A 110,845-nucleotide genomic window follows, 5' to 3' on the forward strand; every position below is an offset into this window, starting at 1 on the left:
GCAGCAGATGTAGTAGTGCAGGACGGCGGGGATGATGCCGGCCGCGCCGTTGGTGGGGGCGGTCACCACCCGGCCGCCGGCCGCGTTCTCCTCGTTCACGGCCATGGCGTAGAGGGTGGTCCACTCCATGGCGCGGGCGGCCGCATCGCCTTCGGACCGCAGCTGGCGGGCCGAGTGGGCGGCGCGGCGGCGGACCTTCAGGCCGCCGGGCAGGATGCCCTCGCGGGTCGTACCGCGGGTCACACAGGACTGCATGACCTGCCAGATCTCCAGCAGACCGGCGCGGATCTCGTCCTCGGTGCGCCAGGCCTTCTCGTTCTCCAGCATCAGGGCGGAGATGGACAGTCCGGTGTCCCGGGCCAGCCGCAGCAACTCGTCGCCGGTGCGGAAGGGGTGGGTCAGGACGGTGTCGTCGGGCACGATCGGGTTCTCGCCGGCGACCGCGTCCTCGTCGACGACGAAGCCGCCGCCCACCGAGTAGTACGTCTTCTCCAGCAGCGGGGCGCCCGCCGCGTCGTAGGCGAAGAGCGTCATGCCGTTCGCGTGGTAGGGCAGCGCTCGGCGGCGGTGCAGGATCAGCTCGTCCGCCTCGTCGAAGTCGATCTCGTGGGCGGCGCCTATTTCCGCGCCCAGCAGCCGCAGCCGCTTGGTGGTGCGGATGCGCTCCACCTCGTCGTCGGCGGATTCGACATCGACGGTGCGGGGCGAGTGGCCCTCCAGACCGAGGAGGACGGCCTTGGGGGTGCCGTGGCCGTGGCCGGTGGCGCCCAGCGAGCCGAAGAGTTCGGCGCGGACGCGGACCGTCTGGGAGAGCAGGCCGTCCTTCTTGAGGCGTCCGACGAACATCCGGGCGGCACGCATCGGGCCGACGGTGTGGGAGCTGGAGGGGCCGATGCCGATGGAGAAGAGGTCGAAGACGGAGATGGCCACGGGGGCGGACTCCCTTGTCTGCTCGTGGTGGACGGTGGAGCTGGGGGGAGGGGGGATTTCGCGCCGTTTTCGAGCGTAACCCGGACCCGGCGCGGGGCCCTCAGACGGACGCCATCGGGCGCCTGTCGTCGGAGGTAACAGGGGGTGCCGGGGCGGTTTCGGCGGGGGACAGGTCGCTGGTCAGGCCGCGTTCGTGGGCCTTGACCCCGGAGCGCACCGCCCAGAAGTAGAAGGCCGGGGCGGTGACCGCCATCACGGCGGTGCCCAGCACACCGGGGATGACGCCCCGGCCACCGAACTCCTCGCCGCCCAGCGCGGACACCGCGGCCGTCCACACCAGGAACGCGACCATCCACCACGCCGGGGCGAACTGCCGCAGCAGGCCCACCCGCGGGCCGGCCGCTCCCTCGCCCTGCGCGGTCTTGCCGCGGCGCCGCAGCACCAGCGCCGCGGCCGGGACGGCCAGCAGCGTCAGCACGGTGATCTTTCCGGTCTCCGGCCACTTCGACCAGTACAGCGCGCAGGCGGCGAAGGCGAAGGTCACCGGGCACAGCACCCCGGCGGCCGGCAGCCGGAAGGGACGGGGCAGATCGGGACGGGTCCGCCGCAGCACGCCCACCGCGATCGGGCCGATCAGATACGAGATGACCATGGCCGCCGACACCACACCGGCCAGCGCCTGCCAGCTGTGGCCGACGGTGAGCAGCAGCAGGACGGAGAAGGCGAGGTTGAGCCACATCGCCGGGCGGGCGGTGCCGTAGCGGGGGTGCACGGCGGCGAGCTTCCGGGGGAAGAAGCCGGTCTCGGCGAGGTTGGTGACCATGTACGCGGCCGAGGCGACATTGGCGATGTTGGAACCGGCCGGCGAGATGAACGCGCCGAACTGCAGCATGGTGACCACCCAGTGCAGCATCAGCAGCCCCGCCAGGTCGGCGAACGGCGAGCTGAGGTTCACGCCCTGCCAGCCGCCGGACCGCTCCAGCAGCTCCGGCGGCACGGCGCCGAGGTAGGCGACCTGGAGCGCCAGGTAGATCACCAGGCCCAGGGCCAGCGCGCCGACCAGGGCCACCGGGATGGCCCGGCCCGGGTTCTTCGCGGCCCCGCCGAGGTTGACCACGGCCTGGAAGCCGTTGAAGGCGAAGACCACACCGCAGGTGGTCACGGCGGTGAGCACGGCCGGCCAGCCGTACGGGGCGAAGCCGCCGTGGTCGGTGAAGTTCGAGGCGTGGAAACCGGAGCCGGCCAGAGCGAGCACCGCCAGCACCGGGATGGCGAACTTGACCAGGGTGAGCACCGTGTTGGCGCGGGCCAGCAGCTGGACCGACCAGAAGCAGGTCAGCCAGAGCGCGACGGTCAGGGCCAGCGACACCGCCGTGCCGGAGAGCGTCAGCTGATGGGTGGCCGGGTCGATCAGACCCTTGGCCCAGTCGAAGCTCCAGGACGTCATGTACTGGGTGGCCGCGATCGACTCGATCGGGATCAGCGAGGCGGTCGCGATCCACACCGCCCAGCCGGTGAGGAAGCCGAGGACCGGGCCGTGCGACAGATGCCCGTAGCGGGCCATGCCGCCGGGGATCGGGTAGGCCGAGCCGACCTCCGCGTACGACATCGCGATCAGGCCGATGAAGATGACTCCGATCACCCAGGCGACCAGCGCCGCGGGTCCCGCCACTTGAGCGGCGGAGCCGGCCCCGAAGAGCCAGCCGGAGCCGAAGATCGAGCCGATGCCGATCATGATGAGGGCGAACAGGCTGAGGCCCTTGCGCTCGCCGGCGCTCATGTCCATGGGAAGTGTCGTCCGTCCTGGTCTTGCCGTCTGCCCCCACGCTGCCGAAGGGCCTTTGACGTGTGTCGCCGACACCTTATTTCCGCCAAATGACGGGAATGCCGACGCGCTGCCGGATCACCGGCGCGCACCGGCCCCTGCGGACCGCCCGCCCGGGGCCAACAGCCCCGGGCGCACGGCCAGTTCGCCCCCGGGCCGCCGCACGCGGACGGCGGCCCGGGAGATCACCGCATGAGAAGCGTCACAGCGCCGGGTACAGCGGGAACTTTTCCGCGAGCGCGGCGACCCGGGCCTTGAGGGCCTCGGCGTCGAAGGCGGGCTTGAGGGCCTCGGCGATGATGTCGGCGACCTCGCGGAAGTCCTCGGCCTGGAAGCCGCGGGTGGCCAGGGCCGGGGTGCCGATGCGCAGGCCGGAGGTGACCATCGGCGGGCGCGGGTCGTTGGGGATCGCGTTGCGGTTGACGGTGATGCCGAGCTCGTGGAGGCGGTCCTCGGCCTGCTGGCCGTCCAGCTCGGAGTCGCGCAGGTCGACCAGGACGAGGTGGACGTCGGTGCCCCCGGACAGCACGGACACCCCGTGCTCCCGGACGTCGTCCTGGACCAGGCGCTCGGCCAGGATGCGGGCGCCGTCCAGGGTGCGCTGCTGGCGCTCCTTGAACTCGTCGGAGGCGGCGACCTTGAAGGAGACGGCCTTGGCGGCGATCACATGCTCCAGCGGACCACCCTGCTGACCGGGGAAGACCGCGGAGTTGATCTTCTTCGCCAGCTCCTGGGTGGAGAGGATCACACCGCCGCGGGGACCGCCGAGGGTCTTGTGGGTGGTGGTGGTGACCACGTGGGCGTGCGGCACGGGGGAGGGGTGCAGGCCCGCCGCGACCAGACCGGCGAAGTGCGCCATGTCGACCATGAGGTAGGCACCCACCTCGTCGGCGATGCGGCGGAAGGCGGCGAAGTCGAGCTGGCGGGGGTAGGCCGACCAGCCGGCGACGATCAGCTTGGGGCGGTGCTCCTTGGCGAGGCGCTCGACCTCCTCCATGTCGACGAGGTTGGTCTTCTCGTCGACGTGGTAGGCCACCACGTTGTACAGCTTGCCGCTGAAGTTGATCTTCATGCCGTGGGTCAGGTGCCCGCCGTGCGCGAGGTTCAGACCCAGGATGGTGTCGCCCGGCTTGATCAGGGCGAACATGGCGGCGGCGTTGGCCTGGGCGCCGGAGTGCGGCTGCACGTTGGCGGCCTCGGCACCGAAGAGCGCCTTGATGCGGTCGATGGCGATCTGCTCGACCACGTCGACGTGCTCACAGCCGCCGTAGTAGCGGCGGCCGGGGTAGCCCTCGGCGTACTTGTTGGTCAGGACGGAGCCCTGGGCCTCCATGACGGCGACGGGGGCGAAGTTCTCCGACGCGATCATTTCGAGGGTGGACTGCTGGCGGTGGAGCTCGGCGTCGACGGCGGCGGCGACGTCGGGGTCGAGCTCGTGGAGGGAGCTGTTGAGGAGCGACATGAGAGTTCCTGGGGAGTCAGAGGGCGCGGACGGGGTCGCCCGGGACGGAGTCCGGGGAGTTTCCACGCGGGCGGTGGCGGGTCGGAGCTCCCCCGTCCGGACGACGCCGGGAACGGGGGAGAGCCGGGGCTCAGCTCTGGATGAAGGCGGCGTATTCGTCGGCCGAGAGCAGTTCGCCCGGCTCACCGCTGATCTTCACCTTGAACAGCCAACCGCCCTCGAACGGGGCGGAGTTCACCAGTGAGGGGTCGTTGACGACATCCTCGTTGATCTCGCTGATCTCACCGTCGACGGGCGAGTAGAGATCGCTGACCGACTTGGTCGACTCCAGCTCGCCGCAGGTCTCACCCGCCGCGACCGTGGTACCGACCTCAGGGAGCTGGACGAAGACGACGTCGCCGAGCGCGTTGGCCGCGTGCTCGGTGATGCCGACCGTCGAGACGCCGTCCTCGGCGCCCGACAGCCACTCGTGCTCCTTGCTGTAGCGCAGCTGCTGGGGGTTGCTCATGGCTCGATTCTCCTGTACGCGAGGGTGTGATCGTGCATCGGGGGCACTCCCGGACGGTGCCCGGGGGAGGTCCGGTGCCGTGAGACGCGCGGGTGCGCGCCGCCGGCTCCGCAGCGGGTGGCCGTTACTTCTGCCGCTTGTAGAACGGCAGAGCGGTGACCTCGTACGGCTCATGGCTTCCACGGATGTCCACACAGACACCCTCGGTGCCCGGCGTGGCGTACGCCGCGTCGACATAGGCGATGGCGATCGGCTTGCCGAGCGTGGGGGACGGGGCCCCGGAGGTGACCTCGCCGATGACCGTGCCGTCCGCCGTGACGACCGGGTATCCGGCGCGCGGGACCCGACGGCCCCCGGCGATCAGACCGACCAGCTTGCGCGGCGGCTGTGCCTCGGCGCGCTCGGCGGCCGCGGTCAGCGCCGCGCGGCCCACGAAGTCCCCGCCGTTGGAGGTCTTCTCGAACTTCACGACCCGGCCCAGGCCCGCGTCGAACGGCGTGGTCGCGGTGGTCAGCTCGTGCCCGTACAGCGGCATGCCCGCCTCCAGGCGCAGGGTGTCCCGGCAGGACAGGCCGCAGGGCACCAGCCCGGCGCCCTTGCCCGCCTCGGTCAGCGCCTCCCAGAGGGCGACCGCGTCGGCCGGCCGGACGAACAGCTCGAAGCCGTCCTCACCGGTGTAGCCGGTCCGGGCGATCAGCGCCTCGACGCCGGCGACGGTGCCGGGCAGGCCCGCGTAGTACTTCAGGCCGTCCAGGTCGGCGTCGGTGAGCTGCGCGAGGATGCCGGGGGACTCCGGGCCCTGCACCGCGAGCAGCGCGTAGGCGTCCCGGTCGTCGCGGATCGCGGCGTCGAAGCCGCCGGCCCGTGCGGTCAGCGCGTCCAGCACCACCTGGGCGTTGGAGGCGTTGGCGACGACCATGTACTCCTGGTCGGCGAGGCGGTAGACGATCAGGTCGTCGAGGATGCCGCCCTCGGCCTCGCAGATCATGGTGTAGCGGGCGCGGCCCGTCTTGACCCCGCCGATGTTGCCGACCAGCGCGTAGTCGAGGAGGTCGGCGGCCTGCGGGCCGGTGACGGTGATCTCACCCATGTGGGAGAGGTCGAAGAGGCCGGCGCGGGTACGGACGGCGACATGCTCGTCGCGCTCGCTGGCGTAGCGCAGCGGCATGTCCCAGCCGGCGAAGTCGGTCATGGTCGCGCCGAGCGCGCGATGGGTGGCATCGAGAGGGGTACTGCGGCGCGTAGCGCCTCCGGCAAGGGCGGTGGCGGGCGACGGGGGGGAGGTACGGCGGGGGGCATCAGTCATGGTTCCGGGCTCCCAGGCAGGGGTGACAAGACGTTCTCCCCATCTGTCATCGGAACCTGAGAGGTTCACCGGGATCCCGCGAACGGACCCGGTTTGCACCTTGGGTGGAGCCGTCCCTCGACGGGCTGCGGCTCGCTTTTCAGATCTGCCTCGCCCGCGCGGTATAGGGGCCTGAGAGATTCAAGGGAGGACTTGCTCCTTCGGCGCCCCGCCATGACGGCCGGGGACTCTCCCGCACGGGTTCAAGCGGCCGGTATGCAGTTGGCGGTGCACGGGTGAGCTGTGATGTGCACGTGGCGGCCACATCATTACACGGGATCGCCGGTTAGAGGAGCCCCCTCCGCCGCCCCGCCCGCGACAGGGGCGGATCGGACAATCGCCTTGAACGTCATTACCTTTTCTTGACACTCTGCGGGTAAGGGACGGACTCGAACCGGAGCAGAACGGGCGGGGAGGGCGATCACGGTGCACAGCGAAGCGGCATTCGGGGCGACGTCAGGGGTCGTGCCGCCGGACGCCGTGCCGACGGCGCCCCCCGTCGCCACGTCCCGTAAGGGCCCTGCGCCGCGGGCCGTCGTCCGGCCGGGGCGCGGCGCCACGGTCGTGGACCTGCGGGGCGGGGAGCGGCCGGCGGGCGCCGCCGAGCTGCGGTTCCCGGCCGGCGACCTGGTGGTGGTCTCCGGGTTGCCGGGCAGCGGCAAGAGCACCCTCATGCACCGTGTGGTCCCGCCGCTGGACGGCCGCGGCGCCGTGGTGCACCGCATCGATTCGCAGGACGTCCGCGAGCGCTGGGAGCGCGGCCGACTCCGCCGGCTGCCGTACGGCCTCTACCGCCCGCTGGTCCGGGCCGCCCACTACCTGGCCCTGGGCCGGGCGCTGCGCTCCGGCGACAGCGTGGTGGTGCACGACTGCGGGACGCTGGCGTGGGTGCGCCGCTGGATCGCGCGCACGGCGCTGCGCGGCGGCCGCGGGGCGCATCTGGTGCTGCTCGACGTGCCGCCCGGGGTGGCGCTCTCCGGCCAGGAGTCCCGCGGGCGCGGGGTGTCGGGGTACGCCTTCGCCCGGCACCGCCGTGCGGTGGGCCGGCTGGTCGGTGCCGCGGAGGAGGCCCGGCTGCCGAAGGGCTTCCGCTCGGCGGTGCTCCTCGACCGGCGGACGACGAGTGCACTGGAGACCCTCGCCTTCCATTGATGCCGGGCACGCCCCCGCACACCACACCGCGCGCCATCTCGTTTAGGGTCTTTGGCCAGATGGCGCGGTTTGGAACGGGTGGGACACATGACATTTCCGGAGCAGGGGATACCGCAGCTGGCGTGGCCGGCGAACGAGCTCGAAGAGGTGCTGTCCGCGTCGGTCGGACACCCCGGCGCGGGCGCCCGGATCGTCGAGGTCCTCGGCCGTAGCCGGCTGTGGGTGCCGCTGCCCGAGGGCGGCGGCCCGGAGAGTGCGGGCCCCGGAGCCCGCGGCCTGGATCTGCCCACCGTCGAGCTCGACGGCGCGCCGTACGTCCCGGTCTACAGCTCCGAGCAGGAGTTCCTGCGGGTCGTCGGCTCGCACATGTCCTTCACCGTCGCCCCCGCGCGGGAGTTCGCCCGCGGGCTGCCGCCGACGGTCGGCATCGCGGTCAACCCCGACGGCACGGTCGGCGTCCCGCTCCCGCCGCCCGCGGTGGCCGAAATCTGCCGTGAGCGGCGTCCGGGACACCAGGAATTCGACGGGCTGCCGAGCGGCGGCCGGGTGCGGCTCTTCGAACCGGACTGGCAGGACGAGCCGGTGGACTTCCTGGCCGCGGCCGGGCTGGAGTTCTCCGGCGCCGGAATTGTCCTGAGTGCCCGGCGTGCCCTGGCAAGTGTCGAGGGTGACACGCCCGCGCTGTTCGTCGGTGTTCAGGTTGCGGCGGATGCCGTCGCTCTCCAGGACGGCGCCGCCCGCGAGACGGTACTCTCGGCCCTGGGACGGGCGCTCGGCGTGGTGCCCCTGCCCTGGCCCGTACAGCTCGTCATGCTCGACCTCGCCCAGGGTGACCCGGTCGCCAACTGGATGCTGGAGCGTGTGCGGCCCTTCTACTCCCGGGACCACTCGTAAGCTGGTTGGATGACAGGCGGGTGCACCCCACGTGCCCTGCCGAGAGAAGGGACGGACCACGTGAGCGCGGGTGCGCATCAGGGGCCGGCGGCGGCCGGACAGCTGGAGCAGCTGCTGCAGCAGGTCTCGCCCGGCCGTTACGACGCCTATGAAGCACTGCTGCACGCGCTCGCCGCGGGCCAGGTGTGGATGTTGCTCTGGCAGGGCCGGGCCGGTATGCCCGATGCGCAGTACGGAAACATGGAGGTCGACGGCCTCGGCTATGCGCCGTGCGTGACCTCGGCGCCCGAACTCGCCGCCTCCGGCTGGAACCGCGACCACGAGGTGGTCACCGGCGCGGAGATCGCCGCCTCGCTCTTTCCCGACCGCTGGGGCCTGTGGCTCAACCCGCATGCGCCCGGCGGCGGTGTCGGCATCCCCTGGCTGGATCTGCGCCGTATCGCGGGCGGCCTCGACCGGCTGCCCGCCGGACCGCTGCGGATCTCCGAACCGGTCATCGACATTCCGCAGTTCTACGCGCTGCTCGCGCAGAACGCCCACCGGACGCCCGCCGTGCGGTCGCTGCGCCGTGCCTGGGTGCAGCCCGCGCTCGGCGCCCCGTATCTGGCGATCGGTCTGGATCTGTACGACACCGGCCAACCCGCGGTGGACTCGGTGCGGTTGATGATCCAGCAGTCGATCGGCGCGGTGCCGGACGGTCTGCCGGTCTCCACGGTCGCCATGAACGACGAGTACGACCCGGTCGGCATGTGGATGCGGGCCTCCACGCGGCCCTTCTTCGACCGGGACGGCTATGTCCAGCCGGCGGCTCCCGCGCCCTCGTACGGCTACGGCTACCCCCGCCCCTACTGACGCCGGACGGCGCCGCTCCGGCGCCGGCCGCCGGGCGAATTCGCCCCATCTGCCCCGTCGTTGCGCCCCTTTCCCACGGGTTTGTACTCCGCTCAGGCCGAACTGGTGTCCGTATAACGGAAAGCCGTGGAACACATCACAGTTGCGCATCCTTTCCTGACCAGGACTGGTGACTGATCGCGAGTCGGATGAAGACTCCGGCAACAGAGGGCCTCGGCCCCATGTACGAGCGTCATCCCGATCGGCGTCGCGCGCACCTTCCGAATCTCCATAACGGCGAACTTCCGCGATGCCCGCAGGACTTGCACCAGCGATGTGAATCAGGCCGCGACCGCGGCGCACAGGGGGCCGGCCTCGTCGGCCGAGAGGGGTCAAGGGCACCGTGACCGCACCGATCGAGACCACCGGAGCAGCTGCTGAGGCGCAGCCGGAAGCGGTGCTCAAGGGCGTGGAGGGAAAGCGGATCGAGGGGCGCTCCCTCGGTCAGATCGCCTGGCTGCGCTTCCGGCGGGACAAGGTCGCGGTGGCCGGTGCCATCGTTGTCATCCTGCTCATCGCCATCGCCGCGCTCTCCCGCCCGATCCAGTCCCTGCTGGGGCTGGACCCCAACAGCCCCAACCAGTCGCTGATCGACCCCAACACCACGCTTCCCAAGGGCGACTTCGGCGGAATGAGCGGGGACCACCCGCTGGGCGTGGACCCGAAGTTCGGCCGCGATCTGCTCGCCCGGATCCTGGAGGGCTCCTGGGTGTCGCTGATCGTGGCGTTCGGCGCGACCCTGCTGTCGGTTGCCATCGGCACCGTTCTCGGGGTGGTCGCCGGCTTCTACCGCGGGCGGGTGGACGCCTTCATCAGCCGGATGATGGATGTCTTCCTGGCCTTCCCGCTGCTGCTGTTCGCCATCGCGATCTCCGCCTCGCTGCAGGGCGGCGCCTTCGGCCTGGAGGGCCTGCCGCTGCACATCTCGGTGCTGATCTTCGTCATCGGCTTCTTCAACTGGCCGTACATGGGGCGGATCGTGCGCGCGCAGACGCTGTCGCTGCGCGAGCGGGAATTCGTGGACGCCGCCCGCGGCATGGGGGCGCGCGGACCGTTCATCCTCTTCCGGGAGCTGCTGCCCAACCTGGTGGGCCCGATCATCGTCTACTCGACGCTGCTGATCCCCTCCAACATCCTCTTCGAGGCGGCGCTGAGCTTCCTGGGCGTCGGTATCCAGCCTCCCCAGGCGTCCTGGGGCGGCATGCTCAACCAGGCGGTCAAGTACTACGAGGTCGACCCCCAGTACATGATCGTCCCCGGCCTCGCGATCTTCGTCACCGTGCTGGCGTTCAACCTGCTCGGTGACGGTCTGAGGGACGCGCTGGACCCGCGCAGCCGCTGAGGCCGTGCCTGGCACCCGCTCAGAAAGTCTCACCCGCGTTTTTCCGCAGTGACGCAGTGACGCAGTTCCGCTAGTTCCGCAGTTCCGACATATCGACGTATCGACGTTTCTCGACGAACGAAGGGGACACCGACCATTATGCGAAGGTCAGTTCCGGTCGCGGCTGTCGCGGCCATCACCAGTGCGGGCCTTTTGCTGGCCGGCTGCAGTGGGGGCAAGGGCTCCTCGGACGAATCCGGCGAGGCGAACGCCGCCACCAAGGGCATCGTCAATGCCTCGGACGCGAAGGGCGGCACGGTCACCTACGCGATCAGCGACGCCCCCGAGTCGTTCGACCCGGGCAACACGTACTACGCCTTCATCTACAACTTCAGCCGGCTCTACGCGCGCCCGCTCACCACGTTCAAGCCGGGCCCCGGCCCGAAGGGCAACGAGCTGGTCCCGGACCTCGCCGAGTCGATGGGCAAGCCCAGCGACGGCGGCAAGACCTGGACGTACAAGATCCGCAAGGGCGTCAAGTACGACGACGGCTCCGAGGTCACCGCGCAGGACGTCAAGTACGCCGTCGAGCGCAGCAACTTCGCGCGCGACACCCTCTCGCTGGGCCCGAATTACTTCCAGCAGTTCCTCAAGGACAACGACGGCGGCTACAAGGGTCCCTACAAGGACAAGAGCAAGGCCGGTCTGAAGTCCATCGAGACCCCGGACGAGCAGACCATCGTCTTCCATCTGAAGAAGCCGTTCGCCGAGTTCGACTACCTGGTGAGCGCCCCGCAGACCGCTCCGGTACCGCAGGCCAAGGACAAGGGCGCCGACTACACCAAGTCCGTGCTGTCCACCGGCTCGTACAAGTTCGAGAGCTACGAGGAGGGCAAGAAGCTCACCCTGGTCCGCAACCCGCAGTGGTCCGCGAAGACCGACCCGCTGCGCAAGCAGCTGCCGGACAAGATCGTCCTGAATCTGAAGGTCGCCCAGTCGACCATCGACAAGGACCTCAAGTCCGGCAACACCCTGGTGGACCTGGCCGGCCGTGGTGTCGACGGGCAGACGCAGGCCCAGCTCCTGACCGATCCCAAGGAGAAGGCCAACACCGACAACACGCTCGGCCAGCGGCTCGTCTACACGGCGCTCAACACCAAGGTGAAGCCGTTCGACAACATCGAGTGCCGCAAGGCCGTCCAGTACGCCATCGACAAGAAGGCCGTACAGACCTCGCTCGGCGGCCCGATACGCGGTGAGCTGGCCTCCACGGTCCTGCCGACCGACATCGACGGCTACCAGAAGTACGACCTGTACCCGCAGAAGTACGACGGCGACAAGCTGGATCTGACCGAGGCCAAGAAGCACTGGGACAAGTGCGGCGCCGGCAAGACCACGACCACGATCCTGGCCCGCAACGACCGCCAGGACGAGGTCGACGCGGCCACCACGGTCATCGACTCGCTCAAGAAGATCGGCGTCACCGCCAAGATCCAGTCCTACCCGACCAGCAAGTACTTCTCGGACTACGCCGGTGTGCCGAAGTTCAACAAGAAGAACAACGTCGGCCTGATCATGATGCAGTGGGGCTCGGACTTCCCCACCGGCTACGGCTACCTCCAGCAGATCCTCAACGGCAAGGCGATCAGCCAGTCCGGTAACACCAACCTGTCGGAGCTGGACGACCCGGAGATCAACAAGCTGCTCGACAGCGCCATCGCCAACACCGACAAGGCGGCCCGCGAGAAGGCGTACGCCGAGATCGACAAGAAGACGATGGAGCAGGCGGCGATCGTTCCGCTCACCTACTTCAAGGTCCTGATGTACCGCTCGCCCAAGGCCACCAACCTGGTGTCCACTTCGGCCTTCAGCGGTCAGTACGACTACCTCAACATCGGCGTCAAGAAGTAGCAGCCCTGGAAGGCAGGTGAAGGCATTGGTGTCCGCGGGCCGGTTCCGGCCGGCCCGCGGCGCCGAGGCCGCATCCCCGTGTTCTCGTACATCATCCGCAGGTTGATCAGCGCAGTGATTCTGCTGCTGATCGTCAGCGCGGTCACCTTCGGCATCTTCTTCCTGCTGCCGAAGCTGGCCGGGCAGAGCACCGACCAGCTTGCCCAGCAGTACATCGGCAAGGCCCCTACCCCGGCGGACATCGCCGCGGTGAAGAAGAATCTCGGCCTGGACAAGCCCGTGTACGAGCAGTACTGGGACTTCCTCAAGGGCATCTTCGTCGGCGTCGACTACAAATTCGGTCCGGAAGCGGCCAAGTGCCATGTGCCGTGCTTCGGTTACTCCTTCAAGACTCATATCGAGGTGTGGCCGGAGATCCAGTCCCGGCTCCCGGTGACCCTCTCGCTGGCCGCCGGCGCGGCCGTGCTGTGGGTCGTCTCCGGTGTCGCCACCGGTGTGCTCTCCGCGCTGCGCCCCGGCTCGCTCTTCGACCGGATGGCGATGGGCGTGGCGCTGGCCGGTGTCTCCCTCCCGATGTTCTTCACGGGAGCCCTGGCCCTGGCCCTGTTCACCTACCAGTGGCCGATCTTCGAACGCAGCGACTACATCTATCTGACCGAGGACCCGCTGGGCTGGGCCCGGACCCTGGTCCTGCCCTGGGTCACCCTGGCCTTCCTCTACTCCGCGCTCTACGCCCGGCTCACCCGGGCGGGCATGCTGGAGACGCTGAGCGAGGACTACATCCGTACGGCCCGCGCCAAGGGGCTGCGGGAGCGCAAGGTGGTCGTACGGCACGGTCTGCGGGCCGCGCTCACCCCGATCATCACGGTCTTCGGCATGGACCTGGGCCTGCTGCTCGGCGGTGCGCTGATCACCGAACAGGTCTTCTCGCTCAAGGGAGTCGGCGCCTTCGCCGTCGAGGCGATCAACGCCAACGACCTGCCGAACATCCTCGGCGTCACCTTGCTCGCCGCGTTCTTCATCGTCATGTGCAACCTGGTGGTGGACGTTCTGTACGCCGCCGTCGACCCGCGGGTGAGGCTCTCGTGACCGACTCCTCCGAGGACAAGACCGAGACCGCGGCGGCCGGGTCCGCCGCGGTCACCACCACCGAGAAGGCACCGCCGCCCTTCCTCCAGGTGCGGGACCTGAAGGTGCACTTCCGCACCGATGACGGGCTGGTGAAGTCCGTCGACGGGCTGAACTTCAGCCTGGAGAAGGGCAGGACGCTCGGCATCGTCGGCGAGTCCGGCTCCGGCAAGTCCGTCACCTCGCTCGCCGTGATGGGCCTGCACCGCGCCTCCCGCCAGCAGCGCAGCAAGGTCGACATGTCCGGTGAGATCTGGCTGGACGGCAAGGAGCTGGTCTCCGCCGATCCGGACGAGGTGCGCCGGCTGCGCGGCCGCGAGATGGCGATGATCTTCCAGGACCCGCTGTCCGCGCTGCACCCCTTCTACTCGGTCGGCAACCAGATCATGGAGGCCTACCGCGTCCACCACGACGTCGACAAGAAGACCGCGCGCAAGCGGGCCGTCGAGATGCTCGACCGGGTCGGCATCCCGCAGCCCGACAAGCGGATCGACGACCATCCGCACCAGTTCTCCGGCGGTATGCGCCAGCGCGCCATGATCGCGATGGCACTGGTCAACAACCCCGAGCTGCTGATCGCGGACGAGCCGACCACGGCGCTGGACGTCACCGTCCAGGCGCAGATCCTGGACCTGATCCGCGATCTGCAGAAGGAGTTCGGCTCGGCGGTCATCATCATCACCCACGACCTCGGGGTGGTCGCCGAGCTGGCCGACGATCTGCTGGTGATGTACGGCGGCCGGTGCGTCGAGCGCGGCCCGGCCGAGAAGGTCTTCTACGAGCCCCAGCACCCCTACACCTGGGGTCTGCTCGGGTCCATGCCGCGCATCGACCGTGCGCAGACGGACCGGCTGATCCCGGTCAAGGGCTCCCCGCCCAGCCTGATCAACGTCCCGTCCGGCTGTGCATTCAACCCCCGCTGCCCGTATGCGGACGTGCCGAAGGACAACCTCACCCGTACGGTCCGCCCCGAGCTGCGCGAGGCCGGCAGTGGGGGCACCCCCGCCAATGGGGGCGTAGCCGACGGGGGAGGGCACTTCTCCGCCTGCCACATGTCGCAGGAGGAGCGGGAGCGTATCTGGACCGAAGAGATTGCGCCGAAGCTGTGACCGAGACGACTGACGACCAGAAGACGACTGACGACCGGAAGACGACCGACGACCGGGACAAGAAGATCCCGCTCCAGAAGGGGGCCTCCGAGGAGGCCCGGGCCGACGCCGCTCCACTGCTGAAGGTCCGCGGGCTGGTGCGGCACTTCCCGATCACCAAGGGCCTGCTCAAGCGGCAGGTCGGCGCGGTGCAGGCGGTGGACGGCATCGACTTCGACGTGCGGCCCGGCGAAACGCTCGGTGTCGTCGGCGAGTCCGGCTGCGGCAAGTCGACGATGGGCCGGCTGATCACCCGGCTCGACGAACCGACCGGCGGCCGCATCGAGTTCCAGGGCCAGGACATCACCCATCTGTCCCCGGGACGGCTGCGGCCGATGCGCCGGGACGTACAGATGATCTTCCAGGACCCGTACGGTTCGCTGAACCCCCGGCACACCATCGGCGGGATCGTCTCCACTCCCTTCCGCCTCCAGGGCATCGAACCCGAGGGCGGGGTGAAGAAGGAGGTGCAGCGGCTGCTGGAGCTGGTGGGCCTGAGCCCGGAGCACTACAACCGCTATCCGCACGAGTTCTCCGGCGGCCAGCGCCAGCGCATCGGCATCGCCCGCGCGCTGGCGCTCAAGCCCAAGCTGGTGGTCGCCGACGAGCCGGTCTCCGCGCTGGACGTGTCGATCCAGGCCCAGGTCGTCAACCTCATGGACGACCTCCAGGAGGAGCTGGGCCTGACGTACGTCATCATCGCCCACGACCTCTCGGTGATCCGGCACGTCTCGGACCGGATCGCGGTGATGTACCTCGGCAAGATCGTGGAGTTGGCCGACCGCACGGCGCTGTACGAGACACCGATGCACCCGTATACCAAGGCGCTGCTGTCGGCCGTTCCGGTGCCCGACCCCAAGCGGCGCACCCAGCGCGACCGCATCCTGCTCAAGGGCGATGTGCCCTCGCCGATCAACCCGCCGTCCGGCTGCCGGTTCCGTACCCGCTGCTGGAAGGCGACCGAGGAGTGCGCGACCACCGAACCGCCGCTGGTCACGCTGCGGACCGGTCATCAGGTGGCCTGCCACCACCCGGAGAACGCGCCCGGTCCGGCCCCGTCCGCCGGGGCGTCCGGCGGGTCCGGCCAGGCACCAACCAGCAAGTAATACTGAGGAATTGGCAAAATCCCGGACGTAACAGTACGGGAGGGTGCAGAGTCGGCGCGATTGTTCTTCATTCGCCCGTGTGTCCGAAAGGACGGCTCATGGCACTCTCCCGTTCTGCGCGTCGCACCTCCCGCTGGCTCGCTCTGGCCACCGCCGTGGCCTCGGCGGCCTCCATCGCCGCCGCTCCCGGCGCCTCCCCCGGCGCCCCCGGCGTCGGTGACCCGTACTTCCCCCGCCTCGGCAACGGCGGCTTCGACGCCCTGCATTACGACCTCGGCGTCAGCTACCACCCCGGCAGCGGCCGCCTCGACGGCCGCACGAAGCTCACCGCCAGGGCCACTCAGAACCTCTCCCGTTTCGACCTCGACCTCCAGAAGCTGACGGTCGACACGGTCCGGGTGAACGGCCGGAAGGCCCACTTCGGCAGATCCGGCGACGAGATAACCGTCCGCCCCGACTTCCCGCTGCGCCGCGGCTCGAAGTTCACCGTCACCGTCGCCTACCACGGTGTCCCCAAGCCGCTCAGCGGCCCGATCGTCTTCGGCTCCGACTACGGCTGGATGAAGACCGAGGACGGGGTCTTCGTCGCCTGCGAGCCGAACGCCGCCTCGACGTGGTTCCCCTCCAGCGACCACCCGAACGACAAGGCGACCTACGACATCCGCATCGACGCCCCCAAGGGCCTGACCGGCGTCTCCAACGGGCGGCTGGTCGGCTCCGGGGAGCGGCACGGCCGGTCCTGGGCCCACTGGCGCGAGAAGCGTCCCATGGCGACGTACCTCGCCACCGCCACCATCGGGAAGTTCGACATCCGTACGGGCACCACGCCCGGCGGCACCCCCATCTACGTCGCCACCGACCCCACGCTGCCCACCGGCAAGGTCGACGTCTACGGCATCACCGCCGAGGCCACCGACTACTGGTCGAAGGTCTTCGGGCCGTACCCCTTCGAGGAGACCGGCGCGATCGTCGACGACATGCCGCAGGCCGGCTTCTCCCTGGAGGTCCAGTCCAAGCCGGTCTACTCGGCGGTGCGCAGCGAGTCGACCATCGTCCACGAGCTGGCGCACCAGTGGTTCGGCGACTCGGTCTCCGTGAAGCGGTGGCAGAACATCTGGCTCAACGAGGGCTTCGCCACCTACGCGCAGTGGCTGTGGAACGAGCACCGCGGCACCCGCAGCGCCCATGACACCCTCCGCGCCCAGTACGCCGGCATCCCGGCCGACAACGACTTCTGGAAGGTGAAGGTCGGCGATCCGCAGCGGGACACCATGTTCGCGAGCGCGGTCTACGTCCGGGGTGCGATGACGCTCCAGGTGCTGCGGGAGCGGATCGGTGACAAGGCGTTCTTCGAGCTGCTGCCGGCCTGGACCGCCCGTCACCGCTACGGCAACGCGGAGACCGCCCAGTTCGTCGCGCTCGCCGAGAAGATCTCCGGGCAGCAGCTGGACGACCTCTTCGACACCTGGCTGAACACGGACGGCAAGCCGGCGCTGCCGCAGTAGGCATCGGCCCTTGAGCCGGCAGGCCTCGGCCCTCGGGTCAGTCGGCGTCCGCCCGGCTGCCCCGGGGGCGCAGCTGCTCCGGCCGCGGCAGGTGCAGCCCGAGGTAGACGGCCCCCATCCGCAGGGCGAACACCACCCCCGCCGAGACCACCGCGGCGGGGGTGGCGCCGGTGCCGAGGTGGTGCAGCAGCAGATAGCAGCCGCCGCCGGCCAGCGCGGCGATCGCATAGACGTCCTCGCGCAGCAGCAGCGGCGGGAACTCCCCGCACAGCACATCGCGGATGACCTCACCGGCGACACCGGTCAGCACCGCCAGGATGATCACGGCGAGCGGGGTGGCGCCCGCGTCGATCGCGGCGCGGGCGCCGATCACCGTGACGACGGACAGCCCGACCGCGTCGACCACCAGCAGCGACTTGTGCGGCAGCTGCCAGAACCGCAGGTAGATCATGGTGCCGACACCGACACAGATGATCACGGTCAGCAGCACCCAGTCGTGCGTCCAGTACAGCGGCCGCCGGTCGAGGATGAGATCGCGCAGCGTGCCGCCGGAGATCGACGCGGCGAAGGCGAGCACCAGGCCGCCGAACGGGTCCATGTTGGCGCGGTAGGCGGCCAGCACCCCGCTCGCCGCGAAGGCCGCGACGCCGACAAGGTAGAGGACGTGAAGCATGGCGCTCATCATGGCAGGCGCGGAACGAACGCTTCCGCCCGAGGCCGTTAAAACTGACACTACCGGTCGGTAACCATCCGGTGTAGCGTGCAGCCCATGGCTCTGGTGACCCACGGCAACAGCGAGTTCGACCGCGACACGGCGGTCAGTCGCCGCGCCCCCGGCGTCTATGACGCCCATCTCTCGGCCGGCTGGACGATCATCCAGGCGGTCAACGGCGGCTACCTCCTCGCCCTCATGGGCCGCGCCCTCGGCGACGCCCTCCCGCACCCCGACCCGATGTCGGTCACCGCGCACTACCTGACCGCCTCGGCCCCGGGCCCCGCCGTGATCCGCACCGAAGTGGTCCGCACCGGCCGCACGATGTCGACCGGCACCGCCACCCTCGTCCAGTTCGCCGAGGACGGCAGCGAGGTCGAGCGGCTCCGGGTGCTCGCCGCGTACGGCGACCTCGATGCCCTGCCCGACGAGGTCCACACCACCGCCAAACCCCCGGCCATCCCGCCGTACGAACACTGCCTCGGCACGGACAGCGCCCCCGACGGCCGCCCCGCGATCCCCGGCAGCACCGCCATCGCCGAGCGGCTCGCCCTCCGCCTGGACCCGGCGACCGCGGGCTGGGCCGTCGGCGCCCCCTCCGGCAAGGGCGAGATGCGCGCCTGGTTCGGCCTCGCCGACGGCCGTGAACCCGACCCGCTCTCCCTCCTCCTGACCGTCGACGCACTGCCCCCCACCGCCTTCGAGATGGGCCTCTCCGGCTGGGTCCCCACCGTCGAACTCACCGCCCACATCCGCCACCGCCCGGCCCCCGGCCCCCTCCGCGTCGCCATCACCACCCGCAACCTCGCCGGCGGCTTCCTGGAGGAGGACGCCGAGGTCTGGGACTCGGAGGACCGACTGGTCGCGCAGTCGCGGCAGTTGGCGCGGGCGGTGTTGTTGGAGGGGTAGGGGAGTCCGCGGTGCGCTCGCACGTCAGGGCGGGGTCCTCACTCAGGGCCGCCGGACGCGGGCTGACCGGCTGACGGCCCCCCTCCCCGCACCCATCACGCCACGAACTCCCCAGCGCCGCCGTGAGTGGCTGGTGACTCCTTACGTGGCGTCCACAGTGGCGCCCGAGGCGGCCCCGGCCTTCTGGTGTGTGGCGCTCCCGCGCGCGGTACATGCGCCCCCGGAGTCCGTCGCGCGGGCTCGTAGAATCGTGCGCACCATGGTTTACCTCGACCACGCCGCCACCACCCCGATGCTCCCGGAGGCGGTGCAGGCGATGACCGCCCAGCTGACCGTCACCGGCAATGCGTCCTCGCTGCACGCCGCCGGCCGGCGGGCCCGGCGTACCGTCGAGGAGGCGCGTGAATCGCTCGCCGCCTCGCTCGGCGCCCGGCCGAGCGAGATCGTCTTCACCGCGGGCGGCACCGAGGCCGACAACCTCGCGGTCAAGGGCCTGTACTGGGCGCGCCGGGCCGCCGACCCGGCCCGTACCCGCGTCCTCGCCAGCCCCGTCGAGCACCATGCGGTCCTCGACGCGGTGGAGTGGCTCGCCGAGCACGAGGGCGCCGAGGTCGAGTGGCTGCCGGTCGACAGCTACGGCCGGGTGCCCGCCGAGGCGCTGCGCACGGCGCTGGCCCGTAACCCCGCCGATGTCGCGCTCGCCACGGTCATGTGGGCCAACAACGAGATCGGCACGGTCCAGCCGGTGGCCGAACTCGCCGAGGTGGCCCGGGAGTTCGAGGTCCCGCTGCACGCCGACGCGGTGCAGGCCGTCGGTCAGCTGGAGGTCGACTTCGCCGCCTCCGGGCTCGCCGCGATGACGGTCTCCGGGCACAAGATCGGCGGCCCGTACGGGATCGGCGCGCTGCTGCTGGGCCGTGAGTACGCTCCGGTGCCGGTGCTGCACGGCGGCGGCCAGGAACGGCACGTCCGCTCCGGCACCCTCGACACCCCGGCCGTCGCCGCCTTCGCCGCCGCCGCCCGGCACGCCGTCGCACACCGCGCGGACTTCGCCCGCGACATCGGCGCGCTCCGCGACGACCTGGTCAAGGCCGTCCGCGCCGCCGCCCCGGACGCCGTCCTCGGCGGCGACCCGGACCCCGCAGGACGGCTCCCCGCCAACGCCCACTTCTCGTTCCCCGGCTGCGAGGGCGACTCCCTGCTGCTCCTGCTGGACGCCCAGGGCATCGCCTGCTCCACGGGCTCCGCCTGCACCGCCGGCGTCGCCCAGCCCAGCCATGTCCTGCTGGCCACCGGGATGTCCCCGGACCTCGCCCGGGGCACCCTGCGCTTCTCCCTGGGGCACACCTCCACCGCGGAGGACGTGGCCGCCCTGGCCGAGGCCATCGGCCCGGTAGTGGAACGGGCACGGAGCGCGGGCCTCAGCTAGGGCGACACGCCCTGGCGTCTCGTTCTCGCTTCCCCGGATCGCCCCGGGCCGGGCCCGGAACCTCCGACGGCCCTGAGGCGCGCCTCCCGACGCCACCGACGGCCCGCGCCTCAGGGCTTCCGTATGTGCGGGCTCGCCCCGGCCCCGGCCCGTACGGGCTTGTGCAGCTCGGCGCGTACCAGTCGCAGGTAGCGGTCCCAGTCCCAGTGCGGACCGGGATCGGTGTGATCGGTCCCCGGCACCTCCACATGGCCGACGACGTGCTCCCGGTCGGCCGGGAAGCCGTACCGGCGGCAGATCCCGGCGGTCAGCCGCGCCGACGACGCGTACATGGCCGCCGTGAACGACTCCGGCCGGTCCACGAAGCCCTCGTGCTCGATCCCCACGCTCCGCTCGTTGTAGCCGCGGTTGCCCGCGTGGAAGGCCACGTCCAGCTCGCGGATCAGCTGGGCGACATGGCCGTCCTTGCGGACGACATAGTGCGCGCCGGCCTCGTGCTCCGGGTCGCGGAAGACGTCCAGCGCGGTCGCGTAGCTGCCCTGGACGACATGGATGACCACCCGGTCGATGCCGTAGTCCGCCGGGCGGTCCGCCCGCCGGTAGTTCGCCGGGGACGCCGCGACCCACTGCGCGCCCCGGTGGTCCACCGCACCGGGCTTACGCGGCTTGTCGTTCCCGGGCAGCCGCCACCACCAGTGCGCCAGCACATCGCGCCCCGCGTACGCCGCGGCCCCGGCGGCCACCGCCCCACCGCCCCCGATCCACAGCGCCCGGCGCCGCGTGATCCCGGGCCGCGTCTCCTGGCCGCCGTCCTGCTCCCCGTCCCTCTTCCCCATGCGCTGCATAACGCTTTCGGCCCCGTCCGCGGTTCCGTCTACCCTGGACTCGCTATGACTGATGACGCCCCCCGCCGCCTCCGCGTGCTCGCCGCCATGTCCGGCGGCGTCGACTCCGCCGTTGCCGCCGCCCGCGCCGCCGAGGCCGGCCATGACGTGACCGGCGTGCATCTGGCGCTGTCCGAGAACCCCAAATCGTTCCGCACCGGCGCCCGCGGCTGCTGCACGATCGAGGACTCGCACGACGCCCGCCGTGCCGCCGACGTCATCGGCATCCCCTTCTACGTCTGGGACCTCGCCGAGCGCTTCCGTGCGGACGTCGTCGACGACTTCGTCGCGGAGTACGAGGCCGGGCGCACCCCGAACCCCTGCCTGCGCTGCAACGAGAAGATCAAGTTCGCCGCGCTCCTCGACAAGGCGCTGGCCCTGGGGTTCGACGCCGTCTGCACCGGCCACTACGCCACCGTCGTCCTGCGCGAGGACGGCACCCGCGAGCTGCACCGCGCCTCCGACATGGCCAAGGACCAGTCGTACGTCCTCGGTGTCCTCGACGACCGCCAGCTCGCGCACGCGATGTTCCCGCTCGGCGACACCCTCACCACCAAACCGGAGATCCGCGAAGAGGCCGCCCGCCGCGGGCTGTTCGTCGCCAAGAAGCCGGACAGCCACGACATCTGCTTCATCGCCGACGGCGATACCCAGGGCTTCCTGGCCAAGCGGCTCGGCACGGCGCCGGGCGACATCGTCGACGAGGACGGCAACCGCCTCGGTACGCACGAGGGCGCGTACGGCTTCACCATCGGCCAGCGCAAGGGCCTGCGCATCGGCCACCCCGCCCCCGACGGCAAGCCGCGCTACGTCCTCGACATCTCCCCGGTGGACAACACCGTCACCGTCGGCCCCGCCGCCTCCCTCGACGTCCGGGCGCTGACCGCGATCCGCCCCCGTTGGTGCGGCCGCCCCCCGACGGCCGGCCCCGCGACGTACACGGCCCAGCTCCGCGCGCACGGCGGCGAGACCGAGGTCACCGCCGAGCTGACCGGCGACGACGAGCTCCAGGTGACCTTCACCGAGCCGGTCCGCGGGGTGGCTCCCGGCCAGGCGATCGTCCTTTACGACGGCACCCGGGTGGTCGGCTCGGCCACCATCGCCACTACGGAGCGAGCGGCGCGAGCGGAGGCGTAGGGGGCTTCGCCCGGCCCGGGCCCGCCGATCTGACAAATGTCATGGTGAGGCCGGGATCTTTCCCACTGTTGCGGTCCACGGCTGTGCGCGAGGCTGAATGCATCGCAGGAAGCGAGCAGTTCACCGCAACATGGGGGAGTACGCCGTGCGCCGCAACCAGTCCGTGGCCGAGCCGGTAGCCGAGGGGGAGCCGGTAGCCGAGGGGGAGCGCGGCAATCCGCTGAAGAGCTTCGTGCCACTGATCGTGGACGCGGGCATTCCGATCGCCTCGTACTACCTCCTCCGCGACGGTTTCGCCTTCAGCACGGTGGCCGCGCTGGCCTGGAGCAGCGTGGTGCCCGCGCTGCGGACGGTATGGGGCCTGGTCAGCAGCCGCGGTGTCAACGGGCTCGCCCTGCTGATCCTGATCGTCAACGTGGTGGGCCTGGCGCTGAGCGCGGTGGCCGGCGATCCCCGGCTGATGATGGCCAAGGACAGCGGCGTGAGCAGCGTGATCGGCATCGCGATCCTGCTCTCCGTACCGACCGGGCGGCCGCTGATGACCGCGGGGCTCAAGCCGTGGGTCACCAAGGGGAGCGCGGCCGGCGAGGCCGCCTGGGACCGGCTGATGGCCGGCTCCGAGCGGTTCCGGCGGGCCGAGCGGCGGTTCTCGGCGGTATGGGGGGCGGCACTGCTGACCGAGTGCGTGCTCAAGGTCATCGGCGCCTACACCGTGCCGGTGGACACCATGGTCTGGCTCGGCACGGTACTGACGGTGGTGGCCATCCTGGCGGCCATGGTCATCGCCGGGGGCAGCAGCGCCGACCCGATGGCGAAGATGGTGGAGGCCGAGACAGGGACCCAGGCCGAGACAGGGACCCAGGCCGAGACGGGGACCAAGGCAGGGGCCGGGAGCGAGGCCGGGGTGGACTCGGGGGCGGGCGCGCCCGCTGTTGTGGTGGCGGGGGCGGAAGGCTGAGGAATGGCCGGCCGCCGCGGCGTCGGACGCGGTGGCGCAGCACCCGGGTGCCCTGGTGGGGCCCGGGTGCCGCGGCGTGTGCGCCATGAGGTATGTGGGACGCGCAAAGACGCTGGTCAACTGTGAGGTCCCGCACAGCCCGCGGGGCGGAAAACCGGTGCGCGGCGGCCGTCAACGATGCGCTGACCTGCGGGCTTGGGGTGGGCGGGACCGCACGGGAGGAGTCGGACGATTGCGTGCGGGGGCGACGTGTCGTATATCCCACAGTCGATCGGCGGGGTGTCGCCAAATAGGGTCGGGAAAGCGACGGGACGTCAGCGCCGCCCTGATGAGAAATGGTGACGACAATGACCGACAAGGAGTTGTAGGCCTTGTGAGGGCTCATCAGGTTCCGGACTGCGGGCGGCCTTTCCGCGGCCACGAAAGGGAACGGAAGTCAATGTCGACTGTTCAATCTCAGCTCAAGCCCGGCGTTCATTCGACCGGGCCGGCATCGCTGTACGCGGAGCTGGTCCGACGGAATCCCGGGGAGCCCGAGTTCCATCAGGCGGCACTCGAGGTGCTGGAGACGCTGGCCCCGGTGCTGGCGGCCCGCCCGGAGTTCGCCGAGGCCAAGATCCTGGAGCGGATCTGTGAGCCGGAACGGCAGATCATGTTCCGGGTCCCCTGGCAGGACGATTCCGGGGCGATTCACGTCAACCGCGGTTTCCGGGTGGAATTCAACAGCGCGCTCGGTCCGTACAAGGGCGGTCTGCGTTTCCGCTCGTCCGTGAATCTGGGGATCGTCAAGTTCCTCGGCTTCGAACAAATCTTCAAGAATTCCCTTACCGGGCTGAACATCGGCGGCGGCAAGGGCGGCAGCGATTTCGATCCGCACGGTAAGTCGGATGCCGAAGTCATGCGATTCTGCCAGTCGTTCATGACGGAGCTGCACCGTCATCTCGGCGAGCACACGGACGTACCGGCCGGCGATATCGGCGTCGGCGGCCGGGAGATCGGCTTTCTCTTCGGCCAGTACCGGCGGATCACCAACCGCTGGGAGGCCGGTGTGCTCACCGGCAAGGGACTGTCCTGGGGCGGCTCCAAGGCCCGTACGGAGGCCACCGGTTACGGCAATGTGCTCTTCACCGAGGAGATGCTCAAGCAGCGCGGCGAGGAGCTGGACGGGCAGCAGGTGGTGGTCTCCGGGTCCGGCAATGTCGCGATCTACACCATCGAGAAGGCCCAGGCGCTCGGCGCCAACGTGCTGACCTGCTCGGACTCCGGCGGCTATGTCGTCGACGAGAAGGGCATCGACCTGGATCTTCTGCGGCAGATCAAGGAGGTCGAGCGCGGCCGGATCAGCGCGTACGCGGAGCGGCGCGGGGTGTCGGCCACCTATGTGCCCGGCGGGCGGGTGTGGGACGTCGCCTGCGATGTGGCGCTGCCGTCGGCGACCCAGAACGAGCTGGACGCGGACGCCGCCCGGATCCTGGTGCGCAACGGCGTCAAGGCGGTCTCCGAGGGCGCCAACATGCCGACCACGCCGGAGGCGGTGACGCTCCTCAAGTCGGCCGGTGTGGCCTTCGGCCCCGGTAAGGCCGCCAACGCGGGCGGTGTGGCGACCAGTGCGCTGGAGATGCGGCAGAACTCCTCGCGCGAGTCCTGGGCCTTCGAGCGTACGGAGGGTGAGCTCGCGACGATCATGCGCGCCATCCACCACCGCTGCTACGAGACCGCGGAGCGCTTCGGGCTGCCCGGCGACTACGTCGCGGGCGCCAACATCGCCGGCTTCGAGCGGGTCGCGGACGCGATGCTGGACCAGGGCCTGATCTGACCCGGAGGGCAGGGGCGGGCGAGCGCGCCACGGGGGCGCCGCCCGGAGCCGCGGCCTCGGCCGGTCGCCCGCCCCGCCCGACGGCCTCGACGGTCGCCGCCGCCCGTTCCCGCCCGACGGCTCGACCGCCCGCCCCGCCCCGTACCGGCCCCCCACCAGCAGCGCGGCGTCCGTCCGGCCACTCGTAAGGTGACCGCATGAATATCTGCGTCTTCTGCTCCGCCGCCGATCTCGACGACCGCTATGTCACCCCGGCCCGCGAGTTCGCCGAGCTGATCGGCCGGGGCGGGCATGCGCTGGTGTGGGGCGGTTCGGACACCGGCCTGATGAAGGTCATGGCCGACGGGGTGCAGGAGGCCGGCGGAAAGCTGATCGGCGTCTCCGTCGAGTTCCTGGAACACAAGGCGCGCGCCGGCGCCGACGAGATGATCGTCACCAAGGACCTCGCCGAGCGGAAGGCGCAGATGCTGGTGCGCGCCGACGCCGTCGTCATCATGGTCGGCGGGACCGGCACCCTCGACGAGGCCACCGAGATCCTGGAGCTGCGCAAGCACGGGATGCACAGCAAGCCCGTGGTGCTGCTCAACACCGCAGGCTTCTACGACGGGTTGCAGCAGCAGTTCCAGCGGATGGAGGCGGAGGGCTTTCTGCCGCTTCCCCTCACCGACCTGGTCTTCTTCGCGCAGGACGGCGTCGGCGCGCTGGCCTACCTGGAGGAGAAGGCGGGCATCCAGGCCTGAGCCGCCGAGCCCCGCGTGCGCCGCCCCGCTCGTTAGGATCGGGCCCATGGGTACGCACTTGATCACGGGCGCAGGGTCGGGCATCGGAGCGGCGGTCGCACGGCGGCTCGCGGACCGCGGGGAGGACCTGTGGCTGCTGGCGCGCAACGCGGTCCGGGCCAAGGAGCTGGCCGCGCAGTTCCCCGGCGCCCGCACACTCGTCGGTGATCTCGCCAACCCCGAGAAGCTGTCCTGGGCCTTCGGCCAGCAGCCGCTGCCGGACCGGATCGACTCCCTGGTGCACAGCGCGGGCGTGATCGAGCTGGGCGCGGTCGGCGATCTGCCGGCCAAGTCCTGGCAGCGGCAGCTCGCCGCCAACCTGGTCGCCCCCGCCGAACTCACCCGGCTGTTGCTGCCGCTGGTACGGGTCGCCGAGGGGCATGTCGTCTTCGTGAACTCCGGTGCCGGGCTGAGCGCGCGGGCCCAGTGGGGTGCGTACGCGGCGACCAAGCACGGTCTGAAGGCGCTGGCCGACGCGCTGCGGGCGGAGGAGCACGACAACGGGGTGCGGGTCACGTCGGTCTACCCGGGGCGTACCGCCACGCCCATGCAGGAGAGCACCCACCAGCAGGAGGGCAAGGAGTACGACCCGTCCCGCTGGATCGACCCGGAGTCGGTCGCGACGGCCATCCTCACGGCCATCGATCTGCCGCGGGACGCCGAGATCAACGATGTGTCGGTACGGCCCGGACGCTGACCGCCGGGGCCGCGCCCCGCTCGTGGCTGACCCCGGCCGTCGTACGCGCACCGCTGCTTTCCGCCGCGGCGACGTACGCTTCATGAGTGACCATTGAAGCGAAGTCGACCGCGGCGGCGGGGTGCGGGTTCCGGGAGATCCGGGGGCTCGTGACGGAGCTGAGCCGGCGGCTCGACGCCCATCAGCGCGGCCGGATCGCCGAGCTCGATCTGACGCCGACGCAGGCCAAGGCGCTGGAGGAGCTCGGCGAGCCGAAGACGGCGCGGGAGCTGGCCGCGGTGCTGTGCTGCGAGCCACCGAATGTCACCTACGTCATCTCCAAGCTGGAGAAGCAGGGCATGGTCGTGCGCCGGCCGCACCCCCTGGACGGCCGGGCCAAGCAGCTCGTACTCACCGAGGCGGGACGGGAGTTGCGGCTCGGTCTGCTGCGGCGGATGGGCACCGCCTCCCCGCTCGACCATCTCTCGCACGAGGAGCGGGCCGCGCTCCGCGATGACCTGCTGAAGGCACTGGGGCGGGGCGACTGACCCTCGCTGAGCACGGCTGACCGCCGGCGGGCGCCCACGACGCCGCCAAAGACACCGCCGGGGCCCCGGGACGCACATCGCGTTCCGGGGCCCCGGCGGTTTCGTATGCGTTCAGTAAAGTTATAGCTGTAACCATTGTTGCGGAGATGGATACAGCTTTAACTAAATCCATGATCACTGAGAAGTATGTGCCGCAGGTGTCGGTGCGTGAGGCCCCCTCGCCGGGCCGCCCCCGCCCCGGCCTCCAACTCCTCGTGCTGGCCCTCGGGTTCGTGATGGCGAGCCTGGACACCGGCATCATGAACGTCGCCGGGAACGATCTGCGGGCCCGGCTCGGGCTGACCATGTCCGGTCTCACCTGGGTCGTCGACGGCTATGTCCTGGCCTTCGCCGCGCTGCTGCTGCTCGCCGGCTCGCTGGCGAAGCGGTTCGGGGCCCGCCGGATCTATCTCGTCGGGCTCGCCGTCTTCACCGCCGCGTCCCTGCTGGGCGCCGTCGCGCCGGACGGTGCCGTCCTGGTGGCGGCCCGCTTCGTCCAGGGGGCCGGCGCGGCGCTGTTCATGCCCAGCTCGCTGTCGCTGCTGATGCACGCCTTCCCCGAACCGGCGCGCCGGACGAAGGTCCTCGGTATCTGGTCGGCGATCGTCTCCACCTCCGTGGGACTGGCGCCGGCCATCGGCGGTGTCCTGGTCGGCACGCTCGGCTGGCGCTCCATCTTTCTCGTCAACCTCCCCATCGGGCTGGCCGGGTTGCTGCTGGCCCGGCGGGTGATCGCGGCGGTCCCGGCCCGTGGTCCGGCGCTCGGCGGCGTCGGGCACGTCCTGGGTCTGCTGGCCCTCGGGGCGCTGAGTTACGGGCTCATCGAAGGGCCCGGAACAGGATGGTCTGCGCCGTTCGTCCTGGGAGCGTTCGCGGTCGCGGCGGTCGCGCTGGCCGGATTCCTGGTCCGTGAACGGACCGCCCGTACGCCGGTCCTGCCGGCCCCGCTCTTCGCGGACCCCGGTTTCGCCGCGGCCAATGTGGTCGGCTTCCTCTTCAACTTCGCCTTCTACGGGGCGCTGTTCGTCCTCGGCCTCTTCCTGCAGACCGCGCGCGGCGCGAGTCCCGTGACGGCGGGGCTGCAGATGCTGCCGGCCGTCTTGGTCATCCCTCTCGGCAACGTCCTCTACGCCCGGTTCGGACTGCGGACCGGCAACCGGGCCGCGCTCACCGCCTCCCTGGCGCTCTCCGCCGCGGGCTACGCCCTGCTGTTCCTGACCCTCGCGCCCGGTCTGCCGTACTGGGTGCTCGCCGTGGTGCTCGCGGTCACCAACACCGGCAGCGGGGTCAGCTCCCCGGCGATGACCGGTGTCCTGATGGCGGCCGCGGGCCGCGAGCACGCCGACATCGGCAGCGCGACCCTCAACGCCAACCGCCAGATCGGCTCCCTGGTGGGCATCGCCGGCATGGGCGCGGTACTGACGGGCACCGGCGGCGGCCACCGGGGCGCGGCGTGCGCCTTCGCCCTGGCGGCGGGCGCGCTGGCCGTCGCCGCGGTGGCCGGCCGGGTGGGCCTGCGCACCAGGAAGTGAGCGGCGTCCACCGCCCGTCGTACGGGACGTACCCGGCGAGGTGAGGCCCACGCCCGCGCGCCACCCGCGCACGCCCTGCCGGCGTACCCCGAGCATCCCGCCCCGCCCACCTGCCCCACCCCGCCCCGCGCACCGGCGCATACCCTTCCAGGGTGAGCGAGAACAGCACGCAGAAGTGGACCGCGGGCGCGGCGACCGGGATCGGATCGATGCCGGGCGGTGACGCGCGGGAGGCGGCCAAGACCGTCACCGGATCGCTGGAGACCTTCCCGTATCTGCCGGAGCTGCCCGCCCGGGGGCCCGGCGCCGACATGATCGGCCGGACCCTCGGGATGCTGGTCGAGGTCTTCGGCCATGTGGAGCCCAGCGGCTGGCGGATCAGCGACCGGCCGGGCCGGGACACCCGGCGGGCGCACTCCTGGCTGGGGGAGGACCTCGACGCCCTGGAGGAGTTCACCCAGGGGTACGAGGGCGCGCTGAAGGTCTCCGCGGTCGGCCCGTGGACCCTGGCCGCCGCCCTGGAGCTGCGCAACGGCGAGGCGGCGCTCTCCGACGCCGGCGCCTGCCGGGACCTCGCCGCATCCCTGGCGGAGGGGCTGCGCGGCCACCTCGCGGACGTACGGCGGCGGGTCCCGGGGGCCAGGGTCGTGCTCCAGCTCGACGAACCGTCGTTGACGGCGGTGCTCCAGGGCCGGGTAAAGACGGCGAGCGGATACCGCACCCACCGGGCGGTGGACCGGGCGGTCGTCGAGAGCGCGCTGCGTGATCTCGTCGGGGTGGCGGAGGGCGGCCCCGTGGTCGTCCACTCGTGCGCGCCCGAGGTGCCCTTCGGACTGCTGCGGCGGGCCGGCGTCACGGGCGTCTCGTTCGATTTCTCGCTGCTCACCGAGCGTGAGGAGGAGACGATCGGGGAGGCCGTCGAGGGCGGTACCACGCTGTTCGCGGGCGTGGTGCCGGGCGTGGACGGCCGATTGTCAGACCCTGCCGGTAGCGTCATGGGGGTCAGGACGCTGTGGCGCAGGCTGGGGCTGGCGCCGGGGACTCTCAGCGAGTCCGTGGTCATCACCCCGTCGTGCGGTCTGGCGGGCGCTTCGCCCGCTTATGCCCGCTCCGCTCTCGCCCACTGCGTCCGGGCGGCGAGATCACTCGCAGACAACCCTGAGTGACCGCACTCAAGGACATCGGGAGGACAAGACGGTGGCTGGCGAACAGCACGCAGCGGCATCCGAGGTGCCCGCGGCGGCGCGGGAGGAGCACGCGCAGCTCGCTGAGCAGATCGAGGAGCATCGCTTCCGGTATTACGTGAAGGACGCCCCGGTCGTCAGCGACGCGGAGTTCGACCGGCTGCTGCGCTCCCTGGAGGCCCTGGAGAACGAGCACCCCGAGCTGCGCACCCCCGACTCCCCGACCCAGAAGGTCGCCGGGGCCTACGCCACGGAGTTCACCGAGGTCGAGCACCGCGAACGGATGCTCTCGCTCGACAACGCCTTCGACAACGAGGAGTTGGCGGGCTGGGCCGAGCGGATCGCCGGTGAGCTGGGCGGCGATCCCAAGAGCGCCAAGTACCACTTCCTGTGCGAGCTGAAGGTCGACGGTCTCGCCGTCAACCTCACCTACGAGCAGGGCCGGCTGACCCGCGCCGCCACCCGCGGCGACGGCCGTACGGGCGAGGACATCACCCCCAACGTCCGTACGATCGCCGAGATCCCGCACCGCCTCAAGGGCGACCGCATCCCGGACCTGGTCGAGGTGCGCGGCGAGGTCTACTTCCCGATGGAGAAGTTCCTCGAACTCAACGAGCGGCTGGTCGCCGACGGCAAACCGCCGTTCGCCAACCCCCGTAACGCCGCGGCCGGTTCGCTGCGCCAGAAGGACCCCAAGGTCACCGCCACCCGCCCGCTGCACATGGTCGTCCACGGCCTCGGCGCCCGCGAAGGCCTGGAGATCGACCGCCAGTCGGAGGCCTACGACCTGCTCAAGGAGTGGGGCCTGCCGACCGCCGCACACAACCGGGTCGTCGACTCCCTGGAAGCCGTACGGGAGTTCATCGACCACTACGGCGACGCCGAGCGGCGCCGTACGGCCGTCGAGCACGAGATCGACGGCGTCGTGGTCAAGCTGGACGAGATCCGGCTCCAGGGACGGCTGGGCTCGACCTCGCGGGCGCCGCGCTGGGCGATCGCCTGGAAGTACCCGCCGGAGGAGGTCAACACCAAGCTCGTCGACATCCGCGTCGGCGTCGGCCGTACGGGCCGGGTCACGCCGTATGCCGTGGTCGAGCCGGTGACCGTGGCCGGGTCCGAGGTGGAGTTCGCCACCCTGCACAACCAGGACGTGGTCAAGGCCAAGGGCGTGCTGATCGGGGACACCGTCGTGATCCGCAAGGCGGGCGATGTCATCCCGGAGATCCTGGGGCCGGTCGTGGATCTGCGGGACGGCGGCGAGCGGGAGTTCGTGATGCCGGCCGAGTGCCCCGAGTGCGGGACGGCGCTGCAGCCCGCCAAGGAGGGCGATATCGACCTGCGGTGCCCCAACGCCCGCTCCTGCCCCGCCCAGATCCGTGAGCGGCTGTTCTACCTCGCCGGCCGCAAATGCCTCGATATCGAGAACTTCGGTTATGTCGCGGCGACGGCACTCAGCCAGCCGCTGGAGCCCGCAGAGCCTCCGCTGAAGGACGAAGGAGATCTTTTCGGCCTTTCCATCGAACAGCTGCTGCCCATCAAGTCCTATGTCCTCGACCCGGATTCCGGTCTTCCCAAGCGTGACCCGAAGACGGGCGAGGAGAAGGTCGTCACCTTCTTCGCCAACCAGAAGGGCGAGCCGAAGAAGAACGCCCTGGCCATGCTGGAGAACATCCAGGCGGCCAAGGCACGCCCGCTGGCCCGGGTCATCACCGGGCTGTCGATCCGGCACGTGGGCCCGGTCGCGGCCGAGGCGCTGGCCCGGGAGTTCCGCTCGATCGACCGCATCCGGGAGGCGGACGAGACGGAGCTGGCCGCCGTCGACGGCGTCGGGGCCACCATCGCCGCCTCGTTGAAGCAGTGGTTCGCCGTGGACTGGCACCAGCAGATCATCGAGAGCTGGCGGGCCGCGGGTGTCCGGATGGAGGAGGAGCAAACGGGCGAGGAGGGCCCGCGGCCGCTGGAAGGCGTCACCGTCGTCGTAACGGGCACACTTCAGTCACACACCAGAGATGGCGCGAAAGAGGCCCTCCAGAACCTCGGAGCGAAGGTGACCGGTTCTGTTTCGAAGAAGACCGGATTCGTAGTGGTGGGCGACAACCCTGGTTCGAAGTACGACAAGGCCATGCAGTTGAAGGTCCCCGTGTTGGACGATGATGGCTTCGCGGTGCTGCTGGAGCAGGGTCCTGACGCAGCGCGAGCGGTAGCGGTCACTCCACCTGAGGAGGAGTGAGGTGTCACCTCATCGGCGCATACCAGATTGATCCGCGACGCCGGGTCGCATTCGGGCAACCGTCGTCGATCGCTGCCCGTCGCGGCCTTCCGCGGCCTACTGTTGAGGAGTGCGCCTGCCGTGGCGCGGGCACAGCCGGCTGTGAGAGGGATCGGAATGAAACCGACCGACAGTGCCGCTCCGGCGTCGCGGCTGCGGCGGCTCGTCGTGCCCGCGCTGCCCGCAACCATCGTCACCGTGGCGGGCCTCGCGCTCGCCGCGGGCGTCATCGTGACCCTCGGCCAGGGTGACGCACTGTTCCCGGGCGGCTCCGTGGGCTGGTCGCTGGCGATCCTCACCGGCATCATCGTCGGCCATCTGGTCGCCCTCGGCCGGGACCGCTGGTGGGGCGGCACGGGCTCCGGCGCCGCCCTCGCCCTCGCCGTCCTGCTGCTGTACGGCTGGGTGCCCGCCGTCCTCGTCAGCCTCTCCGTGGTCGTTCTGGTCGGGGCCGCCCGGCGGCACCGCTGGCGACAGGCCGTGGTGCACGGTGCCGTGGACATCCTCGGCCTCGGCACCGCGGCGCTCGGCCTCGCCGCGTTCGGCGTGGCCTCCAGCGTCCGCCACCCCTGGGCCCCGCCGGCCTGGAACCTCGCCGTCCTTCCCGAAGTCGTCGTCACCGCCGCCGGCTACCTCTTCGTCAGCCGCGGCCTGCTCTGGGTCAGCCTCACCCCGCGCACCGGCCAGCTGCCCGCCATCCCCCGAACGGCCGTGTTCCGGCAGGCGCTTGTCGGTATCGCCCTGCTCGGCATCTCCCCGCTGATCGCCGTCTGCGCCGTCCACGCCCCCCTGTTGCTGCCGCTGTTCGCGGTCCCGCTCATCGCGCTGGACTCCACGCTCTGGATAGCCCGCGCCCGTGCCGAGGAGCAGCTGCGCGACCCGCTCACCGGCCTGCCCAACCGCCAGTGGCTGCTGGAGCGCACCTGGACCGCGCTGGACGACGCCGAGCGCGTCAGCACCCGCTCGGCGCTGGTCCTCATCGACCTGGACCGCTTCCGCTCCGTCAACGACACCCTCGGCCACCTCGCCGGCGACCGCCTGCTGCTCCAGATCGCCGAGCGCCTGCGGCACGCCCTCCCGCGGGGTGCCGAGGCGGCCCGGCTAGGCGGCGACGAGTTCGCCGTCCTGCTGCCCACCACCGACTCCCTCACCAGCTCCCAGCGGGCGGCCCGCAATCTCGTCGCCGCCCTCGGCTCCCCGCTGGACCTCGACGGACTCACCCTCGTCCTCGAAGCCAGCGCGGGGGTCGCCGTCTTCCCCGACCACGCCCTCGACGCCGAGGGGCTGCTGCGCCGCGCCGATGTGGCGATGTACCAGGCCAAGCGCGACCGGAGCGGCGTCGAGCTCTACGAGGCCAAGCGGGACGGCAACACCCCCGACCGGCTGGGCCTGTTGGGCGATCTGCGCCGCGCCCTGGACGCCGGCGACGTCGAGCTGCACTACCAGCCCAAGGTCGGCTTCGACGGACATGTCGCCGGACTGGAGGCGCTGGTCCGCTGGGTGCACCCGGACCGCGGCCGGGTGCCACCGGACGAGTTCATCGCCATCGCCGAGTCCTCCGGGCTGATGCCCCGGCTGACCGAGTACGTCCTGGAGACCGCGCTCGCCCAGGTGGCGCGCTGGCGGGGGATGGGCCTGGAGGTCCCGGTCGCCGTCAATGTCTCGCCGCGCGATGTGCACTCCCCGGGCTTCGCCGGTGCCGTCGCCGCGCGGCTCGCCCGGCACCGCGTCCCACCGGGCGCCCTCCAACTGGAGATAACCGAGCATGTCCTCCTGGAGGACCCGCAGCGGGCCGCCGACACCCTCGCCGGGCTCACCGCGCACGGCGTCAAGATGTCCCTCGACGACTTCGGCACCGGCTACTCCTCTCTCGTCCACCTGAGACGGCTCCCGGTCAGCGAGCTCAAGATCGACCGCTCGTTCGTGGCCCGGCTGGCCGTCGACACCGAGGACGCGGAGATCGTCCGCTGCACCCTCGACCTCGCCCACTCCCTCGGCCTCCTGGTCGTCGCGGAGGGCGTCGAGGACGACGAGACCTGGGAGCGGCTGCGCGACCTCGGCTGCGACGCCGTACAGGGCTGGCTGGTGGCCGCGGCGATGCCACCGGACGAAACCACTGCCTGGCTGAGAGCCCGCGGAGAGCGCGGCTGGCAGCGCGAATCGGAGACGGCCGCGCCGGCGGCGGAGAAGGGCGCCGAGCGCCCTTCCGGACAGGTCCTGAACTGACCCGGCCACCGGCCGTCCCATGTCCCCGCTCCGAAGAACCCGCCCAGCAGGCCCCGGCCCAGGCCGGTCGTGACGACGAGATCGACGACGGGAACGGCGACGGGAACGGCGCCGCGACCGAAGACGAGGACGAGCCGGCCCGGCCCGGCGCGTCCGACGCGTCCGAGGCGCACGACCCGTCCGAACCGCCCGGCGAGCCCGCCCCGCCCGGCGAGCCCCCCGCAGCCCCAGCGCCCCCGGAAGCAACCGACGACCCCGCCGAACCGGAGACGCCCTAGCCGGCCGCCGCGCGCCTCCGGCCCCGCCGCGGCGCTCCCAGGCGCGCGCCTCCCGGCCCGCCGCCGCGCCCGCCGCCGCGCGTCCCGCCGGCCCGTCGGAACGGTCCGTGCCCGGCGCTCGCGGCGGCCCCCGGCTAAACGGTTTCGCGGCAGCTCTTGCGTACGCCATAGGATTGGGCCGGAAAAGTTCACAGGAGCATTCGCCGAGAAGACTCCGCCTGGACATTCCGCCCGGAACACTCCGCCAAGAACACCAGAGGATCGCTGCATGCCTGGCATCACGCGCGAGGAGGTCGCTCACCTCGCCCGGCTGGCACGTCTGGAGCTGCAGGCCGAAGAGCTCGACCACTTCGCCGGACAGCTCGACGACATCATCGGCGCGGTCGCCCGCGTCTCCGAGGTCGCCGATCAAGACGTCCCGCCGACCTCCCACCCGCTGCCCCTGACCAACGTCATGCGGCCGGACGAGGTCCGTCCGTCGCTGACCCCCGAGCAGGCGCTGTCCGGCGCCCCGGCCCAGGAGCAGCAGCGTTTCAAGGTGCCGCAGATCCTGGGGGAGGAGTGACCGACATGGCAGACCTGATCAAGCTCACCGCCGCCGAGATCGCGGCGAAGATCGCCGCCGGCGAGCTCACCGCCGTCGAGGTGACCGAGGCCCACCTGGCCCGCATCGAGGCCGTCGACGAGAAGGTGCACGCCTTCCTGCACGTCGACCGCGAGGGCGCGCTGGCCCAGGCCCGTGCCGTCGACGAGAAGAAGGCCCGCGGCGAGAAGCTCGGCCCGCTGGCCGGTGTCCCGCTCGCGCTCAAGGACATCTTCACGACGGAGGGCATTCCCACCACCGTCGGCTCGAAGATCCTCGAAGGCTGGCTGCCGCCGTACGACGCGACGCTGACCAAGAAGCTCAAGGCCGCCGACGTCGTCATCCTCGGCAAGACCAACATGGACGAGTTCGCCATGGGGTCGTCGACGGAGAACAGCGCCTACGGGCCGACCGGCAACCCCTGGGACCTCACCAAGATCCCCGGCGGCTCCGGCGGTGGCTCCAGCGCCGCCCTCGCCTCCTACGAGGCCCCGCTCGCCATCGGCACGGACACCGGCGGTTCCATCCGCCAGCCCGCGTCCGTCACCGGCACGGTCGGCGTCAAGCCCACCTACGGCGGCGTCTCCCGCTACGGCATGGTCGCCTTCTCCAGCTCCCTCGACCAGGGCGGTCCCTGCGCCCGTACGGTGCTGGACGCCGCGCTGCTCCACGAGGTCATCGCCGGGCACGACCCGCTGGACTCCACCTCCATCGACGCGCCGGTCCCGCCGGTCGTCGAGGCGGCCCGCAACGGCAGCGTCGCGGGCATGCGCGTCGGCGTCGTCAAGCAGTTCCGCGGCGAGGGCTACCAGGCCGGTGTCATCCAGCGCTTCGATGAGTCGGTCGCGCTGATGAAGGAGCTGGGCGCCGAGATCGTCGAGCTGGACTGCCCGTCCTTCGACCTCGCGCTGTCCGCGTACTACCTCATCGCGCCCTCGGAGTGCTCCTCCAACCTGGCCCGCTTCGACGCCATGCGCTACGGCCTGCGGGTCGGCGACGACGGCACCAAGTCCGCCGAGGACGTCACCGCCCTGACCCGTGAGGCCGGCTTCGGCCCCGAGGTCAAGCGGCGGATCATGCTCGGCACGTACGCGCTCAGCTCCGGCTACTACGACGCGTACTACGGCTCCGCCCAGAAGGTGCGGACGCTGATCACCCGCGACTTCGAGAAGGCCTTCGAACAGGTCGACGTGATCGTTTCGCCGACCACGCCGACCACCGCCTTCCCGATCGGCGAGCGCGCCGACGACCCGATGGCGATGTACCTCGCCGACCTGTGCACGATCCCCACCAACCTGGCAGGCAACGCGGCCATGTCGCTGCCCTGTGGCCTGGCCCCCGAGGACGGGCTGCCGGTGGGCCTGCAGATCATCGCCCCTGCCATGGCCGACGACCGGCTCTACAAGGTCGGTGCCGCGGTCGAGGCCGCGTTCACCGCCAAGTGGGGCCATCCGCTGCTAGAGGAGGCACCTGCACTGTGACCGCCATGACCAAGAAGGCCAAGAACTTCAAGAAGTCCAAGTCCGGTCTGTACCTGTCGATCGGCAGCACCGCGTTCGGCGCCATCAGCGTCGCCAAGCAGGCCAAGCTGGCCCGCAAGGAGAACGACACGCTCCGCCTGATCGATGCCGCCGTTTCGGCCGCGGCGATCGTCACCGGCCTGGCGATCCTCTACCGCGAACTGAAGCGCCTGGGCGACGACGACGTCCTGCTGGGCTGAGAGGGAAAGTTTCACCGTGACTGTCACTGACCTGGTGTCGTACGAGGACGCCCTCGCGACGTACGACCCCGTCATGGGCCTGGAGGTCCATGTCGAGCTCGGCACCAACACCAAGATGTTCTGCGGGTGTTCCACCGCCCTGGGCGCGGACGCCAACTCGCAGACCTGCCCGACCTGCCTGGGCATGCCCGGCTCGCTGCCCGTCGTCAACGCGACCGGCGTCGAGTCCGCGATCAAGATCGGCCTGGCGCTGAACTGCTCCATCGCCGAATGGTGCCGCTTCGCCCGGAAGAACTACTTCTATCCGGACATGCCGAAGAACTTCCAGACCTCCCAGTACGACGAGCCGATCGCCTTCGACGGCTACCTCGACGTACAGCTGGAGGACGGGGAGATCTTCCGGGTGCACATCGAGCGCGCCCACATGGAGGAGGACACCGGCAAGTCCACCCACATCGGCGGTGCCACCGGCCGTATCCACGGCGCCCGGCACTCGCTCCTGGACTACAACCGCGCCGGCATCCCGCTCATCGAGATCGTCACCAAGCCCATCGAGGGCGCGGGCGAGCGGGCCCCCGAGGTCGCCAAGGCGTACGTCGCCGAGCTGCGCGAGCTCATCAAGGCGCTCGGCGTCTCCGAGGCCCGGATGGAACAGGGCCAGATGCGCTGCGACGTGAACCTCTCGCTGCGCCCCAACGGCACCGAGAAGTTCGGTACGCGTTCGGAGACCAAGAACGTCAACTCCCTGCGCTCCGTCGAGCGTGCGGCCCGCTTCGAGATCCAGCGCCACGCCGCGGTGCTGTCCTCCGGCGGCACGATCGTCCAGGAGACCCGTCACTTCCACGAGGAGGACGGCTCCACGACCCCCGGCCGCATCAAGGAAGAGGCCGAGGACTACCGCTACTTCCCCGAGCCGGACCTGGTGCCGGTGGCCCCCTCCCGTGAGTGGGTCGAGGAACTGCGGGCGTCGCTCCCCGAGCTGCCGCGGGTCCGCCGCAACCGCCTCCGCGAGGAGTGGGGGATCAGCGAGCACGACATGCAGTCGATCCTCAACGCGGGCGCGGTCGACCTGATCACCGCCACCGTCGACGCCGGTGCGGACTCCGCCTCGGCCCGTAAGTGGTGGATGGGCGAGCTGGCCCGCCGCGCCAACGAGGACGGCGTGGACCTGGCTGCCCTGCCGATCACCCCCGCGCAGGTCGCCCGGGTGACCGCGCTGGTCGCCGACGGCTCCCTCAACGACAAGCTGGCCCGCCAGACCATCGAGGGCGTGCTGGCCGGCGAGGGCGACCCGGACACCGTCGTCGAGAAGCGCGGCCTCAAGGTCGTCTCCGACGAGGGCGCCCTGGGCACCGCCGTCGATGAGGCGATCGCCGGCAACGCCGCCATCGCCGACAAGATCCGCGGCGGCAAGGTGGCCGCGGCGGGTGCCCTGGTCGGCGCGGTCATGAAGGCCACCCGCGGCCAGGCCGACGCGGCCCGCGTCCGCGAACTCATCCTGGAGAAGCTGGGCGTCGAGGGCTGACGCACTGCTGATCCGGTAGCGCGCGAAGCGGCCGTCCCTCCTTGGGGGACGGCCGCTTTGTCGTCACATCCCGCTCAGTGCCCCAGCCGTTCCAGTGCCGCGAGCGGGTAGCGTTCGCCCGCCACGGCGCCCTCGGGGACCGCTGCGCGGAGTTGCTCGGTCTGCGACGGAGTGAGGGTGATCCCGGCGGCCGACGCGTTCTCGTCCAGGTAGGTGCGGCGCTTGGTGCCGGGGATCGGGACGATGTCCTCGCCCTGGGCCAGGAGCCAGGCGAGGACGGCCTGGGCCGGGGTGCAGCCGAGGGACTCGGCGGTGGTGCGCACGGCCTGGACGAGGCGCAGATTGCGGTCGATGTTCTCCTCGGCGAACCGCGGCCAGCGGCGCCGGCTGTCCTCGGTGGTCAGCTCGTCCCGTGCGGCGAGCGCACCGGTCAGCATGCCGCGCCCGAGCGGCGAGTACGCCACGATGCCGATGCCCAGCTCCCGGCAGGTCGCCAGCATCTCGCCCTCCACGACGTCACGGGTGAAGAGGGAGTACTCCAGCTGTACGGCGCTGATGGGGTGCACGGCATGCGCCCGGCGCAGGGTCTGCGGGTTGACCTCGCTGAGGCCCAGGTGGCGTACGGCACCGGCGGCGACGAGTTCGGCCATCGCGCCGACCGTCTCCTCGATGGGGACGGCCGGGTCGCGGCGGTGCATGTAGTAGAGGTCGATGTGGTCCGTGCCGAGGCGGCGCAGCGAGGCGTGGCAGGCCTCGCGCACCCACGCGGCGGAGGTGTCGACCTCGTTCACCCGCCCGGTGGCGGCGTCGTGCCGCAGCCCGAACTTGGTCGCGAGGACCAGCTCGTCCCGTTGCGATGCGGTACGGCTGTGCAGCCAGCGGCCGAGGAACTCCTCGTTGGCGCCCCGCCCGTAGGCGTCCGCGGTGTCGAGCAGGGTGATGCCGAGCTCGGCCGCGCGGTCGAGGGTACGGAGCGACTCGGCGTCGTCCGGGACGCCGTACGAGGCCGACATTCCCATGCAGCCGAGGCCGAGGGGGGAGACGGTGGGGCCGTTCGTGCCCAGCTGCCGGGGCTTCATCGTCACGTCCGGTCCCGTCAGTTGGTGACGTCGGAGAGGAACGCGGACCAGGCAGCGGTGCTCAGGGTGAGTATGGGGCCGCCGGGGTTTTTGGAGTCGCGGATGTGGATGGCGGAGGGGCAGGTGGCGACTTCGAGGCAGTTGCCGCCTTCGCTGCCGCTGTACGTGGACTTGCGCCAGTCGTAGGCGACTTCGAGGCAGTTGCCGCCTGCACTGCCGCTGTAGCTGGACTTGAACCAGTTCAGTCCGTGAGAGAAGTGCTGGGCTGCTGTGCTGGTCATGACTCTCCTAGCAAGTCGTCCAGCAGGCTCTTCGTCTCCTCGGGGGTGAGGGCCTGCGACCGCAGCATCCCATACACCTGTTGATACACGCTGACCTTATCCGGGTCGTCGACCAGGAAGCTGATCCGTTGAGTTTCGATGTAGGCGAGGTGCTCGTGATCGGGTGTCTCCAGCAGGACCAGTGGGCCGTCCAGCGAGGCATGGGCGTGCCGGGCCGTCGGCATGATCTGAAGCCCTAGGAAAGGGAGTTCGGCGCACGAGCGGAGGTGGCGGAGCTGGGCGCGGAGGATCTCGGGGCCGCCGATCGGCCGGTGGAGCACCACCTCCTCCAGGATGAAGTTGAGCATGGGCAGCGGCTTTTTACGTTCCAGCAGTTTCTGTCGGCTCATGCGCCCCGAGAGCCACACCGCAGTCTCTTCCTCGTCCATCGGTGGGTAAAGGGAGTCGAAGGTGGCTTGCGCGTACGGCTCGGTCTGCAACAGACCTGGCACCACCTGGTTTTCGTACGACAGCAGCGTCAGCGCCGCCTCCTCGTGCTCCACCAAGTCCTGTACGAACGCGGGCAACTTCTCCCGCTCCGGGACCTTCGCCACCGCGACCGCCAACGCGCCCTTGGTGTCAAGGAGTTCGTCCAGGGTCTCGGCCAGGTCGAGCTTGAGCGGGCGGCGGCCCTGCTCGATGGAGCCGATGGTGTCCTCGTGGAGTCCCACCCGCTCGGCCAGTGCGGGCTGGGTGATGCGGGCGGCCCGGCGGAAATGACTCAGCTGGGCGCCGATGACGTGCCAGGAAGTGATTTTCTTCGGTTTATTCGCCTTGTTCGCCTGGTGCATGCGCTCTGCCTTCCCCTCCCAGTGACGGCATGACACAGTCAGAAGTCGTACAGCGGATCTGTACGACCTGACACTGTGGTCCAGCATAGTTACGCACTGTGACAGTGGCGCCATGCAAAAGGAGATCCAGACGCTGTGTGCCCGTACGGTGCGCTACCGGCGGGAGCGCCGATCCGTGCCGCTGGCCAGGGAGTTCGCCCGTAACGCGCTCGTCGAATGGGACCTGGAACGCCGGGTGGACGAGGTGCTGCTGTGCGTCAGTGAACTGGCCACCAATGCCCTGCTGCACGGTGTTCCGCCCGGTCGTGAGTACCGGCTGCGGTTGTTGCTGGGTGAGGACGGGCTGCTGCGGGTCGAGGTGCACGACAGCGGGGACGGGGAGCCGCGGGTTCCGGTGCGGGACGGAGCGGCGGAAGAGGAGTGCGGACGGGGGCTGTTGCTGGTGTCCGCACTCGCGGACAAGTGGGGGGTGGGGGAGCGCGCTCTGGGCAAGACGGTGTGGTGTGAGTGGTGGCCGGAGTACCGGGCCGGCCCGCGCTGACGGGGCGCGGACGGCCGTGTTGTGTGGGTGCGGTGCGGTGCGGGCGTGGGTGGCTGGCCGCGCCGGTAAGCGGCAATCCATGGTGACGGCGCGGTTCAGCGGCAGCTCATGGTCGCGGCGACCTTGGTCAGGACGGCGCGCTTGATCGCCGCGTACTGGGGGTCCGAACCCGAGGCGAAGACGTGGACATAGCTGCGGCCGGGGCCCTGGGCGCAGGCCAGTTCCGTGGCGGCGTCGCGGTCGTAGCGGAGGTCCTCGGCCGTGAGGTGCAAGGGTGTGCGGGGCTGGACGGGTATCCGGGCCCGGACACCGGTCGGTGAGAGGGCGTCCAGGATCGCCCGGTCGCGTAGCACGAGCGCCGAGAAGAGCCCGAGGTCGATTTCGCTGTCGCGCTCGCCGAGGGCCGCGCACCGGCTGACCGGGTCGTCGGTGAAACCACCCAGCTGGGAGACCTTCCCGTAGGTCCACTTCCGTACCGTCCGGGCGTCCGCCACCCCGCACGGCGTCGCTCCCCTGGCGAGGTGTACGGGCCGGACCGTGGCCGCGTCGAAGCGTTCGGGCACGGGAAAGGGCTTTCCGCCGCACCGGGCGATCCGGGAATTGCCGACGGCGAGCAGGGCCTTGACGGCGAGGGTCTGGGCGGCGTGCCGGTCGGTCAGCGCGCCGGGGACGGCGACCTTCACCAACTGGTTGCGGCACCGGGGCAGATGGAGCCAGCCGTCCGTGCGGTCGCGGTTCGTTTTGATCATGCCGGGGAGGCCGTGGCGGAGCGGCACCGTGCCGAGTCCCCACCACAGGTAGTCCTTGAGGGGCGTCTTTATCGCGGTGGCGCTGAGCTGCCAGTCGCCCCGCTGCACCGTGCACTCAGGGTTGCCCCACGGGTCCTTCGCCTCGGTGATCTCCCAGGGCGCGTCGCCGGATGGTGCCGCCCTGGCGAGCAGCGCGCGGTCGAGGGAACCCCAGCACGCCCGGTCCGGCAGGGTGCCGCTCCAGGGGCCCTGGTCGTTCGCCATGATCCCGACGGCGATCAGCAGCCCGACAACGGCCAGGACGACCGTCTCGCGAAAACGCTTGTGGTGCGGTGTGCGGCGTCCCGTGTTCGCCGGATGTTCGACTTCCCCCATGTCATTGAACGTAAGAGGTGATCCTTCGACGCCGCAACCGCCTGTGGATAACGCGGAGTTGTCCTCGCGCTGCCTATCGCCGGCCACGGCGCTCCGCTAACGTCCCGGTCGCACCGGCTCAATGGGCCGCACGCAGACCATTGAGCGGTCGTGGCTGTCGTGGACTGTCGACTGGGAGGTCGGGCGTGACACCGGAGGTATCTCGTAGACGCGTACTGGGAGTTGGCGCGGCAGCGGCGGGCGCTGCGATGGCCGGGTCGCTGCTGCCGCCGTCGTTGCAGCAGGCGCTGGCGGACGACGCGGCCCGGCCGGCGCGGGGCGGCCAAGGGCTCGCGGACATCGAGCACGTCGTCGTGCTGATGCAGGAGAACCGGTCCTTCGACCACTACTTCGGGACGCTGCGCGGGGTACGCGGCTACGCCGACCGCAATGCGATCGAACTGCCCGGTGGGCGGAGCGTCTTCGAGCAGCCGGGGCTGCTGGGCCTCGGCACCGTGCTGCCCTTCCCGGTGCGCGAGGCGGCCGCCGCGCAGAAGAAGGACCTCCAGTACATCGGCGCGCTGGACCACAGCTGGCTCGGCGGGGCGGTGGCGTGGAACGGCGGCTGGATGAACGGCTGGGTCACCGCCAAGACGGCCGCCACCATGGCGCACTACGACCGGCAGGACGTCCCGCTGCACCACGAACTGGCGGACACCTTCACCGTCTGCGACGCGTACCACTCCTCGATCCACTCCTCCACCAGCCCCAACCGCAACCACCTGGTGAGCGGCTGGACGGGCTACGAGCCCAACGGGAAGCGGGCGGTGGGCAACGACGCCTACGAGGAGGACACCCACTCCGGCTACACCTGGACCACCTACGCCGAGCGCCTGGAGAAGGCCGGCCGCAGTTGGCGCGTCTACCAGGAGTGGGACAACTTCACCGACAACAACCTGGAGTTCTTCGCGCGTTTCAAGGCGGTCGCGAGGAAGGCCCTGGCCAAGGTGGACGGGGTGCGGACCATGACCGCCTTCTACGGGAAGGTGGCGGGCGACGACGAGGCCGGGCGCAAGCGGCTCCAGGGGCTCCTGGAGGAGGGCGTCAAGGGGCTGGGCCCGGGGGAGCGGAGCCTGTTCGAGCGGGCACTGCGGCGGGGTGAGCCGGACAGTACGGCGACCGCGTTCGCCGCGGACGTGGCGAACGGGACGCTGCCCGCGGTGTCGTACCTCGTGCCCTCCGCCGCGGACTCCGAGCACCCCGGCTCGTCCTCACCGGTCGAGAGCGCCACCATCGTCTACAAGGTGCTCGACGCGCTCGGCAGGAACCCGGAGGTCTGGCGGCGCACCGCGCTGTTCCTGACCTACGACGAGAACGACGGCTTCTTCGACCATGTGCCGCCCCCGGTGCCGCCCGCCGGGACCGACGGGGAATTCTGGGACGGGCGGCCGACCGGTCTGGGCATCCGGGTGCCGATGATCGTTATCTCCCCGTGGACGGTCGGCGGTTACACCTGCTCCCAGGTCTTCGACCACACCTCGATCACCCGCTTCCTGGAACGTTGGACCGGAATCGGGGAACCCAACATCAGCGCGTGGCGGCGCACCGTCTGCGGCGACCTGACCGCTGCCTTCGACTTCTCCCGCGGGCGCCGGCAGCCGTCCGTGCGGCGGCCCGGCGCGGTCCCGGCGTTCAGCGGGCGCTGGGCGCCGCTGCCGCCCCTCCGGCAGGCGCTGCCGCAGCAGGAGCGCGGCAACCGGCCGGCCAGGGCGCTGCCGTACCAGCCGGATGCCGACGGCGGTTTCGATCCGGGCGCCGGGGTCTTCCGGCTGGCCGTCCGCAACACAGGCAAGGCCTCGGCCCATCTGGCGCTCTATCCGTACGCCAAGGAATTCGAGGCGCCGCAACACCGGGACGTACAGGGGAAGGGGCGGTGGGATGTCCCGGTGAAGGGCGGTACGTACCGTTTCATGGTGACCGGGCCGAACGGTTTCCGGCGGGAGTTCGCGGGTACCGGGCGGGGCGCCGCCGCGGCCGTCAAGATCAGCACACGGATCGGCGCCGGGCGGCGGGAACTCCATCTGACCCTCACCAACCCCGGCCGCACCGACCTGACCTTCACCCTCGCGCCGCTGGCCTATACGGACAGCGCACCGCGCACGGTGCGGGTGACGGCCGGCGGCAGCCGTACCGTCGCGCACCCCACCGCGGACGCGCACGGCTGGTACGACCTCGCGCTCACGGTCACCGAGGACCGGTCCTTCCGTCGCCGGCTCATGGGGCATGTGGAGAACGGCAAGGAGTCGGTCACCGGCTGATACGGGCGCGGAAGCGCAGACGAGCGGAGGTGCTGAGACGCGGAGGCGCGGAGGGCCGGAGGCGCGGAGACACAGAGGCGCGGTGACGCTGCGGTGCGGCATACGGGGGCGCCGGGCCGGAGGGGGCGTCAGCGAGTTCCCTCCCCGTCTCTTTGTGGGGAAGTCCACAAAAGGGTCAAAGGATCTTTTCCGGCTGGCACCCTGCTCCGGAAAGGTGGACCGGTAGCTTCCGCTTACCGGCGATGACGGTCCGCCCCGTCCCCGTTCATCCGCGCTCGGCACCGCCCGTCACCCGGGAGATATCGACGCACAACCCGGGAAGCAGACGAGGTCCGTGACCGCTCTGGCTCGGTGGTGTCTCAGGCGCCGCATCGTGGTGATCGTGCTCTGGCTCGCCGTCTTCGCAGGGGTCGCCGCCGCGGCAGGGGTGACGGGAGCCGCGTACTCGAACGACTACGAGGTGCCCGGGACCGAATCCGGGCAGGCCAGCGCCCGTATGGCGCAGGCCTTCCCGGACCGCTCCGGGGACGGCGACACCCTCGTGTGGCACACGGACTCCGGCACGGTGCGCTCCGCCGCCGTGGAGAAGACGATGCGGCACACCCTGGGGAAGATAGCCCGGCTGCCCGGTGTCTCCGAGGTGCAGGGCCCGTACGGCAAACACGGCGCCGACGGCACCGGCGCGCGGCAGATCAGCAAGGACGGCCGCACCGCCTACGCCTCGGTGATCTTCGACCGGGCCACCGACGACCTCGACGTCGCACAGGTCCGGAAGGTCGTCGACACCGCGCAGGACGCCGCCCGGCCGGGTCTCCAGGTCGAGTTGGGCGGTGCCGGCATCGCCCTCACCGAGGCGCCGCGTGCCCAGCTCGCGGAAGTCATCGGGCTGGGCGCCGCGGCCGTGGTGCTCTTCCTCGCCTTCGGCTCGCTCGCCGCGACCTTCCTGCCGATCATCACCGCGCTCGCCGCCGTCGGCACCGCCTCTGCCGGGATCACCCTGCTCAGCCACGCCATGACCGTCGCCGACTTCGCCCCGATGCTCGGCATGCTGATCGGGCTCGGCGTCGGCATCGACTATGCGCTGTTCATCGTCACCCGGCACCGTAAGGGCCTGCGTGCGGGCATGTCGGTCCAGGAGGCCGCCATCCGGGCCGTCGCGTCCTCGGGGCGGGCGGTCGTCTTCGCCGGAGCCACCGTCTGTATCGCGCTGCTGGGCATGCTGATCCTGCGGCTGAGCTTCCTCAACGGCGTCGCCCTCGCCGCCTCGCTCACCGTCGTCCTGACCGTGGCCGCCGCCGTGTCCCTGCTTCCGGCGCTGCTCGGGCTGATCGGGACACGGGCGCTGAGCCGCCGCGAGCGCCGCCGGCTGGCCCGGAACGGACCGGAGCCCGAGCGGCCCACCGGGGTCGCCGCCCGATGGTCCGGCTTCGTCGAGCGGCACCCCAAACTGCTGGGCACCGTCGCGGCGGCCGTCATGCTCACCCTGGCCCTGCCCACCCTCGGTATGCACCTGGGCACCTCCGACCAGGGCAACAACCCGGCCACGTCGACCACGCGCAAGGCGTACGACCTGCTCGCGGGCGACGGCCCCGGTCACGGGAGCGGTTTCGGCGCCGGCTTCAACGGGCCGCTGACGCTCATCGGCACCCTGGACGGCGCCAAGGACCGGATCGCCTTCGGGAAGCTGCCGGACCGGCTGCGCGAGACGCCGGGGGTCGCCCAGGTCGGCGGGCCCGAGTACGACGGCGGCCGCGGCACCGGGGTGATCACCGTCGTACCGGACAGCTCCCCGCAGTCCCGGCAGACCTCCGAGTTGGTGGAGCGGCTGCGGACGGACGTGCTCCCGGAGGGCGAGCGCGGGACCACGCTCCAGGTACGGGTCGGCGGGATCACCGCCAGCTATGACGACTTCGCCTCCGTCATCGTCGGCAAACTGCCGCTCTTCATCGGCGTCGTGATCGCGCTGGGGTCGGTCCTGCTGCTGCTCGCCTTCCGCAGCATCGGCATCCCGCTCAAGGCCGCGCTGATGAACGTCGCCGCCGTGGCCTCGTCCTTCGGGATCGTGGTCGCGGTCTTCCAATGGGGCTGGGGCAGCGAGCTGCTGGGCCTGGGCGGCGCCGGGCCGGTCGAACCGTTCCTGCCGGTCATCATGGTGTCGGTGCTCTTCGGCCTGTCCATGGACTACCAGGTGTTCCTGGTGTCCCGGATGTACGAGGAGTGGCAGCTGACCCACGACAACCGCCGGGCGGTACGGATCGGCCTCGCCGAGACCAGCCGCGTGATCAACTCGGCGGCGGTCATCATGATCGCGGTGTTCGGGGCCTTCATCCTCAGCGGCGACCGGACCATCGCGATGTTCGGCATCGGCCTGGCCGGCGCCGTCGCCCTCGACGCCTTCGTGCTCCGTACGCTGTTGGTGCCCGCCCTGATGCATCTGCTGGGCGGCGCCAACTGGTGGCTGCCGTCCTGGCTCGACCGGTGGCTTCCCCGGATCAGCATCGAGCCGCCGCCGGAACCGGACGCGGTGACGCTGCCCGGCCCCCAGGACGGCGAGAAGCCGCTGGTGAGCGCGTAGGGCGGGGCTCTCGGGGCGCGAGTCGGCCGGGGCCGGCACGCGCATCCGCGGCGTTGCCGTCATCACACGCAGCGCCGGGCCGAGCCCCCGGGAACGGCGTCCGGGGCCGGTGTGTCGCCGCCCGCTGTGCGCTCCGTGCCGCCGTTCTCATCCGACTCTCAGACGCGGCACCTACGGTCGCGCCCATGGGTACCAGGACGACCGAGAAGAAGACCGACGACGAGAAGACCGTGCCGGCGCAGACCGCCACGGACACCGCCGCGATCCCGGAGGCCACCGAGGCCGAGGCGGCCGGCAAGGCCGCGGCCAAGGCCGACGAGCAGACCGACGACAACGCCGCCCTGGCCGCGCAGGACGAGGCCAGTGACCTCGACGCGGGCGACGGCGCCGACGAGCCGGACACCGCCCCCGCGGCGCAGTCCTCCGGGGTCGCGGCCGGCGCCGGTGCCGTCATCGCCGCGGGCCTCGGCGTCGCGTCCGTCAGCGGCACCTGGCTCGGCACGGTGATGGCCGAGCGGGCAAACCTGATGGGCCAGATCAAGCTCCAGTCGGGCAAGGCCAGCGACCAGATCGCCGCTGTCTACGGCGCTTCCTGGCACACCAACGCCCTGGTCAACGGCGTCTTCGCGCTCCTCGCCGCGATCGCCGCCACCGTGGTGCTGACCCGTCCGCGGGCCACCTGGGTGCGGGCCGTCGCCTGGGGCGGACTGGCGCTGGGCGTGCTGGGCATCCTGATCTCCGCGGGCATGTACCTCGACCTGTTCGGCAGCATGCCGACCGTGCCCAAGGCCCCGGCGGGCGGACCCGCCGCTCCATAGGACACACCGAAACCACCATCTGCTGAAGGCCCACCGGTCCGCCCGGTGGGTCTTTGTCGTGGGTGGGGGAGCGGCGGCCCGAGGGACCGGGGCCGCATCGCCGGCGGCCACCCCGCGTCAGTCACGCCGCGCCCCCGCGCCCCGCGCCGTCCGTCCCCTCGCGTCTCGCCGTCATCCACAAAATTCCGAAGTCGATTGAGCACTCGCGGTCACCCAACTAACATGGATAACTACCGTGCGTAGATCATCAGTTCGGCCGTTGAGGTGAGATCCGCGAACAACTCCGTTGAACCCTTCTCCTTTCCCGACGATGCCGGAGCGGACTACTTCATCCGCGAGTACCGCACCGCCGTGAACCCCGCCCGGCGCGAGCTCCTGGAGAGCAAGCCGCCGCTGCTCATCCTCGGCACGTCTGCGGACGCCCCGCAGTCCCATACCCACCGGGTCCTGGAAGCGCTGCGCTGGGCACTCGGACCCGAGTACAAGCGCGTTCCGCACACGGTGCTGTACGCCGAGGACGACGTGCCCCTGCTCACCGTCCAGGCGGGCGCGGGCCTCGGATTCGACATTCCCCGGCGCTCGACCCCTGACCGCTTCCCCAACTTCTGGCTGATGGCGGATGTCGTCGCCCAGATACAGGAGAGCCGTCCGGGCGGCGGCGGTCTGGGGGCGCGGAAGTTACGCGACCACGTCTACCGTCAGCGGGCCGAACGGGGTGGCTTCCCCGGCCTGTTGTGGCACATGGGCGGCACGGACACCGCGCCCATCGGCGGGGTGTACGGCTTCTTCGTCGGGCTCGTATGGCACTCCCTCACCCGGACCCTGCCCCGGTGGATCTGGGCCCGTCGGCAGAACCGCCGGCTCGTCAGGTCCAAGCGCAGCGGCTGGCTCGGCACATACCTCAACGCGACCGCCGGCGGGGCGCCGGTGTTCGAGCTCCTCGACCAGGTAGGGGCCCGCCAGTCGCCCCGGCTGAGTCTGGACGCCGGCCACCCACGCCACAAGGAGGGCCTCGCCGAGCTCGAACTCCTGCTGATGCGCGCCCTGTTGGAGGATCTGCGCAAGCCCGCCGTCGGGCGGCTGCTGCCCAAGCGCCGCCGCCGGGTGGCCCGCCCCGTGCTGCTGGTGGAGATCCCGCCGGAGGGAGCCCCGGGGGCCGACGCGGCGGAGCGGTTCCTGCGCGCGTTCCACACCCTCCAGTCCGGGCTGGACGGGCCGGGACCGCTCGTCATCGCGGTCGGCCGGCCCTCCGGCGCCCTGCAGGTCGATCTGGGCGTGGAACACACCAATCTCCGCCGGGCGAGCAGCCTGCTCCACTCCAGCAACCCGCGGCCGGTCGTGGTGCCCCTGGAGGACGAGCCGTTCGGCCGCCCCGGACTTCAGATTCCCCCGGTGCAGCCGCGGAAGTTCACGATCGGCTGGCGCGCCGTGACGGCCGTCGAACTGACCGCGCTGGCCGCGGTCCTGGCGGGCGGCGCGCTCGCCCCCACCTTCTGGGAAACGCCGCCGGACACCCACTGCGTCGGCGGGGACCGTCCGGTCACGGACAACAAGCAGAACGAGACCGTCGACGTCAAACCCAAGGAGTGGTACCAGGCCGCGCTGGACCAGATCAAGGAGCAGAACCGCGAGGCCGAGAAGTACGCCGCCGAGGACCGCGCGGTGCGCACGGTCGTGCTCTTCGAATCGGACCCGCCCACGGACGCCACGGACACCATCTTCGACGGCGCCATCCCCGAACTCCGCGGGATCGCCATGTGGCAGAAGTGGCTGAACAACGATGCCGCTTCGAACCTCTCCCGGGTGCCGCTGCGGGTGGACGTCCGGCCGACCGGCCCCGGTTTCCGCAATGCGGTCCCCGCCGTGCGCGCGCTCATCAAGGAGGTCGAGCAGGAGGGCAGCGGCCCGGACCACAAGAAGATCGTCGGCGTCCTGGGCTTCGCGCAGAGCACGAACGCGACGCGCAAGGCCGTGCAACTGCTCGGCGGGGCCGGCATCCGGATGCCCACGGTCGGCACGACCGCGACGGCGGACGAGATGCAGCGCAGCGACACCTACTGGCCGCTCACGCCGACGAACAGCCAGGAGGCGCTGATCGAGGCCGACTTCGCCCGGCACTTCAACATCGTCGCGAAGACGGGGCAGACGGCATCGGAGCCGGCGCAACCCGCGGAATGTGTGCCCGCCGGAAACGCGGTGATCGTGCGGAAACCCGGCGACCTCTACAGCGAGAGCCTGGCCGGCAAGTTCCAGCAGTCCTTCAAGGGCGGCACCACCGTCATCGACTTCGTCCAGGGTGCGGAGTTCATCGGCACGTCCCCGGGCACGCAGAAGGCGACCTCCGCGGACCGGCTGGCCAGCCAGGTGTGCCAGGCCCTGAAGGCCGACCCGGACACCGTCGTGTACTGGACCTCACGGGCCCAGGAATTCACGGCCTTCATCGACGCCATGGACATCAACGGCACCTGCGCCGAGAAGGGGCTCACCGTACTCGGCGGCAACGAGCTGACGAATGTGGCGCTCACCGGCAAGTACGCCGACAAGAAATGGCTCCGGCTCTACCACTCCGCACACCGCCTGCCCGAGGGCGACCGCCGCGCCAGCCAGAAGACACAGACCTTCATCGGGCTCTACAACAGCACATACACCAAGGACCCCTGGCGGCAGGACGGGCACTCCGCGGTCGCCTACGACGCCTTCCATGTCCTTTCCAAGGCCGTGGACGAGGCCCATACGGGCAACTACGTGGGCCGGGACGCCATCACGACCGCGCTGAGGAACGGCATGAGTTTCGACGGCGCCACCGGGTTCGTCACGTTCTCCGAGGACAGCAACGGACCGCCGGAGCAGAAGACCCTGGTGATCCTGCGGCAGTCGGCCGACGGGCCCGAGGCGGTGGCCGTCTGCGGGGCCTACAGCCAGTCGGCCCAGGAGGACAAGCAGAAGGCGCCCTGCCATCACTAGCCCGCATGCAGGCCTCACCCGCGGCCGGTCTCCGGGGCCGGCCTCCGGGGCCGTAGGGACCTCGTACGCCGTCCCCACGGTCTCCGGCCTACGGCCCCCGGACGCCCTCTCTACGGCCCCTGGGTGCCGCCCCTAGGCACCCATCCGTCCGCCGGGTACCCGTTCCTAAGGACCGTACGGACCCGAAGATCAGGAACCCTCCCGATGTGGCCGGCCCCCCTTGGCGACGAGGCTGGAGCCACTCGACGACACCGTCGGGCAGCACACCACACCGCCGTCAGGGAGAAATCATGTTCCGCTCCGAACTGGAGATCCGGGTCCGTCACGAAGAGCTGCGCCGCGAGGCCGACCGGCAGCGCCTGGTGCGCCTGGCCGAAGAGGCCGGGCGCACCGGGCACCACGCCGCCGCCCGGTCCGGGAACGACGAACCCGAAGGGCGGGTGAGGGCGCGGAGCCGGTGGGCGCGGGTACGCCGCGTCACCGCCTGACCGCGAGGCACTCGTGCCACACCACACGCCGGCCCCGCAGCCGGCCCGACCGCCGTACGCCCGGCCCCAGGTGCTCACCCCACCGGGCCGGGCGTTCCGCGCCACGGGCCGCCCGTTCCGCTTACCGAAGCCCACTGCCGGACTGTCAGACCCCTGTGCGATGCTCAGCGGCGTGGAGACCAGGTCCGTCAGTCCCGTGTTCGTCGGCCGCGCGGCCGAACTCGCCGTGCTGGGGGACGCCCTCGACCGCATCGCGGCGTCCGGCGAGCCCCAGGCCCTGCTGATCGGGGGTGAGGCCGGAGTCGGAAAGACCCGGCTCATCGAGGAGTTCGGCGAGTCCGCCCGCGCCCGGGGCGCGCTCGTCGCGCTCGGCGGCTGTATCGAGATCGGCTCCGAAGGCCTGCCCTTCGCCCCGTTCTCCGCGATCCTGCACACCCTCAACTGGCATCTGCGCGACGAGCTGGCCGCCGCCGTCGCCGGCCAGGAGGGCGAACTCTCCCGCATCCTGCCCGAATTGGGGGAGACGCCAGGCGAGGCCCATGACGAGGAGATCGGCCGCGCCCGCCTCTTCGAGCTGACCGCCCGCCTCCTGGAGCGGCTCGCCGCGCACCGCACCCTCGTCCTGGTCATCGAGGACCTCCACTGGGCCGACCGCTCCACCCGAGAGCTGCTCGCCTACCTCCTGAGGACGCTGCACGACGCCCGCGTCCTCCTGGTCGCGACCTACCGCTCCGACGACATCCACCGCCGCCACCCCCTGCGCCCCTTCCTCGCCGAGGTCGACCGGATGCGCACGGTCCGGCGCGCCGAGCTGGCCCGCTTCAACCGCGAAGAGGTCCGCTCCCAGATCGCCGGGATCAACGGCAGCGCCCCCGAAGAGGACACCGTCGACCGGGTCTACAAGCGCTCCGAGGGCAACGCCTTCTTCGTCGAGGAGCTGGCCCGCGGCCTCGCCGACGGCGCTCTGCACGGACTCAGCGACCCGCTGCGTGACCTGCTGCTGGTGCGGGTCGAGGCGCTGCCCGAGGACGCCCAGCGGGTGGTGCGCACGGCCGCCGAGGGCGGCTCCACCGTCGAACACGAACTCCTCGCCGCCGTCTGCCGGATGCCCGAGGACGACCTCATCGAGGCGCTGCGTGCGGCCGTCGGCAGCAACACCCTGGTGCCCACCCAGGACGGCACGGGCTACCGCTTCCGGCACGCCCTCGCCCGCGAGGCGGTCGTCGACGATCTGCTCCCCGGTGAGCGCACGCGCCTCAACCGCCGCTACGCCGAGGCCCTGGAGGCCGACCCCGCCCTGGTCCGCGCCGAGGTCTGCGCCGCCCGGCTGGCGAGCTACTGGTACAAGGCCCATGACGCCGCCAAGGCCCTGCCCGCCGTCCTCGCCGCCTCCGTCCAGGCCCGCCGCCGCCATGCGTACGCCGAGCAACTGCGGCTGCTGGACCGCGCCCTGGAGCTGTGGGACGACGCGCCCACGGAGGTCCGCCAGGGGGTGCGCCCGGTCGACTACGCCGAGGCGTATCCGGCCTGCGGCTGCCACGACGGCGACGCGCTGCGCTTCCTCGACCTGCTCGCCGAGATCGCGGTGGCCGCCCGGCTGTCCGGCGACATCGAGCGGGCCTTCACGATCACCAAGCGCGCCCTGCGGTCGCTGCGCGAGGAGAACGACCCCCTCCGCATGGCCTGGTTCCTGGTGCAGCGCTCCCGGCTCTGCCAGGCCACCGGCCGCGGCAACGGCTGGGACGACCTGGGCACCGCCCAGGAGCTGGTGCGCGGGCTCCCGCCGTCCTCCGTGCACGCCGAGGTGCTGGCCGCCGTCGCGAGCTGGGCGGTGCTGCACGAACCGGGACCGGGTACCTTCGCGACGGCCGAACGCGCCGTGGAACTGGCCCAGTTGGTGGGCGACGAGGAGGCCGAGCTCAACTCCCGGGTGACCCTGGCGGGGCTGCGGGTGGACGCCGGCGACGTCGACGCGGGCCTGGACGACTTCCGTAAGAGCCTGGACCGCGCCGTGGACTGCGGCTACTTCGCCGTCATCGGCCGCGGCCATGTCAACTTCCCCTCCGCGCTGGAAGGCGTCGGCCGCTCCCGCGAAGCCGTCGAGGTCACCGAACAGGGCGTGGAACTCACCATCCGCTACGGCCTCAAGGACAGTGCCAGCTGGGTGCTGGGCAACCGCGCCGAATCCCTCCAGTCGCTGGGCCGCTGGGAGGAGGCCGGGCAGGCCGTCGCCGACGCCCGCCGCCTCGCGCACCACCCCCGCGCCGTCGCCCTGGCCGCCAGCCGCCACACCGATCTCGCCCTGGACCGGGGCGACCTCGCCGAGGCCGAGCGCGAACTGGCCGTCGCCCAGGAGCACTACGGCACCCACGACCCCCAGCCGCAGCACGCCCTCGTCATGGCGCGGCACGCGCTGCGCATCGCCGCCCGCCAGGGCCGCCTCCTGGACGCCCGCAGCGCCCTCGGGCAGGCGCTGGACGTCGGCTTCCCGCCCGGCACCCAGCGCTACGCCTGGCCGCTGCTGTGGGCGGCCACCACCGCCGAGGCGGACGCCCGCGGGCTGCCGGCCGCCGAGCCCGGCCGGGCCGCGATCCTCGCCCGCATCCGGGACGCCGCCAGGCGACTGCCCCGGCTCTGCCCGGTCTGGTCGGCGTACGGCCTGGCGGTCGACGCCGAACTCCGCCGCGCCGAGGGCCGGGAGACCCCCGACGCCTGGGCCGAGGCGGTCGCCGCCTTCGAGCCCCTGGAGCGCCCGCACGAACTCGCCCGTGCCTGCTACCGCTGGGCCGAATCACTCCTCCACGGCAGCGAGCGGGCCACCACCGGACTGCTCGGCCGCACCCCGCGCGAGGCCGCCGTCCTGCTGCTCACCCAGGCGTACGCCGCCGCCGTGACGCTGGGCGCCCGCCCGCTCGCCGGTGAACTCGAACTCCTCGCCCAGCGCGCCCGTATCCCTCTGCCGGGCCAGATACCGGCCGGCACGACGGCCACCGCTGCCGCCACCGGGACCGCCCCCGGCCGCGCCGCCGCCGAGGCGCCCGCGTCCTCCGGCTCCGCCCCCGCCGAATCCCTCGGCCTGACCCCGCGCGAACGCGAGGTGCTGCGCCTGGTGGCCGACGGCCGCAGCAACCGCCAGATAGCGGACGCCTTGTTCATCTCCCCGAAGACCGCCAGCGTCCATGTCTCCAACATCCTGGCCAAGGTGGGCGTCTCCGGCCGCGGCGAGGCGGGCGCGGTGGCCCACCGCCTCCGCCTCTTCGGCGAACCGACACCTGGCTAGGTGTGTTGTCCGGAGAGCTTGGCGACGGTCACCTGCCGGGGCCCGGCTCCCCTTCCCCGGCGGGCCGCTGCCCCGGCGTCCGGACGACGACGGTGCCCGAGGCGAGATCGATCGGGCCCTTCCCCGGATCGCCGTTGCCCACGTCATCGACGACGAGTGACATCTTCTGCCGCTCCTCGTCGGTGTGTTTGCGCCCCGGTGCGAACAGTTCTTCCGCGATGTTGAACATGGTGGCCTGCCCCCTCATCGGCGTGCGCGCACCCGTCCCCCTGACACCGAGTGTAGGCAGCGCACCCGAAAAGGGGATGTGCCGGGGATCAGCTCACTTTGAGGCGGAGAATCCGGTCATCGCCCTTGTGCGGAGTGCTCCGTCCGTCGGTGTTGCTGGTGACCAGCCACAATGTGCCGTCGCCGGCCGCCACGACCGTCCGCAGCCGTCCGTAGGTGCCCTTCAGAAAGGCCTGGGGAGCGGCCACCGGCTTCGTCCCGTTCAGCGGGATCCGCCACAGCCGTTCCCCGCGCAGCGAGGCCATCCAGATCGAGCCCTCGGCGTACGCGATACCGCTGGGCGAGGCGTCCGCGGGCTTCCACTCCTCGACCGGGTCCACGAACCCGGGGCCCTTCGACCCGCCCTTGGCCCGGCCCTCGGCCTCCGGCCAGCCGTAGTTCCTGCCCGGCTCGATGAGATTCAGCTCGTCCCAGGTGTCCTGCCCGAACTCCGAGGCCCACATCCGCTTGCCGTCGTCCCAGGCCAGCCCCTGCACATTGCGGTGGCCGTAGTCGTGCACCACCGAATCCGCCTCGGGGTTGCCGTGCGCGGGCTCGCCGTCCGGCGTCATCCGCAGGATCTTGCCGGCCGGGGAGTCCTTGTCCTGAGCCAGACCCTTGTCGTTGGTCTCGCCGGTGCCCACGTAGAGCATCTTGTCCGGGCCGAACGCGATCCGCCCGCCGTTGTGGATCTGCCCCTTCGGGATGCCCTTGAAGATCGTGTCGGGCGCGCCCAGCTGATTGCCCGGCGGGCGCCTCTCGTCGTAGTTCATACGGGCGATGCGGTTGTCGGACGCGGTGGTGAAGTACGCGTACACCTGGTGGTCCGCGCCGAACGTGGAGGACACCGCGATCCCCAGCAGCCCGCCCTCGCCCCCCGGGTCCACGCCCGGCACCGACCCCAGTTCGGTCTTCTTCCCGTTGTCCGCCGAGACCCGGATGATCTTTCCGGTGTCCCGGGAGGCGACCAGCAGATCGCCGCCCGGCAGCACCGCCACACCCCACGGCGACGTCAGCCCGGTGGTCAGGGTGCCGGCCACCTTCACCGAGCCCTTCGCGGGCGGTGCGTGGGACGACGCCGTGGCGTCCGACGAGGCGGCCGGGCTCTTCGACGGGGCGGCCGGGCTGCCGTCCCCCTGGGGCTGCGCGCCGCCGGACGAGCACCCCGCTGCCAGGAGCAGCGAAGCGGCAGCCAATACGGCGGTCTGGGAACGGCGTTGCACGGCAGGGGTCCTCTCGTCGCAGGGCGTGGACAAGAACACCACATCGCACGCCACGGCGCCGCGCGTACACGCTCCGGAGCCACTCCCACCTGCCATGATCCGGTGCCGGCGACCGGGCCGCGAGTGGGCGGCCGGTGTACCGCGAGCCGGAGGCGCTCTAGTACCAGGACCCGCGGGCCGGCGGCAGCGCGGCGATCTCCGCCAGGTCTTCGCGGGTGAGCGCCAGCTGGGCGGCCTTGGCGTTCTGCGCGGCCCAGCGCTCCTTCTTCGTGCCCGGTACGGGGACGACGTGCCGCCCCTGTGCCAGCACCCAGGCCAGCGCCACCTGCCCCGGCGTCGCGCCGTAGCGGGCGCCGACCCGCCGCAGCCCGGCCACCACCGGCTGGTTCGCGGCCATCATCTCGGCGGTGAAGCGGGGGTGGCGCGCCCGTATGTCCTCCGGTTCGAAGCCCTGCCCCGGGGTGAGGGTCCCGGTCAGATAGCCGTTCCCCAGCGGCATCGCCGCCAGGAATCCGACCCCGCGCGACTCGCACCACGGAAGCAGCGCCTCCAGCGCCTCCGGCGACCACACCGACAGCTCGGCCTGCACACTGCTCACCGGGAACACCTGCTGAATCCGCTCCAGTTGGGCCAGCGTGCCGTCGTGCGTCCGGGACCGGGGCCGCGCCCGCCCGGCCGTCCGCCGCCCCGCACGGGCCGGCCGTACCGCCCGCGCGCCCACCGCGCACAGCCCCAGCGACCGCACCTTCCCGGCCGCCACCAGCTCCGCCATCGCCCCCCAGGTCTCCTCGATGGGCACCTCGGGATCGGGCCGGTGCAACTGGTAGAGGTCGATCCGGTCGGTCTGGAGCCGTCGCAGCGAGGCGTCACAGGCCCGCTTGACGTAGCCGGGCCGCCCATTGGCGACGATGTGCTGCTCACCCACCAGCAGCCCGCACTTGGTCGACACGAACGCGTCCGCCCGCCGCTCCTTGAGCACCCGCCCCACCAGCAGCTCATTGGTGAACGGGCCGTACATGTCGGCGGTGTCCAGCAGGCTGGAGCCCCGGTCCAGCGCGGTGTGCACGGCCCGCAACGAGCTGTCCAAGCTGCGCTGCGACTCGGTGTACCCCCAGCTCATCGGCATACAGCCGAGCCCGATGGCCCCCACGTCAAGGGCCGCCGCACCGATTGTCCTGCGCTCCACCTGGTTGTGCCTCCGTCCCCTCGCCCCCGGTCAAGGGCCTGACCAAACTAACGTCTGAACAGAACGTCTCTTCGCATAGCCTCGGGCCATGGCAACAGCAGAGCAGCGCACCGACGCCCGTGACGTATGGCTCCCGATCCCGCCCGACGAGATCGAGGGCCTCCCCGACGGGTTCCGCTACGTCCACTGGGACGCCGGCCCCGACTACCCGGCCGACCCCGCCCGGTGCGCGTTCTATGCCGTTCCCTACATGAAGGACGTGGAGACTTCGCTGCGCCCGCTGTCCCGGATGAGCCGGGTACGGGCGGTCCAGACGCTCACCGCCGGCGTCGACCACATACTCCCGGGGCTGTCCGACATGCCGTCCGGTGCCCAACTGTGCAACGCCCGCGGGCTGCACGACGCCAGCACCGCGGAGCTGGCGCTCACCCTGATCCTCGCGTCACTGCGCGGCGTCCCGGGCTTCGTCCGGGCCCAGGACGCGGGGGAGTGGCGGCCGGAGTACCGCCCGGCGCTTGCCGACAAATCGGTGCTCATTGTGGGCTATGGTTCGATCGGCAGTGCCATCGAAGACCGGCTCACACCCTTCGAATGTGCGCGGGTCGTGCGCATCGCACGCACCGCGCGTGACACTGTGCGCGGTCCTGTGCATCCACTCTCCGACCTGCCCGCCCTCCTGCCCGAAGCGGACGTCGTCGTGCTCGCGACTCCGCTCACCGACGCCACCCGTGGCCTGGTGGGACGCGATTTCCTGGCCCGGATGAAGGCCGGCGCGCTGCTGGTGAACGTCGCGCGCGGCGGGGTCGTCGACACCGCGGCACTCCTCGCCGAGCTGGAATCCGGACGGCTGTACGCGGCGCTCGATGTCACCGACCCGGAACCCCTCCCCGCCGGACATCCGCTGTGGCACGCTCCCGGCGTACTCGTCACTCCACACGTCGGCGGTCCCAGCTCTGCCTTCCTGCCCCGTGCGAAGCGGTTGCTGCGGGACCAGTTGACGCTTTTCGCGGCCGGGGAGCCCCTGCGGAACGTGGTCGCGACCGCCGACTGAAACCGGTTGCGCGTAGCACTACGAGGCCGTACGACTGCAAGGAGTGTTCGCCGTGCGCCCTTAGTCACGCTGCGTAGAGACGCTATGTCCCTGAGTGACGGAACTGGTGTATCGTCCCGAGCGGGGACGCCGCCGGGAAAGATGCGGCGCGTGCGAACGATCCGGGACTCGAGGGGGGCGACGGGCGATGTACGGCCGATGGACGAGTAGCGAGAAGCACGATCCACGAGCGCCCGCGGGAATACTGCGAGGTCCCCAGGAGCGCCGCGCACGACGCCTCCCGGTGCGGATGAACGGAAGAGTCCGGTGAGCGCCCCCGGGGCGATGCTCTCCAGCCCGCCGGCGCCGGCCGCCGGCCCGCCGAGCGCGGTGCCGCAGATCGTGCTGGCGGTGCTCTGCGGCGGCTATGCCATCGGCGCCGCGTTCGGCTGGGGGTCGCCCGAAGTCGCCGTGATCATGGGGGACTTCGGCCTCAGCTTCGCGGCGTTCCTGGCGGCCGTCTCCTGCGCGCTGTACGCCCGCAAGCGCCGCAGCCGGTTCCGTCCGGCCTGGATGCTGTTCGCCGCGTCCTCCGGGATGGCAGGCCTCGGCAACGGCGTATGGGGCTGGTACGAGGTCATCGAAGGGGTCACGGTCCCCAGCCCCTCGCTGGCCGACTTCTGCTTCCTGCTGTTCGCGCCGCCGGCCATCGTGGGCCTGCTGGTGCTCGCCAAGAGGCCGGTGACCAGGGCCGGTTGGGTCTGTCTGGGTCTCGACTCCTGGCTGATCGCCGGGTCGCTGGTCACTCTCTCATGGAGCCTCGCGCTCGCACACACCGCTCACTTCCAGGGTCGCAGCGTGGCGCAGAGCGCCCTGTCGCTGGCCTATCCGCTGCTGGACATCGTGCTGGTCAGCATGGTGCTCGCGCTGCACTTCCGGCGCTCTTCGGTGCACCGCTCGGCCATCAACACCGCGGTCGCGGCGCTGGCGCTGACGGTGCTCTGCGACGCCCTGTTCAGCTCGCCGCTGCTGCGCGAGCACTACCGCTCCGGGCAGATCCTGGACGCCGGCTGGTTCGCCGGGTCGATGCTGCTGGCCTACGCGCCCTGGGTCGCCCGCCGCGCGGGCGACGACGGCACCGTGGAGGACGACCGGCCCGCCGCCCGGCGGGCCCAGCCGCACGGCAGCCGCCCGATCGCCGGCTCGCTCGCCGCGCTGACCCCGTATCTGGCCGCTGCCGTCTGCACCCTGGGCATCCTCACCAACGTCCTGGACGGGCGGCGCATCGACCGCGTGGTGCTCTTCACCGGCTGCACGGTCGTCCTCGCGCTGGTCGTCCGCCAGGGCATCATGCTGCTCGACAACATCACCCTCACCCAGGAACTGGCGCAGAAGGAGAACCACTTCCGCTCCCTGGTGCAGGGCTCCAGCGACGTCATCATGATCGCCGCCCCGACCGGTGTGCTCCGCTATGTGAGCCCGGCCGCCGCCGGGGTCTACGGCCGCGACGCCGAGGAGCTGGTCGGCTCCGAGCTGGCCTCGCTGATCCACCCCGAGGACCTGGGCCGGGTGGTCCACGAGGTCCGCAGATTCCTCGCCGCGACCCCCGAGGACGAACCCACCACCCGGATCGAATGCCGCTTCCGCGCCGGCGAACGGCGCCCCGGCGGCGACGGCTGGCTGAACGTCGAATCCACCGTCAACCGCCACCACGGCGGCCTGATCTTCAACTCCCGCGATGTCACCGAACGCGTCCGGCTCCAGGCCCAGCTCCAGCACAACGCCTCACACGACGCGCTCACCGACCTGCCCAACCGCGCGCTGTTCACCGAGCGCGTCACCCAGGCCGTCACCGGCCGCCGGGCCAGCGACCACGACACCGCCGTCCTCTACATCGACCTCGACGGCTTCAAGCAGGTCAACGACACCATCGGCCACCAGGCGGGCGACGAACTGCTGGTGCAGGCCGCTCGCCGGCTCGCCGACTCGGTGCGCTCCGGCGACATAGCGGCGCGGCTGGGCGGCGACGAGTTCGCCGCGCTGATCACCGGCGACGGCACCCGCGACCCGGCCGCCCGGGAGTTCCGTATCCACGAGATCGCCGACCGGCTCCGCATCAAGCTCTCCGAGCCCTACCGCATCGACGGCCGGGACGTCCGGGTGGCGGCCAGCATCGGCGTCGCCTTCGCCGATCCCGGGGTGAGCCCCGCGGGCCTGCTGCGCAACGCCGACCTCGCGATGTACCGCGCCAAGCAGGCCGGCAAGGGCCGGGTGGAGCTGTACGCCCCCCAGATGCAGAACGAGGTCGCCCACCGCGCCGAGCTGGCCGGCAAGCTCCGCACCGCCCTGAACGACGGCGCCTTCGCGCTGCTGCACCAGCCGGTGGTGGAGCTGGCGACCGGCCGGGTCACCGCGGTCGCGGCGCACGCCCGCTGGCGCTCCGCCCAGGGCATCCTCTTCACCCCGGCCGAGTTCCTGCGGGTCGGCGACCGCGGCCGGGTCGCCGACGAGGACGGCGCCCGCGCCGCGGAGCTGGACCGCTGGCAGCTGGAGGAGGCCGTCGAGCAGGCCGCCGCGCGCCGCCGGGCGGGCTATCCGGTCCCGGTCGCGGTCCGGCTCTCCGCCCGCCGGCTGCTGGACCACGCGCTGTCCCCCAAGGGCGTCGAGTCGCTGCTCACCCGCCACGGGCTGCCCTCCCGCGCGCTCGTCGTGGAGCTGTCCGAGAGCGACCCCCGCCTCCCGCTGGACGACCTGGAGCGCCGGCTGGTCGCGCTGCGCCGGCTGGGCGTACGGATCGCCCTCGACGGCTTCGGCAGCGGATATGCCGCCATCAGCGCACTGCGCCGGCTCCCGGTCGACGTACTGCGGCTGGACCGCGGGCTGGTGGACGGCGTGGTGGAGTCCGCGAGGCTGCACAAGATCACCGCCGGGCTGCTGCGGATCGCCGGCGACCTGGGCATGCAGTCCGTCGCGGACGGTGTCGACCTGCCTGAGCAGGTGCTCGCCCTGCGCTCCATGGGCTGCACGCACGGGATGGGCGCGGCCTTCTCCGGGCCGCTCGACGAACACCGGCTGCGGCGGTCCCTGACACACGCCCGCTACCCGGTCCCGGACCTGGCGGGACAGGGCCGCGCGGTGGTGCTCACCGGCGGCGGACTGCCCGTCCGGCAGGGCGCTCCGGCGGGTCCGGAATCGCTCGTACATCCGCCATTGCGCTCAAATAGTGAGACCTCCGTCCCACCCACTTGACACTCGGTGCACGGCGGGGGGAGGGTCAGTGCCATGCGCACCCGAATTCTCGTACTTGGAAAGCGCGTCGGCTGAAGCCTGGGTCCCTGACGAACCCGGCTCAACGCACCGACGCGCTCCCCTCGCTTGCCACCTGGCACGGGGGGTTTTTTGTTGCACAGCAACCTCACAAATCCCGTCAAAACCCTCAGCTTCGAGAAGAGACGCAGATGACCGAGCAGGCCTCCGGGGCCCACCATCCGCAGCCGCGGGCCCGTACCGCCGGCGGACCGCAGCAGCCCGCCACCGTCGAGCACGTCACGGGTGCCCAGTCCCTCATCCGTTCGCTCGAGGAGGTCGGGGCCGACACCGTTTTCGGCATCCCCGGCGGTGCGATCCTTCCCGCGTACGACCCGATGATGGACTCCTCGAAGGTCCGGCACGTCCTGGTGCGTCACGAGCAGGGCGCCGGTCACGCCGCCACGGGATATGCGCAGGCCACCGGCAGGGTCGGGGTGTGCATGGCGACCTCGGGCCCGGGTGCCACCAACCTCGTCACGCCGATCGCCGACGCCCACATGGACTCCGTCCCGCTGGTCGCGATCACCGGTCAGGTCGCGTCCAAGGCGATCGGCACGGACGCCTTCCAGGAGGCGGACATCTGCGGCATCACGATGCCGATCACCAAGCACAACTTCCTGGTCACCGACCCCGCCGACATCCCGCGGACGATCGCCGAGGCGTTCCACATCGCGGCCACCGGCCGCCCCGGCCCCGTCCTGGTCGACATCGCCAAGGACGCACTCCAGGCGCAGACCACCTTCGCCTGGCCGCCGCAGACCGACCTGCCCGGCTACCGCCCGGTGACCAAGCCGCACGCCAAGCAGATCCGTGAGGCCGCCCGGCTGATCGTCGAGTCCAAGCGCCCGGTGCTCTACGTCGGCGGCGGCGTCATGAAGGCCGGTGCCACCGCCGAACTCAAGGTGCTCGCCGAGCTGACCGGAGCCCCCGTCACCACCACCCTGATGGCGCTGGGCTCCTTCCCCGACAGCCACCCGCAGCACGTCGGGATGCCCGGCATGCACGGTGCGGTCACCGCCGTCACCGCGCTCCAGAAGTCGGACCTGCTGATCACCCTCGGCGCCCGCTTCGACGACCGCGTCACCGGCAAGCTGGACTCCTTCGCGCCGTACGCCAAGGTCGTCCACGCCGACATCGACCCCGCGGAGATCGGCAAGAACCGCGCCGCGGACGTGCCGATCGTCGGTGACGCCCGCGAGGTCATCGCCGACCTGATCGTCGCCGTCCAGGCCGAGTACGACGCCGGACACCGCGGTGACTACAGCGCCTGGTGGAAGGACCTCAACCGCTGGCGCGACACCTACCCGCTCGGCTACGACCTCCCGGAGGACGGCACCCTCTCCCCGCAGCAGGTCATCGAGCGGATCGGCAAGCTCGCCCCCGCCGACACCATCTACGCCGCGGGCGTCGGCCAGCACCAGATGTGGGCCGCCCACTTCATCGACTACGAGCAGCCCTCGACCTGGCTGAACTCCGGTGGCGCCGGGACCATGGGCTACGCCGTCCCCGCCGCGATGGGCGCCAAGGCCGGACAGCCGGACCGTACGGTCTGGGCGATCGACGGCGACGGCTGCTTCCAGATGACCAATCAGGAGCTGGTCACCTGCGCGCTCAACAACATCCCGATCAAGGTCGCGGTCATCAACAACGGCGCGCTGGGCATGGTCCGCCAGTGGCAGACCCTCTTCTACAACCAGCGCTACTCCAACACCGTGCTGCACAGCGGCCCGGAGTCCAACGGCCTGGTGACGGCGGGCAAGGCCAGCGGCGGCACCCGCGTCCCGGACTTCGTGAAGCTGTCCGAGGCCATGGGCTGTGTCGCGATGCGCTGTGAGGACCCGGCGGAGCTGGACGCGGTCATCGCCAAGGCCAACGCCATCAACGACCGCCCGGTCGTGATCGACTTCATCGTCCACGAGGACGCCCAGGTCTGGCCGATGGTCGCCGCCGGCACCTCCAACGACGAGGTCATGGCCGCCCGGGGCGTGCGTCCCGACTTCGGCGACAACGAAGACGACTGAGCCCAGGACGTCACGGACGCACGGAAGAAGAGAGAAGACCCCATGTCCAAGCACACCCTCTCCGTCCTGGTGGAGAACACCCCCGGCATCCTCGCCCGGATCGCCGCCCTGTTCTCCCGCCGCGGCTTCAACATCGACTCCCTCGCGGTCGGGGTCACCGAGCACCCCGACATCTCCCGCATCACCATCGTGGTCAGCGTCGAGTCGCTGCCGCTGGAGCAGGTCACCAAGCAGCTCAACAAGCTCGTCAACGTGCTGAAGATCGTCGAGCTGGAACCCGGCTCCGCCATCCAGCGCGAACTGGTCCTGGTCAAGGTCCGCGCCGACAACGAGACCCGCTCGCAGATCGTCGAGATCGTCCAGCTCTTCCGCGCCAAGACCGTGGACGTCTCGCCCGAGGCCGTCACCATCGAGGCCACCGGATCCAGTGAAAAACTGGAGGCGATGCTCAAGATGCTGGAGCCGTACGGCATCAAGGAACTGGTGCAGTCCGGAACCATCGCCATAGGCCGTGGCGCCCGGTCCATCACCGACCGCTCGCTGCGCGCACTGGACCGTACGGCCTGACCGCCACGGTCCGACCGGACCGCATGGCGAGACCCACCGCCCTTCCCCGCCCCGCCCGACGTACTGTGTGGGCACCCGCTAGATCCAAGGAGATACCCGAAGTGGCCGAGCTCTTCTACGACGACGATGCCGACCTGTCCATCATCCAGAACCGCAAGGTCGCGGTCATCGGCTACGGGAGCCAGGGCCACGCGCACGCGCTGTCGCTGCGTGACTCGGGCGTCGATGTGCGGGTCGGTCTGCACGAGGGCTCCAAGTCCAAGGCCAAGGCCGAGGAGCAGGGTCTGCGCGTGGTGACGCCGGCCGAGGCGGCCGCCGAGGCCGACGTCATCATGATCCTGGTGCCGGACCCGATCCAGGCCAAGGTCTACGAGGAGTCCATCAAGGACCACCTGAAGGACGGCGACGCGCTGTTCTTCGGCCACGGTCTGAACATCCGCTACGGCTTCATCAAGCCGCCGTCCAACGTGGACGTCGCGCTCGTGGCCCCCAAGGGCCCGGGCCACCTGGTCCGCCGCCAGTACGAGGAAGGCCGCGGTGTGCCCTGCATCGCGGGCGTCGAGCAGGACGCCTCGGGCAAGGCCTTCGAGCTGGCGCTCTCCTACGCCAAGGGCATCGGCGGCACCCGCGCCGGCGTCATCAAGACCACCTTCACCGAGGAGACCGAGACCGACCTGTTCGGTGAGCAGGCGGTGCTCTGCGGTGGCGCCTCGGCGCTGGTCAAGGCCGGCTTCGAGACCCTGGTCGAGGCGGGCTACCAGCCCGAGATCGCGTACTTCGAGTGCCTCCACGAGCTGAAGCTCATCGTGGACCTCATGTACGAGGGCGGCCTGGAGAAGATGCGCTGGTCGGTCTCCGAGACCGCCGAGTGGGGCGACTACATCACCGGCCCCCGCGTCATCACCGACCAGACCAAGGCCGAGATGAAGAAGGTGCTCGCCGAGATCCAGGACGGCACCTTCGCCAACAACTGGATGGCGGAGTACAACGCCGGCCTGCCGAAGTACAACGAGTACAAGAAGGCCGACGAGGACCACCTGCTCGAGACCACGGGCAAGAAGCTCCGCAAGCTGATGAGCTGGGTGGACGACGAGGCGTAAGCCCGAGGACAGGGGGTCGCGGCGGAAGCTGCGGCCCCCTCGTCCGTGGCGCCCCGCGGCGCCTTGTCCGCCGCGTAGAAGCCCGCACGGGTGATCCTTCCGCAACGGCACAGGACGCGCCCCGCACCACCACTACACTGCCAAGCACAAGCGCGTCAGGCTCACAGCGTCGTGCGTCTTCCACGCGGCACCCGCCTTCGGCCGTCGGGACGGCCGTCCTCTCCCACCGCCCGCGGGCGTGGGAGGTACCCCATCGGACTGGATGAGGACTGAAGACCACGTGAGCTCGAAACCTGTCGTACTGATCGCCGAAGAGCTGTCGCCCGCCACGGTTGACGCCCTCGGCCCGGACTTCGAGATCCGGCACTGCAACGGCGCGGACCGCGCCGAGCTGCTCCCCGCGATCGCCGACGTCGACGCCGTCCTCGTGCGCAGCGCGACGAAGATCGACGCCGAGGCCATCGCCGCCGCCAAGAAGCTGCGGGTCGTCGCCCGCGCCGGCGTCGGCCTGGACAACGTCGACGTCTCCGCCGCCACCAAGGCCGGCGTGATGGTCGTCAACGCCCCGACCTCCAACATCGTCACCGCCGCAGAGCTGGCCTGCGGTCTGCTGGTCGCCACGGCCCGCAACATCCCGCAGGCCAACACCGCCCTGAAGAACGGCGAGTGGAAGCGCAGCAAGTACACCGGCGTCGAGCTGAGCGAGAAGACTCTCGGCGTGGTCGGCCTCGGCCGGATCGGCGTGCTGGTCGCCCAGCGGATGTCGGCGTTCGGCATGAAGGTCGTCGCCTACGACCCCTACGTCCAGCCGGCCCGCGCCGCGCAGATGGGCGTCAAGCTGCTGACCCTCGACGAGCTGCTGGAGGTCTCGGACTTCATCACGGTCCACCTCCCCAAGACGCCGGAGACCGTCGGTCTCATCGGGCACGAGGCGCTGCACAAGGTCAAGCCGTCGGTGCGGATCGTCAACGCCGCGCGCGGGGGGATCGTCGATGAGGCGGCGCTGGCCAGCGCGCTGAAGGAGGGCCGGGTGGCCGGCGCGGGCCTGGACGTCTACGCCGTCGAGCCCTGCACCGACTCCCCGCTCTTCGAGTTCGACCAGGTCGTCGCCACGCCGCACCTCGGTGCGTCGACGGGTGAGGCCCAGGAGAAGGCCGGTATCGCGGTCGCCAGGTCGGTGCGGCTGGCGCTGGCCGGCGAGCTGGTGCCGGACGCGGTCAACGTCCAGGGCGGTGTGATCGCCGAGGACGTCAAGCCGGGCCTGCCGCTGGCCGAGCGTCTGGGCCGGATCTTCACCGCGCTGGCCGGTGAGGTCGCCATGCGCCTGGACGTCGAGGTCTACGGCGAGATCACCCAGCACGACGTCAAGGTGCTGGAACTCTCCGCGCTCAAGGGCGTCTTCGAGGACGTCGTCGACGAGACGGTGTCGTACGTCAACGCCCCGCTGTTCGCGCAGGAACGCGGTGTGGAGGTGCGGCTGACGACCAGCAGCGAGTCGCCCGAGCACCGCAATGTGGTGACCGTGCGCGGCACCCTCGCGGGCGGCGACGAGGTGTCGATCTCCGGCACGCTGGCCGGCCACAAGAACATCCAGAAGATCGTCGCGGTCGGTGAGCACTCGATCGACCTGGCGCTCGCCGATCACATGGCGTTCCTGCGCTACAGCGACCGCCCCGGTGTCGTCGGCACCGTCGGCAAGATCCTGGGCGAGGCGGGCATCAACATCGGCAACATGCAGGTCTCGCGGGCCGACGTCGGTGGTGAGGCGCTGGTCGCGCTGACCGTCGACGACACGATTCCGCCGAACGTGCTCAGCGAGATCGCCGAGGAGATCGGTGCGACCTCGGTGCGCGCGGTGAACCTCGGCGACTGACCGCCAGGTCTTCGCAGGTCAACGGGCCCGGCCCCGCTTCGTGCGGGAGCCGGGCCCGTTGGCGTGTGCCGCATCGTAGGGGCCCCGGGACGGTCCGCGACCGGGCGTGCGGGGCCGTCTCGCCGGTCGGCATTCACCCGAATGGCCTATCCGGGGGTGAGGCCGCGGGGGCCGTCGGCGCCGTCGTGCGGCCGTCCGGGGCCCCGGACGCCGGTCCTCCCGACTCGCTGGGGAGATGTTCGCGTCGCGCAATGGGAACTGCGCGTGCCCCCGCCGGTGCGTGCGGAAGGAGAGCGACGCCATGAATGCACCCCTGGGGGACGCCCCGCAGAGTCTCACCGGCTTGCACGTGGTCGATGCCGAAGGCGCGAAGGTGGGCCGGGTCCAGCAGGTCTACCGGGACGACGCCACCAACGAGCCGGAGTGGATCACGGTGCGGACCGGGCTGTTCGGCATGAAGGAGTCCTTCATCCCGCTCGCCGGCGCCCGGCGGACCGGCGACGAACTGCACGTGCCGCACACCAAGGCCACCATCAAGGACGCGCCGCGGATCGACGCCAACGGGCATCTCGACCCCTCCGAGGAAGCCGAGTTGTACCGACACTACGGGATGGCCCGGCCCGCCCCGGGCGCCGCCGATCAGGGCGGACCCGAGTCCCGCCCCCGGCCGACGGGGGACACCGCGCCGCCCGCCTCCACGGGCGGCGAGCGCAACAAGCTGATCGAGGGGCCGATGGCGGGCGCGGGCTCCGGCGCCGGCACCCGGTCCGGACCGCAGGGCGGCGACACCGCGCGCGGCAAGGAGCAGCTGCCCGAGACCGGTGCCGACGACGACAAGGGCGGCCGCGCGCACCCGGGCGACGACACGGGCGGCCGCCGCGAGGGGCCGGACCGGCCGCGGTGACCCCGGCAGGGCACCCGTACGGGGAGAGCGGGGCCGCCCCCCGAGGGCTCGCGTTCTGTACGTACGTCTAAAACGGGTGTCTGGTACGAGCGTATGTGTGGCGATAGGCTGCCCTCATGGGACACCGTGAAGATCTTCTGGAGGGCGCCAAGCGCTGCCTCCTGGAGAAGGGATATGCGCGCACCACCGCCCGCGACATCGTGGCCGCTTCGGGCGCCAACCTCGCCTCCATCGGCTACCACTACGGCTCCAAGGACGCCCTGATGCGCCAGGCGATCATCGCGTCCAGCGAGGAGTGGGGGGCGGGCGTCGCCCAGGTGCAGCCCGCGGAGGAGGCGGGGGCGGAGGGCGCCGACCCGCTGGAACGGTTCGCCGCGGTCTGGGACCTGTTCCTGCAACGCATCGCCACCGAGCGGGAGTTCATCGCCGCGCAGGTCGAGGTGCTGGGGCTGCTGCCGCGCGACGCGGGCCTGCGCGAGGCGATCGGTGAGGTGCTCCCGGAGGGTGGTGAGGGGCTCGTCGCGATCTTCGCAGGGGTGCCGGACACCGAGGTCGACGCCGAGTCCGCCCGCGTCGTCGGCTCCTTCTACCAGGCCCTGCTCACCGGCCTGATGGTCCAGTCGCTGCTCACGCCCGACGCCATGCCCTCCGGCCGGGATCTGGCGACCGCGCTGCGCCGGGTCACCGCGGGCGAGGTGCTGGGGAAGAGGCCCTGACGCCCCCGCCGTCCCGAGCCGTGCCGCTCACAGCCGGGCCGCCTTGAGCGCCATGTGCAGCAGCAGCCGGTGTTCGCCGTCGCCCAGGTCGAGGCCGGTCAGCTTCTCCACCCGGCCCAGGCGGTAGTAGAGCGTCTGCCGGTGGATGCCCAGGACCTGTGCGGTACGGCTCGCCTGGCCCGCGCAGTCGAGGAACACCTCGGCGGTGCGCGCGAGTTCCGCATGGGCGGGGGCCAGCAGCGGCCCGATGGCCGGATCGGGCGCGGTGCCCGGCAGAGCGGTCAGCATCCGGTACGCGCCGATGGCGTCCCACCGGGTGATCGGGCCCAGCCGGGGCTCTGCGTGCGCCGCGCGGGCCGCGTCCAGCGCCTCCCGCCAGGCCGCCGGAAGGTCGGTCAACTCCCGTGTGGCGGCGCCGATTCCGGCGGCGGCCGGCCGCGGTGGCGGTGGGTGCCCGGAGCCGCCGCCCCGGCCGCCGCGCGGCGCCTGCCCCTCGGCCGGTCCGCTCCCCGCGCGCGGCGAACGCAGCAGATGCTCGGCCACCGTGTGGGCCGGGGCGGGCGCACCGGACGAGCGCAGCCGTACCAGTGCGGCCAGGGCAGGGACGGGCGGACGGGTGGCGGGCCCGGTGCGGCCGTGGTGTGCGGTGGGCTCCGGCTCGTCAGCCCCCACCACAGCGCCGTCCTCCGGGCCGCCGCCCGCCGGCAGCGCACAGGCGGCGAGCAGACCCGGCAGGCTCGGCGGCGGCGCCGCGTCGGTGTCCGAGGTGTCCCAGGGCAGCACCGCGACCAGGGTGAGCGGGGCGCCCGGGGTGAAGCGCAGGCTGTCCCGCAGCGCATCGCGCAGCGCGGCCGCCGCGGCCGGCTGTTCGCCGGGCCGCGCGACCAGCAACTCCCGCAGCAGATCGGCGAGTTCGGACCCGGCACGGGCCTCGTCGGCCAGCAGTTCGCCGATCCGGGCGGCGGTCTCCATCGCCTGTGCGATCCGGGGGTCGGGCGGTGCGCCCCGGCCGCCCAGTTCGAGATCGGTGAGATGCCCGTCGTCCAGCAGCCAGACGTAGCCGTGCACGATGCCGCGGTGGCGTACGGGCAGGCAGATGCGGCCCTTGAAGACCCCGGCGGCCGGGTCCGGCGGAATGCGCAGCGCGGTCTTGGCGCGGGCGATCCCGAACGCCTCGAACCAGGCCCGTACGGCGGCCGAGGAGCGGCGCTGCAGGATCGAGCGGGTGCGCACCGGGTCCATGACCTCGTCGTCGTCGCCCTCGTGCGCACCGAACGCAATCAGTCCGAAATCCCGGTCCTCCAGCGTCGCCGGAGCGCCGAGCGCCGCCGAGATCTCGTCCACGAGCTGCTGGTAGTCGCCCCGCATCGGCCGTCCGGCCCCTCTCCTGTCACCACACCACCGGCACCGCCGGTGACTCGGACACCTCTCACACCACTGTCACCACGGACACGGTCACCTCAATCTCATTCTCATACATCTGTCTGAGATCCCGACCACGAAGGCGTGACAGCTGTCGATGGCCGGGAAGTGGCGGGATCCTTAAGTTTCAGGTGGCTCAATATTGCCGACGCGTTCGCCCGCCCGGTGTCCGCCCGGTACTTGTCACCCTGAATCGTGGAGGTGCCCATGCTGGGTCCCGTGCTCCTGGCCGCAGCGCGCAGTGACAGCATCCGCCGGCTCGTGGCGGCCGCTCCGGTCACCCGGCCCGTGGTGAACCGGTTCGTCGCCGGCGAGCGCCTGGACGAGTCCATGGCGGCCGTGCGGTCCCTGGCCGCACGCGGCCTGGAGGTCACCCTCGACCACCTCGGTGAGGACATCACCGACCCGGCCGAGGCGCTGCGGAACCGCGATGCCTACCTGGAGCTGGCCGCGGCTCTCAAGGAACACGGCCTCGGCGTCAAGGCCGAGATGTCGGTCAAGCTGTCCGCTTTCGGGCAGGCGCTGACCGGCGGCCACGAGCTGGCCCTGAAGAACGTCACCCCGGTGGTCGAGGCCGCCGCCGAGGCCGGGACGACCGTGACCCTCGACATGGAGGACCACACCACGGTCGACTCCACCCTCGCGATCCTCGCCGAGCTGCGGGAGCGCTTTCCGCAGACCGGCGCGGTGCTGCAGTCCTACCTCTTCCGTACCGAGGACGACTGCCGCGCGCTGGCCGGGGAAGGCTCGCGGGTGCGGCTGGTCAAGGGGGCGTACAAGGAGCCCGCGACCGTCGCCTTCCAGGACAAGCGGGAGGTCGACAAGGCCTATGTGCGGTGCCTGAAGATCCTGATGGCGGGGGAGGGCTACCCCATGATCGGGTCGCACGACCCGCGGATGGTGTCCATCGCCCAGGAACTGGCGCACCGCAACGGCCGCAAATTGGCCGACTACGAATTCCAGATGCTCTACGGCATCCGCGAGGCCGAGCAGCAGCGGCTGGTCGCCGAGGGACACCGGATGCGGGTGTACATCCCCTATGGCACCGACTGGTACGGCTACTTCATGCGCCGGCTGGCCGAGCGCCCCGCGAACCTCGCGTTCTTCCTGCGGTCCCTGGCGACCCGCGGCTGATCGTTTCACGCCTGATCGCCCCGCGGCGGCGGGCGCGGGTGGATGCTGGAAGCGGGGCGAGATCCCCGCACGGCGCCGCCCGCAGCCGCCCCTCCGCAGCGGCCGCGGCCGCACCACCGACGTACGAAAACCGACGAGCGAAATCGAAGGAGACACGGCCGCTATGGACGCTGTGACCCAGGTCCCCGTGCCGGTGAACGAGCCGGTCCACACCTACGCCCCCGGCAGCCCGGAGCGTTCCCGCCTGGAGGCCAAGCTCAAGGAGCTGGCCGGCAACCCGATCGAGCTGCCCATGACCATCGGCGGCGCACGGCGGATGGGCGGCGGCGAGCGCTTCGACGTCGTGCAGCCGCACAACCACTCCGCCCGTCTCGGCACGTACGCCAACGCCACCGTCAAGGACGCCCAGGACGCGGTCGACGCCGCACTGGCCGCCGCCCCGGCCTGGCGCGCGCTGTCCTTCGACGACCGCGCCGCGATCATCCTCAAGGCCGCCGACCTGCTCTCCGGCCCCTGGCGCGAGACGATGGCCGCCGCCACCATGCTCGGCCAGTCCAAGACCGCCCAGCAGGCCGAGATCGACACCCCGTGTGAGCTGATCGACTTCTGGCGCTTCAATGTGCACTTCGCGCGCCAGATCCTCGCCGAGCAGCCCCCGGCGAACTCCCCGGGCGTCTGGAACCGCTCGGACCACCGTCCTCTTGAGGGCTTCGTCTACGCGATCACGCCGTTCAACTTCACCGCGATCGCCGGCAACCTCCCGACCGCGCCCGCCCTCATGGGCAACGTCGTGGTCTGGAAGCCGTCCCCGACGCAGACCTACGCCGCCGTGCTGCTGATGCAGCTGCTGGAGGAGGCCGGGCTGCCCAAGGGCGTCATCAACCTCGTCACCGGCGACGGCAAGGACGTCTCCGAGGTCGCCCTGACCCACCCGGACCTCGCGGGCATCCACTTCACCGGTTCGACCAAGACCTTCCAGTACCTGTGGAAGACGGTCGGCAACAACATCGAGAACTACAAGACCTACCCGCGCCTCGTCGGCGAGACCGGCGGCAAGGACTTCATCGTCGCCCACCCCTCGGCCGACCGCGCCGTGCTGAAGACCGCGATGACCCGTGGCGCCTTCGAGTTCCAGGGCCAGAAGTGCTCCGCGGCCTCCCGCGCCTACGTCCCCGCCTCGCTGTGGAACAGCGGCCTCAAGGAGGAGTTCGCGGCCGAGGTCGACGCCCTGTCCATGGGCGACGTCTCGGACCTGTCGAACTTCATGTCCGCCGTCATCGACGAGCGCTCGTTCGCCAAGAACAAGGCGGCGATCGACCGCGCCAAGGCCGACCCGACCGTCGAGGTCGTGGCCGGCGGCACCTACGACGACAGCGAGGGCTACTTCGTCCGCCCGACGGTCCTGGTCTCCACCGACCCGGAGAACGAGATCTTCAAGGACGAGTACTTCGGCCCGATCCTGGGTGTGTACGTCTACGACGACGCCGACTACGACGCGATGCTCACCCAGATGGAGTCCGCCTCGGCGTACGGCCTGACCGGTTGCGTCATCGCCCAGGACCGTGCCGAGGCCGCCCGCACCTGCGAGCTGCTGCGCTTCGCGGCCGGCAACTTCTACATCAACGACAAGCCGACCGGCGCCGTCGTCGGCCAGCAGCCCTTCGGCGGCGGCCGCGCGTCCGGCACCAACGACAAGGCCGGCGCCAAGCAGAACCTGATGCGCTGGACCTCCACCCGCTCCATCAAGGAGACCCTGGTCCCGCCGACGGACTACCGCTACCCGCACATGGGCTGACGCCCGCGCGAACGCCGACGGCCCGGCACCCCTCTCCCCGGGGGCGCCGGGCCGTTCGGCGTTGCTTCAGGCGCCCCGCGCCTGGCCGGTGATCGCCTCGTTGAGTGTGGGCGGGCCTGGCCTTGTGGCACAAGCGACACCGCCACGCCAGGGAGCGCCGGGACGGCCATGACCAGCAAATATCCGGGGATCGCTCGTTCGAGCACACGAGCGCCGTCTCAGATAGTAGGAAGCCCAAGTAATTGTGCAGACATCACGGCCGAGCTGTCCTAGCGTTGTAGAAGCCGAACGTAACGCTCCATCGAGCGAGTGCGGATGCGGCCCGGTGCGTGAGCGCAGGTGACCCCTGCCGTGCCGAGGCCCCCGCGTTTTCCGGCCGCTTCTGGATCGACGCATCCCAATTTTTCTCGGGGCTCTGGCATAGGAGACGTGAATCATGGCCGAGACTGCCGTCCGCAGGACCCGTCACTCCGCCCGTACGAACGGTGACGCCGACCGCAGGAACGCCGCGGCGGCCCTCCAGCGTGCCCTCGACCGCCGTGACAACGGCGGCTCGACCGGGCACTGAGATGCTGCGCGCGCGACCCGGGGCGGCGTCGATGCCCTGCCGCTGCTGCTGGCGGATCAGGCTGTCCGTGGCCCGGTGGCTCTTTCTCTCCTGAGCGTTCCGAGCCTGTAGGGGCGCCCCGGATTCCGGGCGCCCCTACAGGCGATCGCTGCCTACTGCGCGGGGGAGCGCGTCACCTCGAAGTGGTCGATGCGCTCGCCGGACTCGGCGAGGGCGGTGACCTTCATCCGTGGGTGGCGGCCCGGGGTGACCTCGACGGCGATGAAGGAGTAGCCGGTGTAGCGGACCCGGGACCACTCCACGGTTTCCTCCGTCTTCTGCTGCCCCTTGGACCAGTGGTAGGTGTCCACGTGGTCGAGGTCTTTGATGTGTCCCTCGTAGCTGTCCGGCACGGGGAAGTCGTAGAGGGCCCGGCCGGCGCCGCCCGCGGTCACGTACACGATGCCCTCGCGGCTGCTGTCCACGTGCGCGCCGATGGGCATCTTCTTGGCGACCCGTCCGGCCTTGAGGGCGTCGGTCCGCTCGTAGACGTGGTTGTGCCCGTTGACCACCAGGTCCACCTGGTGCTTGTCGAACAGCGGCAGCCAGGCGTCGCGCACCGCGCCGTCGGAGGCGTGCGAGGTGGTGGTGGAGAAGGCGCAGTGGTGGAAGAAGACCACGATGAAGTCGATGCCGTCGGTGGCGCGCAGCTCGGCCAGCCGGCGGTCGAGCCAGCGGGTCTGCTTGCCGTCGGTGTAGCCCTGGTTGGCGGGGATCTCGTAGGAGATGTCGTTGGCGTCCAGGGCGACGACCGCGGTGTTGCCATAGGTGAACGAGTAGACGCCGGGGGCGCTTTGGGCGTCCGGGCCGTTGCCGGGCAGCGTCCAGCGGGCGTTCTGGCCGCCGTAGCCGTTGGGGGAGTACCAGGCCTCCATGTCGTGGTTGCCGGTGGTCACCATCCACGGCACGGACTTGGCCACCGACTCGGTCTGCGCGAGGAACTGGTCCCAGACCCGGGCGTCGTAGGCGTCGTGCTCGGAGCCGTCGCCGTCGGTGTCCGCGTAGCAGATGTCGCCCGCGTGCAGATGGAAGGACGGGTTCTGACCCAGGATCAACTGGTCGTTGGCGAGGGCGTGGTAGCTGACGCCCTGGTCGCCGAAGGCGGTGAAGACGAACGTCTCGGGACGGGCCGGGGCGGTGCGGAAGGTGCCGACGGTGGAGAAGTGGCGGGGGTCGGCCGGGTCGAAGCCGTCGTGGCCGACGCCGTAGTAGTACGTCGTCCCCGGGCGCAGCCCGTCCAGCGCGGCGTGCAGGTAGTACTGCTGCACGGCCGGCAGCTTCGCGGACAGCGACGGGGTGTGCAGCGGCCGGACCTCGGCCTCGATCTTGCGCCCCAGATCCCACGGCTTGAGACCCACCCGCAGATACGGCCGCTTGACCGCCAGCGGCACCTGCCAGCTCACCCGCAGCTGGCTCTTCGGGTCGGCGCCGAAGGCCAGATGGCGGCCGAACGGGGCGACCAGCGAGCCGTCGACGGCGGCCGCGGCGGGCGACGACAGCAGGGTGGGCGCCACGCCCTGGGCCGAGCCGGCCAGCAGTCCGGAGCCCGCGACCACTCCCGCGGTGGCGGCCGAGGTGCGCAGCAGGCCTCTGCGGCTCAGCTTCGTACGGAGGTAGTCATGCTGTTCCGGCATGCTCATCCGGGCCGCCAGCTGCTCCGGGATGCCGACGCGGGGGGTGTGCGAGGGCAGGGGGGCGGCCTTCCGGGGATTTCCAGTCATGCCGCCGAATTTCCCAGCGCGACCCGACCGCTGTGGGGACGCGGGGTGAACGGCAGCTGACCGGCTCCCCATGTGTCCGTATGGCGGACGTTACGTGTCAATCAATGGGACGGAGAGTAGGGTCCAGACATGTCTCGCACCATTCGCCTCGCAGTGATCCCCGGTGACGGTATCGGCCAGGAGGTCGTGGCCCAGGGCCTGAAGGTTCTGAGCGCGGTCCTCCCGCAGGACGTCAAGCTGGAAACCAAGGAGTACGACCTCGGTGCCCGGCGATGGCACGCGACCGGTGAGACCCTGCCCGACGCGGAGCTGGAGTCGCTCAAGCAGCACGACGCGATCCTGCTCGGCGCGATCGGCGACCCGTCGGTTCCGTCCGGCGTGCTGGAGCGCGGTCTGCTGCTCAAGCTCCGCTTCGCCTTCGACCACTTCGTGAACCTGCGCCCGTCGAAGCTCTTCCCGAACACCGCGACCCCGCTCGCCGGCCGCCCGGACATCGACTTCCTCGTCGTCCGCGAGGGCACCGAGGGCCCCTACACCGGCAACGGCGGCAGCCTGCGCACCGGTACCCCCGCCGAGGTCGCCACCGAGGTCAGCCTCAACACCGCCTACGGTGTGGAGCGGGTGGTCCGCGACGCGTACGAGCGGGCCAACGCCCGCCCCCGCAAGAAGCTGACGCTGGTGCACAAGAACAATGTGCTGGTGTACGCGGGCCACATGTGGAAGAACATCTTCGACAAGGTCGGCCAGGAGTACCCCGAGGTCACCACCGACTACCTGCACGTCGACGCCGCGACGATCTTCTTCGTCACCCAGCCCGAGCGGTTCGACGTGATCGTCACCGACAACCTCTTCGGCGACATCCTCACCGACCTCGCCGCGGCCGTCACCGGCGGTATCGGTCTGGCCGCCTCCGGGAACATCAACCCGACCGGCGACTTCCCCTCGATGTTCGAGCCGGTGCACGGCTCCGCACCGGACATCGCGGGCACCGGCAAGGCCGACCCGACCGCGACGATCCTCTCCGTCGCCCTGCTGCTGCGCCACCTCGGCTACGAGCCGCAGGCCGCCCGCATCGAGGAGTCCGTGGCCGCCGACCTGGAGGCCCGGGACGGTACGGCGCGGACCACGGACGAGATCGGCGACGCGCTGGCCGCACGCGTAGCGGGCTGAGGCCCCGCGCACGACCCCACCACGGACAGCGCCGGGCTCATGGGGCCCGGCGCTGTCCGCGTCGGAACCGCCCCGCGGCGCACCATCCGGGACGCGGAGCGCGCACACGGTTCCGGCGGCGCGGACCCACAGGCGATAATCGGACGTGGCATCGTTGCCCGCGAGGAAACTCGGACGTCCCAGTAACGACCGGTACGTTCAGGTTCCCTCCTGAGCGCGGCAGCCACCGCACCGGTGCCGCAAGGTGGGGGGCCGAACCCCCTACCCCCGGCCGGAGGGCTGGGCCGGAGATGCTCCCCAGCCGGCGCTGGGAGGTACCTCCCGGTATCGCACACGCAGTGAAGGACATGCATCCATGACGACGCCCACGATCGAGCTCAAGCCCTCCTCGCACCCGCTGTCCGACGCGGAGCGGGAGCAGATCCTGGCCGCCCCCGGCTTCGGCCGCCACTTCACCGACCACATGGTGACGATCAAGTGGACCGAGGGCCGCGGCTGGCACGACGGACAGCTCGTGCCGTACGGGCCGCTCTCCCTCGACCCGGCGACCAATGTCCTGCACTACGCCCAGGAGATCTTCGAGGGCCTCAAGGCGTACCGCCGGCCCGACGGCTCCGTCGCCACCTTCCGCCCGGACGCCAACGCCCGGCGCTTCCAGTCCTCCGCGCGCCGGCTGGCGATGCCGGAGCTGCCCGTCGAGACCTTCATCGAGGCCTGTGACCTGCTCGTTCAGCAGGACAAGGACTGGGTGCCGGCGCACGGTGGCGAGGAGTCGCTCTACCTGCGCCCCTTCATGATCGCGACCGAGGTCGGCCTGGGCGTGAAGCCCGCCAACGAGTATCTCTTCGTCGTCATCGCCTCGCCCGCCGGCGCGTACTTCGCCGGCGGCGTCAAGCCGGTCTCCATCTGGCTGTCCGAAAACCGCGTGCGGGCCGTCCCCGGCGGTATGGGCGACGCCAAGACCGGCGGCAACTACGCCGCGTCGCTGCTCGCCCAGGCCGAGGCCGCCGCGCAGGGCTGTGACCAGGTCGCCTACCTCGACGCCGTGGAGCACAAGTGGGTCGAGGAACTGGGCGGGATGAACCTCTACTTCGTGTACGGCGACAAGATCGTCACGCCCAACCTGACCGGCTCGCTGCTCGCCGGCGTCACCCGTGACTCGCTGCTGACCGTCGCCCGCGACCTGGGCTACGCGTCCGAGGAGGCGCGGGTCTCCATCGACCAGTGGAAGGCCGACACCGAGAACGGCACCCTCACCGAGGTCTTCGCCTGCGGCACGGCCGCCGTGATCACCCCGGTCGGCACGGTCAAGAGCGCGGGCGGCGAGTGGACGCAGTCCGACGGCGAGCCCGGCAAGGTCACGCTGAAGCTGCGCGAGGCGCTCCTCGACATCCAGCGGGGTGTCACCGAGGACAAGCACGGCTGGATGCACGAGCTGGGCTGAGCCCGTCGGCGCCGCGCAAGTGCCCGGACCTGACCGAGGCCGTCCCCGCACATTCCCGGGGGCGGCCTCGGTCACGTCCGGACCGGTTCAGCCGGTCTCCGCCGGGGTCTCCGCGGCTGGGACCGGGGCGGCGGGCGGCCGGGCGCGCGGCGCCGCGACCGGCCGCGGTTCCCGCACCGTCAGGGCCAGATACGCGATCCCGCCCACGGCCGCCGCGAGCACGAAGCTGAGGTCGATCCCGCCGGTCAGGGGGAGCAGCGGCCCCCGGTAGAGCGGGGTGTCCACGCCCAGCAGGCCGACCACCGAGCCCAGCGCCCAGGCCAGCGCCGCCCGGACGTGCCAGCCGCCCCGGTACCAGTACCGGCCCCCGCGGGTGCCCCGGTTGTAGACCTGGAGCGACTCCGGGTCGTAGGCCCCGCGGCAGCGCACGAAGCCGATCACGGTGATCACCGCCCAGGGCGTCCCGACGGCGGTCATCAGCAGGACGAACGAGGTCATCGCGCCCTGCGCCGCCCACAGGAAGTGGCCGGCGTAGACCAGCGCGGTCGACAGCGTGGCGACGACACAGGTGGCCTGGGTACGGGTCGCCCGCGGCAGGATCGCGTCCAGGTCGAGCCCCATGCTGTAGAGCATCAGCCCGGCGTTGCCGACGGACCCGGCCGAGGCGTTGAGCAGCAGCAGCGCCAGATACCAGAGCGGTGCGCCGGCCACCAGCGGGCCCGCGTAGTCCGCGCCCGCGCCGACCGCGAGCGCGGTGAACGTCCCGAAGAGCTGCGGCACCAGCAGGCCCACCACCAGCCCCAGACAGGTGGCGCCGAAGACCTTCCCGGCGCCGTGCCGGTGCGGGGAGATGTAGCGGCTGTAGTCACCGAGCAGCGTGATGAAGGCGATCGGGCCGCTCAGGCCCGCGGAGACGGCGGCCAGCAGCCAGGTCTGCCAGAAGCCGCCGAGCAGATAGGAACTGCCGGGCGGCGCGGCGGTGGTGAAGGTGGGGGCGTAGGCGAGGATGCCGACGGCGAGCAGGGCGGTCAGCCCGAGGGCGAGCACCTTGCTCAGCCGCAGCAGCACCCGGTAGCCGTGGATCGCGCCGACCGCGGTGGCGCCGGCCAGCAGGGCGTAGACCAGGGCGTAGGCCGTGCCGTCCGACGGCAGCCCGGTCAGCCGGTGCAGACAGCCCACCATCGCGTCGCCGCCGACCCAGAGGGTCAGCGCGGTGTAGCCCAGCGACAGCAGCAGGCCGATGACCGAGCCGATCAGCCGGCCGCGCACCCCGAAATGGGCGCCGCTGCTGGTGGAGAGGTTGGTGGCGCTGCGCAGCGAGACCAGCGCGAGCGGGGCGGTCAGCAGGGTGCCGACGGCGGTACCCGCCGCCAGGGAGGTCACCGAGGGCCAGAAGCCGAGCCCGAAGGAGACCGGGAGCCAGCCGAAGATCACCACGCCGAGCGCGAGGTTCGACCCGAGCAGGATCGAGATCAGATCGCGAGGGCCGCTGGTGCGCTCCTCCTCCGGGACGGTGTCGACTCCGCGTTGTTCGATCGGCATGAGGCTCCCCTGAGAGGCCGGACGACGGTGGGTGCGCGGCGCGCGGTGGACGGTGCCCCGGGGTGGTGGGCCGTGTGCCGTGCGCTGCGGGCGGTGCGGCGGGCCGGGGCGCGCCGGGCGCGGGCGGTCCGCACCGCGAGATCGTTTAGAGCAGCACTCTATTTGCCGCTCATCTAGAACAGCGCTCAATGTGACGCATGCCTGCGGTAGCGGTCAATGCTTTCCTGTCGTCGATTTTTATGGTTAGAGTGATGCTCAAATCGAGCTGGAGGTGTGACGGGATGCGGCTGACCCCGACGGAACGCGACCGGCTGCTGCTGTTCGGCGCGGCCGAGCTGGCGCGGACGCGCCGGGCCCGCGGACTGAAGCTGAATGTGCCCGAGGCGACCGCGTTGATCGCGGACACGGTCTGCGAGGCGGCGCGGGACGGGCGCCGCCTCGCTCAGGCCATCGAGGCGGCACGCGGTGTGCTCGGTCCGGACGAGGTGCTGCCGGGCGTGGCCGAGGTGGTCACCGAGGTGCATGTGGAGGCCGTCTTCGACGACGGCTCCCGGCTCGCGGTGGTCAGCGACCCGATCGGCGCCCGCCCGGCGGCCGGGGGGAGCGACGCGGCGCCCGCGCCCGGCGCCGTGCTCCCCGGCCCGGCCGGCCCGGAGCCCGCGCCCGCGGTGGTGCTGGCCGTACGCAACACCGCGACCGTGCCCATCAGCGTCACCTCGCACTTCCACTTCTTCGAGGCCAACCCCCGGCTGGACTTCGACCGCGGCGCCGCGTACGGCATGCGGCTGTGCGTCCCGGCCGGCTCGTCGGTGCGGTTCGACCCCGGCGGCGCCTCGGAGGTCGGTCTGGTCCCGATCGGCGGCGACCGGATCGCGATCGGCTTCGCCGGTCTCGTGGACGGCCCGCTGGACGCACCGGGCGCCGAATCGGAAGCGCTGCGGCGGGCCGCCGCCTGCGGCTACCTGGGAGCGGAGGAACGGGCATGACGGGCAGCATCGATCCCCACGAGTACGCGTCGGTGCACGGCCCGCGAGCCGGCGACCGGGTCGTCCTCGGTGACTCGGGCCTGGTCGTCCGGGTCGAGTCCGACGCCCAGAAGCCCGGTGACGAGTTCCTGGCCGGCTTCGGCAAGACCGCCCGCGACGGGCTGCACCTCAAGGCCGCCGCGGTCCGCGAGACCTGCGACGTGGTGATCAGCAACGTCCTGGTCATCGACGCGGTCCAGGGCATCCGCAAGGTGTCCATCGGCATCCGCGAGGGCCGGATTCACGCGATAGGACGGGCCGGCAACCCCGACACCCTCGACGGGGTCGACGTCGTCGTCGGCACCGGCACCTCGATCGTCTCCGGCGAGGGCATGATCGCCACCGCGGGCGCCGTCGACACCCATGTCCATCTGCTCACACCGCGCGTCATGGAGGCCTCGCTGGCTTCCGGCGTGACCACCATCATCGGCCAGGAATTCGGGCCGGTCTGGGGCGTCGGCGTCAACTCCCCCTGGGCGCTGGGCCACGCCTTCAGCGCCTTCGACGCCTGGCCGGTCAACATCGGCTTCCTCGGCCGGGGTTCGTCCTCCGGCGACGCCCCGCTGGTCGAGGCGCTCGCCGAGGGCGGCGCCTGCGGTTTCAAGGTGCACGAGGACATGGGCGCCCACGCCCGTGCCCTGGACACCGCGCTGCGGGTCGCCGAGGAGCACGACGTCCAGGTCGCCCTGCACAGCGACGGTCTGAACGAGTGCCTCACCGTCGAGGACACCCTGCGCGTCCTGGACGGCCGGACCATCCACGCCTTCCACATCGAGGGCTGCGGCGGCGGCCATGTCCCCAACGTCCTGAAGATGGCCGGGGTCCCCAACGTCATCGGCTCCTCCACCAACCCCACCCTCCCCTTCGGGCGGGACGCGGTCGCCGAGCACTACGGCATGATCGTCTCGGTCCACGACCTGAAGACCGACCTGCCGGGCGACGCCGCGATGGCCCGCGACCGCATCCGGGCCGGGACGATGGGCGCCGAGGACGTGCTGCACGACCTCGGGGCGATCGGCATCACCTCGTCCGACGCCCAGGGCATGGGCCGCGCGGGCGAGACCGTACGCCGGACGTTCGCCATGGCGGGCAAGATGAAGGCCGAACTCGGGCCCCTTCTTTCCCGGGACGGGGAGGCCGGCGACGGAGCCCACGACGACAACGCCCGGGTGCTGCGCTACATCGCCAAGCTCACCATCAACCCCGCCATCGCCCATGGTCTTTCGCACGAGATCGGATCGCTGGAGGTCGGCAAGATGGCCGATGTCGTGCTGTGGAAGCCGCAGTACTTCGGTGCCAAACCGCAGCTGGTGCTGAAGTCCGGCTTCCCCGCCTACGGCGTCACCGGTGACCCCAACGCCGCCACCGACACCTGCGAACCCCTGGTGCTGGGCCCGCAGTTCGGGGCGTACGGCGCGACGCCCGCGGAGATCTCCGTCGCCTTCGTCGCCCGTGCCGCGGCCGAACAGGGCGGTGACGGCATGCCCACGCGCCGACGCCGGGTCGCCGTCCGCGGCACCCGTGGCATCGGCCCCGGCAACCTCGTCCACAACTCCCGGGTCGGGCAGGTGCAGGTCGACGGGGGCAGCGGACTGGTCACCCTCGACGGCGCCCCGATGCGCTCGGAACCGGCCGACACCGTGTCCCTGTCCCGGCTCTATTTCCTGTGAGCACGCCTCCTTGCCTGTGAGCACGTCCCGCGGCCGGGCCCCGTCGGCCGGCCGATGAGGCACCCCGCCCACCCCCGCCTGTAACACCGCTACAGACCCCGAGGACCCGCATGAACACCCCTGTCGCCGCCGGTTTCCGTATGCCCCCGGAGTGGGCCCGGCACGAGCGCACCTGGATGGCCTGGCCCTGCCCCGGTTTCACCTTCGGCGAGGAGGGCGGCGCGACGCTGGCCGAGGCCCGCCGCGCGTGGGCGGCCGTCGCCCTCGCGGTCCGCCGCTTCGAGCCGGTCACCGTCGTGGTCGGCACCGGCCAGTCGGAGGGCGCCCGCGCACTCCTCGGCACGGACATCGGCCTCGTCGAACGCCCGCTGAACGACGCCTGGATGCGCGACATCGGCCCCACCTTCCTCACCGACGGCACCGGCCGACTCGCGGCCGCCGACTGGGTGTTCAACGGCTGGGGCGCCCAGGAATGGGCCCGCTGGGACCTCGACGAGAAGATCGCCGAGCAGGTCTGCGCGCTGTCCGGCGCCCGCCGCTACGCCACCTCCCTGGTCAACGAGGGTGGCGGCCTCCACATCGACGGCGAGGGCACCGTCCTGCTCACCGAGACCGTCCAGCTCGACCCGGGCCGCAACCCCGGCCGCACCCGGGAGGAGGTCGAGGCGGAGATCCACGCCCACCTCGGCACCACCAAGGCGATCTGGCTGCCGCGCGGCCTGGCCGCCGACTACGGGCAGTTCGGCACCCGCGGCCATGTCGACATCGTCGCCGCCTTCGCCCGCCCCGGCACCGTGCTCGTGCACACCCAGCCCGACCCCGGCCACCCCGACCACGCGATCTGCAACGAGATCGTCAAGCTGCTGAGCTCGGCCACCGACGCCAGGGGCCGGCAGCTGGAGGTCATCGAGGTGCCCGCCCCGACCGTCACCGAGGAGGACGGTCAGCTGGTCGACTACTCCTACATCAACCACTACCTCTGCAACGATGGCGTGGTGCTGTGCGCCTTCGACGACCCGCGCGACGAGGAGGCGGCCGCGCTCTTCCGCCGGCTCTTCCCCGGCCGGACGGTGACCCTCGTCGACGCCCGTACGATCTTCGCAGCGGGTGGCGGTATCCACTGCATCACCCAGCAGCAGCCGAAGGTCTGATCCGCAGACCCGCCCAGCCGACCCCGGAGGTCCCCGTGCCCGGTCCCGCGCGCCGTCCCCGGCGCCGGCTCAACCAGCCCCGCGAGCAGGTCCTGGCCGCGGCGATGGCCACCATCGCCGCGGAGGGCCTGGACCGGCTGACCATGGCCGGCCTGGGCCGTGAGGTCGGCATGAGCAGCGGCCACATCCTCTACTACTTCGGTACGAAGGACGAGCTGCTGCTCCAGACCCTCCAGTGGAGCGAGGAGCAGCTCGGCGCCGAACGCCGGGCCGCCCTCTCCCGCCGCGTCCCGGCCCGCGAACGGCTGGACGCCCTGGTCGACCTCTACCTCCCCGAAGGCCACCGCGACCCGCGCTGGACCCTGTGGCTGGAGGTCTGGAACCGCTCCCAGAACGCCGACGACGAGACCCGCGAACGCCAGCTGGAACTGGAACTGGCCTGGCACCGCGACCTGGTGGCCCTGCTCGTCGAGGGCGTCTCCAAGGGCGAATTCCGCCCCGTCGACGCCGAACGCCTCGCCACCCGCACCCGCGCCCTCCTCGACGGCTTCGGCTCCCAGCTCGTCGTCGGCCTCCCGGGCACGGACCGCGAAGAAGTACGCGGCCACGTAAGGGAATTCCTGGACGAGTCGCTGACGCCCGGTACGGCACCACCCTTGAAGCCGTGATCTTCATCCCCTAGCGTCGCCGGATGCGCGTGCTCGACCGAACGACCACCGCACGCGCCGGTTCGATGCGCGTGTTCCACGCGCATGTCCACACGAGGGGAACAGACGTGATCTCACGCAAGAGGGCCCCGCTCGCGGCCCTGGCCGTACTGAGCGCCACCACCCTGCTGGGCCTGGCCGTGCCCGCGGCGAACGCCGCGACCCCGGCCGCGGCCAAGGTCTCGGTCAAGATGACCAAGTGCGGGGTGCACACCGGCGGGAGCGCCGGGCTCTACTACCACAACTGCTCGAAGAAGTACGGGCACAAGGTGACCGTGGACCACATCATGGCGCCGGACCTGACATGGTGCATCGCGCCGGGCAAGGACGAGTTCCTGGGCACCGTCGCACCGCTCCCGACGAAGGTGCGTGGCGCCAAGTACATCGGGCACTGCAAGCCCTGATCTCCGTTACGCAGGAAGGGGCGGGCGTGGTCCCCGGGGCCACGCCCGCCCCTTTCCGTGATTCGCCGGCAGTGTACGCAACGCACGTAAGTACGCCCGATCGTTGCCCGTCGTCCTCTTGTCAGTCATCGTCCGGATCGGCGAGCGTAACCGCTGGTCGGCCGATCGGCCACGGACACGAGGAGGCTGGCGTGGCACAGAGCCCGGATGAGACGGATGCAAGAGCTAGCAGGGCCAACTGGCGCAAGATCTGGGTGGGTTCGGCCGGCAACATGGTCGAGTGGTTCGACTGGTTCGTTTATTCCAGCTTCGCGGTGTACTTCGCAGGTTCCTTCTTCCCTGAAGGGAATATCACCGCGCAGTTGTTCAACACCATGGCGATCTTCGCCGTTGGCTTCATCATGCGCCCCATCGGTGGCTGGCTGCTGGGCCGGGTCGGTGACCGGCGCGGACGGAAGGCGGCACTGACGCTCACCGTCACCCTGATGTCCGCGTCCGCGATTCTCATCGCTGTCGCACCGACCTATGCGGTCGCAGGTTACGGCGGGGTGGCGGTCCTGCTGATCGCGCGGCTCCTTCAGGGCCTGTCCGTCGGCGGTGAGTACGCGGCGAGCGCGACCTATCTCACCGAGGCGTCCGCACCGGGCAAGCGCGGCTTCGCCTCCAGCTTTCAGTATGTGTCCATGACCGCGGGCCAGCTGATCGGGCTGGCGCTGCAGATCGTCCTTCAGAACACCCTGTCGGACAGCGCGCTGCACAGCTGGGGCTGGCGCATCCCGTTCATCCTCGGTGCGCTGGGCGCGGCCGTCGTCTTCTATCTGCGACGGAACATGCTGGAGACCGAGGTCTTCAACGAGGCGGGCGAGACGGTCGGCGGTGACGCGGGCCGGGAAGCGGCAGGGCGCGGCACCCTCAAGGCGCTGTGGCAGCACAAGCGCGAGGCGTTCCTGGTCATCGCCCTGACCATGGGCGGCACCGTCGCCTACTACACGTACACGACCTATCTGACCAAGTACCTTTCGGGGACCGTGGGCCTGCCCAAGCAGACCGCGACGCTGGTCAGCTTCTGCGCGCTGTTCGTGTTCATGTGCCTCCAGCCGCTCGCCGGGGCGCTCTCGGACCGGATCGGCCGGCGCCCGCTGCTGATCACCTTCGCGCTCGGCGGCACCTTCCTCACCGTGCCGATCATGTTGCTGCTCAAGCACGCCACCAGCTTCTGGCCGGCCTTCGGCCTCGCCCTGCTCGCCCTGGTGATCATCACTGGTTACACCTCGATCAACGCCTGTGTGAAGGCTGAGCTGTTCCCCACGGGCGTCCGGGCACTCGGTGTCGCCTTCCCGTACGCCATCGCCAACGCGCTTTTCGGCGGTACCGCCGAGCCGCTGGCGCTGTGGCTGAAGCAGTCCGGTATGGAGTCGGCCTTCCCCTGGTACGTGGCCGGTTGTGCGGCCGTCTCGCTGATCGTCTACCTGACCATGCGCGAGACCCGTGACATCGACCTGAACCGGGTCGGCGGCACGGAGCGGGAGAAGGACGCCGTGCTCGCATCCTGAGATGGTCCGGGAGCCGGGGGCGGTCGTGTGCCAGACTGCCCCCGTGCTCTCGTTCGCCATGATTATTGGCAGCAGGCGCGCCGGTCCGCAGTGACCGCCCCGTACGACCCGAGTACGGCGTGGCCACCGTCGTCCCAGACCCGCGCGCAGACCTCTCGCACCCGCGAGGGGTTTTTTCGTTTCCGGCCCACATCTCACCGGAGGCGGAGCGCGAGGGAACATGGAGGGACGGTGGAACCGGTTATTCCGGTAGACCGAGACCCCGACAGGAGCCACACCAGCATGACGGACGCACTCGAACCCGCCCCGCCGCCCGCCGACGCGGTGTCCGACGACTTCCACGTCTTCGACACCACGCTCCGCGACGGTGCCCAGCGCGAGGGCATCAACCTCACGGTCGCCGACAAGCTGACCATCGCCCGGCACCTCGACGACTTCGGGGTGGGCTTCATCGAGGGCGGCTGGCCGGGCGCCAACCCGCGGGACACCGAGTTCTTCCAGCGGGCCCGCGAGGAGATCGACTTCCGGCACGCCAAGCTGGTCGCGTTCGGCGCCACCCGCAAGGCCGGGGTGCGCGTCGAGGACGATCCGCAGGTCGCCGCGCTCCTGGATTCCGGGGCCCCGGTGATCACGCTGGTCGCCAAGTCCCATGTCGGGCATGTGGAGCTGGCGCTGCGCACCACCCCCGAGGAGAACCTCGCGATGGTCCGGGACACCGTCGCCCACCTGCGCGCGCAGGGCCGCCGGGTCTTCCTCGACTGTGAGCACTTCTTCGACGGCTACGCCCTGGACCCGGTCTACGCCAAGCAGGTCGTCCGTACCGCGAGCGGGGCCGGCGCGGATGTCGTGGTGCTCTGCGACACCAACGGCGGGATGCTCCCGGCGCAGGTCACCGCCGTCGTACGGACCGTCCTCGCGGACACCGGCGCGCGGCTGGGCATCCACGCCCAGGACGACACCGGCTGTGCGGTGGCCAACACCCTGGCGGCGGTGGACGCGGGCGCCACCCATGTCCAGTGCACCGCCAACGGCTACGGCGAGCGGGTCGGCAACTCCAACCTCTTCCCGGTCGTCGCCGCCCTGGAGCTCAAATACGGACGCCGGGTGCTGCCCGCCGGCCGGCTCGCCGAGACCACCCGGATCTCGCACGCCATCGCCGAGGTCGTCAACCTCACCCCCTCCACCCACCAGCCCTACGTCGGGGTCTCCGCCTTCGCCCACAAGGCCGGACTGCACGCCTCCGCGATCAAGGTCGACCCGGACCTCTACCAGCACATCGACCCGGAGCTGGTCGGCAACACCATGCGGATGCTGGTCTCCGACATGGCCGGCCGGGCGTCCATCGAGCTCAAGGGCAAGGAGCTGGGCATCGATCTGGGCGGCGACCGCGAGCTGGTCGGCCGGGTCGTCGAGCGGGTCAAGGAGCGCGAACTCGCGGGCTACACCTACGAGGCCGCGGACGCCTCGTTCGAACTGCTGCTGCGCGAAGAGGTGCAGGGCAGGCCGGTGCGCTACTTCACCGTGGAGTCCTGGCGGGCCATCGTCGAGGACCGCCCGGACGGCAGCCACGCCAACGAGGCGACCGTGAAGCTGTGGGCCAAGGGGGAGCGGATCGTCGCCACCGCCGAGGGCAACGGTCCGGTCAACGCGCTCGACCGGGCGCTGCGGGTCGGGCTGGAGCGGATCTATCCGCAGCTGGCCCAGATGGAGCTGGTGGACTACAAGGTCCGCATCCTGGAGGGCGACCAGGGCACCGGCTCGATCACCCGGGTCCTGGTCTCCACCGGCGACGGCCGCGGCGAGTGGTCCACGGTCGGCGTCGCGGAGAACGTGATCGCCGCGTCCTGGCAGGCGCTCTACGACGCCTATGCGTACGGGCTCCTGCGGGCCGGGGTCGAGCCGCAGGACTGAGTGCCCGGAAGACGCGGCCGCGGCCCCGCACGGCCCTCGGGGGAGGGGCCGGCGCGGGGCCGCGGTGCGGTCGGCGCTCGGTGATCAGACCTGCGGGGCCGCCTTGACCGCCGAGATGTCGAAGGTGAGCTTGACCTTGTCGCTGACCATCACACCGCCGGTCTCCAGCGCGGCGTTCCAGGTCAGGCCCCAGTCGGAGCGCAGGATCTCGGCGCTGCCCTCGAAGCCGACCCGCTCGGCGCCGTAGACATCGGTGGCCGCGCCGTGGAACTCCAGGTCGATGGTGAGCGGCTTGGTGACGTCCCGGAGGGTCAGGTCGCCGGTGATGCGGTAGCGGTCGCCGTCCACCCGCTCGGCGGCGGTGCTGCGGAAGGTCATCAGCGGGAAGGCCTCGGCGTCGAAGAAGTCGGCGCTGCGCAGATGGCCGTCGCGGTCCGCGATACCGGTGTCGATGCTGGCGATCTTGACGTCCAGGGACGCGGTGGAGCGGGACGGCTCGGCGCCGTCGAGGTGGAGCGTGCCCGCGTAGTCGCCGAAGGCGCCGCGGACGTTGGTGACCATGGCGTGCCGGACGGTGAAGCCGATGCTGCTGTGGGCCGGGTCGATGGTGTAGTCGCCGGTCAGCGCCTCCAGCGCGGGGTCCGCCGGGAGGACGGCAGCGGTGGCGGTGTCGGCGGGGGTGGCGGTGTCGGCGGTGCGCTTGCGGTGGAACAGAGCCATGGCTCCTCCTCGAAGACGGGGCACGCGGTGTGCAGAGGTTGTTTAAGGTTCAACGAGATGCACCGTAACCCGATCTGGTTCAATATTCAACCTCTTGCTCGGCCGGGCGTGCACGCTCTCCGCCGATCGGGCGCGCACGGTCTCGTCCGGACGGGTGGGCGGCCGGCGTTCCGGCGCGGTCATTGCCGCCCGGCGGCGGCCCGTGCTAGACCATCGGGACATCCCAAGTGCACAGCGCCATCCCCCAGTTGACGCCCTGGAGAGGACCGACCGTGCCACCCGTTCCCGGCCTGCCCGCCTGGTCACGCAGAGGATTTCTCGCCGCTTCCACCGCCGGCGCGCTCGGCCTCGGCGCCGGCTCCGCGCACGGTTCCGCCGCGGCACCGGATGAGTTCACCGCCCTCCGCTCCCGCTGGTGCGCACTCACCCTGGGTACCGGCTTCGACCCCACCGCTCCGCCGTACGCCGCCGCCCTCCAGGAGACCGGCGCGCTGGCGAGCACCTTCCAGGCGGGCATGCGCCCGGCCGCCGGTTCCCTCTGGCCCGACTGCCGCTACGACCCGCCCTCCGGCATCACCCGGAGCTACGGCCGGCTGCAGACCATGGCCCAGGCCTATGCCCAGCCCGGCACCGGCCGCACCGGCGACCCCGCCCTCGCCGAGGCTCTGCTCACCGGCCTCGGCCACCTCGACGCCACCGTCTACAACACCGCCACCACCCGCTACGGAAACTGGTGGGACTGGCAGATCGGCAGCCCCAGGCTCCTCCTCGACACCGTCGCGATCCTCGACGAGCGGCTGCCCGGCGGCCTCGGCGACGCCCTGCGCTGCCGCTGTCTGGCCGCCGTCGACCACTTCGTGCCGGACGGCATGCTCGGCGACTACAGCGGGACCAGCACCGGCGCCAACCGCGTCGACCTCTGCCGGGTGGTCGCGCTGCGCGGCCTCCTCGGGCGCGCCCCCGACAAGATCGCGCTGGCCCGCGACGCCCTCTCACCGGTCTTCCCGTACGTCACCAAGGGTGACGGGCTCTATGCCGACGGCTCCTTCGTCCAGCACACCTGGGTCGCCTACTCCGGCACCTACGGCGCCGTCCTGCTCGACGGCCTCGGCCGGCTGTTCAGCCTGCTCGGCGGCTCGTCCTGGCAGATCACCGACCCGGCCCGGCAGATCATCTTCGACAGCGTGGAGCGGGCCTACGCCCCGCTGCTGCACAACGGACTGATGATGGACAGCGTCAACGGCCGCGCCGTCAGCCGCGGTTACCTCCGCAGCGACGAACGGCAGGTGCTGCGCAGCGACCACTACCACGGTCATGCGCTGATCGCCGCGGTCGCGCTGCTCGCCGGGAGCGCGAGCGACGCGGAGCGGGAGCGCTGGCACGCCATGATCAAGGGCTGGACCGAGCGGGACCGTACGCTGCCGGTCCTCACCGACCGGCAGTACGGCGTCGCCGACCTCGCCCGGCTCGCCCGGATCGCCGGGAGCGGCACGGCCGCCGCCCCCGAACCCGTCGGCCACCGGCTGTTCCCCGCCATGGACCGCGCCGTGCACCGCCGCCCCGGCTGGGCCGCCGGCCTGGCCATGGCCTCCGACCGCATCGCGTACTACGAGAACGGCAACGGCGAGAACCCGCGCGGCTGGCACACCGGCGCCGGGATGCTCTATTGGTGGGGCGCCGACTTCGCGGGCGACCAGTACACCGACGCTTTCTGGCCCACCGTCGACCCCTACCGGCTGCCCGGCACGACCGTGTCCGCCAAGCGGCTCGCGGACAACGAGGGCGGCGGCTGGGGCGAGCCCAAGCCCGCCACGCGCTGGGTCGGCGGCACCACCGACGGCACCTTCGCCGCGATCGGCCAGGACCTGCGCGGTCTGGCCTCGACCCTCACCGCCCGGAAATCCTGGTTCGCGCTCGCGGACTGCCTGGTCTGCCTGGGCGCCGGCATCACCGCCCGCGACGGGGTGCCCGCCGAGACCGTCGTCGACAACCGCTGCCTGGGGGAGTCCGGTACGGCGGAGCTCACCGTCGACGGCGTGCCGCAGCCCGGCACGCTCGGCGCGACCACCGCCTTCCGCCGCGTCCACTGGGCCCATCTCGCCGGACACGGCGGCTACGTCTTCCCGGGCGGTGCGCCCCTCAAGGCGCTGCGCGAGGCCCGCACCGGCGCCTGGTGCGACATCAACAGCACCTCCTCCCCGGAGCCGTTCACCCGCCGCTACCTCACCCTCTGGCACGACCACGGCACCGACCCCACCGACGCCGGCTACGCCTACCTCCTGATGCCGGGCGCCACCCCGAGCACCCTCGCGGCCCGCGCCGCCGACCGGCACTGGCTGACGGTGCTCGCCAACGACGCGGACCGGCAGGCGATCGCCGTCGACCCGCTCGGCGTAACGGCCGCCAACTTCTGGCGGGCGGGCGGCGCGGGGCCGCTCACGAGCAGCGGCCCGGCGAGCGTGCTGGTCCGCGAGCGGCCGGGCGACCGGACGGCCCACCGCCCGCGCACGGTGCGGCTGTCCCTGGCCGCCCCCGAGCGGACCGGTGAGACACTTGAGATCACCTGGTCGCGGCCGGTCCGCGAGGTCCTCTCCCACGACCCGGCGATCGAGGTGCTGGCCACGGGGCGGTCCCTGCGACTGCGTCTGACCCCCGGCACGAGCTGCGCCACCCACAGCTGCACGGTGCGGCCGGGCTGACCGGAACCGGCCCGTCCGACCAACCGGTCACGACAACATCGCTCCGCCGCTCTTTGTCGAGGCCATACAGACGCCTCGGGAGCCCGCCACCCGAACGGACGCCGGGACGCGGGGCGCGTACAGCACGGTTCTGTACTGCCTGCCCACCAAATCGCATGCGACGTTGTACGAAACCGACATCGGTGCGCGGCGCTCCCCGCACGTACCGTCGATGCATGACCACTGTCGAAGATCTGCCCGCCGGCGCCAACGACGCCCGCGGGCGCGTCGCCGAGTTGCACGCCATCCGCGAGCAGGTCCGGCGGGGCCCCAGCGAGCGCGCCACGGAAGCGCAGCGCGCCAAGGGCAAGCTGACCGCCCGCGAGCGGATCGAGCTGCTGCTGGACGAGGGTTCGTTCAACGAGGTCGAGCCGCTGCGGCGGCACCGGGCGACGGGCTTCGGCCTGGAGGCCAAGAAGCCCTACACCGACGGCGTGATCACCGGCTGGGGCACCGTCCACGGCCGGACCGTCTTCACCTATGCGCACGACTTCCGGATCTTCGGCGGCGCGCTGGGCGAGGCCCACGCCACCAAGATCCACAAGATCATGGACATGGCCATCCAGGCCGGTGCGCCGCTGGTGTCGCTGAACGACGGCGCCGGCGCCCGTATCCAGGAGGGCGTCTCCGCGCTCGCCGGCTACGGCGGCATCTTCCAGCGCAACACCAAGGCGAGCGGGGTCATCCCGCAGATCTCGGTGATGCTCGGCCCCTGCGCCGGCGGCGCGGCGTACTCCCCGGCCCTGACCGACTTCGTCTTCATGGTCCGCGAGACCTCGCAGATGTTCATCACCGGCCCCGACGTGGTGCGCGCGGTGACCGGCGAGGAGATCACCCAGAACGGCCTGGGCGGCGCGGATGTGCACGCCGAGACGTCCGGCGTGTGCCACTTCGCCTACGACGACGAGGCCACCTGCCTGGAGGAGGTCCGCTACCTCCTCTCCCTCCTGCCGGCCAACAACCGGGAGAACCCGCCGGCGGTGCCCTGCGAGGACCCCGCCGACCGTTCCGGTGACGCGCTGCTGGACCTGGTCCCGGCCGACGGCAACCGCCCGTACGACATGCGCAAGGTCATCGAGGAGATCGTCGACGACGGCGAGTTCCTGGAGGTCCACGAGCGCTGGGCGACCAACATCATCTGTGCGCTGTCCCGGCTCGACGGCCGCGTGGTGGGCCTGATCGCCAACCAGCCGCAGTCGCTGGCCGGCGTGCTGGACATCGAGGCGTCCGAGAAGGCCGCCCGCTTCGTCCAGATGTGCGACGCCTTCAACATCCCGATCGTCACCCTGCTCGACGTCCCCGGCTTCCTGCCCGGCGTCGACCAGGAGCACGGCGGCATCATCCGGCACGGCGCCAAGCTGCTCTACGCCTACTGCAACGCGACCGTCCCGCGGATCTCGCTCGTCCTGCGCAAGGCCTACGGCGGCGCCTACATCGTCATGGACTCGCAGTCCATCGGCGCCGACCTGACGTACGCCTGGCCCACCAACGAGATCGCGGTGATGGGCGCCGAGGGCGCGGCCAACGTCATCTTCCGCAAGCAGATCGCCGAGGCGGACGACTCCGAGGCCATGCGGGTGCGCATGGTCAAGGAGTACAAGTCCGAGCTGATGCACCCGTATTACGCGGCCGAGCGCGGTCTGGTCGACGACGTGATCGACCCCGCCGAGACCCGCCACACGCTCATCCGCGCCCTGGAGATGCTGCGCACCAAGCACGCGGACCTGCCGGCCCGCAAGCACGGCAACCCGCCCCAGTAGCCGCATCCCGCACCCGCACCCGGCACCACGCCCACCGCGACGACGGAGAAAACACCGTGAATCCTGCCCACCGCACCGATGCCATCCGCGTGGAGAAGGGACAGGCCAGCGAGGAGGAGCTCGCTGCGCTGACCGCCGTCCTGCTGGCCCGCGCCGCCCACCGGCCGTCCGCCGCCCCCGCCCACCCGCGCGCCACCGCCGCCCGGTGGCGCCGCCTGGAGCGCCAGATCGGCTTCCACGGGGCGACCAGCTGGCAGCGATAGCGCTCTGACGCACGCCGTTTCCGACTATGGGGCCCCGCCGTTGCGGCGGGGCCCCTGGTCGCGTTCCCGGGGGCCGGGAGGGCGTGCTTCGCGTCTGCGCCGCCCAGCCACCAACAACCCCTTTCGGACCCGGTGTTCCGGTTTGGCAGGGCGCGTCCGGATCAAGGCGTAGGTTCGCCCCAATCCTGGGGAGCGGAGCTGTGCAAGGGGCGGCAGTCGTGCTGGCATGCGCTCGTCATTTCTTCTCCTGGTGTTCCCGCACGGCGGGCCTAGGACGACCGGAAGGAAAGGCCCATGCTCAGCACGCTCAGTGCTGGTGCCGCAGTGGCATCGTTGCTCCTCGCCGGATCGGCATCCCCCACCACCACGGCCCGGTTCGGCGACGACCCGCCGACCGGCAAGATCACCATTACCGTCGCCACGGTCAACGGTTCGGGCTGCAGACCCGGCAGCGCCGCAGTGGCCATCGCCCCCGACAACACCGCGTTCACCGTCACCTACAGCGAATACCTCGCCCAGGCGGGCAACGGCAGCAGACCCACCGACTCCCGCAAGAACTGCCAGATCGCGCTGAACGTCCATGTCCCGCAGGGCTTCACCTACGCGATCGCCCGCGCCGACTACCGTGGTTACGCCTCGCTGGCCCGGGGCGCCAAGGGGCTGGAGTCGGCCGGCTACTACTTCCAGGGCCAGCAGCAGACGGCCCGTAAGAGCCACAGCTTCACCGGTCCCTACGACACCAACTGGCAGACCTCGGACGAGACCGACATCGACGCGCTGGTGTACGCACCCTGCGGCGAGGAGCGCTACTTCAACATCAACACCGAGCTGAGGGTGGACGCCAAGGGGGCGGACCCCAAGTCGACCAGCTACATGGCCATGGACTCCACCGACGGCAGCATCAACACCCTGTACCACTTCGCCTGGAAGCAGTGCCCCGAGCGCCGCTGACGCCCGGACGCCGAACGGGGCCCGTACACCGGCGTGTACGGGCCCACGGCACGACGAAGGCCCCCGCACCGAGCCGGTGTGGGGGCCTTTCGTCGTTGCGCGCGTGCGGGCACGGGGCGCCCGGACGCGTCCTACTAGCGCAGCCGGGCCATCAGGGCGTGCTCCACGAGCGTGATGAGCGCGCTCTTGGCCTCGCTGCGATGCCGCGCATCGGTGGTGATGATCGGCGCGTCCGGGCCGATCTGCAGCGCCTCACGCACCTCGTCGGGCGTGTAGGGCTGATGTCCGTCGAAGCCGTTGAGGGCGATGACGAACGGGAGGCCGCTGTTCTCGAAGTAGTCGACCGCGGGGAAGCAGTCGGCGAGACGGCGGGTGTCGACCAGCACCACCGCGCCGATCGCGCCGCGGACCAGGTCGTCCCACATGAACCAGAATCGGTCCTGGCCCGGCGTACCGAAGAGGTACAGGATCAGGTCCTGGTCCAGGGTGATCCGGCCGAAGTCCATGGCCACGGTCGTGGTCGTCTTGTCCGGCGCGTGCGTGAGGTCGTCGATGCCCGCCGAGGCGGAGGTCATCACGGCTTCGGTGCGCAGCGGGTTGATCTCTGAGACGGCCCCGACGAACGTGGTCTTGCCCACGCCGAAGCCGCCCGCCACCACGATTTTCGCGGAGGTGGTGGAGCGGGCTGCACCGCTAGAGCTTGCGAAGTCCACTGAGCACCCTTTCGAGCAGTGTCACATCTGGCTGTCCGCCGGCGGTCTCGTCCCCGCCGGGCTGATGGATGGCGACGAGTCCGGCCTCTGCCAGGTCGGCGACGAGGATCCGGGCGACGCCGAGGGGGATGGAGAGAAGCGCGGAGATCTCGGCTACTGACTTGATCTCGCGGCAGAGGTGGCAGATGCGCTGGTGCTCCGGCAGCTGGCCCTGCAGCTTCGCGGGGTCGGCGGTCGTGCTGACCAGCGCCTCGATGGCGAGCTGGTAGCGCGGCCGGGTCCGGCCTCCGGTCATGGCGTACGGCCGCACCAGCGGGTTGTTCCCGCTGGTGGGGGCGGGCTCGGGCGCGCGCCGCTGCGGCTGCACCGGCTGGATGCGCGGTGCCTGCGGCTGGTCGTACACCGACGGCTCGTACGGCTGGGAGTCGTACGGCCCGTTCTGCTGCGGGGGCCGCTGCGGCCGGCGGCTCGGCGCAGACGGGAAGTTGAAGCGGTTGTTATGGGTCTCGCCCACAGGTCCGGACTGCTGTCCGGAGCCATACGGGTATCCGCTCGGGGGCGTTGCCACGTCTCCTCCTCCAACTTGCCTGTCTGACGCCGGTCGCGCCACCGAACCCTAAGGCCCGGTGGCGGGAAACGCACTGCCTGTCTTTTAGTTGAGAAGACTTCCCTGCAGTTCGGCGCGCAGATCCGGCGTCAGTACCGTGCCCGCGCGGTCGACCAGCAGGGCCATCTCGTAGCCGACCAGGCCGATGTCGCACTCGGGGTGCGCCAGTACGGCCAGCGACGATCCGTCGGAGACGGACATGATGAAGAGGAAACCACGCTCCATCTCCACCACGGTCTGGTTGACGCTCCCGCCCTCGAAGATGCGGGACGCGCCGGAGGTCAGCGACGTCAGACCGGAGGCCACCGCCGCCAACTGATCGGCTCTGTCACGAGGGAAGCCCTCGGACATGGCGAGGAGGAGACCGTCTGCGGAGACCACGACCGTGTGGGACACCCCGGGGGTGTTGTCCACGAAGTTGGTGATCAACCAGTTCAGATTCTGCGCCGCCTGGCTCATCGGGCTCACACTAACGCTCCTGATCGTAGGTGCTGCCGGGGCCGAAGCCCTGTTGGTCATTCTGGGGGACCCCGGAGGGGTCCGTGCCGACGTTGCGTCCCTGCTGGACGCCGCGGCGCAGGTTACTCAGCCTGCCGCGGACGTCCTCCGGGGCGCGGGAGACCTGGGGGCCGCCCTGCGGGGTCTGCTCCGCGGCACCTTCGACCAGGTTGGCCTTGGGCACCCGCCGGGGGAGGCCGGAGGAGGTGACTCCGCCTGCCTTCGGCTCGCGTAGTCCCCCCGCCCGCTCCCAGCGCTCGTCGTTGGAGCTGCGCCAGTCGGAGCCGTCCTGGCCGGTCTCCGGCGCGCTCCGCTGCTCTTGCACCTGCGGTGCTTGCTGGTCGCGGCCTCCGCGGCGCGGAAGGCCGGCGTCCGTCCGCGCGGGGGCGTCGCTCGGTGTGGGGCCCGGACGCTCGAATGGTACGCGCTCAGCGGCGCCAGCGGGAGCGGCAGTTGCATTCCGGTCAGATTCCGCTTCGGTCCCGAAGTAGCCCTCGAACGCGGGACGTTCAGCCCATTCGTCCGGCTGTGCCGTCTCATGGGAGACGAAGGGCTGCCGGCCCGTGGTCTCGGCGAAACCCGGCTCGCTGAAGCCCTGCCCGCCGAACGCCTGGCCGCCGTGCGACCGGTCGTCGTAGAGCGGTTGATCGGCTTCCGCATATCCCTGGGCCTGCTGGTCCTGGAACGCGCCGCCGGACGGCACCTCGTCACGGAAGAGCGGACGCTCGTCCTGCGGGTAGCCGGGAGCCGGCTCGCCGGTCGCCTGGGCCTCCAGGGCCGCGCGGCGCTCCTCGCGGATCAGCGAGCGGCCCACCATGTCCAGGTCACCGGAGTCCGTCCGGCCGTAACGGCTGTCGTCGAAGCCCAGCTCCGCGGCGGTGCGCTGCTGTCCCTCGTAGCCGCTCTGCTGGTGCTCCGGCACGATGCGGGAGACCGTGAAGTCGTCGTCGAACTGCTCGCCGCCACCACCGTGGGTGATCGCCTCGGGCAGCATGACCAGCGACGTGGTGCCCGCCTGCTCGCCGGAGGGGCGCAGCTGCACCCGGATCCCGTGCCGGTCGGCCAGCCGGCCGACCACGAACAGGCCCATGCGCTGGGAGATCGCGGCGTCCACGCTCGGCGGGTTCGCCAGCTTGTGGTTGATGTCCGCGAAGTCCTCGGGGGTGAGCCCGATGCCCTTGTCGTGGATCTCGATCATCACCCGGCCGTCGGGCAGCCGGGTCGCGGCCACCCGCACCTTGGTCTGCGGGGAGGAGAACGTGGTGGCGTTCTCCAGCAGCTCGGACAGCAGGTGCACGAGGTCGGTCACGGCGGTGCCGTGGATCTCGCTCTCGGGGACCCCGGTGAGGTCGATGCGCTCGTAGGACTCGACCTCACTGATCGCCGCCCGCAGGACGTCGACCAGCGGCACCGGCTGGTTCCAGCGGCGGCCGGGCTCCTCGCCCGCGAGGATGAGGAGGTTCTCACCGTTGCGCCGCATACGGGTCGCGAGGTGGTCGAGCCGGAAGAGGTTCTCCAGCTGGTCCGGGTCCGCCTCGTTGTTCTCCAGGTCGGTGATCAGCTCCAACTGGCGCTCGATCAGACCCTGGTTGCGGCTGGAGAGGTTGGTGAAGATCGCGTTGACGTTGCCCCGCAGCAGCGCCTGCTCGGCGGCGAGCCGGACGGCCTCGCGGTGCACCTGGTCGAAGGCGCGGGCGACCTCGCCGATCTCGTCGGTGGTGGCGATCGGGATCGGCTGGACGCGGGTGTCGACCCGGCCCGGGTCCGTCCGCGAGAGCTGGTCGACCAGCATCGGCAGCCGCTGCTCGGCGATGCCGAAGGCGGCGGTGCGCAGCTGGCGCATGTTGCGGCTCATCCGGCGGGCCATCATGCCGGCCACGACGAAGGCGATGATCAGCGCGGCGAGCACGATGCCGGAGTCGGTGAAGGTCGACTGGCGGGCGTCGTCGGAGATCGCCGCGGCCTCGTTCACGGCCTTGTCGGCCAGGTCCTTCTCGATGGACCGGTACATGTCGAACTTGCCGGTCGCCGCGGCGAAGTAGGTGTCGGAGGTGATGCCGCGCGCACCGAGCGACTCCGGCGCCGCGCCGGTGGCGATCAGGGCGGACATCTGGTCGATCGACGGCGGGGTGCGGAACGGCCGGCCGGCGGCCTGCGCCTGCGCCTTCGCCTGCGCGACCTTCTGCTGCGCGGCCTTCTTGAGCGCAGCGCCGTCCTTCTTGAGGCGCTCGACGTCCTCGGGGGTGCCGCCGGAGGTGTACTCGCCGATGGCGATGCCCTCCAGGTAGCGGTACGAAGCGAAGGCGGTCAGCTGGAGCTTGTGTTCCTTGCCGCCCTGCGGGGAGGCCGGGTCGACCAGGAGGTGGGTGCCGATGGAGCGTTCCAGCGACTCCGCCGCCTTGGACAGTGCGATGGCGTAGACCGTGCGGCCGTAGGAGGTGATGTTGCCGGTGCCCAGGCCGAGTTCGTTGGCGAACTCCATCAGCGGGTGCTGGACCTCGACATAGCCCTCTTCGGTCTGCACACCGTGCAGCTTGGAGGTGTAGGCGGCCTGACGCAGCTGCTGGAGCTTGGGCTCGACCTTCTCGAACGAGGCGAGACGGCGCTGGAGACCCGGCTTGTCCGGAATGGCCTCGGCGGCCCGGTGGAACTTCTCGGCCGCGGCGTCGGTGGTGTCGCGCGCCTGCTGCACCGCCGGGTCGTCCTTCTTGCCCTTGAGCAGCGGTGCCGCGGTGCGGTCCCGCTCATCGATCAGGGCGGTGCTGTAGGAAAGCGCGGCGCGCACCAGCTTCGCGGTGTTCTCCGCGTCCTGCGCTTCCTGCCAGGTCGCGAACGAACTGTCCACGCGCAGACCGCCGAATACGAGGGCGAGCAGTACGGGGATCAGCAGAATGGCGTTCAGGCGGGTCGCCACGCGCCAGTTGCGCGGGGAGTACTTACCACCACTGACCGGAGGCTTCGCGACCGTATTTTCGGGCGCGTCGGAAGCCGGTAGGCCACCTCTGGGCGGCGGTGTGAAGTTACCCCGCCGCGATTCCTGCGGCTCGGGGCTCGCCTTGCTTCGCCTCACTCGACCAACAACCTCTCGGCGCCGGCACTGACTTGCTGTGCCGCTTCTTCTGGGCGTTCCTACTCCGGAGTTCAGCGAATTTCAGCACGTCAGGGCGGTGCGTTCCAAACACTGGGCAAAGGCGGAGCGGGCCCGAAAGGGCCTCAGATAAAAGGGGCGTTAAGGGCGAGCCGCGCCAAAATGCAGGAGAATTGTGAGCGCAGCGAAGCCGGGCATGCGCGCGGGGTGTCGAAAGGCCACTGATTCACTGTCGAAACGTTATGAAGCAAAATTGTGGGCGTGTCGAAGGACACAGATCCACTCAGGGATGCCGGAATCCGGTCCGGGGCAGGGGCCCGGGCCCCCGCCCCTGACAACGGCTGTACGGCCCGCTCGCGCTGCGGGACGGGCCGGCCCCGCGGCTACTGCAGCCGGGCCATCAGGGCGTGCTCCACGAGCGTGATGAGCGCGCTCTTGGCCTCGTTGCGGTGCCGGGCGTCCGTGGCGATGATCGGGGTCCCCGGGCCGATCTGCAGCGCCTCACGCACCTCGTCGGGCGTGTGGGGCTGGTGCCCCTCGAAGCCGTTGAGGGCGATGACGAACGGGAGGCCGCTGTTCTCGAAGTAGTCGACCGCGGGGAAGCAGTCGGACAGCCGCCGGGTGTCGACCAGCACCACCGCGCCGATCGCGCCGCGGACCAGGTCGTCCCACATGAACCAGAATCGGTCCTGGCCCGGCGTACCGAAGAGGTACAGGATCAGGTCCTGGTCCAGGGTGATCCGGCCGAAGTCCATGGCCACGGTCGTCGTGGTCTTGTCCTGGACGTGGCTGAGGTCGTCGACGCCCGCCGAGGCGGAGGTCATCACGGCCTCGGTACGCAGCGGGTTGATCTCCGATACGGCCCCGACGAACGTCGTCTTGCCCACACCGAAGCCCCCCGCCACCACGATCTTGGCGGAGGTGGTGGCGCGGGCCGGATTCCCGTCCGAACCGCTGTCAGAGCTTGCGAAGTCCACTGAGCACCCTCTCGAGCAAGGTCACGTCCGGCGTGCCGCCGGCCTCGCCGCTGCCGCCGGGCTGGTGGATCGCCACCATCCCGGCCTCGGCCAGGTCCGCGACCAGAATCCGCGCCACACCCAGCGGGATGTGCAGCAGCGCGGAGACCTCGGCGACCGACTTCACCTCACGGCACAGGTGGCAGATGCGCTGGTGCTCGGGCAGCAGGCCGGGCAGCTGGGCCGGATCGGCGGTCGTGCTGACCAGCGCCTCGATGGCGAGCTGGTAGCGCGGCCGGGTCCGGCCTCCGGTCATGGCGTACGGGCGCACCAGCGGCTGGTCACCTTCGCTCCCGTACGGCGCTTGGCTGTAGGCGCCGTACGGGCCGGAAGTGGCAGGTGGCGGGGTCATGGGTCCTCCGGGCGGGACAACTGACTGTCGTCGGGTTGGGCCGGTGGGGGGTGCGGCACATGGATGGTGGGAGCGGAACGGAACGGCGCTGCGGACGCCGGTCAGTTCAGCAGGCTGCCCTGCAGTTCGGCGCGCAGGTCCGGCGTCAGCACCGTCCCTGCCCGGTCGACCAGCAGAGCCATTTCGTAGCCGACGAGGCCGATGTCGCACTCGGGGTGCGCCAGTACGGCCAGCGACGATCCGTCGGAGACGGACATGATGAAGAGGAAGCCACGCTCCATCTCCACGACGGTCTGGTTGACGGTCCCGCCCTGGAAGATGCGGGACGCGCCGGAGGTCAGCGAGGTCAGGCCGGAGGCCACCGCCGCCAACTGGTCGGCGCGGTCGCGGGGGAAGCCCTCGGACATGGCGAGCAGCAGACCGTCCGCGGAGACCACCACCGTGTGGGACACCCCGGGGGTGTTGTCCACGAAGTTGGTGATCAACCAGTTCAGGTTCTGAGCCGCCTGGCTCATCGGACTCAACTAACGCTCCTGCTGGTGAGTGGGATCGACAATGCCGTGCGTGCCGGTGGACGACGTCCCGGCCTGCCGGCCTTGCTGAATACCCCGGCGGAGATTGGTCAGCCGCCCGCGCACATCGCCGGGCGCACGCGAGACCTGCGGGCCGCTCTGGGTGGACTGCTGCTGTTGCGCGGTGCCCGCGACGAGGTTCGCGCGCGGGACCCGGCGGGGCAGTCCGGAGGTGGTGACACCGCCCGCGGCGGGCTGGCGGATCTGCTCCGCCTGCCGCCACGTCTCGTCGTTGGGCGAGCTGCGCCACTGGGCGGCCTCGGCCGGCGCCGCGCCACGCGCACCGTTGACCGGAGCCTCGCCGCGCGCGTCGCCGCGTGCCTCGCCCTGCGCCGCGCCGTCCTGCGCCTCGCGGCGCGGCAGCCGCGGGGCGTCGGGCTCGGTGGCGCCCTGGGGCGGTACACCGGCCGCGGCGGACGCCGGGGTGTTGAACCAGTTGGACTCGATGGTGTCGAAGATCGGCGTACGGCCGTCACCGGGACCGGCGTCCGCGTCGCCGAGCACATCGGCGGACGGCGTACCGCTCTCCGGCGCCTGCTGCACCGGGAACTGTCCGGTGCCCTGCGCCTCGTCGGCGTACGCGGCCCGGCCGGCCTCCGGCCGCTGGTACTGGCCGGTGTCGCTGTCGGGGCGCTGGTACTGGCCGGTGTCGGAGTCGGGCCGCTGGTACTGCCCGGTGTCGGAGTCCGGGCGCCGGTACTGGCCCGTCTCGTACTGACCGGTCCCGTACTGACCCACGTCGTCGCCCGGCAGCGCGAACTGCCCGGTGTCGGCGGGGCCGTTGCCCGCGCCCTGGCCGGCCGGACGCGCGCCCTGCGGGCGGCGGCCGCCCTGGGAGCCGTCCGCGGCGGGCGGCGGACCGTCGAAGTCGGGACGGGCGAAGGCCGCGGTGTCGCCGGGGCCACCGCCCGGTGCGGGCCGCTCGAAGCTGCCGGTGGTCTCCGGCTCCTCGTGGCCACGCGGCCGGTCCGGGGTCTCCCGCGGCGTCAGCGGCCAGTCGTCGGAGCCGCCGCGCTCACGGCGCGCGCCCCAACTCGTACCGCCGGACTGCTGCGAGCCCTGGCCGCCGCCGGACTGACCGCCCGGCAGTTCGGCCGCGGCGCCCCGTGCGGGCAGCTGCGGGCGCTCCTCGCGGCGCGGGGCGCCGGTCGGCGGTGCCACGGTGGGTGCCGGGCCGCTGTCCGCACCGCCACGGGTGGGCAGCGAGGGACGGCCGGCCGCCGGGCGGTCGCCGCCCTGCGCCGGGGCACCGGGGGCACCCGCACCGGGCGGAGCCGTACGGCCGGACGGCGCCGGAGCGCCGAAGGCGTTGGGCGCCCCGCCGGCGGGCCCGCCGCGACCGGGCAGCGCGGGCCGCCCGCCGGCCGCCGGGCCGGAACCGACCTGACCGCGCGGCTGGAGCCCCGCGAGCCGGCTGGACGCTCCACCACCGTGGTCGCCGCCACCGCCCTTGGCGCTGCTGGGCGCCGGCTTCTTGCCGCCCTGGGCGACATCGACCGGCAGCATGACCAGCGCGGTCGTGCCACCGGAGTCGGAGGGCCGCAGCTGGATACGGATGCCGTGCCGCAGCGACAGCCGGCCGACCACGAACAGACCCATCCGCCGGGACACCGAGACGTCCACGGTCGGCGGGCTGGCCAGTCGCTCGTTGATCGCCGAGAGGTCCTCGGGGGAGAGACCGATACCGGTGTCGTGGATCTCGACCAGCACCCGGCCGTCGGGCAGCGCGTGACCGGTGACCTTGACCTTGGTCTGCGGGGAGGAGAACGAGGTGGCGTTCTCCAGCAGCTCGGCGAGGAGGTGCACGAGGTCGTTGACGACCCGGCCGGCGACCTCGGTCTGCGGTACGGCGCTGAGCTCGATCCGCTCGTACTGCTCCACCTCGGAGGCCGCGGCGCGCAGGACGTCGACCAGCGGCACCGGCCGGGTCCACCGGCGCCCCGGCTCCTCACCGGCGAGGACCAGGAGGTTCTCACCGTTACGGCGCATGCGGGTGGCGAGGTGGTCGAGCTTGAAGAGCGAGGAGAGCTGGTCCGGGTCGGCCTCGCGGGACTCCAGTTCGGAGATCAGCGAGAGCTGACGCTGGATCAGACCCTGCGAACGGCGCGAGAGGTTGGTGAACATCGCGTTGACGTTGCCCCGCAGCAGCGCCTGCTCGGAGGCGAGGCGGACCGCCTCGCGGTGCACGTCGTCGAAGGCCGCGGCCACCCGGCCGATCTCGTCCCGGCTGTGCACACCGACGGACTCGACGGAGGTGTCCACGTCCTGCGGGTCGGACTCGGAGAGCTGCTTGACCAGCTCGGGCAGCCGGTCCTGGGCGACCTTCTGCGCGGTGTCCTGGAGGCGGCGCAGCGAGCGGACCATGGACCGGGCCACGACGAACGCGCCGACCAGCGAGACGCCGAGGACGAGCAGGATCAGCGCACCGCTGATGATCGCGGACTGGGTGGCCTCGTTGCGCAGCTCGCGGGACTTCTGCTCCATCTCGGAGAGCAGCGTGGTCTCGATGCGCGACATCTCGTCGATCTTGACGGTGTCGGAGTCGTACCAGTCGAGGTAGCGGTAGTCCTGGCTGCGGATGCCGGAACCGCTGGCGAAGGCGCGGTGCGCGAAGGCGACCGCGGCCTTGATCTCGTCGTTGTTGCCGTCCAGACCGCGGGTGAGCGCACCGGCGCTGTTCTCGCCGTTGCTGGTGTAGATCTGCGAGAAGCGGTCGCGGGCCGCCTTCTCGTTGTCCTCGGCGTTACGGCCGGCCAGCCGGTCGTTGGAGGACAGCTGCGGGCCGCCCTCGTGGGCGAGGCCGGCACTGACCAGGGCGCGCTGGATCGACGCGTACTCCTTGGCCGACGAGAACGCCGCCAGCGCACGGGTGGAGCGGATCATCTCCGGGTTGCTGGTCGCCTGGGCCATGTCCTGGGAGAGCGAGAGCAGCGAGTTGATCAGCTGGTTGTAGCTGGTGATGGTCCGCGCCGCGTTGTCCTCGTCCTTGTACGCGTTGTTGCGGATCTCGTTGAGGGTGTTCAGCTGGCGGGTGATCTCCAGGACGGTCGCCCGGACACCGGTCATCGTGGCGTCCTGGCCCCGGATGTCATCGGTGGCCTGGTTGAACGACAGCCGGGCGCGGTCGGTCGCCTCCCGGGGCGCGACGACGTTGGCGTCGTCCTTGACGTTCCCGCTGCCGGCCAGCGGACCGGCCGACTTGTCCCGCTCCACCTGCAACGCGTCGGCGAGTTCGGTCGCCTGCCGGGTCATCTCGGTGAGCAGCTGCATCTTGTCGAGCTGGTCGATGTTCTCCAGCGACGTGCCGATGCGCATACCGCCCAGCGTGGTCGCGGCGACCACGGGGAGCGCGAGCAGGGAGACCAGACGGGTGCTGATGCGCCAGTTGCGCAGCGCCATGCGCGAACCGGGGCCGCTGGGCCCCTTCGACGCCTTGGACTTGCCGCCGTCCGCGGCGTCATTGCCCGGCGCCTGGCCACCCCCGTCGACGGGCAGTGTGCTGCCCCCGCCGGAACCGTTGCCCTGCGCGCGCTGGGGCGAGGAGGCGCGGTCGGTCCCGCCGCGCAGCTCCGGGTCCGCCGCAGCGCTGCCATCCCTCTTGAAACGTCCCTGCACTAGCGTCGCAACCTCTGGACCAGGCGTCCCGCTCGGCGGGACGGTGTCGAGTCGAATGGGGAACCGCGAAGTCCCCCGATGGCGGTCGTGAGTGACCGGCGGGCTGCCCTCTCCGGTCGGAAGAGAACGGCACCACCGCGCGGCGCCTCTTTGCGCCCTGCGCGCCGGCTGAAACGTGCGGCGGTCCGTGGAATTCCAGCACAGTGCCGGATCTCCAACAAGAGCGGAGCCCCGCAGTGTGACGTGGGTGACGCAATGTGCGGAACGCGTCACGTCGGGTAGAAGATTCTGCCGTCGATAACGGACTTTTATCCGCGAGTCGACCGCCCCATCAGGCTGTCCCAGGTGCGGTGATCGGGAGCGGAACGTGCGCTTCAATCCGCCATTGTCCGATTCGCCCAGGGTTGTTGATCATGGGAAATGCGGCATTTGTCACACACTTCGTGAGCAAACTCACAGGAAGATCATTGAGTCCCCCTGCACGTCGCAGGGAATAGCGCGCTTAGCCTGACGCTTTACACAGTTGCCGAGAATGACAAGGCAGCTTTCCGCAAGCCCTTTCCCGACTCCGATGACGCGAGGCATGCAGCAGTGAAGACGACGACGATGTTCCGCAACATAGCCAACCCGCGGCGCACCACCCTGGCCCACCTCACCGACGCCGACGAGCTCGGCACCGTGGCCCCGGAGCACACCGTCGACCTGCCGGCCCAGACCGCCAACCCCCGCCGCACGATCCTGATGACGGCCCCCGAACAGGGCGTCCCCGCGTAATTCGGCGACGGACCGGCAGCGGCCCCGCGATAGCCTGGAGTGTCATCTCCGGCCAGTGATCAATGAGGGGCAACGGCAACCCGTGCGCATCGCCAGATTCTCCATCGACGGCAACGTCGGCTTCGGCGTCGTCGAGGGCGACGAACTCGACGTCATCAAGGGGCATCCCTTCGCGGAATTCGAGCGCTCGGGCCAGAAGGTCCCCCTCGACAAGGTCCGGCTGCTGCCGCCGGTCCTGCCCAACAAGGTCGTCGCGGTCGGCCGCAACTACGCCGAGCACGCCGCCGAGCTGGGCAACGCCGTGCCCGACGAGCCGGTCATCTTCTTCAAGCCGTCGACCACGGTGATCGGCCCCGGCGACCCCATCGGGTACCCCTCCTTCTCCCAGGAGGTGCACCACGAGGCCGAGCTCGCCGTCGTCATCGGCCGGATGTGCCGTGAGGTGCCCCGCGAGCGCGCCAAGGACGTGATCCTCGGCTACACCTGCGCCAACGACGTCACCGCCCGCGATGTGCAGCGGCGCGAGAAGCAGTGGGGCCGCTCCAAGGGCTTCGACAGCTCCTGCCCGCTCGGCCCCTGGGTCGAGACCGGTCTGGACCCCGCCGACATCGCCGCGGGCCTCGCCGTCCAGTGCACGGTCAACGGCGAACAGCGCCAGCTCGGCCGCACCAGCGACCTGGTCCGCCCGGTGGAGGACCTGATCGTCCACATCACCGAGGCCATGACCCTGCTCCCCGGCGACGTCATCCTCACGGGCACCCCGGCCGGGGTCGGCCCCCTCAACGTCGGCGACGAGGTCGCCGTCACCATCGAAGGCATCGGCACTCTCACCAACAAGGTGATCAAGCGTGGCTAACGCGACCCCCGTACGCGTCCGTTTCTGTCCCTCCCCGACCGGTAACCCCCATGTCGGCCTGATCCGTACCGCCCTGTTCAACTGGGCCTACGCACGGCACAACAAGGGCACCCTGGTCTTCCGGATCGAGGACACCGACGCGGCCCGCGACTCCGAGGAGTCCTACAACCAGCTGCTGGACTCGTTCCACTGGCTGGGCTTCGACTGGGACGAGGGTCCCGAGGTCGGCGGCCCGCACGCGCCGTACCGCCAGTCGCAGCGCATGGACCTCTACAAGGACATCGCCGACAAACTCCTCGCGGCCGGTCACGCCTACCACTGCTACTGCACCACCGAAGAGCTCGACGAGCGCCGCGAGGCCGCCCGCAAGGCCGGCAAGCCCTCCGGCTACGACGGCACCTGCCGCGAGCTGACCGCTGAGCGGAAGGCCGCGTACGACGCCGAGGGCCGCACCTCCATCGTCCGCTTCCGGATGCCCGACGAGCCGATCACCTTCACCGACCTGGTGCGCGGCGAGCTGACCTTCACCCCGGAGAACGTCCCGGACTACGGCATCGTCCGTGCCAACGGCGCCCCGCTGTACACCCTGGTCAACCCGGTCGACGACGCCCTGATGGCGATCACCCACGTGCTGCGCGGCGAGGACCTGCTCTCCTCCACCCCCCGCCAGATCGCCCTGTACAAGGCCCTGATCGAGCTGGGCGTCGCCAAGGAGATCCCGGCCTTCGGCCACCTCCCCTACGTCATGGGCGAGGGCAACAAGAAGCTCTCCAAGCGCGACCCGCAGGCCAACCTCAACCTCTACCGCGAGCGCGGCTTCCTCCCCGAGGGACTGCTCAACTACCTTGCGCTGCTCGGCTGGTCCTTCTCCGCCGACCAGGACCTCTTCTCGGTGCAGGACCTGATCGAGAAGTTCGACATCGCGGACGTCAACGCCAACCCGGCCCGCTTCGACCTGAAGAAGGCCGAGGCGATCAACGCCGACCACATCCGGCGCCTGGACCCGGAGGCATTCGTCCGGGCCTGCGAGCCCTGGCTCAAGGCCCCGCACGCCAACTGGGCCCCCGAGGACTTCGACGAGGCCGCCTGGCAGGCCATCGCCCCGCACGCCCAGACCCGCCTCACGGTCCTCTCCGACATCACCGCCAATGTCGACTTCCTCTTCCGCACGGAGCCGGTCGAGGACGAGGCGTCCTGGACGAAGGCGATGAAGGGCGACCCGGTGGCCCTGCTCACCACCGCCCGCGCCAAGCTGGACGCCGCCGACTGGACCGCCGGCCCCGAGCCCCTCAAGGAGGCCGTGCTGGCCGCCGGCGAGGAGCACGGCCTCAAGCTCGGCAAGGCCCAGGCCCCCGTCCGGGTGGCCGTCACCGGCCGCACGGTCGGCCTGCCCCTCTTCGAGTCCCTGGAGATCCTGGGCAAGGAGCGCACCCTCCAGCGCATCGACGCGGCCCTGGCCAAGCTGGCCGGCTGACCCCGCGACCGCCCAAAAGGGGCCCGGACACCGCACGGTGTCCGGGCCCCTGGCGTATCCGGCCCCCGTTCGCCGCGGAGGGGCACGCACTAGATTGCCGATATGCCCCTCCGCGCCGTCCTGTGGGACCTCGACGACACCCTCTTCGACTACACCGGATCGGACCGGGCCGGTGTGCTGCGCCACCTGCGGGCCGAGGGCCTGCTCGACACGTACGGCGGCGAAACGGTGGCCCTGGAGCGCTGGCAGACGGCCATGGAGACCGAGTTCGCCCGCTTCCTCGCGGGCGAGGTGGGCTTCCTCGACCACCGCAGAGGCCGCGCCCGGACGTTTCTGGGGACCCCGCTCTCCGACACCGAGGCGGACGCCTGGTTCGGCCGGTACATCACGCACTACGAGGCCTGCTGGACGCTCTTCCCGGACTCCGCGCCCGCCCTGGCGGCCCTCGCCCCGCTGGCCCGGCAGGCGGTGCTGTCCAACGCCACCACCGCCAACCAGGAGCGCAAGCTGACGGCCCTGGGGATACGCGCCCGCTTCGAGGCGGTGTTCTGTGCCGACGGGCTGGGCCACGCCAAACCGGCCCCGGAGGCGTTCCGCGGCGCCTGTGAGGCGCTCGGCGTCACCCCCGGCGAGGTCGTCCACATCGGCGACAAGCTCGACATCGACGCGCTCGGTGCCCGGGACGCCGGGCTGACCGCCGTATGGCTGGACCGCGCGGGCACCGGAGGGGAGCCGCCTGCCGGGGTGCGCCGGATCGGGAGCCTGTCGGAGCTCCCCGAGCTGTTGCACGGAGTTATCGGTTTTGGTGCGCCGTCCACGATCAGGTAATGTTCTTCCTGCGCCGCCCGAGAGGGGCCGAAAGGCCCGGCCGGGAGGCGCAAGTCAAACAAAACCCCCTCCGGGGGTTGCGCTTTGATGGCCTATGGTGTAATTGGCAGCACGACTGATTCTGGTTCAGTTAGTCTAGGTTCGAGTCCTGGTAGGCCAGCTCGCAGAGCTTATCTGCAAAGCCCCCGTTGTGTAGCGGCCTAGCACGCCGCCCTCTCAAGGCGGTAGCGCCGGTTCGAATCCGGTCGGGGGTACGGATCCTTCCCAGGGAGACGGTCCGGGTCGCACCCACTGTCACTCACGGAGACAAACACCCGGCTTTTGTCGGGTGGGGATCGCTAGGGCCCCCGTTGTGTAGCGGCCTAGCACGCCGCCCTCTCAAGGCGGTAGCGCCGGTTCGAATCCGGTCGGGGGTACTGGTCTAAACCACCATGGGCTATGGTGTAATTGGCAGCACGAGTGATTCTGGTTCATTTAGTCTAGGTTCGAGTCCTGGTAGCCCAGCGCGGTGTGTCCTCGTGGCACATCCAACTGCAGGAAAACTTGCCCCCGTTGTGTAGCGGCCTAGCACGCCGCCCTCTCAAGGCGGTAGCGCCGGTTCGAATCCGGTCGGGGGTACAGAAAGAGGAAGGCCCCCCGCGTCATGCGGGGGGCCTTTCCGCGTCAAAGGCCGTTGCCGAAGCGCTTGTTGGACTCCTCGGCCTCCGCCAGCCGGCGCAGGCCGAGCAGCACCGGCTCGTAGAGCACGGTCAGTGCCACCGCCGCCTCCACCCGCTCCGCCGGGGTCCCGTACTCCTCGACCAGATCCAGGTCGCTCACCGCGAGCCCGGCCGCCGAGTGGGCGTAGGGCAGCAGATCCTCGATGCCGCACGGGTAGCCGAGGCGGTGCAGCGCGGCGATGCCCGCGACCAGCGTCCGGAAGGCCCGGACGTGGTCGGCGATGGCCAGCCCGAACTTCCAGCCGACGCGTTCCAGCAGCTCGGTGGCGGTGCGACGGGCGAGCTCCGTCGAGGGGTCGCTCTCGTCGGGCTCCGGGCCGTGGGGGAGTGCCTCGACGGCGGTGCCCAGACGGGAGAGCTGGTCGCGGGAGTCGTCCTCGACGGCGGTCACGACCTCGCGGGCGGTGCTCACCGGCACCCGGCCGATCTGGATCAGGGCCCGGACGAGCCGGAGCCGCCGCAGATGCTCCTCGTCGTACTCGGACCGGGTCGCGGTGATCCGGCGGCCCGGAGGCAGCAGTCCCTCGCGCAGGTAGTACTTGATCGTGGCGGTGGACACCCCGCTGCGCTCACTGAGCTCTGCCAGTCGCATACCTCTTGCGCCTTCCATTAGGGAGTGGCACTATCCAATCATGGATAGCGGCGTTATCCAATGCCGACGGTGGGACGAAGGGGGCTGTCATGACTGACAAGCCGGTGCAGGGGCGGATGACGGTGAGCGGTACCGACGGGGTGGTGGTCTTCCTCATCGGGATGCGGATCAACAACTGGTGGGCGGTGCGCAGTTGGCTGCCGATGGTCCGGGCGATGCCGCGCATGCTCAAGGAGCTGGCGCGGGAGCCCGCGCGCGGGCTGCTCGGTGTCCGCGCCATACCGGGGCTGCGGAACTTCTCGGTCCTCCAGTACTGGGAGTCCAGGGAGAAGCTGCTGGCGTACGCGAGCGACCGGAGCGGTGAGCACCGGCCGGCCTGGGCCGCCTTCAACCGGCGGGCGCGGGCGGGCCGGGGCGAGGTCGGCATCTGGCACGAGACCTTCGTCGTGCCGGCGGGCTCGTACGAGACCATCTACGGCGATATGCCGCCCGTTGGCCTGGGCCAGGCTCGCGGCCTGGTGCCGGTGGGCCGCCGCGGGGAGCGGGCGGCGGAGCGTCTGGCGTCCTGAGGAGCGGCAGCAGTGCAGCGGGGCGGGGGCGCGCGGGGCGTGCGACACCCCCCCCCCCCCGGGGGGTAACACACCCCCCCC

General features: G+C 71.1%; 88 protein-coding genes, 5 tRNA genes and 1 riboswitch. Of the genes, 66 read left to right on the plus strand and 27 right to left on the minus strand.

The features are described 5' to 3' along the window. The 5 genes from ACFW5B_RS09515 to gcvT form a co-directional block, all read right to left on the minus strand. On the minus strand, window positions 1-930 hold a 930-nt coding region (locus tag ACFW5B_RS09515), incomplete at its 3' end, for an L-serine ammonia-lyase (protein WP_386435794.1). Between the two features lie 100 nt (window positions 931-1,030). Continuing rightward, window positions 1,031-2,716 (minus strand): APC family permease, encoded by a 1,686-nt coding sequence (locus ACFW5B_RS09520; protein WP_386435797.1) that lies wholly within the window; start codon window positions 2,714-2,716, stop codon window positions 1,031-1,033. Window positions 2,717-2,957: 241 nt separating this feature from the next. Beyond that, entirely contained in the window at window positions 2,958-4,217 is a 1,260-nt protein-coding gene (gene glyA, locus ACFW5B_RS09525) for a serine hydroxymethyltransferase (RefSeq protein ID WP_386435800.1), read from the minus strand. Window positions 4,218-4,347: 130 nt separating this feature from the next. After that, entirely contained in the window at window positions 4,348-4,725 is a 378-nt protein-coding gene (gene gcvH / locus ACFW5B_RS09530) for a glycine cleavage system protein GcvH (protein ID WP_386435802.1), read from the minus strand. Window positions 4,726-4,849: 124 nt separating this feature from the next. Next, on the minus strand, window positions 4,850-6,031 hold the full coding sequence (gene gcvT, locus ACFW5B_RS09535; RefSeq protein WP_386435805.1) for a glycine cleavage system aminomethyltransferase GcvT: 1,182 nt from the start codon (window positions 6,029-6,031) through the stop codon (window positions 4,850-4,852). 149 nt (window positions 6,032-6,180) lie between these two features. Beyond that, window positions 6,181-6,276: riboswitch (glycine riboswitch) on the minus strand. A 259-nt stretch (window positions 6,277-6,535) separates the two neighbouring features. Here gcvT and ACFW5B_RS09540 point away from each other — a divergent pair. The 9 genes from ACFW5B_RS09540 (at window position 6,536) to ACFW5B_RS09580 (ending at window position 17,126) form a co-directional block, all read left to right on the plus strand. Further along, window positions 6,536-7,222 carry an AAA family ATPase gene (locus ACFW5B_RS09540; protein ID WP_386436301.1) on the plus strand — a complete coding sequence of 229 codons (687 nt, stop codon included), beginning with the start codon at window positions 6,536-6,538 and terminating at the stop codon, window positions 7,220-7,222. 87 nt (window positions 7,223-7,309) lie between these two features. After that, window positions 7,310-8,116, plus strand: a complete 807-nt coding sequence (locus ACFW5B_RS09545; RefSeq protein ID WP_386435807.1) for an enhanced serine sensitivity protein SseB — start codon at window positions 7,310-7,312, stop codon at window positions 8,114-8,116. Window positions 8,117-8,176: 60 nt separating this feature from the next. Further along, window positions 8,177-8,968, plus strand: coding sequence for an enhanced serine sensitivity protein SseB C-terminal domain-containing protein (locus tag ACFW5B_RS09550; RefSeq protein WP_386435810.1), 792 nt, complete (start codon window positions 8,177-8,179; stop codon window positions 8,966-8,968). A 382-nt stretch (window positions 8,969-9,350) separates the two neighbouring features. Next, window positions 9,351-10,349, plus strand: a complete 999-nt coding sequence (locus tag ACFW5B_RS09555; RefSeq protein WP_386435813.1) for an ABC transporter permease — start codon at window positions 9,351-9,353, stop codon at window positions 10,347-10,349. 138 nt (window positions 10,350-10,487) lie between these two features. Beyond that, window positions 10,488-12,239, plus strand: a complete 1,752-nt coding sequence (locus ACFW5B_RS09560) for an ABC transporter substrate-binding protein (RefSeq protein ID WP_386435816.1) — start codon at window positions 10,488-10,490, stop codon at window positions 12,237-12,239. A gap of 78 nt (window positions 12,240-12,317) precedes the next feature. Next, complete coding sequence (locus ACFW5B_RS09565) at window positions 12,318-13,328, plus strand: ABC transporter permease (protein ID WP_386435819.1); 1,011 nt, start codon at window positions 12,318-12,320, stop codon at window positions 13,326-13,328. Continuing rightward, complete coding sequence (locus tag ACFW5B_RS09570) at window positions 13,325-14,476, plus strand: ABC transporter ATP-binding protein (RefSeq protein WP_386435821.1); 1,152 nt, start codon at window positions 13,325-13,327, stop codon at window positions 14,474-14,476. The genes ACFW5B_RS09565 and ACFW5B_RS09570 overlap by 4 nt, the downstream gene beginning before the upstream one ends. Window positions 14,477-14,541: 65 nt before the next feature. Beyond that, window positions 14,542-15,621, plus strand: coding sequence for an ABC transporter ATP-binding protein (locus ACFW5B_RS09575; RefSeq protein ID WP_386436304.1), 1,080 nt, complete (start codon window positions 14,542-14,544; stop codon window positions 15,619-15,621). Between the two features lie 98 nt (window positions 15,622-15,719). After that, window positions 15,720-17,126, plus strand: coding sequence for a M1 family metallopeptidase (locus ACFW5B_RS09580; protein ID WP_386435823.1), 1,407 nt, complete (start codon window positions 15,720-15,722; stop codon window positions 17,124-17,126). A 37-nt stretch (window positions 17,127-17,163) separates the two neighbouring features. Here ACFW5B_RS09580 and ACFW5B_RS09585 read toward each other — a convergent pair whose 3' ends face one another. Continuing rightward, window positions 17,164-17,799 carry a trimeric intracellular cation channel family protein gene (locus ACFW5B_RS09585; protein WP_386435826.1) on the minus strand — a complete coding sequence of 212 codons (636 nt, stop codon included), beginning with the start codon at window positions 17,797-17,799 and terminating at the stop codon, window positions 17,164-17,166. A 96-nt stretch (window positions 17,800-17,895) separates the two neighbouring features. Between ACFW5B_RS09585 and ACFW5B_RS09590 the strand changes: the two genes are divergently transcribed. Next, the gene (locus tag ACFW5B_RS09590) at window positions 17,896-18,747 is read left to right on the plus strand and encodes a thioesterase family protein (RefSeq protein ID WP_386435829.1); all 852 of its coding nucleotides are present in this window, start codon (window positions 17,896-17,898) and stop codon (window positions 18,745-18,747) included. A gap of 259 nt (window positions 18,748-19,006) precedes the next feature. Then, window positions 19,007-20,176, plus strand: coding sequence for a cysteine desulfurase family protein (locus tag ACFW5B_RS09595; RefSeq protein WP_386435831.1), 1,170 nt, complete (start codon window positions 19,007-19,009; stop codon window positions 20,174-20,176). Window positions 20,177-20,286: 110 nt separating this feature from the next. On the opposite strand, the gene ACFW5B_RS09600 is transcribed toward ACFW5B_RS09595, so the two are convergent. After that, on the minus strand, window positions 20,287-21,012 hold the full coding sequence (locus tag ACFW5B_RS09600) for an N-acetylmuramoyl-L-alanine amidase (RefSeq protein ID WP_386435834.1): 726 nt from the start codon (window positions 21,010-21,012) through the stop codon (window positions 20,287-20,289). 54 nt (window positions 21,013-21,066) lie between these two features. Here ACFW5B_RS09600 and mnmA point away from each other — a divergent pair, with 54 nt between their 5' ends. The 14 genes from mnmA (at window position 21,067) to gatB (ending at window position 38,330) form a co-directional block, all read left to right on the plus strand. Then, window positions 21,067-22,197: a tRNA 2-thiouridine(34) synthase MnmA gene (mnmA, locus tag ACFW5B_RS09605; RefSeq protein WP_386435837.1), complete on the plus strand. Its 1,131-nt coding sequence runs from the start codon at window positions 21,067-21,069 to the stop codon at window positions 22,195-22,197. A 130-nt stretch (window positions 22,198-22,327) separates the two neighbouring features. After that, window positions 22,328-23,155, plus strand: a complete 828-nt coding sequence (locus ACFW5B_RS09610; protein WP_386435840.1) for a VC0807 family protein — start codon at window positions 22,328-22,330, stop codon at window positions 23,153-23,155. A 439-nt stretch (window positions 23,156-23,594) separates the two neighbouring features. After that, window positions 23,595-24,971: an NADP-specific glutamate dehydrogenase gene (gdhA, locus tag ACFW5B_RS09615; RefSeq protein ID WP_386435842.1), complete on the plus strand. Its 1,377-nt coding sequence runs from the start codon at window positions 23,595-23,597 to the stop codon at window positions 24,969-24,971. A 197-nt stretch (window positions 24,972-25,168) separates the two neighbouring features. Next, window positions 25,169-25,711 (plus strand): TIGR00730 family Rossman fold protein, encoded by a 543-nt coding sequence (locus ACFW5B_RS09620; protein ID WP_386435844.1) that lies wholly within the window; start codon window positions 25,169-25,171, stop codon window positions 25,709-25,711. A gap of 46 nt (window positions 25,712-25,757) precedes the next feature. Further along, the gene (locus tag ACFW5B_RS09625; protein WP_386435847.1) at window positions 25,758-26,447 is read left to right on the plus strand and encodes an SDR family oxidoreductase; all 690 of its coding nucleotides are present in this window, start codon (window positions 25,758-25,760) and stop codon (window positions 26,445-26,447) included. Between the two features lie 149 nt (window positions 26,448-26,596). Continuing rightward, entirely contained in the window at window positions 26,597-26,974 is a 378-nt protein-coding gene (locus ACFW5B_RS09630) for a MarR family winged helix-turn-helix transcriptional regulator (protein ID WP_386436307.1), read from the plus strand. Between the two features lie 170 nt (window positions 26,975-27,144). Beyond that, the gene (locus tag ACFW5B_RS09635; RefSeq protein ID WP_386435849.1) at window positions 27,145-28,545 is read left to right on the plus strand and encodes an MFS transporter; all 1,401 of its coding nucleotides are present in this window, start codon (window positions 27,145-27,147) and stop codon (window positions 28,543-28,545) included. Window positions 28,546-28,697: 152 nt separating this feature from the next. Further along, complete coding sequence (locus ACFW5B_RS09640; RefSeq protein WP_386435852.1) at window positions 28,698-29,711, plus strand: methionine synthase; 1,014 nt, start codon at window positions 28,698-28,700, stop codon at window positions 29,709-29,711. 31 nt (window positions 29,712-29,742) lie between these two features. After that, entirely contained in the window at window positions 29,743-31,959 is a 2,217-nt protein-coding gene (gene ligA / locus ACFW5B_RS09645) for an NAD-dependent DNA ligase LigA (RefSeq protein WP_386435855.1), read from the plus strand. Window positions 31,960-32,115: 156 nt separating this feature from the next. After that, window positions 32,116-34,224 (plus strand): putative bifunctional diguanylate cyclase/phosphodiesterase, encoded by a 2,109-nt coding sequence (locus ACFW5B_RS09650; RefSeq protein ID WP_386435858.1) that lies wholly within the window; start codon window positions 32,116-32,118, stop codon window positions 34,222-34,224. Between the two features lie 546 nt (window positions 34,225-34,770). After that, complete coding sequence (gatC, locus tag ACFW5B_RS09655; RefSeq protein ID WP_189100097.1) at window positions 34,771-35,067, plus strand: Asp-tRNA(Asn)/Glu-tRNA(Gln) amidotransferase subunit GatC; 297 nt, start codon at window positions 34,771-34,773, stop codon at window positions 35,065-35,067. A 5-nt stretch (window positions 35,068-35,072) separates the two neighbouring features. Beyond that, window positions 35,073-36,566, plus strand: a complete 1,494-nt coding sequence (gene gatA, locus ACFW5B_RS09660) for an Asp-tRNA(Asn)/Glu-tRNA(Gln) amidotransferase subunit GatA (RefSeq protein ID WP_386435862.1) — start codon at window positions 35,073-35,075, stop codon at window positions 36,564-36,566. Between the two features lie 5 nt (window positions 36,567-36,571). Then, window positions 36,572-36,805: a hypothetical protein gene (locus ACFW5B_RS09665; protein ID WP_033266953.1), complete on the plus strand. Its 234-nt coding sequence runs from the start codon at window positions 36,572-36,574 to the stop codon at window positions 36,803-36,805. Window positions 36,806-36,821: 16 nt separating this feature from the next. Next, window positions 36,822-38,330 (plus strand): Asp-tRNA(Asn)/Glu-tRNA(Gln) amidotransferase subunit GatB, encoded by a 1,509-nt coding sequence (gatB, locus tag ACFW5B_RS09670; protein ID WP_386435865.1) that lies wholly within the window; start codon window positions 36,822-36,824, stop codon window positions 38,328-38,330. Between the two features lie 74 nt (window positions 38,331-38,404). Here gatB and ACFW5B_RS09675 read toward each other — a convergent pair whose 3' ends face one another. The 3 genes from ACFW5B_RS09675 to ACFW5B_RS09685 are packed head-to-tail and all read right to left on the minus strand — an operon-like array spanning window position 38,405 to window position 40,520. After that, entirely contained in the window at window positions 38,405-39,409 is a 1,005-nt protein-coding gene (locus tag ACFW5B_RS09675; RefSeq protein WP_386436311.1) for an aldo/keto reductase, read from the minus strand. Between the two features lie 17 nt (window positions 39,410-39,426). Further along, entirely contained in the window at window positions 39,427-39,690 is a 264-nt protein-coding gene (locus tag ACFW5B_RS09680) for a DUF397 domain-containing protein (protein WP_386435868.1), read from the minus strand. Then, window positions 39,687-40,520, minus strand: coding sequence for a helix-turn-helix domain-containing protein (locus ACFW5B_RS09685; RefSeq protein WP_386435871.1), 834 nt, complete (start codon window positions 40,518-40,520; stop codon window positions 39,687-39,689). The genes ACFW5B_RS09680 and ACFW5B_RS09685 overlap by 4 nt, the downstream gene beginning before the upstream one ends. Window positions 40,521-40,632: 112 nt before the next feature. On the opposite strand from ACFW5B_RS09685, the gene ACFW5B_RS09690 reads away from it, so the two are divergent. After that, on the plus strand, window positions 40,633-41,061 hold the full coding sequence (locus tag ACFW5B_RS09690; RefSeq protein WP_386435874.1) for an ATP-binding protein: 429 nt from the start codon (window positions 40,633-40,635) through the stop codon (window positions 41,059-41,061). Between the two features lie 95 nt (window positions 41,062-41,156). Here the strand turns inward: ACFW5B_RS09690 and ACFW5B_RS09695 are convergent, their stop codons facing one another. Continuing rightward, complete coding sequence (locus ACFW5B_RS09695; RefSeq protein ID WP_386435877.1) at window positions 41,157-42,185, minus strand: hypothetical protein; 1,029 nt, start codon at window positions 42,183-42,185, stop codon at window positions 41,157-41,159. Between the two features lie 185 nt (window positions 42,186-42,370). Here ACFW5B_RS09695 and ACFW5B_RS09700 point away from each other — a divergent pair, with 185 nt between their 5' ends. From ACFW5B_RS09700 to ACFW5B_RS09725, 6 genes are all read left to right on the plus strand, one after another. Next, entirely contained in the window at window positions 42,371-44,482 is a 2,112-nt protein-coding gene (locus ACFW5B_RS09700; protein WP_386435879.1) for a phosphocholine-specific phospholipase C, read from the plus strand. Between the two features lie 334 nt (window positions 44,483-44,816). Beyond that, on the plus strand, window positions 44,817-47,057 hold the full coding sequence (locus tag ACFW5B_RS09705) for an MMPL family transporter (protein WP_386435882.1): 2,241 nt from the start codon (window positions 44,817-44,819) through the stop codon (window positions 47,055-47,057). Window positions 47,058-47,242: 185 nt separating this feature from the next. Then, entirely contained in the window at window positions 47,243-47,875 is a 633-nt protein-coding gene (locus tag ACFW5B_RS09710) for a hypothetical protein (protein ID WP_386435885.1), read from the plus strand. 264 nt (window positions 47,876-48,139) lie between these two features. Beyond that, a complete protein-coding gene (locus ACFW5B_RS09715; protein ID WP_386435888.1) occupies window positions 48,140-50,839 on the plus strand; it encodes an ABC transporter substrate-binding protein in 2,700 nt (899 codons plus the stop codon). 290 nt (window positions 50,840-51,129) lie between these two features. Then, complete coding sequence (locus ACFW5B_RS09720; RefSeq protein ID WP_386435890.1) at window positions 51,130-51,327, plus strand: hypothetical protein; 198 nt, start codon at window positions 51,130-51,132, stop codon at window positions 51,325-51,327. 160 nt (window positions 51,328-51,487) lie between these two features. Then, complete coding sequence (locus ACFW5B_RS09725; protein WP_386435892.1) at window positions 51,488-54,607, plus strand: AAA family ATPase; 3,120 nt, start codon at window positions 51,488-51,490, stop codon at window positions 54,605-54,607. Between the two features lie 28 nt (window positions 54,608-54,635). Here ACFW5B_RS09725 and ACFW5B_RS09730 read toward each other — a convergent pair whose 3' ends face one another. The 3 genes from ACFW5B_RS09730 to ACFW5B_RS09740 form a co-directional block, all read right to left on the minus strand. Continuing rightward, window positions 54,636-54,836, minus strand: a complete 201-nt coding sequence (locus ACFW5B_RS09730; RefSeq protein WP_386435895.1) for a DUF6191 domain-containing protein — start codon at window positions 54,834-54,836, stop codon at window positions 54,636-54,638. Between the two features lie 88 nt (window positions 54,837-54,924). Next, the gene (locus ACFW5B_RS09735) at window positions 54,925-56,097 is read right to left on the minus strand and encodes a PQQ-dependent sugar dehydrogenase (RefSeq protein WP_386435898.1); all 1,173 of its coding nucleotides are present in this window, start codon (window positions 56,095-56,097) and stop codon (window positions 54,925-54,927) included. Window positions 56,098-56,254: 157 nt separating this feature from the next. Then, entirely contained in the window at window positions 56,255-57,283 is a 1,029-nt protein-coding gene (locus tag ACFW5B_RS09740) for an aldo/keto reductase (protein WP_386435901.1), read from the minus strand. An 88-nt stretch (window positions 57,284-57,371) separates the two neighbouring features. On the opposite strand from ACFW5B_RS09740, the gene ACFW5B_RS09745 reads away from it, so the two are divergent. The 8 genes from ACFW5B_RS09745 (at window position 57,372) to ACFW5B_RS09780 (ending at window position 68,803) form a co-directional block, all read left to right on the plus strand. Continuing rightward, window positions 57,372-58,334, plus strand: coding sequence for a 2-hydroxyacid dehydrogenase (locus ACFW5B_RS09745; protein WP_386435904.1), 963 nt, complete (start codon window positions 57,372-57,374; stop codon window positions 58,332-58,334). A gap of 306 nt (window positions 58,335-58,640) precedes the next feature. Further along, window positions 58,641-61,562 carry a putative bifunctional diguanylate cyclase/phosphodiesterase gene (locus tag ACFW5B_RS09750; protein WP_386435907.1) on the plus strand — a complete coding sequence of 974 codons (2,922 nt, stop codon included), beginning with the start codon at window positions 58,641-58,643 and terminating at the stop codon, window positions 61,560-61,562. A 209-nt stretch (window positions 61,563-61,771) separates the two neighbouring features. Further along, window positions 61,772-63,643 carry an acetolactate synthase large subunit gene (locus ACFW5B_RS09755; RefSeq protein WP_386435910.1) on the plus strand — a complete coding sequence of 624 codons (1,872 nt, stop codon included), beginning with the start codon at window positions 61,772-61,774 and terminating at the stop codon, window positions 63,641-63,643. Window positions 63,644-63,685: 42 nt separating this feature from the next. Further along, a complete protein-coding gene (gene ilvN / locus ACFW5B_RS09760; RefSeq protein ID WP_018087233.1) occupies window positions 63,686-64,210 on the plus strand; it encodes an acetolactate synthase small subunit in 525 nt (174 codons plus the stop codon). Window positions 64,211-64,311: 101 nt separating this feature from the next. Next, window positions 64,312-65,310, plus strand: a complete 999-nt coding sequence (ilvC, locus tag ACFW5B_RS09765) for a ketol-acid reductoisomerase (RefSeq protein ID WP_042149142.1) — start codon at window positions 64,312-64,314, stop codon at window positions 65,308-65,310. A gap of 280 nt (window positions 65,311-65,590) precedes the next feature. After that, on the plus strand, window positions 65,591-67,183 hold the full coding sequence (serA, locus tag ACFW5B_RS09770) for a phosphoglycerate dehydrogenase (protein WP_386435931.1): 1,593 nt from the start codon (window positions 65,591-65,593) through the stop codon (window positions 67,181-67,183). 301 nt (window positions 67,184-67,484) lie between these two features. Next, a complete protein-coding gene (locus tag ACFW5B_RS09775; RefSeq protein WP_386435934.1) occupies window positions 67,485-68,087 on the plus strand; it encodes a PRC-barrel domain-containing protein in 603 nt (200 codons plus the stop codon). Window positions 68,088-68,203: 116 nt separating this feature from the next. Continuing rightward, the gene (locus ACFW5B_RS09780) at window positions 68,204-68,803 is read left to right on the plus strand and encodes a TetR/AcrR family transcriptional regulator (RefSeq protein WP_386435937.1); all 600 of its coding nucleotides are present in this window, start codon (window positions 68,204-68,206) and stop codon (window positions 68,801-68,803) included. 27 nt (window positions 68,804-68,830) lie between these two features. On the opposite strand, the gene ACFW5B_RS09785 is transcribed toward ACFW5B_RS09780, so the two are convergent. Further along, complete coding sequence (locus ACFW5B_RS09785) at window positions 68,831-70,171, minus strand: helix-turn-helix domain-containing protein (RefSeq protein ID WP_386435940.1); 1,341 nt, start codon at window positions 70,169-70,171, stop codon at window positions 68,831-68,833. Between the two features lie 261 nt (window positions 70,172-70,432). Between ACFW5B_RS09785 and ACFW5B_RS09790 the strand changes: the two genes are divergently transcribed. From ACFW5B_RS09790 to ACFW5B_RS09800, 3 genes are all read left to right on the plus strand, one after another. Then, window positions 70,433-71,359, plus strand: coding sequence for a proline dehydrogenase family protein (locus ACFW5B_RS09790; RefSeq protein WP_386435943.1), 927 nt, complete (start codon window positions 70,433-70,435; stop codon window positions 71,357-71,359). A gap of 163 nt (window positions 71,360-71,522) precedes the next feature. Beyond that, window positions 71,523-73,154, plus strand: coding sequence for an L-glutamate gamma-semialdehyde dehydrogenase (pruA, locus tag ACFW5B_RS09795; RefSeq protein ID WP_386435945.1), 1,632 nt, complete (start codon window positions 71,523-71,525; stop codon window positions 73,152-73,154). A 436-nt stretch (window positions 73,155-73,590) separates the two neighbouring features. Continuing rightward, window positions 73,591-73,722 (plus strand): hypothetical protein, encoded by a 132-nt coding sequence (locus ACFW5B_RS09800; protein ID WP_386435948.1) that lies wholly within the window; start codon window positions 73,591-73,593, stop codon window positions 73,720-73,722. A 152-nt stretch (window positions 73,723-73,874) separates the two neighbouring features. On the opposite strand, the gene ACFW5B_RS09805 is transcribed toward ACFW5B_RS09800, so the two are convergent. Further along, window positions 73,875-75,482 (minus strand): fibronectin type III domain-containing protein, encoded by a 1,608-nt coding sequence (locus tag ACFW5B_RS09805; RefSeq protein WP_386435951.1) that lies wholly within the window; start codon window positions 75,480-75,482, stop codon window positions 73,875-73,877. A gap of 129 nt (window positions 75,483-75,611) precedes the next feature. Here ACFW5B_RS09805 and ACFW5B_RS09810 point away from each other — a divergent pair, with 129 nt between their 5' ends. Continuing rightward, window positions 75,612-76,652, plus strand: coding sequence for a 3-isopropylmalate dehydrogenase (locus tag ACFW5B_RS09810; RefSeq protein WP_386435954.1), 1,041 nt, complete (start codon window positions 75,612-75,614; stop codon window positions 76,650-76,652). Window positions 76,653-77,007: 355 nt separating this feature from the next. Next, window positions 77,008-78,096 carry a branched-chain amino acid aminotransferase gene (locus tag ACFW5B_RS09815; RefSeq protein WP_386435957.1) on the plus strand — a complete coding sequence of 363 codons (1,089 nt, stop codon included), beginning with the start codon at window positions 77,008-77,010 and terminating at the stop codon, window positions 78,094-78,096. An 87-nt stretch (window positions 78,097-78,183) separates the two neighbouring features. Here the strand turns inward: ACFW5B_RS09815 and ACFW5B_RS09820 are convergent, their stop codons facing one another. Beyond that, the gene (locus ACFW5B_RS09820) at window positions 78,184-79,638 is read right to left on the minus strand and encodes a cytosine permease (RefSeq protein WP_386435960.1); all 1,455 of its coding nucleotides are present in this window, start codon (window positions 79,636-79,638) and stop codon (window positions 78,184-78,186) included. Window positions 79,639-79,919: 281 nt separating this feature from the next. On the opposite strand from ACFW5B_RS09820, the gene ureA reads away from it, so the two are divergent. From ureA to cimA, 7 genes are all read left to right on the plus strand, one after another. After that, complete coding sequence (gene ureA / locus ACFW5B_RS09825) at window positions 79,920-80,624, plus strand: urease subunit gamma (protein ID WP_386435963.1); 705 nt, start codon at window positions 79,920-79,922, stop codon at window positions 80,622-80,624. Further along, window positions 80,621-82,333 (plus strand): urease subunit alpha, encoded by a 1,713-nt coding sequence (locus ACFW5B_RS09830; RefSeq protein WP_386435966.1) that lies wholly within the window; start codon window positions 80,621-80,623, stop codon window positions 82,331-82,333. The genes ureA and ACFW5B_RS09830 overlap by 4 nt, the downstream gene beginning before the upstream one ends. Before the next feature lie 110 nt (window positions 82,334-82,443). Further along, window positions 82,444-83,484 carry an agmatine/peptidylarginine deiminase gene (locus ACFW5B_RS09835; protein ID WP_386435969.1) on the plus strand — a complete coding sequence of 347 codons (1,041 nt, stop codon included), beginning with the start codon at window positions 82,444-82,446 and terminating at the stop codon, window positions 83,482-83,484. A gap of 35 nt (window positions 83,485-83,519) precedes the next feature. Beyond that, window positions 83,520-84,152 (plus strand): TetR/AcrR family transcriptional regulator, encoded by a 633-nt coding sequence (locus ACFW5B_RS09840; RefSeq protein WP_386435971.1) that lies wholly within the window; start codon window positions 83,520-83,522, stop codon window positions 84,150-84,152. A 107-nt stretch (window positions 84,153-84,259) separates the two neighbouring features. After that, window positions 84,260-84,595, plus strand: coding sequence for a hypothetical protein (locus ACFW5B_RS09845; protein WP_386435974.1), 336 nt, complete (start codon window positions 84,260-84,262; stop codon window positions 84,593-84,595). Window positions 84,596-84,867: 272 nt separating this feature from the next. After that, window positions 84,868-86,148, plus strand: coding sequence for an MFS transporter (locus ACFW5B_RS09850; RefSeq protein ID WP_386436314.1), 1,281 nt, complete (start codon window positions 84,868-84,870; stop codon window positions 86,146-86,148). A gap of 282 nt (window positions 86,149-86,430) precedes the next feature. Next, window positions 86,431-88,059, plus strand: coding sequence for a citramalate synthase (gene cimA / locus ACFW5B_RS09855; protein ID WP_386435977.1), 1,629 nt, complete (start codon window positions 86,431-86,433; stop codon window positions 88,057-88,059). 84 nt (window positions 88,060-88,143) lie between these two features. On the opposite strand, the gene ACFW5B_RS09860 is transcribed toward cimA, so the two are convergent. Then, complete coding sequence (locus ACFW5B_RS09860) at window positions 88,144-88,779, minus strand: YceI family protein (RefSeq protein WP_386435980.1); 636 nt, start codon at window positions 88,777-88,779, stop codon at window positions 88,144-88,146. A 272-nt stretch (window positions 88,780-89,051) separates the two neighbouring features. Between ACFW5B_RS09860 and ACFW5B_RS09865 the strand changes: the two genes are divergently transcribed. The 4 genes from ACFW5B_RS09865 to ACFW5B_RS09880 all read left to right on the plus strand — a co-directional run bounded on the left by ACFW5B_RS09865 (window position 89,052) and on the right by ACFW5B_RS09880 (window position 94,491). After that, the gene (locus tag ACFW5B_RS09865) at window positions 89,052-91,478 is read left to right on the plus strand and encodes a polysaccharide lyase 8 family protein (protein WP_386435982.1); all 2,427 of its coding nucleotides are present in this window, start codon (window positions 89,052-89,054) and stop codon (window positions 91,476-91,478) included. Window positions 91,479-91,693: 215 nt separating this feature from the next. Next, window positions 91,694-93,277 (plus strand): acyl-CoA carboxylase subunit beta, encoded by a 1,584-nt coding sequence (locus ACFW5B_RS09870; RefSeq protein WP_386435985.1) that lies wholly within the window; start codon window positions 91,694-91,696, stop codon window positions 93,275-93,277. 56 nt (window positions 93,278-93,333) lie between these two features. Further along, entirely contained in the window at window positions 93,334-93,540 is a 207-nt protein-coding gene (locus ACFW5B_RS09875; RefSeq protein ID WP_386435988.1) for an acyl-CoA carboxylase epsilon subunit, read from the plus strand. A gap of 294 nt (window positions 93,541-93,834) precedes the next feature. Then, window positions 93,835-94,491 (plus strand): DUF4360 domain-containing protein, encoded by a 657-nt coding sequence (locus ACFW5B_RS09880; protein WP_386435991.1) that lies wholly within the window; start codon window positions 93,835-93,837, stop codon window positions 94,489-94,491. A 134-nt stretch (window positions 94,492-94,625) separates the two neighbouring features. Here ACFW5B_RS09880 and ACFW5B_RS09885 read toward each other — a convergent pair whose 3' ends face one another. The 8 genes from ACFW5B_RS09885 to ACFW5B_RS09920 form a co-directional block, all read right to left on the minus strand. After that, window positions 94,626-95,204, minus strand: a complete 579-nt coding sequence (locus tag ACFW5B_RS09885) for an ATP/GTP-binding protein (protein ID WP_073447656.1) — start codon at window positions 95,202-95,204, stop codon at window positions 94,626-94,628. Then, a complete protein-coding gene (locus tag ACFW5B_RS09890) occupies window positions 95,185-95,772 on the minus strand; it encodes a DUF742 domain-containing protein (protein WP_386435996.1) in 588 nt (195 codons plus the stop codon). The genes ACFW5B_RS09885 and ACFW5B_RS09890 overlap by 20 nt, the downstream gene beginning before the upstream one ends. A gap of 84 nt (window positions 95,773-95,856) precedes the next feature. Further along, entirely contained in the window at window positions 95,857-96,270 is a 414-nt protein-coding gene (locus ACFW5B_RS09895) for a roadblock/LC7 domain-containing protein (protein WP_018087204.1), read from the minus strand. A 10-nt stretch (window positions 96,271-96,280) separates the two neighbouring features. Beyond that, window positions 96,281-99,379 (minus strand): nitrate- and nitrite sensing domain-containing protein, encoded by a 3,099-nt coding sequence (locus ACFW5B_RS09900; protein ID WP_386435998.1) that lies wholly within the window; start codon window positions 99,377-99,379, stop codon window positions 96,281-96,283. Window positions 99,380-99,780: 401 nt separating this feature from the next. Next, complete coding sequence (locus tag ACFW5B_RS09905; RefSeq protein ID WP_386436000.1) at window positions 99,781-100,374, minus strand: ATP/GTP-binding protein; 594 nt, start codon at window positions 100,372-100,374, stop codon at window positions 99,781-99,783. Then, window positions 100,355-100,765: a DUF742 domain-containing protein gene (locus ACFW5B_RS09910; protein WP_030416114.1), complete on the minus strand. Its 411-nt coding sequence runs from the start codon at window positions 100,763-100,765 to the stop codon at window positions 100,355-100,357. The genes ACFW5B_RS09905 and ACFW5B_RS09910 overlap by 20 nt, the downstream gene beginning before the upstream one ends. Window positions 100,766-100,866: 101 nt before the next feature. Beyond that, window positions 100,867-101,280, minus strand: coding sequence for a roadblock/LC7 domain-containing protein (locus tag ACFW5B_RS09915; RefSeq protein WP_386436319.1), 414 nt, complete (start codon window positions 101,278-101,280; stop codon window positions 100,867-100,869). A 9-nt stretch (window positions 101,281-101,289) separates the two neighbouring features. Further along, window positions 101,290-104,952 (minus strand): nitrate- and nitrite sensing domain-containing protein, encoded by a 3,663-nt coding sequence (locus ACFW5B_RS09920; protein ID WP_386436003.1) that lies wholly within the window; start codon window positions 104,950-104,952, stop codon window positions 101,290-101,292. A 591-nt stretch (window positions 104,953-105,543) separates the two neighbouring features. Between ACFW5B_RS09920 and ACFW5B_RS09925 the strand changes: the two genes are divergently transcribed. From ACFW5B_RS09925 to ACFW5B_RS09965, 9 genes are all read left to right on the plus strand, one after another. Further along, window positions 105,544-105,726, plus strand: coding sequence for a hypothetical protein (locus ACFW5B_RS09925; RefSeq protein ID WP_386436006.1), 183 nt, complete (start codon window positions 105,544-105,546; stop codon window positions 105,724-105,726). Between the two features lie 82 nt (window positions 105,727-105,808). Beyond that, window positions 105,809-106,582 carry a fumarylacetoacetate hydrolase family protein gene (locus ACFW5B_RS09930; protein ID WP_386436009.1) on the plus strand — a complete coding sequence of 258 codons (774 nt, stop codon included), beginning with the start codon at window positions 105,809-105,811 and terminating at the stop codon, window positions 106,580-106,582. Continuing rightward, on the plus strand, window positions 106,575-108,056 hold the full coding sequence (gene gltX / locus ACFW5B_RS09935) for a glutamate--tRNA ligase (RefSeq protein WP_386436011.1): 1,482 nt from the start codon (window positions 106,575-106,577) through the stop codon (window positions 108,054-108,056). The genes ACFW5B_RS09930 and gltX overlap by 8 nt, the downstream gene beginning before the upstream one ends. 102 nt (window positions 108,057-108,158) lie before the next feature. Beyond that, window positions 108,159-108,884 (plus strand): HAD family hydrolase, encoded by a 726-nt coding sequence (locus tag ACFW5B_RS09940; protein WP_386436013.1) that lies wholly within the window; start codon window positions 108,159-108,161, stop codon window positions 108,882-108,884. A gap of 88 nt (window positions 108,885-108,972) precedes the next feature. Continuing rightward, window positions 108,973-109,044 (plus strand) — tRNA-Gln (locus tag ACFW5B_RS09945). Between the two features lie 21 nt (window positions 109,045-109,065). Next, a tRNA-Glu gene (locus ACFW5B_RS09950) sits at window positions 109,066-109,138 on the plus strand. A gap of 89 nt (window positions 109,139-109,227) precedes the next feature. Beyond that, a tRNA-Glu gene (locus tag ACFW5B_RS09955) sits at window positions 109,228-109,300 on the plus strand. A 16-nt stretch (window positions 109,301-109,316) separates the two neighbouring features. Continuing rightward, a tRNA-Gln gene (locus tag ACFW5B_RS09960) sits at window positions 109,317-109,388 on the plus strand. A 41-nt stretch (window positions 109,389-109,429) separates the two neighbouring features. Continuing rightward, window positions 109,430-109,502, plus strand: a tRNA-Glu gene (locus ACFW5B_RS09965). A gap of 45 nt (window positions 109,503-109,547) precedes the next feature. Here ACFW5B_RS09965 and ACFW5B_RS09970 read toward each other — a convergent pair. Next, complete coding sequence (locus ACFW5B_RS09970) at window positions 109,548-110,195, minus strand: MerR family transcriptional regulator (protein WP_386436015.1); 648 nt, start codon at window positions 110,193-110,195, stop codon at window positions 109,548-109,550. An 89-nt stretch (window positions 110,196-110,284) separates the two neighbouring features. Between ACFW5B_RS09970 and ACFW5B_RS09975 the strand changes: the two genes are divergently transcribed. Beyond that, complete coding sequence (locus ACFW5B_RS09975; protein ID WP_386436018.1) at window positions 110,285-110,764, plus strand: DUF4188 domain-containing protein; 480 nt, start codon at window positions 110,285-110,287, stop codon at window positions 110,762-110,764. Window positions 110,765-110,845 lie beyond the last annotated feature (81 nt).

It is taken from the genome of Streptomyces sp. NPDC058773, from assembly GCF_042746015.1.
Lineage (GTDB): Bacteria > Actinomycetota > Actinomycetes > Streptomycetales > Streptomycetaceae > Streptomyces.

Coding starts and splice junctions, on each gene's coding strand:
- ACFW5B_RS09520 (WP_386435797.1), bottom strand. CDS start 2,716: ATGGACATGAGCGCCGGCGAGCGCAAGGGCCTCAGCCTGTTCGCCCTC.
- glyA (WP_386435800.1), bottom strand. CDS start 4,217: ATGTCGCTCCTCAACAGCTCCCTCCACGAGCTCGACCCCGACGTCGCC.
- gcvH (WP_386435802.1), bottom strand. CDS start 4,725: ATGAGCAACCCCCAGCAGCTGCGCTACAGCAAGGAGCACGAGTGGCTG.
- gcvT (WP_386435805.1), bottom strand. CDS start 6,031: ATGACTGATGCCCCCCGCCGTACCTCCCCCCCGTCGCCCGCCACCGCC.
- ACFW5B_RS09545 (WP_386435807.1), top strand. CDS start 7,310: ATGACATTTCCGGAGCAGGGGATACCGCAGCTGGCGTGGCCGGCGAAC.
- ACFW5B_RS09560 (WP_386435816.1), top strand. CDS start 10,488: ATGCGAAGGTCAGTTCCGGTCGCGGCTGTCGCGGCCATCACCAGTGCG.
- ACFW5B_RS09580 (WP_386435823.1), top strand. CDS start 15,720: ATGGCACTCTCCCGTTCTGCGCGTCGCACCTCCCGCTGGCTCGCTCTG.
- ACFW5B_RS09585 (WP_386435826.1), bottom strand. CDS start 17,799: ATGCTTCACGTCCTCTACCTTGTCGGCGTCGCGGCCTTCGCGGCGAGC.
- ACFW5B_RS09590 (WP_386435829.1), top strand. CDS start 17,896: ATGGCTCTGGTGACCCACGGCAACAGCGAGTTCGACCGCGACACGGCG.
- ACFW5B_RS09595 (WP_386435831.1), top strand. CDS start 19,007: ATGGTTTACCTCGACCACGCCGCCACCACCCCGATGCTCCCGGAGGCG.
- ACFW5B_RS09600 (WP_386435834.1), bottom strand. CDS start 21,012: ATGGGGAAGAGGGACGGGGAGCAGGACGGCGGCCAGGAGACGCGGCCC.
- mnmA (WP_386435837.1), top strand. CDS start 21,067: ATGACTGATGACGCCCCCCGCCGCCTCCGCGTGCTCGCCGCCATGTCC.
- ACFW5B_RS09610 (WP_386435840.1), top strand. CDS start 22,328: ATGGGGGAGTACGCCGTGCGCCGCAACCAGTCCGTGGCCGAGCCGGTA.
- gdhA (WP_386435842.1), top strand. CDS start 23,595: ATGTCGACTGTTCAATCTCAGCTCAAGCCCGGCGTTCATTCGACCGGG.
- ACFW5B_RS09620 (WP_386435844.1), top strand. CDS start 25,169: ATGAATATCTGCGTCTTCTGCTCCGCCGCCGATCTCGACGACCGCTAT.
- ACFW5B_RS09625 (WP_386435847.1), top strand. CDS start 25,758: ATGGGTACGCACTTGATCACGGGCGCAGGGTCGGGCATCGGAGCGGCG.
- ACFW5B_RS09635 (WP_386435849.1), top strand. CDS start 27,145: ATGATCACTGAGAAGTATGTGCCGCAGGTGTCGGTGCGTGAGGCCCCC.
- ACFW5B_RS09650 (WP_386435858.1), top strand. CDS start 32,116: ATGAAACCGACCGACAGTGCCGCTCCGGCGTCGCGGCTGCGGCGGCTC.
- gatC (WP_189100097.1), top strand. CDS start 34,771: ATGCCTGGCATCACGCGCGAGGAGGTCGCTCACCTCGCCCGGCTGGCA.
- gatA (WP_386435862.1), top strand. CDS start 35,073: ATGGCAGACCTGATCAAGCTCACCGCCGCCGAGATCGCGGCGAAGATC.
- ACFW5B_RS09665 (WP_033266953.1), top strand. CDS start 36,572: ATGACCAAGAAGGCCAAGAACTTCAAGAAGTCCAAGTCCGGTCTGTAC.
- ACFW5B_RS09675 (WP_386436311.1), bottom strand. CDS start 39,409: ATGAAGCCCCGGCAGCTGGGCACGAACGGCCCCACCGTCTCCCCCCTC.
- ACFW5B_RS09680 (WP_386435868.1), bottom strand. CDS start 39,690: ATGACCAGCACAGCAGCCCAGCACTTCTCTCACGGACTGAACTGGTTC.
- ACFW5B_RS09685 (WP_386435871.1), bottom strand. CDS start 40,520: ATGCACCAGGCGAACAAGGCGAATAAACCGAAGAAAATCACTTCCTGG.
- ACFW5B_RS09690 (WP_386435874.1), top strand. CDS start 40,633: ATGCAAAAGGAGATCCAGACGCTGTGTGCCCGTACGGTGCGCTACCGG.
- ACFW5B_RS09695 (WP_386435877.1), bottom strand. CDS start 42,185: ATGGGGGAAGTCGAACATCCGGCGAACACGGGACGCCGCACACCGCAC.
- ACFW5B_RS09710 (WP_386435885.1), top strand. CDS start 47,243: ATGGGTACCAGGACGACCGAGAAGAAGACCGACGACGAGAAGACCGTG.
- ACFW5B_RS09720 (WP_386435890.1), top strand. CDS start 51,130: ATGTTCCGCTCCGAACTGGAGATCCGGGTCCGTCACGAAGAGCTGCGC.
- ACFW5B_RS09725 (WP_386435892.1), top strand. CDS start 51,488: ATGCTCAGCGGCGTGGAGACCAGGTCCGTCAGTCCCGTGTTCGTCGGC.
- ACFW5B_RS09730 (WP_386435895.1), bottom strand. CDS start 54,836: ATGTTCAACATCGCGGAAGAACTGTTCGCACCGGGGCGCAAACACACC.
- ACFW5B_RS09745 (WP_386435904.1), top strand. CDS start 57,372: ATGGCAACAGCAGAGCAGCGCACCGACGCCCGTGACGTATGGCTCCCG.
- ACFW5B_RS09755 (WP_386435910.1), top strand. CDS start 61,772: ATGACCGAGCAGGCCTCCGGGGCCCACCATCCGCAGCCGCGGGCCCGT.
- ilvN (WP_018087233.1), top strand. CDS start 63,686: ATGTCCAAGCACACCCTCTCCGTCCTGGTGGAGAACACCCCCGGCATC.
- ACFW5B_RS09775 (WP_386435934.1), top strand. CDS start 67,485: ATGAATGCACCCCTGGGGGACGCCCCGCAGAGTCTCACCGGCTTGCAC.
- ACFW5B_RS09780 (WP_386435937.1), top strand. CDS start 68,204: ATGGGACACCGTGAAGATCTTCTGGAGGGCGCCAAGCGCTGCCTCCTG.
- ACFW5B_RS09785 (WP_386435940.1), bottom strand. CDS start 70,171: ATGCGGGGCGACTACCAGCAGCTCGTGGACGAGATCTCGGCGGCGCTC.
- ACFW5B_RS09790 (WP_386435943.1), top strand. CDS start 70,433: ATGCTGGGTCCCGTGCTCCTGGCCGCAGCGCGCAGTGACAGCATCCGC.
- pruA (WP_386435945.1), top strand. CDS start 71,523: ATGGACGCTGTGACCCAGGTCCCCGTGCCGGTGAACGAGCCGGTCCAC.
- ACFW5B_RS09800 (WP_386435948.1), top strand. CDS start 73,591: ATGGCCGAGACTGCCGTCCGCAGGACCCGTCACTCCGCCCGTACGAAC.
- ACFW5B_RS09805 (WP_386435951.1), bottom strand. CDS start 75,482: ATGACTGGAAATCCCCGGAAGGCCGCCCCCCTGCCCTCGCACACCCCC.
- ACFW5B_RS09810 (WP_386435954.1), top strand. CDS start 75,612: ATGTCTCGCACCATTCGCCTCGCAGTGATCCCCGGTGACGGTATCGGC.
- ACFW5B_RS09815 (WP_386435957.1), top strand. CDS start 77,008: ATGACGACGCCCACGATCGAGCTCAAGCCCTCCTCGCACCCGCTGTCC.
- ACFW5B_RS09820 (WP_386435960.1), bottom strand. CDS start 79,638: ATGCCGATCGAACAACGCGGAGTCGACACCGTCCCGGAGGAGGAGCGC.
- ureA (WP_386435963.1), top strand. CDS start 79,920: ATGCGGCTGACCCCGACGGAACGCGACCGGCTGCTGCTGTTCGGCGCG.
- ACFW5B_RS09830 (WP_386435966.1), top strand. CDS start 80,621: ATGACGGGCAGCATCGATCCCCACGAGTACGCGTCGGTGCACGGCCCG.
- ACFW5B_RS09835 (WP_386435969.1), top strand. CDS start 82,444: ATGAACACCCCTGTCGCCGCCGGTTTCCGTATGCCCCCGGAGTGGGCC.
- ACFW5B_RS09850 (WP_386436314.1), top strand. CDS start 84,868: ATGGTCGAGTGGTTCGACTGGTTCGTTTATTCCAGCTTCGCGGTGTAC.
- cimA (WP_386435977.1), top strand. CDS start 86,431: ATGACGGACGCACTCGAACCCGCCCCGCCGCCCGCCGACGCGGTGTCC.
- ACFW5B_RS09860 (WP_386435980.1), bottom strand. CDS start 88,779: ATGGCTCTGTTCCACCGCAAGCGCACCGCCGACACCGCCACCCCCGCC.
- ACFW5B_RS09870 (WP_386435985.1), top strand. CDS start 91,694: ATGACCACTGTCGAAGATCTGCCCGCCGGCGCCAACGACGCCCGCGGG.
- ACFW5B_RS09880 (WP_386435991.1), top strand. CDS start 93,835: ATGCTCAGCACGCTCAGTGCTGGTGCCGCAGTGGCATCGTTGCTCCTC.
- ACFW5B_RS09895 (WP_018087204.1), bottom strand. CDS start 96,270: ATGAGCCAGGCGGCGCAGAATCTGAACTGGTTGATCACCAACTTCGTG.
- ACFW5B_RS09910 (WP_030416114.1), bottom strand. CDS start 100,765: ATGACCCCGCCACCTGCCACTTCCGGCCCGTACGGCGCCTACAGCCAA.
- ACFW5B_RS09915 (WP_386436319.1), bottom strand. CDS start 101,280: ATGAGCCAGGCGGCTCAGAACCTGAACTGGTTGATCACCAACTTCGTG.
- ACFW5B_RS09940 (WP_386436013.1), top strand. CDS start 108,159: ATGCCCCTCCGCGCCGTCCTGTGGGACCTCGACGACACCCTCTTCGAC.
- ACFW5B_RS09970 (WP_386436015.1), bottom strand. CDS start 110,195: ATGCGACTGGCAGAGCTCAGTGAGCGCAGCGGGGTGTCCACCGCCACG.
- ACFW5B_RS09975 (WP_386436018.1), top strand. CDS start 110,285: ATGACTGACAAGCCGGTGCAGGGGCGGATGACGGTGAGCGGTACCGAC.